This is a genomic window from Rhizobium sp. ARZ01 (assembly GCF_014851675.1).
In the GTDB taxonomy this organism is placed as follows: domain Bacteria; phylum Pseudomonadota; class Alphaproteobacteria; order Rhizobiales; family Rhizobiaceae; genus Mycoplana.
The window spans coordinates 57,672-173,014 of the sequence record NZ_JACVAE010000001.1 but is presented as its reverse complement, the minus strand read 5'-3'; the positions used below and the strand labels follow the sequence as shown (position 1 = coordinate 173,014).

At 61.2% G+C, this 115,343-nt stretch carries 104 protein-coding genes, 1 tRNA gene and 2 pseudogenes (1 of these 107 only partly in view); 57 read left to right on the top strand and 50 right to left on the bottom strand.

The genetic code is table 11. The annotated features are described in order from the left end of the window. Positions 1-475: the 3' portion of a DUF937 domain-containing protein gene (locus IB238_RS00765; protein WP_192247245.1), read on the top strand. It extends 353 nt beyond the left edge of the window; the window shows 475 of its 828 coding nt (coding positions 354-828); the start codon falls outside the window, past its left edge; its stop codon occupies positions 473-475. 111 nt (positions 476-586) lie between these two features. Here IB238_RS00765 and IB238_RS00760 read toward each other — a convergent pair whose 3' ends face one another. After that, positions 587-883, bottom strand: a complete 297-nt coding sequence (locus tag IB238_RS00760; protein WP_192242461.1) for a DUF1127 domain-containing protein — start codon at positions 881-883, stop codon at positions 587-589. 274 nt (positions 884-1,157) lie between these two features. Here IB238_RS00760 and IB238_RS00755 point away from each other — a divergent pair, with 274 nt between their 5' ends. Continuing rightward, positions 1,158-2,111, top strand: coding sequence for a LysR substrate-binding domain-containing protein (locus tag IB238_RS00755; protein WP_192242459.1), 954 nt, complete (start codon positions 1,158-1,160; stop codon positions 2,109-2,111). A gap of 81 nt (positions 2,112-2,192) precedes the next feature. Here the strand turns inward: IB238_RS00755 and IB238_RS00750 are convergent, their stop codons facing one another. The 3 genes from IB238_RS00750 to guaB form a co-directional block, all read right to left on the bottom strand. Further along, positions 2,193-3,071, bottom strand: coding sequence for a dienelactone hydrolase family protein (locus IB238_RS00750; protein ID WP_192242456.1), 879 nt, complete (start codon positions 3,069-3,071; stop codon positions 2,193-2,195). Between the two features lie 151 nt (positions 3,072-3,222). After that, positions 3,223-4,251 (bottom strand): alcohol dehydrogenase AdhP, encoded by a 1,029-nt coding sequence (adhP, locus tag IB238_RS00745; protein WP_192242454.1) that lies wholly within the window; start codon positions 4,249-4,251, stop codon positions 3,223-3,225. Positions 4,252-4,550: 299 nt separating this feature from the next. After that, positions 4,551-6,050 carry an IMP dehydrogenase gene (gene guaB / locus IB238_RS00740; protein ID WP_192242453.1) on the bottom strand — a complete coding sequence of 500 codons (1,500 nt, stop codon included), beginning with the start codon at positions 6,048-6,050 and terminating at the stop codon, positions 4,551-4,553. A 403-nt stretch (positions 6,051-6,453) separates the two neighbouring features. Between guaB and IB238_RS00735 the strand changes: the two genes are divergently transcribed. Continuing rightward, entirely contained in the window at positions 6,454-7,854 is a 1,401-nt protein-coding gene (locus IB238_RS00735; RefSeq protein ID WP_192242452.1) for a DHA2 family efflux MFS transporter permease subunit, read from the top strand. An 8-nt stretch (positions 7,855-7,862) separates the two neighbouring features. On the opposite strand, the gene IB238_RS00730 is transcribed toward IB238_RS00735, so the two are convergent. From IB238_RS00730 to IB238_RS00720, 3 genes are read right to left on the bottom strand one after another with little or no spacing between them, the layout of a single operon-like run. Continuing rightward, positions 7,863-8,246 (bottom strand): VOC family protein, encoded by a 384-nt coding sequence (locus IB238_RS00730; protein WP_192242451.1) that lies wholly within the window; start codon positions 8,244-8,246, stop codon positions 7,863-7,865. Then, the gene (locus tag IB238_RS00725) at positions 8,246-8,983 is read right to left on the bottom strand and encodes an RlmE family RNA methyltransferase (RefSeq protein ID WP_192242450.1); all 738 of its coding nucleotides are present in this window, start codon (positions 8,981-8,983) and stop codon (positions 8,246-8,248) included. Before IB238_RS00725 ends, IB238_RS00730 begins: the two co-directional genes overlap by 1 nt. Beyond that, positions 8,980-10,530: an exopolyphosphatase gene (locus IB238_RS00720; RefSeq protein ID WP_192242449.1), complete on the bottom strand. Its 1,551-nt coding sequence runs from the start codon at positions 10,528-10,530 to the stop codon at positions 8,980-8,982. The genes IB238_RS00725 and IB238_RS00720 overlap by 4 nt, the downstream gene beginning before the upstream one ends. Positions 10,531-10,809: 279 nt before the next feature. Between IB238_RS00720 and IB238_RS00715 the strand changes: the two genes are divergently transcribed. Together IB238_RS00715 and IB238_RS24420 are read left to right on the top strand one after the other, a co-directional pair. Then, positions 10,810-10,883 (top strand) — tRNA-Gln (locus IB238_RS00715). A gap of 122 nt (positions 10,884-11,005) precedes the next feature. After that, entirely contained in the window at positions 11,006-12,388 is a 1,383-nt protein-coding gene (locus IB238_RS24420; protein ID WP_246723461.1) for a DUF6538 domain-containing protein, read from the top strand. Here IB238_RS24420 and IB238_RS00705 read toward each other — a convergent pair. The 7 genes and pseudogenes from IB238_RS00705 to IB238_RS00675 all read right to left on the bottom strand — a co-directional run. Beyond that, positions 12,363-13,949: pseudogene (locus IB238_RS00705) on the bottom strand (hypothetical protein); the annotation flags it as partial. The gene IB238_RS24420 and the pseudogene IB238_RS00705 sit on opposite strands and share 26 nt — an antisense overlap. A gap of 193 nt (positions 13,950-14,142) precedes the next feature. Further along, positions 14,143-15,066 carry a hypothetical protein gene (locus IB238_RS00700; RefSeq protein WP_192242448.1) on the bottom strand — a complete coding sequence of 308 codons (924 nt, stop codon included), beginning with the start codon at positions 15,064-15,066 and terminating at the stop codon, positions 14,143-14,145. Further along, a complete protein-coding gene (locus IB238_RS00695) occupies positions 15,056-16,009 on the bottom strand; it encodes a hypothetical protein (protein WP_192242446.1) in 954 nt (317 codons plus the stop codon). Before IB238_RS00695 ends, IB238_RS00700 begins: the two co-directional genes overlap by 11 nt. Next, positions 16,006-16,662, bottom strand: a complete 657-nt coding sequence (locus IB238_RS00690; RefSeq protein WP_192242444.1) for a TauD/TfdA family dioxygenase — start codon at positions 16,660-16,662, stop codon at positions 16,006-16,008. Before IB238_RS00690 ends, IB238_RS00695 begins: the two co-directional genes overlap by 4 nt. A gap of 283 nt (positions 16,663-16,945) precedes the next feature. Continuing rightward, positions 16,946-17,221, bottom strand: a complete 276-nt coding sequence (locus tag IB238_RS00685; protein WP_113425191.1) for a helix-turn-helix transcriptional regulator — start codon at positions 17,219-17,221, stop codon at positions 16,946-16,948. A gap of 467 nt (positions 17,222-17,688) precedes the next feature. Further along, positions 17,689-18,750 carry a hypothetical protein gene (locus IB238_RS00680; protein WP_192242435.1) on the bottom strand — a complete coding sequence of 354 codons (1,062 nt, stop codon included), beginning with the start codon at positions 18,748-18,750 and terminating at the stop codon, positions 17,689-17,691. Between the two features lie 408 nt (positions 18,751-19,158). Beyond that, positions 19,159-20,232, bottom strand: a complete 1,074-nt coding sequence (locus tag IB238_RS00675) for a hypothetical protein (RefSeq protein WP_192242433.1) — start codon at positions 20,230-20,232, stop codon at positions 19,159-19,161. Positions 20,233-22,266: 2,034 nt separating this feature from the next. On the opposite strand from IB238_RS00675, the gene ugpB reads away from it, so the two are divergent. The 6 genes from ugpB to IB238_RS00645 all read left to right on the top strand — a co-directional run bounded on the left by ugpB (position 22,267) and on the right by IB238_RS00645 (position 29,769). Further along, the gene (gene ugpB / locus IB238_RS00670) at positions 22,267-23,577 is read left to right on the top strand and encodes a sn-glycerol-3-phosphate ABC transporter substrate-binding protein UgpB (protein ID WP_192242431.1); all 1,311 of its coding nucleotides are present in this window, start codon (positions 22,267-22,269) and stop codon (positions 23,575-23,577) included. A 159-nt stretch (positions 23,578-23,736) separates the two neighbouring features. Beyond that, complete coding sequence (gene ugpA / locus IB238_RS00665; RefSeq protein WP_192242429.1) at positions 23,737-24,648, top strand: sn-glycerol-3-phosphate ABC transporter permease UgpA; 912 nt, start codon at positions 23,737-23,739, stop codon at positions 24,646-24,648. A gap of 40 nt (positions 24,649-24,688) precedes the next feature. After that, positions 24,689-25,537, top strand: coding sequence for a sn-glycerol-3-phosphate ABC transporter permease UgpE (gene ugpE / locus IB238_RS00660; protein ID WP_192247241.1), 849 nt, complete (start codon positions 24,689-24,691; stop codon positions 25,535-25,537). Next, a complete protein-coding gene (ugpC, locus tag IB238_RS00655) occupies positions 25,537-26,589 on the top strand; it encodes a sn-glycerol-3-phosphate ABC transporter ATP-binding protein UgpC (RefSeq protein WP_192242427.1) in 1,053 nt (350 codons plus the stop codon). Before ugpE ends, ugpC (IB238_RS00655) begins: the two co-directional genes overlap by 1 nt. Positions 26,590-27,139: 550 nt before the next feature. Then, on the top strand, positions 27,140-28,468 hold the full coding sequence (locus IB238_RS00650) for a pilus assembly protein TadG-related protein (RefSeq protein ID WP_192242425.1): 1,329 nt from the start codon (positions 27,140-27,142) through the stop codon (positions 28,466-28,468). 353 nt (positions 28,469-28,821) lie between these two features. Then, positions 28,822-29,769 (top strand): sensor domain-containing diguanylate cyclase, encoded by a 948-nt coding sequence (locus IB238_RS00645; protein WP_192242422.1) that lies wholly within the window; start codon positions 28,822-28,824, stop codon positions 29,767-29,769. Positions 29,770-29,896: 127 nt separating this feature from the next. Here the strand turns inward: IB238_RS00645 and IB238_RS00640 are convergent, their stop codons facing one another. Further along, on the bottom strand, positions 29,897-31,105 hold the full coding sequence (locus IB238_RS00640; protein WP_192242420.1) for an NnrS family protein: 1,209 nt from the start codon (positions 31,103-31,105) through the stop codon (positions 29,897-29,899). Between the two features lie 205 nt (positions 31,106-31,310). On the opposite strand from IB238_RS00640, the gene nirK reads away from it, so the two are divergent. From nirK to IB238_RS00605, 7 genes are all read left to right on the top strand, one after another. Further along, positions 31,311-32,444, top strand: coding sequence for a copper-containing nitrite reductase (gene nirK / locus IB238_RS00635; protein ID WP_192242418.1), 1,134 nt, complete (start codon positions 31,311-31,313; stop codon positions 32,442-32,444). Between the two features lie 122 nt (positions 32,445-32,566). After that, a complete protein-coding gene (locus IB238_RS00630; RefSeq protein ID WP_246723459.1) occupies positions 32,567-33,475 on the top strand; it encodes a formylglycine-generating enzyme family protein in 909 nt (302 codons plus the stop codon). Positions 33,476-33,631: 156 nt separating this feature from the next. Then, a complete protein-coding gene (locus tag IB238_RS00625; RefSeq protein ID WP_192242416.1) occupies positions 33,632-34,327 on the top strand; it encodes a Crp/Fnr family transcriptional regulator in 696 nt (231 codons plus the stop codon). A gap of 118 nt (positions 34,328-34,445) precedes the next feature. After that, entirely contained in the window at positions 34,446-34,892 is a 447-nt protein-coding gene (locus tag IB238_RS00620) for a pseudoazurin (protein ID WP_192242414.1), read from the top strand. Positions 34,893-35,002: 110 nt separating this feature from the next. Further along, on the top strand, positions 35,003-35,203 hold the full coding sequence (locus IB238_RS00615; protein WP_192242412.1) for a hypothetical protein: 201 nt from the start codon (positions 35,003-35,005) through the stop codon (positions 35,201-35,203). Between the two features lie 70 nt (positions 35,204-35,273). After that, positions 35,274-35,675 carry a hypothetical protein gene (locus IB238_RS00610; protein WP_192242409.1) on the top strand — a complete coding sequence of 134 codons (402 nt, stop codon included), beginning with the start codon at positions 35,274-35,276 and terminating at the stop codon, positions 35,673-35,675. A gap of 106 nt (positions 35,676-35,781) precedes the next feature. Then, on the top strand, positions 35,782-35,925 hold the full coding sequence (locus IB238_RS00605; protein WP_192242407.1) for a hypothetical protein: 144 nt from the start codon (positions 35,782-35,784) through the stop codon (positions 35,923-35,925). Between the two features lie 107 nt (positions 35,926-36,032). On the opposite strand, the gene IB238_RS00600 is transcribed toward IB238_RS00605, so the two are convergent. From IB238_RS00600 to IB238_RS00590, 3 genes are read right to left on the bottom strand one after another with little or no spacing between them, the layout of a single operon-like run. Continuing rightward, entirely contained in the window at positions 36,033-36,968 is a 936-nt protein-coding gene (locus IB238_RS00600; protein WP_192242405.1) for a U32 family peptidase, read from the bottom strand. Between the two features lie 8 nt (positions 36,969-36,976). Further along, positions 36,977-37,954, bottom strand: coding sequence for a peptidase U32 family protein (locus IB238_RS00595; protein WP_192242403.1), 978 nt, complete (start codon positions 37,952-37,954; stop codon positions 36,977-36,979). Continuing rightward, complete coding sequence (locus tag IB238_RS00590; RefSeq protein ID WP_192242401.1) at positions 37,945-38,451, bottom strand: SCP2 sterol-binding domain-containing protein; 507 nt, start codon at positions 38,449-38,451, stop codon at positions 37,945-37,947. The genes IB238_RS00595 and IB238_RS00590 overlap by 10 nt, the downstream gene beginning before the upstream one ends. A 110-nt stretch (positions 38,452-38,561) precedes the next feature. Here IB238_RS00590 and IB238_RS00585 point away from each other — a divergent pair, with 110 nt between their 5' ends. The 5 genes from IB238_RS00585 to IB238_RS00565 are packed head-to-tail and all read left to right on the top strand — an operon-like array spanning position 38,562 to position 43,105. Then, a complete protein-coding gene (locus IB238_RS00585) occupies positions 38,562-40,073 on the top strand; it encodes a UbiD family decarboxylase (protein ID WP_192242399.1) in 1,512 nt (503 codons plus the stop codon). Further along, positions 40,070-40,639: a UbiX family flavin prenyltransferase gene (locus tag IB238_RS00580; RefSeq protein WP_192242397.1), complete on the top strand. Its 570-nt coding sequence runs from the start codon at positions 40,070-40,072 to the stop codon at positions 40,637-40,639. Before IB238_RS00585 ends, IB238_RS00580 begins: the two co-directional genes overlap by 4 nt. Before the next feature lie 22 nt (positions 40,640-40,661). Further along, positions 40,662-41,201: a molybdopterin adenylyltransferase gene (gene mog, locus IB238_RS00575; protein WP_192247237.1), complete on the top strand. Its 540-nt coding sequence runs from the start codon at positions 40,662-40,664 to the stop codon at positions 41,199-41,201. Between the two features lie 54 nt (positions 41,202-41,255). Next, positions 41,256-41,927 carry an iron-sulfur cluster repair di-iron protein gene (gene ric / locus IB238_RS00570; protein ID WP_192242395.1) on the top strand — a complete coding sequence of 224 codons (672 nt, stop codon included), beginning with the start codon at positions 41,256-41,258 and terminating at the stop codon, positions 41,925-41,927. Positions 41,928-41,935: 8 nt separating this feature from the next. Further along, the gene (locus tag IB238_RS00565) at positions 41,936-43,105 is read left to right on the top strand and encodes an NnrS family protein (protein ID WP_192242391.1); all 1,170 of its coding nucleotides are present in this window, start codon (positions 41,936-41,938) and stop codon (positions 43,103-43,105) included. 30 nt (positions 43,106-43,135) lie between these two features. Here the strand turns inward: IB238_RS00565 and IB238_RS00560 are convergent, their stop codons facing one another. The 5 genes from IB238_RS00560 to IB238_RS00540 all read right to left on the bottom strand — a co-directional run bounded on the left by IB238_RS00560 (position 43,136) and on the right by IB238_RS00540 (position 46,571). Next, entirely contained in the window at positions 43,136-44,551 is a 1,416-nt protein-coding gene (locus tag IB238_RS00560; RefSeq protein ID WP_192242389.1) for a 4Fe-4S binding protein, read from the bottom strand. Then, complete coding sequence (locus IB238_RS00555) at positions 44,548-45,396, bottom strand: FTR1 family protein (protein WP_210333441.1); 849 nt, start codon at positions 45,394-45,396, stop codon at positions 44,548-44,550. Before IB238_RS00555 ends, IB238_RS00560 begins: the two co-directional genes overlap by 4 nt. A 12-nt stretch (positions 45,397-45,408) precedes the next feature. Then, complete coding sequence (locus IB238_RS00550) at positions 45,409-45,750, bottom strand: cupredoxin domain-containing protein (protein WP_192242387.1); 342 nt, start codon at positions 45,748-45,750, stop codon at positions 45,409-45,411. A 1-nt stretch (position 45,751) separates the two neighbouring features. Further along, complete coding sequence (locus tag IB238_RS00545) at positions 45,752-46,297, bottom strand: iron transporter (RefSeq protein WP_192242385.1); 546 nt, start codon at positions 46,295-46,297, stop codon at positions 45,752-45,754. A gap of 118 nt (positions 46,298-46,415) precedes the next feature. After that, positions 46,416-46,571 carry a hypothetical protein gene (locus IB238_RS00540; protein WP_192242383.1) on the bottom strand — a complete coding sequence of 52 codons (156 nt, stop codon included), beginning with the start codon at positions 46,569-46,571 and terminating at the stop codon, positions 46,416-46,418. Between the two features lie 120 nt (positions 46,572-46,691). On the opposite strand from IB238_RS00540, the gene IB238_RS00535 reads away from it, so the two are divergent. From IB238_RS00535 to IB238_RS00510, 6 genes are all read left to right on the top strand, one after another. Beyond that, the gene (locus tag IB238_RS00535) at positions 46,692-47,243 is read left to right on the top strand and encodes a cytochrome c oxidase subunit 3 (protein WP_192242381.1); all 552 of its coding nucleotides are present in this window, start codon (positions 46,692-46,694) and stop codon (positions 47,241-47,243) included. Between the two features lie 5 nt (positions 47,244-47,248). After that, the gene (locus IB238_RS00530) at positions 47,249-47,539 is read left to right on the top strand and encodes a cytochrome C oxidase subunit IV family protein (RefSeq protein ID WP_192242379.1); all 291 of its coding nucleotides are present in this window, start codon (positions 47,249-47,251) and stop codon (positions 47,537-47,539) included. Positions 47,540-47,837: 298 nt separating this feature from the next. Beyond that, positions 47,838-48,290 carry a cytochrome c gene (locus IB238_RS00525; protein WP_192242377.1) on the top strand — a complete coding sequence of 151 codons (453 nt, stop codon included), beginning with the start codon at positions 47,838-47,840 and terminating at the stop codon, positions 48,288-48,290. 19 nt (positions 48,291-48,309) lie between these two features. Continuing rightward, complete coding sequence (locus tag IB238_RS00520; RefSeq protein WP_192242375.1) at positions 48,310-49,656, top strand: nitric-oxide reductase large subunit; 1,347 nt, start codon at positions 48,310-48,312, stop codon at positions 49,654-49,656. Positions 49,657-49,721: 65 nt separating this feature from the next. After that, positions 49,722-50,534: a CbbQ/NirQ/NorQ/GpvN family protein gene (locus IB238_RS00515; RefSeq protein WP_192242373.1), complete on the top strand. Its 813-nt coding sequence runs from the start codon at positions 49,722-49,724 to the stop codon at positions 50,532-50,534. An 11-nt stretch (positions 50,535-50,545) separates the two neighbouring features. After that, on the top strand, positions 50,546-52,444 hold the full coding sequence (locus IB238_RS00510; RefSeq protein WP_192242371.1) for a VWA domain-containing protein: 1,899 nt from the start codon (positions 50,546-50,548) through the stop codon (positions 52,442-52,444). A gap of 292 nt (positions 52,445-52,736) precedes the next feature. Here IB238_RS00510 and hemN read toward each other — a convergent pair whose 3' ends face one another. Next, entirely contained in the window at positions 52,737-54,089 is a 1,353-nt protein-coding gene (hemN, locus tag IB238_RS00505; RefSeq protein ID WP_192242369.1) for an oxygen-independent coproporphyrinogen III oxidase, read from the bottom strand. A 209-nt stretch (positions 54,090-54,298) separates the two neighbouring features. On the opposite strand from hemN, the gene IB238_RS00500 reads away from it, so the two are divergent. From IB238_RS00500 to IB238_RS00480, 5 genes are all read left to right on the top strand, one after another. Beyond that, entirely contained in the window at positions 54,299-54,571 is a 273-nt protein-coding gene (locus IB238_RS00500; RefSeq protein ID WP_192242367.1) for a DUF2249 domain-containing protein, read from the top strand. 35 nt (positions 54,572-54,606) lie between these two features. Continuing rightward, positions 54,607-55,962, top strand: a complete 1,356-nt coding sequence (locus tag IB238_RS00495; protein ID WP_192242365.1) for a hypothetical protein — start codon at positions 54,607-54,609, stop codon at positions 55,960-55,962. After that, on the top strand, positions 55,959-56,471 hold the full coding sequence (locus IB238_RS00490) for a DUF2249 domain-containing protein (protein ID WP_192242363.1): 513 nt from the start codon (positions 55,959-55,961) through the stop codon (positions 56,469-56,471). The genes IB238_RS00495 and IB238_RS00490 overlap by 4 nt, the downstream gene beginning before the upstream one ends. Before the next feature lie 3 nt (positions 56,472-56,474). After that, positions 56,475-56,768, top strand: coding sequence for an iron-sulfur cluster assembly protein (locus tag IB238_RS00485; protein ID WP_192242361.1), 294 nt, complete (start codon positions 56,475-56,477; stop codon positions 56,766-56,768). A gap of 630 nt (positions 56,769-57,398) precedes the next feature. Beyond that, on the top strand, positions 57,399-57,866 hold the full coding sequence (locus tag IB238_RS00480) for a hypothetical protein (protein WP_348648238.1): 468 nt from the start codon (positions 57,399-57,401) through the stop codon (positions 57,864-57,866). A 158-nt stretch (positions 57,867-58,024) separates the two neighbouring features. Here the strand turns inward: IB238_RS00480 and IB238_RS00475 are convergent, their stop codons facing one another. The 7 genes and pseudogenes from IB238_RS00475 to IB238_RS00445 all read right to left on the bottom strand — a co-directional run bounded on the left by IB238_RS00475 (position 58,025) and on the right by IB238_RS00445 (position 65,870). Further along, a complete protein-coding gene (locus IB238_RS00475; RefSeq protein WP_192242356.1) occupies positions 58,025-58,723 on the bottom strand; it encodes a NapC/NirT family cytochrome c in 699 nt (232 codons plus the stop codon). A gap of 4 nt (positions 58,724-58,727) precedes the next feature. Next, the gene (locus IB238_RS00470; RefSeq protein ID WP_192242354.1) at positions 58,728-59,228 is read right to left on the bottom strand and encodes a nitrate reductase cytochrome c-type subunit; all 501 of its coding nucleotides are present in this window, start codon (positions 59,226-59,228) and stop codon (positions 58,728-58,730) included. Then, positions 59,198-61,702, bottom strand: coding sequence for a periplasmic nitrate reductase subunit alpha (gene napA / locus IB238_RS00465; protein WP_192242352.1), 2,505 nt, complete (start codon positions 61,700-61,702; stop codon positions 59,198-59,200). The genes IB238_RS00470 and napA overlap by 31 nt, the downstream gene beginning before the upstream one ends. Next, the gene (locus tag IB238_RS00460; protein WP_192242350.1) at positions 61,677-61,964 is read right to left on the bottom strand and encodes a chaperone NapD; all 288 of its coding nucleotides are present in this window, start codon (positions 61,962-61,964) and stop codon (positions 61,677-61,679) included. Before IB238_RS00460 ends, napA begins: the two co-directional genes overlap by 26 nt. Then, positions 61,957-62,391, bottom strand: a pseudogene (locus IB238_RS00455) (ferredoxin-type protein NapF); the annotation flags it as partial. The gene IB238_RS00460 and the pseudogene IB238_RS00455, both read right to left, overlap by 8 nt. Before the next feature lie 73 nt (positions 62,392-62,464). After that, complete coding sequence (gene napE, locus IB238_RS00450; protein ID WP_192242348.1) at positions 62,465-62,656, bottom strand: periplasmic nitrate reductase, NapE protein; 192 nt, start codon at positions 62,654-62,656, stop codon at positions 62,465-62,467. A gap of 256 nt (positions 62,657-62,912) precedes the next feature. Then, the gene (locus tag IB238_RS00445; protein ID WP_192242347.1) at positions 62,913-65,870 is read right to left on the bottom strand and encodes a calcium-binding protein; all 2,958 of its coding nucleotides are present in this window, start codon (positions 65,868-65,870) and stop codon (positions 62,913-62,915) included. A 379-nt stretch (positions 65,871-66,249) separates the two neighbouring features. On the opposite strand from IB238_RS00445, the gene IB238_RS00440 reads away from it, so the two are divergent. Then, a complete protein-coding gene (locus IB238_RS00440) occupies positions 66,250-68,223 on the top strand; it encodes an adenylate/guanylate cyclase domain-containing protein (protein WP_192242346.1) in 1,974 nt (657 codons plus the stop codon). Positions 68,224-68,238: 15 nt separating this feature from the next. On the opposite strand, the gene IB238_RS00435 is transcribed toward IB238_RS00440, so the two are convergent. After that, positions 68,239-68,802, bottom strand: a complete 564-nt coding sequence (locus IB238_RS00435) for a cupin domain-containing protein (RefSeq protein ID WP_192242345.1) — start codon at positions 68,800-68,802, stop codon at positions 68,239-68,241. A gap of 148 nt (positions 68,803-68,950) precedes the next feature. Between IB238_RS00435 and IB238_RS00430 the strand changes: the two genes are divergently transcribed. After that, positions 68,951-70,288: an aspartate aminotransferase family protein gene (locus IB238_RS00430; RefSeq protein WP_192242344.1), complete on the top strand. Its 1,338-nt coding sequence runs from the start codon at positions 68,951-68,953 to the stop codon at positions 70,286-70,288. Positions 70,289-70,372: 84 nt separating this feature from the next. Here the strand turns inward: IB238_RS00430 and IB238_RS00425 are convergent, their stop codons facing one another. Further along, positions 70,373-71,176: a hypothetical protein gene (locus IB238_RS00425; protein WP_192242343.1), complete on the bottom strand. Its 804-nt coding sequence runs from the start codon at positions 71,174-71,176 to the stop codon at positions 70,373-70,375. 408 nt (positions 71,177-71,584) lie between these two features. Between IB238_RS00425 and IB238_RS00420 the strand changes: the two genes are divergently transcribed. Both IB238_RS00420 and IB238_RS00415 read left to right on the top strand, forming a co-directional pair. Beyond that, positions 71,585-72,244, top strand: a complete 660-nt coding sequence (locus tag IB238_RS00420; RefSeq protein WP_192242342.1) for a dihydrofolate reductase family protein — start codon at positions 71,585-71,587, stop codon at positions 72,242-72,244. 113 nt (positions 72,245-72,357) lie between these two features. After that, positions 72,358-73,011: a glutathione S-transferase family protein gene (locus tag IB238_RS00415; protein ID WP_192242341.1), complete on the top strand. Its 654-nt coding sequence runs from the start codon at positions 72,358-72,360 to the stop codon at positions 73,009-73,011. 22 nt (positions 73,012-73,033) lie between these two features. Here the strand turns inward: IB238_RS00415 and IB238_RS00410 are convergent, their stop codons facing one another. The 7 genes from IB238_RS00410 to IB238_RS00380 form a co-directional block, all read right to left on the bottom strand. Then, complete coding sequence (locus IB238_RS00410; RefSeq protein ID WP_192242340.1) at positions 73,034-74,191, bottom strand: fumarylacetoacetate hydrolase family protein; 1,158 nt, start codon at positions 74,189-74,191, stop codon at positions 73,034-73,036. 101 nt (positions 74,192-74,292) lie between these two features. Beyond that, positions 74,293-75,360 (bottom strand): sn-glycerol-3-phosphate ABC transporter ATP-binding protein UgpC, encoded by a 1,068-nt coding sequence (ugpC, locus tag IB238_RS00405; RefSeq protein ID WP_192242339.1) that lies wholly within the window; start codon positions 75,358-75,360, stop codon positions 74,293-74,295. Between the two features lie 5 nt (positions 75,361-75,365). Beyond that, complete coding sequence (locus IB238_RS00400; protein ID WP_192247233.1) at positions 75,366-76,199, bottom strand: carbohydrate ABC transporter permease; 834 nt, start codon at positions 76,197-76,199, stop codon at positions 75,366-75,368. Positions 76,200-76,204: 5 nt separating this feature from the next. Beyond that, on the bottom strand, positions 76,205-77,128 hold the full coding sequence (locus IB238_RS00395; RefSeq protein WP_348648179.1) for a sugar ABC transporter permease: 924 nt from the start codon (positions 77,126-77,128) through the stop codon (positions 76,205-76,207). 320 nt (positions 77,129-77,448) lie between these two features. After that, a complete protein-coding gene (locus IB238_RS00390; protein WP_192242338.1) occupies positions 77,449-78,708 on the bottom strand; it encodes a sugar ABC transporter substrate-binding protein in 1,260 nt (419 codons plus the stop codon). Positions 78,709-78,742: 34 nt separating this feature from the next. After that, positions 78,743-79,915 carry a PLP-dependent transferase gene (locus IB238_RS00385; protein WP_192242337.1) on the bottom strand — a complete coding sequence of 391 codons (1,173 nt, stop codon included), beginning with the start codon at positions 79,913-79,915 and terminating at the stop codon, positions 78,743-78,745. Continuing rightward, the gene (locus IB238_RS00380) at positions 79,912-80,634 is read right to left on the bottom strand and encodes a FadR/GntR family transcriptional regulator (protein WP_192242336.1); all 723 of its coding nucleotides are present in this window, start codon (positions 80,632-80,634) and stop codon (positions 79,912-79,914) included. The genes IB238_RS00385 and IB238_RS00380 overlap by 4 nt, the downstream gene beginning before the upstream one ends. Before the next feature lie 236 nt (positions 80,635-80,870). Between IB238_RS00380 and IB238_RS00375 the strand changes: the two genes are divergently transcribed. The 3 genes from IB238_RS00375 to IB238_RS00365 all read left to right on the top strand — a co-directional run bounded on the left by IB238_RS00375 (position 80,871) and on the right by IB238_RS00365 (position 83,365). Next, entirely contained in the window at positions 80,871-82,238 is a 1,368-nt protein-coding gene (locus IB238_RS00375) for an FAD-binding oxidoreductase (RefSeq protein WP_192242335.1), read from the top strand. Between the two features lie 100 nt (positions 82,239-82,338). Next, entirely contained in the window at positions 82,339-82,488 is a 150-nt protein-coding gene (locus tag IB238_RS00370; RefSeq protein WP_192242334.1) for a hypothetical protein, read from the top strand. A gap of 130 nt (positions 82,489-82,618) precedes the next feature. Next, positions 82,619-83,365, top strand: coding sequence for an SDR family oxidoreductase (locus tag IB238_RS00365; protein ID WP_192242333.1), 747 nt, complete (start codon positions 82,619-82,621; stop codon positions 83,363-83,365). An 11-nt stretch (positions 83,366-83,376) separates the two neighbouring features. Here IB238_RS00365 and tsaA read toward each other — a convergent pair whose 3' ends face one another. Further along, positions 83,377-83,901, bottom strand: a complete 525-nt coding sequence (gene tsaA / locus IB238_RS00360; protein ID WP_192242332.1) for a tRNA (N6-threonylcarbamoyladenosine(37)-N6)-methyltransferase TrmO — start codon at positions 83,899-83,901, stop codon at positions 83,377-83,379. 166 nt (positions 83,902-84,067) lie between these two features. Between tsaA and modA the strand changes: the two genes are divergently transcribed. From modA to modC, 3 genes are all read left to right on the top strand, one after another. After that, the gene (gene modA, locus IB238_RS00355; RefSeq protein WP_192242331.1) at positions 84,068-84,862 is read left to right on the top strand and encodes a molybdate ABC transporter substrate-binding protein; all 795 of its coding nucleotides are present in this window, start codon (positions 84,068-84,070) and stop codon (positions 84,860-84,862) included. Positions 84,863-84,993: 131 nt separating this feature from the next. Beyond that, a complete protein-coding gene (gene modB / locus IB238_RS00350) occupies positions 84,994-85,695 on the top strand; it encodes a molybdate ABC transporter permease subunit (protein ID WP_192242330.1) in 702 nt (233 codons plus the stop codon). Further along, complete coding sequence (gene modC, locus IB238_RS00345) at positions 85,692-86,768, top strand: molybdenum ABC transporter ATP-binding protein (RefSeq protein ID WP_192242329.1); 1,077 nt, start codon at positions 85,692-85,694, stop codon at positions 86,766-86,768. The genes modB and modC overlap by 4 nt, the downstream gene beginning before the upstream one ends. A 6-nt stretch (positions 86,769-86,774) precedes the next feature. On the opposite strand, the gene IB238_RS00340 is transcribed toward modC, so the two are convergent. Continuing rightward, positions 86,775-87,155: a winged helix-turn-helix domain-containing protein gene (locus tag IB238_RS00340; protein ID WP_192247229.1), complete on the bottom strand. Its 381-nt coding sequence runs from the start codon at positions 87,153-87,155 to the stop codon at positions 86,775-86,777. A gap of 163 nt (positions 87,156-87,318) precedes the next feature. On the opposite strand from IB238_RS00340, the gene IB238_RS00335 reads away from it, so the two are divergent. Further along, the gene (locus IB238_RS00335; RefSeq protein WP_192242328.1) at positions 87,319-88,545 is read left to right on the top strand and encodes a TIGR03862 family flavoprotein; all 1,227 of its coding nucleotides are present in this window, start codon (positions 87,319-87,321) and stop codon (positions 88,543-88,545) included. 4 nt (positions 88,546-88,549) lie between these two features. Here IB238_RS00335 and IB238_RS00330 read toward each other — a convergent pair whose 3' ends face one another. Further along, a complete protein-coding gene (locus IB238_RS00330) occupies positions 88,550-90,814 on the bottom strand; it encodes an EAL domain-containing protein (protein ID WP_246723457.1) in 2,265 nt (754 codons plus the stop codon). Between the two features lie 130 nt (positions 90,815-90,944). Here IB238_RS00330 and IB238_RS00325 point away from each other — a divergent pair, with 130 nt between their 5' ends. After that, complete coding sequence (locus tag IB238_RS00325; protein WP_246723456.1) at positions 90,945-91,649, top strand: Crp/Fnr family transcriptional regulator; 705 nt, start codon at positions 90,945-90,947, stop codon at positions 91,647-91,649. A gap of 58 nt (positions 91,650-91,707) precedes the next feature. Here the strand turns inward: IB238_RS00325 and IB238_RS00320 are convergent, their stop codons facing one another. The 5 genes from IB238_RS00320 to IB238_RS00300 all read right to left on the bottom strand — a co-directional run bounded on the left by IB238_RS00320 (position 91,708) and on the right by IB238_RS00300 (position 99,948). After that, on the bottom strand, positions 91,708-93,216 hold the full coding sequence (locus IB238_RS00320; protein WP_192242326.1) for a globin-coupled sensor protein: 1,509 nt from the start codon (positions 93,214-93,216) through the stop codon (positions 91,708-91,710). 197 nt (positions 93,217-93,413) lie between these two features. Beyond that, a complete protein-coding gene (locus IB238_RS00315) occupies positions 93,414-94,745 on the bottom strand; it encodes an FAD-binding oxidoreductase (protein ID WP_192242325.1) in 1,332 nt (443 codons plus the stop codon). Positions 94,746-94,998: 253 nt separating this feature from the next. Next, on the bottom strand, positions 94,999-96,111 hold the full coding sequence (locus tag IB238_RS00310; RefSeq protein ID WP_192242324.1) for an ABC transporter permease: 1,113 nt from the start codon (positions 96,109-96,111) through the stop codon (positions 94,999-95,001). A gap of 1 nt (position 96,112) precedes the next feature. After that, positions 96,113-98,890: a ribosome-associated ATPase/putative transporter RbbA gene (gene rbbA / locus IB238_RS00305; RefSeq protein ID WP_192242323.1), complete on the bottom strand. Its 2,778-nt coding sequence runs from the start codon at positions 98,888-98,890 to the stop codon at positions 96,113-96,115. Continuing rightward, positions 98,887-99,948 carry an HlyD family efflux transporter periplasmic adaptor subunit gene (locus tag IB238_RS00300; protein WP_192242322.1) on the bottom strand — a complete coding sequence of 354 codons (1,062 nt, stop codon included), beginning with the start codon at positions 99,946-99,948 and terminating at the stop codon, positions 98,887-98,889. The genes rbbA and IB238_RS00300 overlap by 4 nt, the downstream gene beginning before the upstream one ends. A gap of 676 nt (positions 99,949-100,624) precedes the next feature. On the opposite strand from IB238_RS00300, the gene IB238_RS00295 reads away from it, so the two are divergent. The 4 genes from IB238_RS00295 (at position 100,625) to IB238_RS00280 (ending at position 106,162) form a co-directional block, all read left to right on the top strand. Next, positions 100,625-101,008: a hypothetical protein gene (locus tag IB238_RS00295; RefSeq protein ID WP_192242321.1), complete on the top strand. Its 384-nt coding sequence runs from the start codon at positions 100,625-100,627 to the stop codon at positions 101,006-101,008. Between the two features lie 316 nt (positions 101,009-101,324). Beyond that, entirely contained in the window at positions 101,325-103,274 is a 1,950-nt protein-coding gene (locus IB238_RS00290; protein WP_192242320.1) for a PrkA family serine protein kinase, read from the top strand. Between the two features lie 22 nt (positions 103,275-103,296). Beyond that, on the top strand, positions 103,297-104,604 hold the full coding sequence (locus tag IB238_RS00285) for a YeaH/YhbH family protein (RefSeq protein WP_192242319.1): 1,308 nt from the start codon (positions 103,297-103,299) through the stop codon (positions 104,602-104,604). 13 nt (positions 104,605-104,617) lie between these two features. Continuing rightward, positions 104,618-106,162 (top strand): SpoVR family protein, encoded by a 1,545-nt coding sequence (locus IB238_RS00280; protein WP_192242318.1) that lies wholly within the window; start codon positions 104,618-104,620, stop codon positions 106,160-106,162. A gap of 123 nt (positions 106,163-106,285) precedes the next feature. Here IB238_RS00280 and IB238_RS00275 read toward each other — a convergent pair whose 3' ends face one another. Together IB238_RS00275 and xdhC are read right to left on the bottom strand one after the other, a co-directional pair. After that, complete coding sequence (locus IB238_RS00275; RefSeq protein WP_192242317.1) at positions 106,286-106,873, bottom strand: J domain-containing protein; 588 nt, start codon at positions 106,871-106,873, stop codon at positions 106,286-106,288. Positions 106,874-107,214: 341 nt separating this feature from the next. Beyond that, positions 107,215-108,060 (bottom strand): xanthine dehydrogenase accessory protein XdhC, encoded by an 846-nt coding sequence (xdhC, locus tag IB238_RS00270; protein WP_192242316.1) that lies wholly within the window; start codon positions 108,058-108,060, stop codon positions 107,215-107,217. Between the two features lie 247 nt (positions 108,061-108,307). On the opposite strand from xdhC, the gene IB238_RS00265 reads away from it, so the two are divergent. From IB238_RS00265 to mnhG, 7 genes are all read left to right on the top strand, one after another. Then, a complete protein-coding gene (locus tag IB238_RS00265; RefSeq protein WP_192242315.1) occupies positions 108,308-109,129 on the top strand; it encodes a bifunctional allantoicase/(S)-ureidoglycine aminohydrolase in 822 nt (273 codons plus the stop codon). 187 nt (positions 109,130-109,316) lie between these two features. After that, positions 109,317-112,226 (top strand): monovalent cation/H+ antiporter subunit A, encoded by a 2,910-nt coding sequence (locus IB238_RS00260; protein WP_192242314.1) that lies wholly within the window; start codon positions 109,317-109,319, stop codon positions 112,224-112,226. Beyond that, positions 112,226-112,564, top strand: a complete 339-nt coding sequence (locus IB238_RS00255) for a Na+/H+ antiporter subunit C (protein ID WP_192242313.1) — start codon at positions 112,226-112,228, stop codon at positions 112,562-112,564. Before IB238_RS00260 ends, IB238_RS00255 begins: the two co-directional genes overlap by 1 nt. Next, positions 112,561-114,195, top strand: a complete 1,635-nt coding sequence (locus tag IB238_RS00250; RefSeq protein WP_192242312.1) for a monovalent cation/H+ antiporter subunit D — start codon at positions 112,561-112,563, stop codon at positions 114,193-114,195. The genes IB238_RS00255 and IB238_RS00250 overlap by 4 nt, the downstream gene beginning before the upstream one ends. Before the next feature lie 2 nt (positions 114,196-114,197). After that, entirely contained in the window at positions 114,198-114,674 is a 477-nt protein-coding gene (locus IB238_RS00245; protein ID WP_192247225.1) for a Na+/H+ antiporter subunit E, read from the top strand. Continuing rightward, positions 114,671-114,952, top strand: coding sequence for a K+/H+ antiporter subunit F (locus tag IB238_RS00240; protein ID WP_192242311.1), 282 nt, complete (start codon positions 114,671-114,673; stop codon positions 114,950-114,952). The genes IB238_RS00245 and IB238_RS00240 overlap by 4 nt, the downstream gene beginning before the upstream one ends. Continuing rightward, positions 114,949-115,335, top strand: a complete 387-nt coding sequence (mnhG, locus tag IB238_RS00235) for a monovalent cation/H(+) antiporter subunit G (RefSeq protein WP_192242310.1) — start codon at positions 114,949-114,951, stop codon at positions 115,333-115,335. Before IB238_RS00240 ends, mnhG begins: the two co-directional genes overlap by 4 nt. Positions 115,336-115,343: the final 8 nt, after the last annotated feature.

Here is a 115,343-nt window from a genome sequence, read left to right as displayed (position 1 = left end):
CTACAAGCAGATGCTGCCGGTGGTCGCCAACACCTTGATGGGCGGCTTGTTCAAGCAGTCGTTCGGTCCTTTCGCCGGCACTCAGCAGACCGGTACGGAGAACCCCTTTCTGGCGGCTACCCAGCAGTGGCTGGAGGCGACCGGCATGGCGAAGAAGCCCGAACCGCAGACCAATCCGTTCAACAACCCTTTCACCCAGGCCTTCTTCGGCACGGGCGCCGACAAGTCGGCGGCCGAGAACCCCTTCCTTGACAACCCGTTTGCCAAGTCCTTTTCCGACATGATGACAGCGATGGGCGGAAAGCCGGCCGATGCGCCCCCCAAGGACAAGGCCGAAACACCGGCGGATTCGCTGACGAAATTCGTCTCGACCATGTTCGACACCGGGCTCGAAATGCAGAAGGACTACCAGAAGAGCATCGAGGGCATTTTCGACGCGATGAGCAAGACGTCTGCAGCCGGGAAACCGAAATAGTCGCACCTCGGCGCTGCAAAAGAAAAAACCCGGCGGGACCTTGGAGGTCGCGCGCCGGGCAAGCGGCAGGGCTAATTGGCTCTCACCCTGCGGGGAAGCTGGGAGGCGCCCTTAATCGGGGCGACCGCTCCGCAAATGTCTGCGAGCACGCTCGCGCGCCGCCATCGTCAGGTGGATGTCGGGGTCGGCCCAGTAGTAGGAGGATGCCAGGGCACTCCTCACATCCTCGCGCCGCAGCCCGACATCGAGCAGCATGTGGTCGTCAAGTTCGTGAAGCCTGTTGACCGCCGACCGGTTTCGCCAAATGCGCATCATCCGGATCACATACATGCGAACTCGGGCAAGCACGGAAGGAACGGGCGAGCGATAGGTGGCAACGTCGAGGTAGTAGCGATCAATCATGCGCATGGCATTTCTCCTTTCCGGCAGGCGCTTCGCCACTCTCGGCGGGAAATTGCGCGCAGCCATATTCGTTTCGCCGGTCGTCAACGACAGGCGGTCAAAATGTTCAGTCGTTCAAATAGCTGGCCCATCCCACCGGAGGTCTACGCGGGATGGGGAATCAAAATGAAAAAGCCGCGGCCCGGCAATTCACTTTGTGGCTCTTTGTCGCAGATTGACATTGATCAGTCCAACGAATGTTTTTAATAGTATCAATCAAACACTCTTATGGAACATCGTCATGTCCGCTCCGCTAGACATCGATCAGTTGCAAACTTTCGTCGCGATCGCCGACACCGGCTCCTTCACCAAGGCGGCTGAGAGGGTCTTCAAGACCCAGTCGGCCGTTTCCATGCAGATGCGCCGGCTGGAAGAACGGATCGGCAAGCAGCTGTTCATGAAGGACGGACGCGGTAACCGGCTGACAGCGGAAGGCGACCGACTTTTGAATTTCGCCCGGCGCATGATCCGTCTCAACAACGAGGCGATCGCCGCCTTCGACGACAACAGGCTCGAAGGCACGCTCAGGATCGGTACGCCGGACGACTATGCCGACCGCTACATGCCCGAAATCATCATGCGGTTTGCCAAGACACATCCGAACGTCGAACTCTATATCGTCTGCGAACCTTCGGTGGATCTTGCCGAGAAGATGGGCAAAGGTGAGCTCGACATCGCACTCGTCACCCACAACCCCCGCCAGCGCCAGTCCGACGTCGTGCGGACGGAGCCGCTCTGCTGGGTCATGTCGGCTAACCACCCGCTACCGGAAAACGCGCCCGTGCCGCTCGCCGTGGGGCGGCGCGACTGTCAGTGGCGGCAAATTGCCTGTGCTGCACTCGACTCTGTCGGCCGTGACTACCAGGTGCTATTTACGAGCTGGTCCTCGACCGTCGTCGCAGCCGCCGTCATGGCTGGGATGGCCGTTTCGGTCCTGCCGGAATCGGCACTTCGGCCGGGCATGAAGGTTTTGACCCAGGCGGATGGTTTTCCGCCGCTCGCGCCGGTGCAGATCGGCATCATGAAGCGGCCCGGCCTGTCGCCGTCGCTGATGAACGCGATCACCAGCCACATCACCGCCTGCCTCGACAACATCTCGCCGCTCGCCGTCAACGACGACCTGCCGGAAGCCGAGGTCAAGCAGTTCCCGCGGTTGCCGCGTCTGCGGCCAGGGCACGTGCTGCCGGGCTGGTAAGCGGTTCCTGCTGCTCGCCGGAGAAGGCCGGGCCATGCGCCCGGCTTTTCTGTGTCGTCAAACGCGCCGTGGCAGAGCCGTTTACGCGAGGTTCTTCTTGAAGAATTCCACCGTGCGCATCCACGCCAGTTCCGCAGCCTTCTTATCGTAGCGCGCAGCGGAGGTATCGTTGTTGAAGGCGTGGTTTACCCCCTCGTAAACGAACAACTCGTGAGTCTTGCCGTTGTCCTCCAGCGCCTTCTTGTAGGCGTCGATCCCTGCGTTAATCCGCTCGTCCAGGCCGGCATAGTGTAGCATCATCGCCGCCTTGATGTTGGCGACGCTTTCGGCCGGCGGCTGGGATCCGTAATAGGCGACGGCGGCCTTCAGGTTCGGGTCGGCGACCGCCAGCTGATTGACAAGTCCGCCGCCCCAGCAGAAGCCCATGGCGCCGACCTTGCCGTTCACCCAGTCGAGTTCCGAAAGATAAGCGACAGTCGCGACCGCGTTCTCGACGGTCGCGGCGCGATCGAGCTTGCCGATCATCTCGCGCGCCTTGTCCTCGTCGTCAGGCGTGCCGCCATCCACCGACAGGAAGTCAGGCGCTAGCGCAACAAAGCCTTCGAGCGCCATACGGCGGGCGACGTCACGGATATGCGGATTGAGGCCGCGGTTTTCGTGGATGACGATAACCCCGCCAAGCTGGCCCTGCGCATCCTTCGGGCGGGCGATATAGCCCTTCATCTGGCCCTTCGGCGCGGCCCAAGTCACCTCTTCGGCGATCAGGCGGGCATCGCTTTCCGCAACCATCTGGGCACTGGCACTGTTGGCGGCGAGCAAAGGCGCGATGGCGGCGGCCCCGGCGGCAGATCCGGCAAGCATCGACAGCCGCTCCATGAAGCGGCGGCGGTCGAGCGACAGGTGGGTGTATTCGTCATAGGCGTCGATCATCGCCTGCGTGATCTTCGGCGTCTGTTCCATGATGACTTCTCCCGCGTTCCCTTCGCGCCCTTTGACGGGGCACGTCGCGCGGCAGAATACGCCAATGCCGGTTCGATGTCCGAGCAACACCTCCTCACGGTTGCGTGATCCCGCGCCGCGTAGCCGGCGCGGAAAGCGACATACGGAGCACTCAGCCGTTCAAATCGAGAACGATACGGCCGTCGATCTTGCCCGCTTCCATGCGCTTGAAGATGTCGTTTATGTTTTCGATCTTGTCCCAGGAGAAATGCGCGGCAACCTTGCCGTCCCCGGCGAATTCGAGCGATTCCTCCAGATCCTGCCGGGTACCGACGATGGAGCCGCGCACGGTGATGCGCTTCAGCACGGTGTCGAAAACGGGAAGCGAGATGAAGCCCGGCGGCAGCCCGACGAGCGACATCGTTCCCTTGGAGCGCAGGAAACCATAGGCCTGCTCCATCGCCTTGGGCGATACAGCCGTGACCAGCGCACCGTGGGCGCCGCCGATCTCCTTTTGGACCTTTTCGATCGCATCCGCCTTGCGCGCATCGACGACCATGTCGGCGCCGAGCTTTTCAGCGAGCGCCAGCTTGTCCTCGAAGATATCGGAGGCGACGACGTTCATGCCCATGGCCTTCGCATACTGCACGGCCATGTGGCCGAGCCCGCCGATACCGGAAACGACCACCCATTCGCCGGGCTTCACTTCGGTTTCCTTCAAGCCCTTGTAAACGGTGACGCCCGCACACAGGATCGGCGCGGCGGGGCCAAATTCGAGATTGTCAGGCAAGTGGCCGACGAAGGCAGGATCGGCGAGACCATACTGCGCGAAGGTACCGTTGACCGAGTAGCCGGTGTTTTGCTGTTCGGCGCAGAGCGTTTCCCAGCCGGTGTTGCAATAGCTGCAGGAGCGGCAGGCGGTATGAAGCCATGGCACGCCGACGCGATCGCCCTCCTTGATGCGCTTGACCTTGGACCCAACCTTGGCGACGAAGCCGACACCTTCGTGCCCCGGAATGAATGGCGGCTTTGGTTTGACAGGCCAATCGCCGTTCGCAGCATGCAGGTCGGTGTGGCAAACCCCGGTCGCTTCGTATTTGACGAGGATCTGGTCCGGGCCGGGTTCGGGAACATCCACCTCTTCGATCGTCAGCGGCTTGCCGAATTCTCGTACAATCGCAGCCTTCATCGTCTTTGCCATTGCCAGTCTCCTTGGGCTTGCGCATGTGCCCTCCGCAAAGCCTAGGGGGCAGACGCAAAAGGTTTCGGAATGCGATGGCGAGGCGAAACTCGGCCGCCTCGCCAAAAGCGGGCATCGGCAACACTATGGTCAAAGCCGGCGGATTGGAAGTTGATCCGCATCAATCGCTCGTGACATGGCTTAAGTGGTATTCGATCCCACCCTCGAACCATCCAGAAGAGAGCGGGCGACAGAAAAGGAAAGCGGCGGCACTTTATATCAGTGCCGCCGCCGGTTTGAATTTCAATCAGCTGTTGCGATCAGCCCACGGCACCCGGATAGTTAGGGCTCTCGCGGGTGATGGTGACGTCGTGGGCATGGCTTTCACGCAGGCCGGCGCCGGAGATGCGCACGAAGGTGGCCTTCTCCTGGAAGTCCTTGATGTCATGACCGCCGACATAGCCCATCGACGCCTTGAGACCACCGGCAAGCTGGTGCAGGACGCCGGCAACAGGGCCCTTGTACGGCACCTGGCCCTCGATGCCTTCCGGCACGAGCTTCAGCGTGTCGCGCACTTCCGCCTGGAAGTAGCGGTCGGCCGAACCGCGCGCCATAGCGCCCACCGAGCCCATGCCGCGATAGGCCTTGAAGGAACGGCCCTGGTAGAGGAACACCTCGCCCGGGCTTTCGTCCGTGCCGGCCAAGAGCGAGCCGACCATGCAGGCCGCGGCACCGGCGGCGATCGCCTTGGCAAGGTCGCCGGAGAACTTGATGCCGCCATCGGCGATAACAGGAATATCGGCTTCACGCGCCGCCTCGACGGCGGACATAATCGCGGCAAGCTGCGGCACACCGACGCCCGCGACGATGCGCGTCGTGCAGATCGAGCCGGGGCCGATACCGACCTTGACCGCGTCCGCGCCGGCATCGATCAGCGCCTTCGTGCCGCCAGCGGTTGCGACATTGCCGGCCATGATGCGCACGGCGTTGGAGAGCTTCTTGACCCGCGAAACGGCATCGAGCACGCGCTGCGAATGGCCGTGGGCGGTGTCGACGACCAGCAGGTCAACCCCGGCATCGATCAGGCGCTCGGCGCGCTCGAAACCGTCGTCTCCGACGGAAATCGCAGCAGCGGCGCGAAGGCGGCCCTGCGCGTCCTTGGAGGCGTTCGGGTTGAGCTGCGACTTCTCCATGTCCTTGACCGTGATCAGGCCGACGCAGCGGCCATCGGTATCGACCACCAGCAGCTTCTCGATGCGGTGCTTGTGCAGGAGCCGCTTGGCCTCCTGCTGTTCGACGTTCTCCTTCACCGTGACGAGGTTCTCTCGCGTCATCAGCTCGTAGATCTTCTGCTTCGGATCGGAGGCGAAGCGGACGTCGCGGTTCGTCAGGATGCCGACGAGGCGGCCGGCGACACCCTTGGCGCTGTTTTCGACCACCGGAATGCCGGAAATGCCGTGGGCCTTCATCAGCGCCAGCGCATCGGCAAGCGTGGCGTCAGGGCCGATCGTCACGGGATTGACGACCATGCCGCTTTCGAACTTCTTGACCTGACGCACCTCTTCGGCCTGTTCGGCAGGCGTCAGGTTGCGGTGGATCACGCCAAGACCGCCGGCCTGGGCCATGGCGATCGCCAGCCGCGCCTCGGTCACGGTGTCCATCGCCGAGGACAGGATAGGCAGGTTCAGGTCGAAGTCCCGGGCAATGCGGGTCGCGATATTCGTCTGCCCCGGCATGACTTCGGAATGGCCGGGCTGCAGAAGCACGTCGTCGAAGGTGAGTGCTTCCAGTCCGGTTGCGGTTTCTATGATGCGCGCCATGGCCAATTCCTTTCGGTGTAAAAGGCTGCGGTCCAAGGGAACCTTTGGGAGCGGTTCACCTGGTTGCTTGCAAGAAAAGTCTTGGAAGTTGGCGAGGGCTCGTAACACGTTCACGACAGAATGAAAATAGCAAACACCAGAGAATCGGCCCCCTTGCTCGTCGTCCAGCGATTTGGAGCACCTTTGCCGCTACCGACGAACCCGGAAGTGCAATCGCAGCAACCACGGGCGAGACATTGCCGTCAAGCACGTCCCGCAGCCCCAACGATGTGGTTTGACAGTTGACCGAAGCAGGCGCAAAAGGCGGTGGACTATCCGTGCGGCGGGCCCTTCGGAACCATCCCCGCCGAGCCGGCACCTCCTCGAAGAATTGATCCGGGATTGCTCCGGGGCGCATCATCACATGAACCGCATCGTTCCCCTGATTCTTGCCGTCGCCCTCTTCATGGAGCAGATGGATTCTACCGTGATCGCCACCTCGCTTCCGGCGATCGCCCATGATCTCGGCGTCGGACCGATCACGCTGAAGCTGGCGCTGACGGCCTACATGGTGTCGCTCGCGATCTTCATTCCCCTCTCAGGCTGGATGGCGGACCGCTTCGGGGCCAAGCGCATCTTCCGGCTGGCGATCCTCGTCTTCATCTTCGGGTCCATTCTCTGCGCGGTGTCGAACAGCCTCGTTGCCTTTGTCGTCTCCCGCTTCATCCAGGGGATGGGCGGGGCGATGATGACGCCGGTGGCCCGCCTCGTGCTCGTGCGCAGCACCTCGCGCAGCGAACTTGTTTCCGCCATGGCGATGCTGACGATCCCTGCCCTCGTCGGTCCGCTCGCCGGCCCGCCGCTCGGCGGCTTCATCACCACCTATTTCGCCTGGCACTGGATCTTTCTCATCAATGTGCCTGTCGGGATTGTCGGATACGTGCTGTCGGGCATCTATCTTCCCGAGATCCACGCGAGCCCGCCCGCACCACTGGATGTCAGAGGCTTCCTGCTTTGTGCTGTCGCCGCCGGCGGCACGATGTTCGGTCTTTCCGTCATCAGCCTTCCTGCGCTACCGCCGGAAATCGGCCTCGCCGCCACAGTTCTTGGGCTCCTTTCCGGCTGGCTCTATGTGCGCCACGCCAAGAACCATCCAGCGCCGCTGTTGGATCTACGTCTCTTCCGCGACCGCGCGTTTCGAGCAGCCGCGGTCGGCGGCACGCTGTTCCGGATCTCGGTCGGCGCGGTCCCCTTCCTGATGCCCTTGATGCTGCAGGTGGGCTTCGGCTTTTCACCGTTCCAGTCCGGTCTGATCACCTTCACCGGCGCAATCGGCGCCATCACCACCAAGTTCCTGGCCAAGCGCGTGCTGACCTTTGCCGGCTTCCGGACCACGCTGATCGCCGCCTGTGTCGCCGGGGCCGCCCTCACCTCCGCCAGCAGCCTTTTCACGCCGGAAACCTCCGTTGTGCTGATGTCGTTCGTGCTGCTGCTCGCCGGGTTTGCGCGTTCCTTCTTCTTCACCAGCGTGAACGCGCTGACATTTGCCGATATCTCAGACCGGGATGTCAGCAAGGCAACTTCGATGAGCGCGGTGCTGCAGCAGATGAGCCTGGCGCTGGGCGTTGCGATTGCCGGCATGATCCTGGAAGTCGAGACCATGCTGACCGGCACGCAGCTTGAACTGCGTGATTTTCACATCGCCTTCATGATCATTTCCGCATTGACACTGATCGCGGTGATCCCGTTCATTACCATGGCCAAGAATGCCGGAGCCTCGGTCTCCGGCCACCGGCTGAAGGAAGAGACGGCTGCCGTCAAATAGGCGGTCGGCTATTCCGGCCGCTCGCAGACAATCGACAGCTTGTTGCCGTCGAGGTCGCGGACAAAGGCCGCGTAGAAGTTGGGATGGAACGGCCGGATGCCCGGGGTGCCCTCATCTGTACCGCCGTTTTCCAGCGCGGCGGCGTGGAATGCGTCCACTGCAGCGCGGCTCGGCGCATCGAGCGCAACCGTCACGCCGTTGCCAAATGTCGCCGGCTCGCGGTTGAACGGCTCCACCACCCAGAACCGGCTGCGCACATCCTCGTCCGCGCCATAGCCGATCTCCCCTGGCGCCTGCTTCTGCCGGCGATAGCCAAGCAGCGGCAGGACCGCGTCATAGAAACGGCCCGCCCTTTCAATGTCATTTGTCCCGACGGTCACATAGAGCAGCATCACGCGTCTGCCTCGGTCTCCGCCTCGGCTGAGGCCGCTTCCCTGCTCCGCCCCTTGAAGCCCTTGGCGAGCAGGAACATCTCGACCGATTCGGCGCGCGAGGCGGCCGGCTTCACATGGATGACCTGTTTGAAATTCTGCTTGAGCATGTTGAGCAGATCGCGCTCGGTACCGCCCTGGAAGGTCTTTGCCAGGAAATGTCCGCCCTCTGCCAGCACCTCAACGGCGAAGTACGCAGCGACTTCGCACAGATGCATGGTGCGCAGGTGGTCGGTTTGCCGGTGTCCCGTCGTGGGTGCCGCCATGTCGGAGATCACGAGATCGGGCGTGCCGCCGATCGCCTCTTTCAGCTTTTCCGGGGCCTCCGGATCAAGAAAATCCATCTGCAGGATCTTCACACCCGGCAGCAGGTCCATCTCCAGGAAGTCGATCGCCGCGACGCGCGGGTCCTCATCGGTCGAATTCGTCACCTTGGCGGCAATCTGCGACCAGCTTCCGGGCGCGGCGCCGAGGTCGATGATGCGCCTGGCACCGTCGAGGATCTTGTGCTTCTCGTCGATCTCCAGAAGCTTGAACGCAGCGCGCGCGCGATAGCCCTCGAGCCGTGCGCGCTGCACATAGGGATCATTGATATGGCGCTCGATCCAGCGCCGTGAGGACGCCTTGAGCTTGCCCTTCTTCACCTTCTGGCCGAGCTTGCGCCCGGTGCGGTTCCCGCCGACAGGGGGCTTGGTCATTTCTGTTGTCCTTCCGAACGGCCAGGGTAGCGATGCTGCCGGCGATGGCGGCCGCGTCTCCAGACCCCGTCATCGGCCATCATGTCAGTCAGCAAGCCCTCGCGCAGGCCGCGATCGGCCACACGCATGCGGGTCGATGGCCAGCGGTTACGGATCGCCTCAAGAATGGCGCAACCAGCCAGGACGAGATCGGCACGATCCGGCCCGATGCAGGGATTGGCCGCGCGGGCGGAAAAATCCCAGGACAGCAGCCGCGCCTGCATGGCGCTGACCTCGGCGTCCGAAAGCCATACGCCATCCACCTGGCGCCGGTCGTAGCGCGGAAGGTCCAGATGCACACCGGCGAGCGTCGTCACGGTCCCGGATGTGCCGATCAGATGGAAGTCGTCCGATGCCCCATGGTCGCCATGCCCGGCACAATCGAAATCCACTAGCATGGCTTCGACCTCCCTTACCATGGCGGCGAAGCTCTCGGGCGTCACGTCACGACCGCCGTGTCGCTCCGACAGCGTCACGACGCCGACCGGCAGCGAGGTCCAGTGGGTGATGTGGTTGGCAAGCCGACTGGAGCGGTTTTCGCCAATGCGGATCACGGCGATCTCGGACGAGCCGCCGCCGATATCGAACAGCACCACGGACTTCGCCTCGCGGCCGACAAGCGAGGAGCAGCCCGACACGGCAAGCCGCGCCTCCGTCTCCCGGTTGATGATCTCAAGCTCGAGACCGGTCTCCGACCTGACGCGAGCGAGGAATTCCTCGCCGTTCTCCGCCCTTCGGCAGGCTTCAGTGGCGATCAGGCGGCTGCGGCGGATATTGCGGCTTCTCAATTTGGCGGCGCAGACTTTCAGCGCCTCGATTGATCGGTCCATCGCCCCGTCCGACAGCCGGCCGCTCGCGGCCAGTCCCTCGCCAAGCCGGACAATTCGTGAAAAAGCGTCGACGACGCGAAACTGTCCCGGACGCGTCGGCTGCGCGATCAAAAGGCGGCAATTGTTCGTGCCGAGGTCGAGCGCAGCATAAAGCGACGTATCGTTCGCCTCTCCGCGCTGTCCACTTACGGTCGACGGTTCGCCTCGATTGCGGCCGCCTGTCGACAACGCAACTAGGGGCGCGGTCGACGACGGCGCTGCCTTCAGCGAAGGCCCTACGACTTCAGGCGACGATTCGGGCCCCCTCAGCGGACGCCCTTGCAGGCTGCGTTGCTGATGCGCCTTGCGATTCGCACGCCCCTGCCCGGACTGCTCCTGCGCAGCCTTCGCGGGAGACCCGGCTTCGATTTGCGATGGCCGATTTGCCTGGCCGCCACCCTTGCCGCGGCGTCGACGCTTGCGCTTGCGGACGGCATCGCCATCCGACGCGACGGATTGGGGGCTTGTTTCCAGACCGCTGCGGCTGGAACTGTTGGCCGGGGAAAGGGGAGCGGAAGACGGACCTTGGGCCCGCTTTGCTTTTCCCTTGCGGCGGCGCGACCGTTTCGGCTTTGCCTGTCCGCCCGTGGCCTGCCCCCCGGAAACGGACGGCCTGAGGCCGTGATCGGGGTCGTTCACGTGTCTGCCTATCGCGCCGCGCAAAGCTCTCTTGAGCTGCAGCAGGCGCTCTCTCGATTTTTCGTTGACAGGACCTTACCAGCACGGGTCGTTTTGGACAATTCCTTTTGTGCACGGCAGCATCCCCCGCTGCCACGCCTTGCGATGGCAGCAGATCCGTCGGCCACAAAACGCGCTTTGCAGACTATCGCAAAAAAATTCTCGAACCCTATTTGCATCCGCGAGCCTTTTGGTTATAAGCCCGCCTCACAGGCAACCGGCCACGGCCGACGCCGCTGGTGGGGAATAGGTTAACGGTAGACCCACGGACTCTGACTCCGTTAGTCCTGGTTCGAATCCAGGTTCCCCAGCCAATTCTCCCAAAAAACCCCTTAATTCCTTGATTTTCCACCTGATGCCCAGAACTGTAGCCCACAGGTGATGCCCACGCGAAATAACGCGATGGACGAGCCCTGGGGAAGACAGGGCATTCGTCATGGCCGTGCGCCACGAGGTCGAGAATCTGATCCGCCGCGGAAACATCTTCTATTGGCGTGCGCGCGTACCGGCCGTCTTCGTCCACTGCCGCCCCGGCAGTCGCCTTTCACTCAGCCTTCATTGTTCCGACCATAAAAAGGCTCAGATCATCGGCCGGAAGCTCAATACACGGCTGGCCGAACTGAAGATGAATTCGAAGGACGTGATGACCACCAAGAAGCAGCTCCAGATCCTGTTCGAGCACGTACGGGATGAAGAAATCGAGAGGCTCGATGACGTCAGCACGATGGCCAAACGCAACGGTCGCGGTGGCGATGTCGTCGAGATGGAGCTCGATCTCGAGGTTGGATGGGCTTGCCAACTCCTGGCAAAGTTCGGGACCCGGTCGGAGCTCATCCTAGAAGGCGATTGCCCTGGTCTCACCTATCTGCTGAAGAACGGCGTCCCCGCCTCGCATGTCGATGCCATCCGGGCGAACTATCGCGGCGAGCTGAGCACGGCTCGCAGCCCCGGATTTGAAGACGGCATCAGACGACTGATCTACCACTTCGAGATTGAGGACACGGCGCTCAATCGCGAACGCGCCATGTCGAAAATGTTCGAAGCACGCGCGGCGGCCCTCCTGGATATCGACGAACGCCACGACCTCGTCGACCGGACTTCAAGCGAATTCACAGGCGGCGGCAGAGCCAGCAAATCCGAGGCGGAGGTGAAGCTCGCAGAGGTCGAGCCAGCCACCCCTCTCTCATTGACGTTGACCGAAGAGAGCATACCGGCATCGACTGCGACGGATATCCCGGAGGAGGCGGATATCGCCTACCTCGACCTATCGCCTCGTCCCGCAACGGTCAGGAAGGCTTCACCCAAACCTCGCGAAGCCGAACAGCGCGTCGTTGCCGTATCGGAGTTCGAGCAGGAGTGTGAAAAGCTCATCGCAAACATGGGCGATGAATGGACAGCGGAGACGGAGCGAGACGCCATGGCGCTGGTGCGAATGTTCAAGTCGGTACTCGTGGAACATGGCGTAGAACATTCCGGACAGATCGAGCAATACCATATCGGCCTGTTGCGTCAGCACTTCAACGACATCCCGACCGACTGGGGTCGAAGCAGCCGGATGAGAATCATGTCGTCGCCGGAACTGCGGGCGGAAGGTAACAAGCTGCGCAAGGCGGCCGAGACTTCAGGCGGGAAGGCTAAGGTTGGCCTCGCAGCCGGCACGATCCGTAAGCACTTTGGTAACCTCCAACACTTCCTGAAGCATCTGAAGGGCCACGGTTTCGAAATCGAGGACTGGACGTTCGAAGAAGTGAAGCCCGGGGCGGAAATGATTTCCGCCCCGGCATGCTGCGTGACTAGGCTGCTTCCCAAACCTGATTGAGAATTCGTGCCGCCAATGCCGCCTTGTCCTGCGGAAGGAAACGGCCGTAGTGCTTTGCCACCATGTCCGCCGTATCCTGGATGGCATAGCTCGCCTGCTCGTATGAGCCGGTCTGCTTCAGGATGTGGGTCGCCAGCACATCACGAACATTGTGAGGCCCATGGGGCAACAAACCTTTAATCGCCCCACGGCCGGTGTATGGATTGTAGATGCCATAGCGCTGGATGGTGAGCCGCCATGCCTCATAGAAGCTGGTGATGTCGTAGGCTGCGTCGGTACTCGTTGTCTTGACCGTCTTCACGAAAAACGTACCGGGATCGGCAGCACTTTTAAGAAGGACCGAACGATGGCGCTCGACGTAGTCATCGATGCGGCGGTAGAGGTCGAGCAGATCGGGCAGCACCAGCCTAAATGGTTTGTCTCCGAAGAACGACGAATGGGCGTTCTTGAAAGCCACCGCCGGGATCAACACCTCCCAGCCACCGTCTCGGTCACTCCAGCGGATTTCTCCGCGCTTGAGCTTTTCGAGCACCCGTTCCGGACGCGGCATCTGTCCCCGTGGGCATAGCATCAACTGCCGCAGATTTTTCTGGCGAAGCCCGAGATGCAGCCCTAGCCTCAGCATGAGGAACGAGCGAACCGCCTCGGCAGCCGGACGCGGATAGCGCTCCTCGTCAGGCATCAGGCGGATGATCTCTTCGGTAATCTTCCGGTATTCGCCGACCGGGCTGTCGGCTTCAAGCACGGGCATGATCGGCTCGAAGGGATCACGATGGACCCGGGCGATGCGCTGGATCTCTTTGACACGGTGGGATGCGTGTTTGTGAAAATCCTCGCAGGCGCCATGCCAGTCCTCCCGGGCATAATCGATCTCGTTCTGCGAGACGAGACCGGCAATAGGCTGGACACGCGCCAAGAGTTCAGGATGTTGCCGAAGCCACCCGGTGCTTTCCTTGGTGATTGCCAGGGCGATCCGCAGCATGTCGACTTCCCACGCCGTATAGAAACCCCGGCGGCTTTCGCGCCACTGCAAATACCAGTCCCAGACGCCAGGAAAGACTAGCAGCCCGAAGGTCAGTTGACGCAGCGGTACCCCATATCCCTTGATCTCTCCCGCCTTTGACGCCGCAAGTGCGCCGAACATCAGGCCGAGATGCTCGATCTTCTGGGAAGCAGTTTCCTCGCCCCAGACACCATTTCGCTGAAATCCAATCGAGGTCAGTGCAGATGTCTTGAAGCGAACCAGATCGGCCATCTCCATGGCAAGTGTTGGCGGCGCATCGATGACGCCGGACAACAGGTCGGGATCCTCAATCCAAGTCTCCTCATAGTTCGCCGGTACCGCGATCTTTCCATCACGCGGCGCGCGCCCACCATACGATACGCCGGGAAAGCGGATGGCGTAGCGCTGCTTGGCCGCAGCAGCCTGAAACTTGCGATAGTCCGTCGACCCGCTGATGATCACACGGCGGACCCAATCGAGGATCTCCTCGCGCTTGGCGAATGGAAGCGAGTTGAAGTCATCGGGGAGATGCCATGCGATCCTACGTCGCTCCGCAGGATTCGCCGCCCAGCTTGGCCGATCCGGGGACCGAAGCGCAGCCAGATCCTCTTCATGGATCGCGAGGACCTGCTCAATCTCTACGTTGTGACCAATCTGCCGCTTCCCACCGGGGCGACGCCGGCAGTCACGACGGACGACGACGACTTGCCTTTCCTGAGGCAATGCCGGCGCCGCCCTTGTGGTGGGTCGCTCAGCGAAAGCTGAACTCGTGAATATCGCCGAACACCCCGTTGTATTCGAGCGGCATCTCCTCGACAGGAGGCGCCATAACGAATTCCAGTTGGCTCAAGTCCATATTCTCAATGAACGGGGCGAAGGCCACGACGCGATCTTGGATAGCAGCGATCGGCGCGGAGAAGATCGATGGAACTCCGGTGCAGCGGGTCGAAGGGGTCCATGTCTGGGCGAATTGTTCGACGGGGCCGAGCGCCAGGGAATATGAGCTCAGATAGTGAAGCTCTCGGCGTACCGTATCTTGCTTCGGCATGTAGACTCCACGTCGGACATAGAGTTCATCGAGCGAGCTCGGGCCTTCGTCGCCGAGATGATCCAGATAGTCGGGCAAGTAGGCGGCGAGCAGGCCGTAATTCGCCTGAAAGATCACGGCCATTTCCTCGGCCGTAAACAGGGGAGCAATGCTTTCGTCGAGGCGATTAAACACGAATCGATCGACCTGGGACCGATTGCAAAGAAGATCAAAGGCGCGAACTGATGCCTTGATCGCCAGCATTTCCAGCGAATCCTGACGGCGTTTGCGCCCATCGACCCAGGCCTCGGCGAAACCGACAATATAGGTGTCGAGCTTCGAAGAGGGGACGCCTTCGTTCAGAACATAATCGAGGAAACCAGCGGACCATTCTTTCTGCCGGTCCACAAAGAAGTCGAGGTCGCGCGCCATCAGCTCGTTCCCCGTCATGACTTTCTGGCCAACTGCGAAAGCTGTACGCTCCAACGGCGCGGCACCGGAGCTGTCTTCGAGAAGTCGCTGGCGCGCGAAAGGATCGCCTAGATTCTGTGGAAGCGTCGCGTAGCGCAGTCTCTCCCCCCGTTCCCAGGTATCGAGGAAGACGTCGTATGGGTCGCGCTCCTCCCCGTTGTCAGCGTCATCGCTCATTGTTGTCTTCCTCGTAGCCCGAGTAGTCATCTTGCGGAGCGTAATATTCGGCTGCGTCGTAGACCTGGGTTTTCTTGTATCGCTCGCCTAGGCCGGCGGCGGCGAGCCGCGAAAGACCCGCAATCTTCAGACCGCAAGCGATACACTCGAAGCGATTTGGCAAATGCTCCTGCGTCTCCGTGATTTCACCGTCGTCGAGCTTCTGCACCGGGGCGGTGACAGGCTCTCCGACCACCAGGGCCTGTGAGGCGCACGCTGGGCAGACAACACGATGCCCGTACTGGCGCGTCGCCCAGATGGCCGCGGCCTGGGCCTGCGCCAAGCGCTCCTCTTCCGGCCTCGCATTCCAGCTTTTATTGTGAGCTTCGATGTCCCCGAAGACCGCCTTAGCACTGACATCGGCAGCGGCGTCTATAAGCTTGGCCGCGACTTCGGCTTCTTCTTCGCCAATCAAATCGGGGAGCGACATTCCCATCGAGCGGAGCAAGATTTCGCTCGCCTGATAGAATTCCGGCTGCCATCTGGAGGGGTTGACGCCCTCGAAAGCGGCTTCACCCGAATGAAGCTCGCTATTGCGTCGACCAGTGTGCAAAATGCCGAAATCGGCGTTCTCCTTCGAGAAATCCGGAATGATCGCGGCGAGCCGTCGAAACACCTCGCTGATTGATATCGATTTCGGAGTGAACCTTGCTTCGGTTGGTTTGAAGCCGAGAGCGTGGAAAAGGCTTGCCCAGCTATCCTTGTTGTCCGCGAGAAGGGCCGGGCTCACGTTGGCAAGAGCAGCTCTCGCTAGGAACTCTAGCGAGAGGCTTGACCAGAGAGCGTATTCCCACTTGTCGCTGTCGGTCGCGAGCATGTTTTCGACGTAGCGCTGCGCTTTGACGAGTAGCGCCTCAGGACTCCACGTATCTGGTGTAGCATCGGGGGCAATGGTCTGTTTCAATAAAGCCTCTCCAGGTAAATACGCTCGATGATGCGGTCCTCTCTTCCGGTGACGATGGGCGACCGGGCGTGCAGCATGCGCCAGTTGTCGATGATCAATGTGTCCCCAGTCGAGGCAAGGGCTATCGACATTGTCTCGGCGTCAGAAAGAAGGGATCGTACCGCTTCGATCGCGCCCACGCCCGTCCTGCTGGCAGCGATGAGGAAGACTTCGTCCCAGCGGAACCGGTGTTTGGCGCCAACCTGCTCGCATAGCCGTAGCAGTGGAACTGCGCCGCCTTGCGGCCGGCGAGGCTTCACGATAGCGCGTGTCAAGAAATTCAGCGTGCTGCCAACGAAGATTGCCCTTGCGTCGATCAACATTGTCGGGATGTCGGTGTAGCCGTTCACGCAGCGCAACATAAGATATCTTGGCGGCAGGCGCCAATGCGCGAGATCAGTGTGAAACGGGAAGCGGTCTAGGCCGTAGATCCCGCTGTAGGTATTTGGCGTAGCGGTCGCACGGGGGATGAGCCGCTGAACGAGGCCGCCGTTCCAGGGGACCAATGGCGAGCCGAGGCGGGTTGCGACCGTCACGGAGTCGGCATCAGGCAAATAGGTGGACAGGAAACTATAGCCGGAGCATTCGATCTGGTCGGCGAGCAATGAGCCCATAGCGGCTACAGCCGATGAAAGCGGCCAGGTTGATTGCTGGCGAAGCTGCAAATGAAGGCATTGCCGGTGCGTTCGCTCGATATGAGAACAGAGCCTCGGCGTGGCTGAAGCTGCGCGCGGATCGCGTTGGTGAAGCTCTTCCAGGACATCTCGTCCGGGCGAATAATCTCCAGCGAAGTTCGATGTGGCAGTATAGACACGTCCAAGCCGCGGCGGCGCAGGCTTGTCGCGGCGCGACGTATATTGTCACCGCGGACGCGATTGAATTCGGCAAAATATCGCATCAGTCGTCCTCCTCGTCATCGCTGGCGAACGCGATCGAGACGCTCGCTAAACCATTGTTTCGGCTGAAGGCGATTAGAACCCCTTCTTGGGACAGCGCACGGCGGATGGCCTTCAGAGTGTCGGCCTTGGAGTCGCGGCCACGCTCGACGTTGCTGACCGTACCGGCAGAGATCCCGGCACGGTCGGCCAGGGTCGCCTGATCGAGACCGGCCATCATCCGCGCCGCGGCATAGGTTCGACCGAGAGCCGCGCTGTTCGAGAGATTCAGCGGCATCCATTTCACTCCAAAAGTGAGGAAGAATTTGTGTGGAACAAAAAAGGCGATAATGTGGCAGATAGGATTGCCTGGTGAAAGTTCCGCGATTTCACTCTGATCATGTCGAGACGAAGATCGGGAATGTAGATATCGCGCGTTCGTAAGCCCTTTGGCGGCAACTCGCGCGAATTGGGTCCCGAGCACCCGCTGCGGACCTCGTCCCCCGCGACCGTGCGGGAGCCAGGAATGAGGGGCGCATCTACCGACGCTCGCCAGGTCGGCTGAAGGTCTTCAAGGCGCACCGGCGTGCCGTCTTGCCGGCGAGAATGATAGAGGTGCAAGGCCGCACCTGGACCACTAATGTCCGCTTTGCGGATGGTTTAAAGCCCTCTCAAATGACCGAGATGGCGGGCGCTTTGCAGTCGCGGCCGATGACCTACACGGCTCGCAAGAGACCTGGAGATATAACGTCAAGATCTGCCACATCATTTATGATTTTTATGATTTTGCGGCTTTGTGGCTGGAAACTCGAATCTGGTCACATCGAGTCTCGGACCCATTACGCGGGTCGGCAATTCTCGTGCCGCTTGATGACCCCGGTGGTGCCCTTTGACGAGAACGACTTTGCCACTGCGATAGTGCCGCTCATGCGCAGCAACCCAATGACGAACTGGTCCGTTTCGCGCCTCGATCGCCTGTCGTTGGAACTCTAGGCGAGCGGTCCTTTCTGCCATGTGCGCAGCGGCCTGCGGGCCGATCCGGATCGTCAAATGTGACTTCTGAGCGCCAAACAACCACAACTTGCCGAACTTTCGGGCGGTCTTCCAGTCCTTGGTGGTGAAAGTCTCGGTTTCTGTAGGGATGATTCCGCCTAGATCCGGCGATACGAGCATGGCGAAGAGAGCATAAGGAATGAACAGATCATATCCCGTTTCAACCTGATGCACTGTGCGCATGCCGTGGATCGTTTCTGGTGAGACACCACTACGCATGTGAAACTCAAACATGGAGCGGCTGAGTTCGACTTCTATGTCGTCATAGTTCAGTGTCCCTGCCGCGGTCCGCTCGACGAGCAGAGCGCATATCGGATCGACAACGCCTCTTCCCTCGCGTTTGTGAAACATCGTGACACGCAGATAGCCCTCGTTCCGATCATCGAGCAGATAGCCGCGCTGTCCTGTGGCTGATGGCTTGTCTTCAAACCTCGTCACGGGCGAAGCGCGCTCAAAACGTGCTTTACCTAACGCTTGATCATCGAACTCTACCCAGGCGACTTTAGAAGGAAGCTTTACCTCCCCGAGGATCGCCAGAGCGGGCAATCTCGGTTCGTCTGCCTCCTCAGTGAAAGCCTCATGAAGGGTATCAGCATAAGCGGCAGCCAAATGGTCGAGAAGGTACACCTTTGCCTGCTGCAACGCATCGAGCGCGTATTCGCGGAAGTACCTAAGGTGCTCAGACGGTGCAAAGTGCCAGACGATGTCATCATTAGGTGTTGACTTGCCTGAAAGCGACGATCCATACATTGAAATCAATGATTTATAAAGCACTTCGTGTCCTTGAACGGTCCCCGCTGGTTGACCCGCCCTTGAGCAATCGGGTTCTAACCAACATGCTTTCTAGCGTCGCCGAATGTGAAAGCGGACGCGCCTCATGAAGCGTATCCGGTTGGCCATGATTGATCATTGAAGCCGGGAAGCACCTCATCTGCTCACAGATCAACAAATCGCCGCTGCTTCCACCTGGGTCCATGCCACCCTCGCCAAGAACATCAATGCCATGACAACATAAATGTCCACAGCAACCGTATACTTGCAAGGGAGACAGCGGGCCGACTGGCGAGAAAGGTGCGGCTTTCGACTGATGCCTTCGGATGACTGCTTCGACGGAGCTTCGCGGAAGTGTGGCTCGGTCGAAACCTGACAAGCGCGAGAAGGCGCCAACCTGCCGGGCCGGATTCAGATCATGACGGGGATTTCGATGATATTATCCGGCACCTCGGTCAGGTTGAATTCGATATTGGCCGTCTCGATGCCGCCATTATCTCCTGGGCGAAGTACAATGTTCATTTTCGAGAGCAACAGGCCATCGTGCGCGAGCCATTGCAGGACCGATGGGGATCCGGCCTTGACCTCGAAATCGTTACCACCTGCCGCGCTTCTGAGGGTCAGGTAATGTTCGACCGAGCTGGCGGTGATGTCGGCGAGGCTGAGCAGGTCGAGATGGCCGAGGCTACGATCCTTGAACGGGGCCGCCCCGCCAAACTCGGAGAACTTCCGGCCCTGAGAATAAACTCCAACAGCCCGTGCGAGCAGGTCAAGGGCATGGCGGTGCAACCCTTCATTGGCGCAGATCGTGTCGTTGTCACTCATCCAGAATACCTTCTGGCCCGATCTGGCGAGCAGAGCGACGAGGAAGGCAACGGTATGGACCACCCGTAACAACTTTTCGGCGCTGTCAGGTTTCCAGATGCCGAGTCCCGCCGTCTCGAGGACTCCCACCAGTTGCCTCAGAGTAGCTTTTTCATTCGGACCGAACACGGTCATCAGCCGCTTGTCGACGACGATCGTCAGCAGGAAACCGTGAAGCAGCATATCGGCAGCCTTGAGGTATTCGGGCAAGGCGCGCTGCATCTGGCCCATGCGAAAATCCTTAAAGGCGAATTCCTTCTCGCCCATGCCGAACTGCTTGCGGATCTCCGCAACCTTGCCCAGGAACGCGCCGCAACTGTTCCAGCCGCAGGCGAGGAACGAGTAGGTGTGGTGATCACCCGAAGATTCCCCAGCATAGTCGGAAAATACCGCCACCGTTTCGTTACCGTGCGCGGTGAGATCGGGCAGAATAAGTTTGCCGCGCCGGTGCGACTTCCTCATCAGGTCCTGCAGGATCTGCGCGAGCTCGTTGTACTCGATGTCGGGGCCGGGCTTGAGGACGTCGAGATCGGGGTTTTTCCACGCTGAGTTATTGGCGAGCTCGATGAGGGTCCGCAATTGTTCGGAGCTTATACCAGCCTGGTCGTTTCGGTCGGTCATTGTCTCCGTCTCGTCTATGGTCATCGCCGAACCATAGATCGATATCTAAGCTCAGATTGCAAGGCCTGCCGGACATCAACTGCCGGCCCCGGGCGCCTCGACAATGAGGCTTCGCCGCTGATCACAAGACTCGGTCGCCGCGAGCTATACCGTCGAAACTGGCAGTTCTGACAGGATCTGTCCATCCAACGTTACTGTGAAGTGTCAGAGCTTCTTCGTGTGGATGCCGATAGACGTTGGACGCACCGTAAGAGATTACATAACTCGACCGTCCAATTGGAGTAGGCGGCATTGAAAATGCGCTATGAGCGCGTCCTCCGTGATGGGTAGCCACAAGGCCGTCGAATTGCAGCGGACCAAACGGCAGACTGTTATAATCTGCATCCCCCGCCAGCAGGATACTACGTCCATCGAGAAGCGAGACGCGCATTGCCAAGCCCGTACCGTTCCTGCCCAAACCCGCGCATTCGCCGAGGTCGCCCACATTGAATGACGACGATCCACCGCTCCACACGTACAGGCGACGCGCATCCGCCAAACCTCTGGCGAGCCTTGCAGCTCCAGGCCCAAGGATCTGGTCAGGCACTATCCATCTACAACGCCTGAGCGATTGGATTTGAAATGCAGCGTGGAAATGGTCCCAATCCCAATGCGAGAGAACGATCGGGACACGCGCGTCTAGGTCCACTGTGAAAGGTACAGACCTTGCGCCCTTCGCATTGAAAGCCGTAGGAGAGCCGACGTCAAAGTGAAGGCAAGGTTGACCTTCCCTTAAAAGCGTCGTGAAGCTCCCCTGCCCAACATCATGTACCAATACCTTGTCCGCCTGCGGAACGCGCGTCAACACATCCTGAACGCTTAACCGCGACAAGCGCTGCGGTATGCGGCAGACGGCGGCGATTGCTGACGGCAGTGTTAGGGCAGGCACAGAAGCCGCGCCAAGCGACGCTGGACGAGGCACTGGATCAATGCTGGAAACGAGCCGTTCGCCTTTCACTACACGCCCCTTCGAGAAGGCAGTGAACCCCAAAGGAGTGCTCCCGGCAAACCATGCACGCATTCCCTCTGCCGATTGATCGGGATTCAGCTCCAGGTGAAACCAAAACCCCGGTTGCACATCTACAATGTCGTTGGCGAATTTAGCGAATTTACTAGGTGTTGTGGTTAGACGGAGTAATCCGAAATCAGCGTCGTGCTCGGGAGCCGCGCTTTTAATCCAGTCAGCAGCCTGATCACCTGCGTCCGCAGTCACCGTGTCAAACTCGATCACCGATCTCGCAAGCGGGCCAGCACCGATCTGGTCTATTCGACTGACTCTGGCGAATACATGTCGTTCCGGGAACTTTCCCAAGCCAAAATAGAAAAAGAAGAAGGCTGCCTCCTGGAAGCTGAAATCGCGCTCAGGCGTGGAGATTAATCCAAGCGTCTAAAGAAAAGCTGACCGCCCGTTAGATCTCTCATGCTTAGCTGGTCCATGGATCCGTTAGTTCGCATCAGAAGTCACGCCTTGAGGTTACTCGGGACGAACGCACGGCTAAAATCTGCTGCCGGCGTGACGGCGACGAGCTCCTTGGTCAAGATAATGTCTCCTTTCAGGCAGCCGCGAGGAAGCGATCTATGGCTGACAAGGAAGGCGCAATGCGGACAGGCTGCTCAAGCCGGGAACCGACCTGTCGGCCTCGGGGCCGATGGCCGACCGTCCGCTGCTGGGACATCCAACACGAAAAGCGGACATCGGAGTTCTTGCCGCCGATGTCTGCGATTGGCCCCTTATTTGACATTAAACTGCACTGGGCGCGTTCTTTGCCACAGCAAACCAACAGACAACTGCGGCCCCAATCACCGCGATCCAGGCGGAGATTTCGCTTCAGAAGCAAGCGAAAGTGAAGCTTTCGATTGCACTTCAAAGTGAACGCCATGTGAATCCACGACGAATATCACATGGCACTACAAAACTGTTGTATGGCTGTCATAATCTGACAATACTGCTCCACGCGAAACTAAACCTTTCGCCAACCAAAACGGGAGCGAGACATGAAGACCTTAGGATTCGCGGCGGGAGTTGCCGCCACATTTACGTTGCTATCCAGCACCTCCGCGTTTGCCGTCACCGAGATTTCGTGGTGGCACGCCATGACCGGCGCGAACAGCGAGGTCGTCGAGCAGCTTTCCAAGGAATTCAACGAGAGCCAGAGCGAGTACAAGGTCGTTCCGGTGTTCAAGGGCACTTATCCTGAGACGCTGAATGCCGGCATCGCCGCTTTCCGCGCCAAGCAGCCGCCGGCGATCATGCAGGTCTTCGATGCGGGCACGGGTACGATGATGGGCGCCGAGGGTGCCATCAAACCGGTGGCCGAGATCCTGTCGATGGGCGGTCAGGCCTTCGACAAGAGCCAGTACCTGCCGGGCATCGTCGCCTATTATTCCAAGCCTGACGGCACGATGCTGTCGTTCCCGTACAACTCGTCCTCGCCGATCCTCTACTACAACAAGGACATATTCCAAAAGGCCGGCCTCGACGTCGACAACCCGCCGAAGACCTGGTCCGAGGTCTGGGATGCGGCCAAGAAGATCAAGTCGAGCGGCGCAGCACCGTGCGGCTTCACCTCGACCTGGCTGACCTGGATCCACACCGAGAATTTCGCCGCCTGGAACAACCTGTCCTACGGCACCAACGAGAACGGCATCGGCGGCACGGACGTCGAGCTCAAGATCAACGCCCCGACCTTCGTCAAGCACTTCCAGGAACTGGCCGATCTCGCCAAGGACGGAACATTCAAATATGGCGGCCGCACGTCGGAAGCCAAGCAGGTCTTCCTCGCCGGCGAATGCGGCATCTTCACCGAATCCTCTGGCGGTCTCGGCGACATCGTCAAGTCGGGCATGAACTATGGCACCGGTCAGTTGCCCTACGAGGCGGATGCCGCGGGTGCGCCGCAGAACACCATCCCGGGCGGTGCATCGCTGTGGGTCTTCGCCGGTCTGCCGGACGAACAGTACAAGGGCGTTGCCGCCTTCTTCAACTTCCTGTCGCAGACGCCGATCCAGGCACGTCTGCACCAGGTGTCGGGTTACCTGCCGGTCACGCTTGCCGCCTACGAGGAGACCAAGAAGTCGGGCTTCTACGACAAGAACCCGGCCCGCGAGATTCCGATCAAGCAGATGATGGGCAAGGCGCCGACAGAGAATTCGAAGGGCGTCCGCCTCGTCAACCTGCCGCAGGTCCGCGACATCGAGAACGAGGAGATCGAGAAGATGCTCGCGGGCCAGCAGACCGCCCAGCAGGCGCTCGACAATACCGTTGAGCGTGGCAACAAGGCGATCCAGGACGCGCTCGACAACTGATGCCAGGTCCGTGTGAGCGCGGCCCCTCCATCGGGTTCGCCGCGCTTACCGCCTTTCTCCCGCGACGAGAGGAATCGCAGCGTTGACGTGGCACCTTTCCCCGCCCCATCGGCTGGGCGAACGGTGCCACGTTCGGCGAGGCGTTCCTCCAGCAAGCCGATGATCCAGCCGCCGAAGAGGCTCTTATTGTCCCCACGCGTCGTCTTTCCCAACAAGGTCCTTCCCTATCTGCTGGTCGCGCCGCAGCTGGCGATCACGCTGGTGTTCTTCTACTGGCCGGCCAGCCAGGCGCTCTACCAGTCGATGCTCAAGGAGGACCCCTTCGGGCTGTCATCCAAATTCGTCTGGTTCGCCAATTTCAGGAAGGTGCTGTCGGATCCGAACTACCTCAATTCGGTTCAGGTCACGATCGTCTTCTCCATCGCCACCGCAGCGGTTGCCATGAGTGTGGCACTCCTGCTTGCCGTCATGGCCGACAAGGTCGTGCGCAGTCGCGGCCTCTACCGCACACTGATGATCTGGCCCTACGCGGTGGCACCGGCCATTGCCGGTATGCTGTGGCTGTTCCTGTTCAATCCCTCGATCGGCTCGCTCGCCTATGGCCTGCGCTGGCTCGGCATAAACTGGGATCCGCTGCTCGATGGCTCGCAGGCGATGGTTCTGGTCGTCGCGGCCGCATCGTGGAAGCAGATCAGCTACAATTTCCTGTTCTTCGTCGCCGGGCTGCAGGCGATCCCGAAAACACTGATCGAGGCGGCGGCAATTGACGGCGCCGGCGAGAACAAACGCTTCTGGACGATCGTTTTTCCCTTGCTCGCGCCGACCACCTTCTTCCTGCTGGTGGTCAATACCGTCTATGCCTTCTTCGACACCTTCGGCATCATCCACGCCGTCACCGGCGGCGGGCCGGGCAAGGCGACGGAGACGCTGGTCTACAAGGTTTACAATGACGGCTTCGTCAATCTCATCCTCGGCGATTCGGCCGCCCAGTCGGTGATCCTGATGGTCATCGTCATCGCGCTCACCGCGATCCAGTTCCGCTACGTCGAGAGGAAGGTGCATTATGGCTGAACCGTCGACGCTTCCGCCCGCAAGCGGCCATGACAAGCTGATGATCGGTCAGTCGGTTGCAGGCATCTATCTGGCGCACGCCGTGCTGATCCTCGGCATCCTGATCGTGGCGTTTCCGATCTACTACACCTTCGTCGCCTCGACCCATTCGCTGCAGACGATCCTGCGTCCGCCGCTGCCGCTACTGCCCGGCGATCGCTTCATCGAAAACTATTCGGAGGCGCTGTTCGGCGGCGTCGGCCGCATCGGCGGGGTCAGCGTGACGACGCTTCTCGTCAACACCACCATCGTCGCGCTCGGCATCGCCATCGGCAAGATCATCATCTCAATCGTGTCTGCCTATGCCATCGTGTTCTTTCGCTTTCCCGGCCGGATGTTCTTCTTCTGGCTGATCTTCATCACGCTGATGCTGCCGGTCGAAGTGCGCATCCTGCCCACCTACAAGGTGATGGTCGATCTCGGCCTGATCGACACCTACGCTGGTCTGATCGTGCCGCTGATCGCATCAGCCACGGCGACTCTGCTCTTCCGCCAGTTCTTCCTCACCATACCGGGCGAATTGGTCGAGGCGGCCCGCGTGGATGGCGCCGGTCCCTGGCGTTTCTTCAAGGATATCCTGCTGCCCTTGTCGCGCACCAACATCGCAGCACTCTTCGTCATCCTCTTCATCTATGGCTGGACGCAATACCTCTGGCCGCTGCTCGTCACCAACCGCAATGACATGAACACCATCGTGATTGCGCTCAGGAAGATGATCTCGTTTGCCGATGCCGACACCGAATGGCATCTGGTGATGGTCACCTCCATGTTTGCGATCGTGCCCCCCATCCTCGTGGTGGTGCTGATGCAGCGCTGGTTCGTCCGCGGCCTCGTCGAAACGGAGAAATAATGGCAACCGTCGATCTCAAGGACGTTCGCAAGGTTTATGCTGGCGGCGTCGAAGCCGTGAAAGGCGTCTCCATCGCCATTCCCGACAAGGCGCTGTGCGTTCTGGTCGGTCCGTCAGGCTGCGGCAAGTCAACGCTTCTGCGCATGATCGCGGGCCTGGAAACCATCTCCGCCGGCAGCTGCGCCATCGACGGAAAGGTGGTCAACGCGATCGGCCCGACCGAGCGTGACATCGCCATGGTGTTCCAGAACTATGCGCTTTATCCGCATATGAAGGTCTACGACAACATGGCCTACGGCCTGCGCAACCGCGGCACGCCGAAGGACGAGATCGACAAGCGGGTGCGTTCGACGGCGAAAACGCTCGAACTCGAGCACCTGCTGGAGCGTCGCCCACGCGAACTCTCCGGTGGCCAGCGGCAGCGCGTCGCCATGGGCCGTGCGATCGTCCGCAACCCCAAGGTCTTCCTGTTCGACGAGCCGCTGTCCAACCTCGACGCCAAGCTTCGCGGGCAGATGCGCGTCGAGATCAAGAACCTGCAGCGCAATCTCGGGGTCACCTCGGTCTATGTCACCCACGACCAGTTGGAGGCGATGACGCTGGCCGACGTTCTTGTGGTGATGAATGCCGGCCTGGTCGAACAGTCGGGGGCACCGCTCGACATCTACGAGAAGCCGGCCTCGACCTTCGTGGCCTCCTTCATCGGCGCGCCGCCGATGAACCTCCTGCCGCTCCGCAGCGGCCAGCTCGAAGGTGCAGTCACGCTGCCGGTCGTACCCGCCAATGCTGCGACGCTCGGCTTCCGTCCCGAGGATTGCGAGGTGCGTATCGAGGCCGACGGCGTCGCCGCTGATGGCGCGCTTCGCCTGGTGGCTCAGGTCGAAGGCGTCGAGCCCGTGGGGGCGGAGAGCTTCCTTTACTGCCAGGCTGCCGGCGGGCGCATCGTCGTGCGTGTGCCCGGCCGCACCGAAGTCCAGCCCGGCGACCAACTGCCGGTGTTCGCCCGGCGCGAGAAGCTGCATTTCTTCGGCAGTGACGGCAGACGAGTCTAAGCCTGGGCAATCAAGATGGTCGGCGGTATCCGCGCTTGGGCCGTCAGGCCGCCGCATTGTCGCTGGCGACGTCTGCTATCGGAAAGCGGCCAAGCTGGTCTCCACGGCCGACATGAAGGCGCAAAGCTGCCGGGCGCTTTATGGCCGCCTCACCGCAAACTTGAGGTCCGAAAGCGGAAATTATTGCCGCTCACTCCCTACTGTTGACTGAGGCCCAAAGCCAGGGCACAAAGGTGGCATCCACGGTCGCTCGCGATGGGAAAACAGAGGGAATTTCAAGGCCATTTCTATAAGCCATTGAAATCATGTGAGAATCCAGGTTCCCCAGCCAAACGTCTTCAAGCGCAATTGAACCCGACGTCCTACAGGCGTTCCCTACGGAAATCTTTGCGAGCCCTGTCCAATTTGTGGCGCCCACCCCGCCAACTTTGTGCGATTCGCCGCTTTTTGCCGCCCAACCACGCCCGAAGAAACTTTAGAGAAATTATAAACGATTATTGCACGAATCGTCGCCTAAATTAGTCCAACCGCAATTAGGGGTTGGTTCGAGATGCAAAAGGTCCGCAAGAGCAACATGCGCTGCCTCTTCGAAGATAAAGGCGGCAATTTTGGCATAATGACAGCGCTGTTGATCCCAGTCCTTTTCCTGGCTGGTTCGGTGGCGCTCAACATCGCGACTGCAACGAAGGAAAGCTCCAAGATGCAGGCCGCACTCGACGCAGCGGCAATTTCCGCAGTCAAGGCCTATGGAGAGGGAGACAGCGAAAGCGATGCCCTGCAGCAAGCGACCGAAATCTTCTTTCTGAATTTCGGAAAGCCCTCCGTCCTCGATCAGCCCGACGCTGACAGCTCGTTTCCGGGAGCGGCAATTCAGCTTGCATTTACGGAGAGTGGCGAGGAAACGGCCGCCACCGCGGCCTACTCCGCCGACTATGACCCGGTCTTCTGGGGACTGAGCCCCTACAAGATAAGCAGAGAGAGCGTCGCCGTTCGCGCCCAGGATGGGGAAGCCTGTATCCTGGCCCTCCATCCAACCGCCCCTCGAGCCTTTGAAGTAAGCGGAAGCGCGAAGGTAGACACATCGAACTGTACGATCACGTCGAATTCGACCGACGCGCAGTCGATATATCTCGGTGGTGCCGCCACCCTGAAGGCCGAATGTCTTTACGCGGCCGGCAAAATATCGGCAACGCTCGCCAGTCTGGATCTGGTCTGCGGCAAGGGGCAGGAGAACGTTTCGCGGACGCCTGATCCATTCAAGAAGAAGGCGATGCCGAATGCGGGCAACTTGGTAAGCCTGGCCGGATGCGGGCAGAATTTCGTCGGCAACGGCGGTGGCAACGGGGATTGCAACGGCACCGGCAAGACTCCGAACAAGGCGCCTGACGGGTATGCGGTAACGCTGAAGCCCGGCACCTATGGCGGGTTGGAGATCAAGGGAAAGGTCAATCTCCAACCTGGAAACTACATAATTGATGGCGGCACGCTCAAGCTTACCAGTCAATCGGTGGTCAATGCGGAGGGGGTGACCTTCTTCCTGCTGAACGGAGCGCAGATCGACATACACGGCGGCTCGACTTTCCACGTCACCGCACCAACGACCGGGACCTGGGCCGGTTTTTCGATCGTTGCGGCGAGAAACAACACACAGCCGGCGGTCATCAACGGCAACAGCGCGTCGTCGTTGGCAGGCATCATCTACATGCCCGCATCGAAGGAGATTCAATACTCGGGTAATGGCTCCACCGGGGGTGAATGTGTCCGCATCGTCGCGCAGGAGATCACCATGATCGGCAACAGCAGTTTCAAGATCGATTGCAAGACGGAACTGGCCGACAACGAAATCAACAACCCGGGCGCTATTCGGCTGGTGAAGTGATCAGGTTCAGCAAGCGACTCGGATGACACCGACCGCACATGAACCAAGAGGGGCCGCGTTTTGCGGCCTTTCTTCGTTTGACGCTATGCACGTTATTGTGCGGCAACATCGCTTTCGTCGCGTGCGTTTGTGCGACATATCCCGAAACGCCATGTGGGCCGGAAAGGCGATTTCCGGTCAATGTCGCCGTTTGATGGGCGATTTGACGAGAGTCTCCGAACCTTCATGCAAAAATAATTAACGCAATCGCGGCAAATACTATCAAAATTGACAAAAGCTCGGTGCCGGTTTGTGCGTTGGCTGGATTAGGCGGCTGATCGACAACATATTTTAGAGATTGGGGTGAACTGAACATGATTTCCGACAGTGTTGTCGACGTCGCCTTAAGAGAGCTGTTCGATCTATCGCCTGTGCCGTTCTCCATCTCCACGACCGAACATCACTCCCGCTACATCAAGGTCAACCCGGCCTATCTCCGCTTGATCGGCCGCACCTGGGATGAAATCAACGGTCAGCCGCTCACTGACGACCTTCCTTATTCATCCGACGATCCGGCACGCTTGCACAGGATGAACTTGCTCGACACGCAGGGCTTCTACGAGCTTGCCGAAGTGGAGATGCGGCATGTCAGCGGGCGCATAATCCCCACATTGATCAGCGCGCAACGGCGCAGGATCGACGGAGAGAGCTTCGATATAGAAATCATCCTCGACAACTCGGAGCGAAAAGCCTTCGAGCGCGCGATCCTGGATGCAGCCTTCACGGATGCCATGACTGGCCTGCAGAATCGTGCCTCTTTCGAGAGCTACTTGCGCAGGGCGCTGACTGAAGCAAACGCCGATTCTCGAATCGTCCTTGCCTACATCGACCTCAACCGTTTCAAGAAAATCAACGACGAACATGGCCATTCTGTTGGTGACAAGCTCTTGAGAGCGATCGCGAAGCGGTTGGTTGAGTGGAGTGCTCACAACGATTTTGTTGCCCGACTGGGGGGCGACGAGTTCGCGATTGTCTCTTCCACTGCAGCAACTGAAGAGTTTTCGCTTGCGCGGTTCTTCGATCTCGGCCAGCGGATTGCCAAGAACATTGTCATGGATGAGAGCATTCTTCGGGTTGGCGCTGCGATAGGAGTTACCGAGGCATCTCCGGGGGTAAGCTTTGACGCGCTTCTCGATGGCGCAGACAAATTGATGTATGCAGCCAAGGCCACCGGCAAACTCGTCGACGTGTGCTCGAGCGCCAGGCTGCACAAGAGAACTGGCCGCATATTGACGAACCACGCTTCATGCAGTGCCTTCTGATTACTGGTGAGTTCCCCCGGCGCTCATGACAATTACCTGATATAGGACAGCGCCCCAGCCGAGTAAATTCGGCCGTGCGGGCGCTGTCGTCCGGGCATTCCTGACCAGCCTTAGCTAGGTCTTGCCCCTAGATCTTCCGGCGTGTGCGCACGAGCATCGGTCCATACTCGACGATGAACAGAGCGAAAGCTGCGAGCCACAGTGCACCCGACAGTGTGTAGAGCACCGGCGCGTGGTCGGGAAGAAACCCGGCCGCCGGGCGCGCGAGCGCGCACAGTACCATCAAACCATAGGACAGGGTCGTCATCGGCGAGGCCGTCAGATCCCGTCCCGTGTGGCCGCGGGTCGCACGCGTCGTCACGGCCAGCATCATCAAGGCGACCGTGCCGATCGTCACGACGTGCAATGCCGACTTGGCGTCGATGATGTCGATCGCCGACAACGCGATCGCAAGAAAGCCAAGCGGCACGAAAAGATAGGCCACGTGCAGGATCGCGACCAGCATTTCCGAGAATGTCGTCCAGCCGCGCCAACGGCTAAGGCGCACGGTATGGACGGCCGCTGCAATCACGCCACCTGCGGCCGTGATACGGCTTTCCGGCAGCGCCACCCAAAGACCGAGCGCGACGACGCCCGTGACGATCGCCGCGGTGTCGAAGCTATTGAAGGGTACGGGGAAATCCTTCCGGCCAAGCCGGTTGATCCAGTTACGCGTGAAGCTCGGGATGATCCGGCCGCCGATGACCATGATCAGGCCGACATAGGCTGCGATCGCCAACCGATAGGCGCGATCCGGCTGGCCGCTGGCGATAACCTCATAGTGATACGCGGCGTTGGCAAGGGTTAGCGCCAGAAGGCCGGTGATCACCTTCAAGTCGTTCCACTTGCGGCCTGCGACAACTTCGCGCACGCAGATGAAAAGCAGGGCCGGCATGAACAGCATGTCGAGGGCGACCGCGGCGCGGACCCCGATCGCATCCGAGGCGAGAAACGCCAGCCGCCCGACGAGCCATAACAGAAACAGGCCGAACAGCGGCCAGCCCGACACGGGAAGTCGACCGGTCCAGTTCGGCACGGCCGTCAGCAGGAAGCCGGCGAGGACCGCCGAGGCATAGCCGAACAGCATTTCGTGGGCGTGCCAACTGAAAACGCCGTATTCTCCAGCAATATCAAGCCTTCCGGAGAGTGCGGCGAGCCAAAGCACCATTGCAGTAAAGGCCCAAACTGCCCCGCCAAGAAAGAACGGGCGGAAGCCATAAGAAAAGAGAACCGGACCGGTTTGCGAAAGCCCCCGGGGGATGCCTCCGGTCCGCTTTGCTGATTGTGACGTCGTCATTCGATTGCTCCTCTATTCAAGGCATTAATAAGCAAGGGGGAGCGCACCCTTCTTTGACATCTCGCAAGGAATGGACCGACTTTGACGTCCGGCAAGAAATCGAGTGGCGAAAGTTTGTGATGGATCAAAGACTACTATGGCGAGTGGCGTAAATTCCTCTCCAACAGATCGGGGATAGCCCCGGTCTTGTCGAAGGAGAGAACCGATGACCGACCAATTCCAGGTAACCAGGCGCACGATTCTGGCTGGTGCAGCATTCGCCGGTGCAGTTGCACCGATGGTTACTGCAAGTTTCGCGCAGGCTGAAGAGGCCCCTCCAGCCAAGATGAACCCGACCGATCTGTCGCACTTGCCACGCGTAAAGGTTGAACTCGTCAAGCCTCCGTTTGTCCACGAGCACACCCAGAAGGCTGAGGGCGGCCCCAAGGTCGTCGAGTTCACGCTGACGATCGAAGAGAAGAAAATGATCCTCGACGACGCCGGCACTGAAGTGCATGCGATGACCTTCAACGGATCGGTACCTGGCCCGCTGATGGTCGTGCATCAGAACGACTATGTCGAACTGACGCTGATCAACCCGGAGACCAACACTCTGCAGCACAACATCGACTTCCACTCGGCAACGGGTGCGCTCGGTGGTGGTGCGCTGACGATCGTCAACCCCGGCGAGAAGGCCATCCTGCGCTTCAAGGCCACTAAGGCAGGCGTGTTCGTCTACCACTGCGCACCTCCCGGCATGGTTCCCTGGCACGTCACCTCGGGCATGAACGGCGCAATCATGGTGCTGCCGCGCGAAGGCCTGACCGACGGCCACGGCAAGGAACTGGTCTACGACAAGGTCTACTATGTCGGCGAACAGGACTTCTACGTGCCGAAGGATGAGAAAGGCAACTACAAGAAGTACGAGACCGCCGGCGATGCCTATGCCGACACGCTTGTAGTCATGCGCTCGCTGACACCGAGCCACGTGGTTTTCAACGGTGCCGTTGGTGCCTTGACCGGCGAAAATGCCCTCAAGGCAGCAGTGGGTGAGAAGGTTCTGATCGTCCATTCGCAGGCCAACCGTGACACCCGTCCGCACCTGATCGGCGGACACGGTGACTACGTCTGGCAGACCGGCAAGTTCAACAACGTGCCGGATCGCGACCAGGAAACCTGGTTCATCCCGGGCGGTACTGCAGGTGCTGCCTTCTACACCTTCGAGCAGCCCGGCATCTACGCCTACGTGAACCACAACCTGATCGAAGCGTTCGAACTCGGCGCAGCAGGCCACTTCACCGTCACCGGTGACTGGAACGACGACCTGATGACCGCCGTCCTGGCTCCGTCGCAGACGTAACGACGACAAACAGATACAGGCCCGCCTGGCGGGCCTGTATCGCCATTGCCCGCCCGATCGTCGGGCGGGCCACCCGGCATTTCCGGCCATTCGGCCCGGCTCTCGCCTTCTGGGGGGTGACGATGTCAACATTCCAAGCTGCTTTATCGAACTCGCTGTTTCAAACGCTCATTCCCGTCACGATTTTGGCCGGGCTTACCGCCGGCATCGCCCACCAGACGGGCTTTTTCACTGCGCCACCTCCCGGTGCGGCATTGTTCGAACCACAGACGGTCACCATTCCGCCGCGCACTTTCTCGTATCGTGCCGATGGCGAATTCATCCGCGGTACCTATGCCACCGATGCTCCGATGCAGACCGTCACCGAAACCCGGCCACTGACGATCATGAAGCACCAGGTTTCGTTGGCCGAGTATGGCGCTTGTGTTTCGGACGGCGCCTGCAAGGCGCCCGAAGCAGTTTCGTACTCGCTGGGCGACGTTCCGGTGACGGGTGTCAACTATGAGGATGCCCAGGCCTATGCCAAATGGTTGTCGGAAAGGACGGGTGAAAGCTGGACCCTGCCAACCGACCAGCAACTGGCGTTCGCTGCCGGAACAGGTTTTCCCGACGACGCCTTTGGCCTGGAGGACGATGGCAGTAATCCGGCCATCCGCTGGCTTGCGGACTACCGTCGCGAAGCGGCGGAGCGTTCGAAGCGTGACCCGGTGCCGCGCGTTCTCGGCAGCTATGGCGAAAACGAATACGGCCTCTCGGACTTCGGCGGAAACGTTTGGGAGTGGACCAATACCTGCCATCGCCGCGTCCAGCTGGACAAGGATGGTTCGGTCGTCCGCAGCGAAGACATTTGCGGTGTCTACGTCACGGTGGGCAACCATCGTGCGCCGATGACTTCGTTCATACGCGATCCCAAAAGCGGCGGCTGCGCCGTCGGCACGCCGCCCGACAACCTCGGCTTCCGCCTAGTCAAATCGACCGAATGGTATGCCCCGCTGCTGAAGGCACTCCATGACAGGGGCATTCAGCTGTAAGGGGCGCCCCGAGGGCCGTTGACTATTTTGGTGTGACGCTTCACTTCCACCATCCACCTGATCGAGATCAATGCAGAGCAAGGCTGACTGGTATTGGCCTTGCAACATGATCGGTTCTGGCCCTAGAACGGTACGGTCAGGTATGGAGTGGAAGACGTGAAGATCGACAAGAGCCTCGTCAGGTCCATTGCGCTGTTCGACAGGATGAGCGACGCGGATCTGGACAAGTTTCTGAGCCATGCGGTACCCCGCCGGGTGCCCGCAGGCGAAGCGGTGTTCGAGCAGGGTGCTTCGGCAACGCATTTCTTCCTTCTGCTGCACGGCCGGCTGAAGGTCACCCAGGTGACCGAGGACGGCCAGCAGATCATCGTGCGCGTCGTCCATCCGGGTGATCTTTTCGGTTTTGCCAAGGCCCTGCAGCGCTCGGACTACCCCGGGACGGCGCTGGCGGTTTCAGAAAGCATCGCTCTGTGCTGGCCGACCGAGCTCTGGCCACAATTCATCGACCGGAACCCGCGCCTGGCCGTCACTGCCATGCAGACGATCGGGCAGCGACTGGAAGAAGCGCACACGCGCATCCGGGAAATGTCGACACAGGAAGTCGAGCGAAGGGTCGCACATGCGGTCCTGCGCCTTGCCGAACAGGCCGGAAGGAAGGAAGGCACAGGCGTCAGGATCGACTTTCCCATTTCCCGGCAGGACATCGCCGAGATGACCGGGACCACGCTCCACACCGTGTCAAGAATTCTCAGTGCCTGGGAGGGCAAGGGACTGGTGGAAGGCGGTCGCCAGAAGCTGATCATTATTGACATCAACGGTCTTTCCGCGCTGGCGGCGCATGTGAAAGATTGACGCAGCCCGACACCGGGTTCGTTCAGTTGATGTTTGCGCTATGTCAAAGATTCTGTTTCGCACCGCGGTAATCTGCTCCTGACGAAGCCGGTTGGGCTTCTGATCCAGGAGTATAAAAATGCGCATGATCCTTCGTTCTTTAGCGGGCGCTGCTTTTTTGACCGCTGCCCTCGGTGGCTATGCTGTCGCCGCGGACCATGAGATCCATATGTTGAATAAGGGCAAGGAAGGGGCAATGGTCTTCGAACCGTCCTCCCTCAAGATTGCCAAGGGCGACACGGTCACCTTCGTTCCGACCGACAAATCCCACAACGCCGAATCCGTCAAGGATCTGATCCCGGAAGGCGCGACGCCTTTCAAGGGCAAGGTCAATGAAGCAATCAAGGTAACGTTCGACGCATCCGGCGCGTACGCCGTCAAGTGCACGCCGCATGTCGGCATGGGCATGATTGCTCTCGTCGTCGTTGACGATGCTCCGGCAAACATCGACGCGATCAAGTCTGCCAAGCTTCCCAAGAAGGCGCGCGAGCGTCTCGACGCAGCAATTGCGGCAGCCGGCCTCTAAGGCTGCGGCTATGCGAGAGCGCGGATTGCCCATATCGATGGGCAATCCGATCACGGAGAAAGCGGATCGTCGAAGCATCCGCCTCCCCCTGCAGCACAGCGAGGATTGCCATGGGTATCGTCGATGATCTGCGCATCCATTTCGACTTCCTGAGCCGAACGGTGCTCCTGCAGTCGCACGAACGCAGCCATGTTCTGCGCGGTGGCTTCAGCAGCAAGGAAGCCGCCGAATACGCGGCGGTTCGATATGCCGCCGAGCACTGGCAGAACAGGTCCGACAAACCGGAACTCAAGCAAGAGCAAAGTCACTAGCTTTCTCCCACCAGCGCCCCGGTTTCCAACGCACGGGACACGCACACAACGCAACACACCGGAGGCAGCCTTGAAGGAACCACATCTTACGCTGCTTGCTGGAGAGGGCGACGGAGATCGTCCAAGGGACGATGTCCTGGGCGCCATCAGGCGGGTGCGAACCGTCGTTCTGGATAGCGCTGTGGATTGCCGTTGTCGCGATCGCGTTGCCGACGCGATCCGGGGCTTCGAGCACTTCGAACAACGCCGGGAAAAGAAGCGCCTTGCGGATGCGGTGCGAACCCAGAAACGCAAGATCACGGCCCTGCTCGATCTGCTCGGGGATTTCGATCCTACGGCAGCGGACGAGGGAGAACTCTCCGAAGCAAGCCTGCTCCTTCACGACATCGCATCGGAAGCAGCGCTCGGTTCAACCCTTCTTCGAGAGATGTTGCGCCTTGAAGAGAACGCAGTGAGCGATGGCGGCAGCTAAGGCCAGACAATTCAACCGCCGTGACGCCGCGGAGCACTATCGATGAGGACGCCCGATGAAACTTCCGCCGCGATGCCAAGATAGAGACAGCCTGCTGGATATCCTGATGTCGCAGACCATCGGCCCTGGAGATACCGGGCCTTTCCTCGACCTGCTGGAACTGGAGTTCGGCGGCGGTGAGCGGAGAGGCAGCGGTAACAGCTATCCGCGCCGGCCGATCCGAGGCGGTTCAGCACACGAGCAGCACTAAGAACTCGACAAGCAATTTCTGAGGGGCGAGCCCCGCGCCCTCTGAGGCGCAGGACGAAGGCGCGCAACAATTGCGAGCCAATCAACGCACAACTTGTGTCCTGGGGCTCAGCCGTGCCCCAGCGCGGCATCGCGGGCCCTCGCCACCCATGCCGCCCCTTCCCGCTGGTGGAAAAAGCCGTTGGAAAAGGTCGCTTCGGGATAAACTTCCGCCAGCTTCGCGGTGGCTTCCTCCCCATCCATGCTTCCTTCGATCACAGCCTGGTACAGTTGGGCCACGGCGACCATATCGCAGACCTGCGGCGACAGGCGCACCCGAGCGATCCCGGCGGCGGCAAGTGCGGGCAGTTCATCGAGCAGAACAACACAGCTGTTTGACATGGTCTGCACGCCGTTGAGCACCAGGAACGACTGGCGGTCGAGGGTGCGAAGCGGCAGCCCGTCCGGCTCCTCGCCACAGATGAACTGGCAGTTGTCCTTCGTCAGCCCCTTGGACCGGGCGTGCGCGCAGCGCGCCGAAATCGCGAGCGGCATGCGGCCGAAAGCAAAGATCTCAAAGGAAAATTCGGGCATCGCCTGCAGGATGTGCTCGATCGAGCTCATGGGAAGCTCAGGTGGCAGGCAGATGTTATCGGCGCCGCGGGCAGCGAGGACCCGTGCCGTTGCTGCACTGTAGACGTTCACCAGCGGGCCGATCGAATGCGGCTTGCCCTGGATCAGGCCAAGTGCTGCGAGGTCGTTGGCCTCGATCGGATGGACGCTGTCGCGGATCAGGTCGCGCACATGCCGGCTCTCGCGTTCCAGCGTGACCATGGCGAGCGTAGACAGCGTGACCTTCTTGCCAGCCGCTTCAAGCCGCTCGATGACCTCGGCGACATGGGGCTCGGTGAAATGCTGGCGCTTAGAACAGACCGTTTCGCCGAGCGTCACGTGTTCCACTGGCGCCTCGTCGGCGATACGGAAATAGAAGTCTCGCCACTTCGGACCATCCCAAAGATAGTAGACTGGGCCGAGGCTCAGCGTCGGCTTGAACGCGTTCGTCATGATATCCCCTATCGCCAGCGCTTTTCATAGGCACCCGAAGTGGTGCGCTGGCCCTCGCTCATCGAGCGGAGGCGTGAAACAAGCGCGGCCCGTTCCGCCGGCTGGGCAGCCAAAGCGCGCTTCAGGCTCGAGACCACTTCGGCGACATAGGCCTTGCCACGTTGCCGCCCCTCGATCTTGAGCGCAGAGACACCGGCATCCTTCAGCGCGTCTATATGATCTACGACATCCAGCGATACCGGGTCCTCGAACGCATAACCGTGCGTGTCGCCGATCTCGAAGCGCCCCTTGCAGAGCGTCGGATAGCCGGATGCTTCGCCGGGGGCGAAGCGGTTGATCGTGTATTCGCCGAGTTCGGACACGAGCGTCTTGCCGTCCTGCCGGTATTTCACATGGCTGGCAGGCGAGCAGACGCCGTTCATGTTCGGCGACTTGCCGGTGGCATAGGACGAGAGCGAGCAGCGCCCTTCCGCCATGACGCACAAGCCACCAAAGGCGAAGACCTCGACCTCACACTTGATCTGCCGCGTCAGCCGGGCGATATCCTGCACCGTCAGGACGCGCGGCAGCACCACGCGCTTTGCGCCGAAAGCGTCAATCAGGAACTGAATGGCGTCCCGGTTCGAGGCGGAGGCTTGCACGGATACATGCAGCCGCTGCTCAGGGTAATTTTCGGCCACATAGGCCATCAAGCCAAAATCGGCGACGATCAACGCGTCGGCGCCCATCTTTACGGCATCGTCGGCAGCCCGGTACCAGAGTGTCTCGTCGCCGGCCCGCATGAAAGTGTTGAGGGCGACGTACGTCTGTACGTCCTTCTTGCGCGCATAGTCGATCGACTCGCGTAGTTCCTGGCGGCTGAAGTTCAGTCCGGGGAAATTGCGGGCATTGGTCTCGTCGCGGAAGCCGCAATAGACGGTATCGGCGCCGGCATCGACGGCTTCGCGGAATGCGGCCGGCGTGCCTGCGGGGCATATCAGTTCCATGTCGCGGCCTTCCCTTCGAGCGCCTGCTTGCGGATGTAGCGCGCCGTGCCCGTGACAAACGGCGCCAGCGGCCCGGCAAGCGACCCGAGCTCTTCCGGCAGGTCGATCACGCTATCGTCGAGCGCGTTGCGAAGTGCCAGCATCGCCTCCATGTCGCCGGTAACGGTGAGGTCACGCGAGAAGAACAGAGCGTCGGCATCGCACCGGCCCTCGAGAAGGCCCAGCAACAGCACGAGCGGCCCCTCTATACAGGCGTCAGAGGCGGGCTTCTGCGGTTTGCGCGAAACGTTGAGCGTCCTGGTCGCGGGAACAACGACAAAATTCAGGGGCAAGTCGGAAGGCGAAAAACAGTATCGCGTTTGCCGATACTCACCGAGACGCTCGAAAAGATCGGGATGAGCCCGGAGGACCCCGGCAAAGATCGTCCTTGCGACGCGCTCGATCAGCCATAGAGGGGTAACGGCGATGGGCGCGACCAAGGTGGACGGAAGAGGCATGCGACGAACCTTAGACAGTGAACGTATCGCCCCGACCCTAAGGAAGGCCACGCCGCGTCAGTTTGCGCTATCGCAAAGACTGCCGAATATTTCCCGGCAAAGCTTGGGCAATGAAAGCCGATGTCCCCATTCCGCGCAGTTTTTCTGGTCTCCAGGAATTCGTAGCCATGCTCGAGAGCCGGGCAAGGCTGAAGCGCATTTCCCGTCCCGTCTCGCTGGTACATGAAATCACCGAGATCCATCGACGGGTGCTTGCCGACGAAGGCCCGGCACTCCTGTTCGAAAATCCGGTCGACGCTGCCGGCAACGTGCAGCCTATTCCGCTGCTCGCCAATCTTTTCGGCACGCGGGAGAGGATCGAGTGGGGGCTCGGACTGGAAAGTGGCGGCTTGCCGCAACTGGCTGATTTCCTTGCCGATCTGCGTGACCCGAAGCCACCGCGCTCGATGCGCGACGCCTGGCAGAAACTGCCGCACCTGAAGGCGGCGCTGTCCATAAATCCGCGTTCCGTGACACGTGCCCCCTGCCAGCAGGTGATCTGGCGCGACGGCGATCTCGATCTCGATCGCCTGCCGATCCAGAGCTGCTGGCCCGGCGAACCCGCGCCGCTCGTCAGCTGGCCGCTGGTGATCACGCAGGCGCCGGACGACCCGAATGACGTCAATGTCGGCATCTACCGGATGCAGAAATTGGGGCGGAATCGTCTCATCATGCGCTGGCTTGCCCATCGCGGCGGCGCACGCCACCATCGACTCTGGCAGGCGCTTGGCCGGGACATGCCGGTTGCAGTTGTGATCGGCGCGGATCCCGCCACGATCCTCTCAGCCGTCATGCCGCTGCCGGACGGCATGAGTGAACTGAACTTTGCCGGACTGCTCAAGGGCAAGCGGCAGGAGGTCGCGCAAGGGGTGAGCGTTCCGCTGCCGGTTCCCGCCAATGCGGAAATCGTGCTGGAAGGAACAGTCTCAGCCAATGAGACGGCCGCCGAAGGTCCCTATGGGGACCACACCGGCTACTACAACTCCGTCGAAGAGTTTCCGGTGATGACGCTTTCGGCGATCACCATGCGCAAGAGCCCGATCTATCTGTCCACCTATACCGGCCGGCCGCCGGACGAGCCTTCCCGGCTGGGCGAGGCCATGACGGAGCTGTTCGTACCTTTGGTGAAACGGCAGTTCCCCGAGATCCGCGACCTGTGGCTGCCGCCGGAGGGCTGCTCCTACCGTGTGATGGTGGTGTCGATCGACAAGCGCTATCCGGGACAGGCACGGCGGATCATGATGGGGCTGTGGTCGATCCTGCCGCAATTCAACTACACCAAGCTGATCATCGCCGTGGACAGCGACATTGACGTGAAGAACTGGCAGGACGTGATCTGGGCCCTTTCCACCCGCTTCGATGCGAGCCGCGACCTGATGGTCGTGGAGAACACGCCGATCGACTATCTCGATTTCGCCTCCCCGCGCTCCGGACTCGGCGGCAAGCTCGGCCTTGATGCCACCACCAAGATCGGCTCCGAGACCGATCGCGAGTGGGGGCAGGTTTTGAAGATGTCGCCGGAGGTCGCCTCGAAGGTAGACCGGATCTGGGCTTCGCTCGGGTTGGGAGACGTCGCGTCATGACCGAACGTGTCGTCGTCGGCATCTCCGGCGCCTCGGGTGCGGCAATTGCGGTGCGGATCATCGAGCGGCTGGCGGAGATCGCCGATGTCGAGACCCACCTCGTCGTCTCCGACGCTGCGCTGCGCACGCTGGACCTGGAGCACGGCCCGGCTGCTTTGGAATATCTCCTGCCGCGCGTTCATCGACACCATCCGAACACCGACATCGGCGCCTCGATCGCCAGCGGCTCCTTTCCGGTCCGCGGCATGATTGTCGCCCCCTGCTCCATGCAGACCCTGTCAGCCATTGCCACGGGGCGGGCCGATTCTCTTCTGACGCGTGCGGCGGACGTGCAGTTGAAGGAGCGGCGGCGTCTGGTGCTGCTCGCCCGTGAAACGCCGCTGCATCTCGGCCATCTGCGCAGCATGTGCGCGGTGACGGAAATGGGCGCGATCGTCATGCCGCCGGTGCCGGCCTTCTATCACCGACCAAAGTCGGTCGACGAGATCATCGACCACCTCGCCGCTCGGGCAATCGACCTTCTGGCATTGCCCTCCGGGCCGATCGCCCAACCTTGGGAGGGCTGATCCAATCATGAGCGCAACGGCCATGGAGCCCCGAGACCCCGTTCGAATAGCGATCGTCACCGTCTCCGATCGTGCAAGCCGCGGCGAATATCCCGATCGTGGTGGCCCGGAGATCGAGGCGTGGCTGCGCACCGTCATCACAACGCCTTTCGAGACGGTCTGCAGGCTCATTCCGGACGGCCGGGACAGCGTGAGCACGACGCTTGCCGCGCTCTGCGACGAGGACGGTGTCGACCTCGTCCTGACCACCGGCGGCACCGGTCCCTCGCCGCGCGACGAAACGCCGGAGGGAACCGTTGCGATCCTTACCAAGGAGCTGCCGGGCTTTGGCGAGCAACTGCGCCGCGCCAGCCTGCAGCAGACGCCGACGGCGATCCTGTCGCGGCAGACGGCCGGCGTCCGCGGCAGAACCCTGATCGTCAACCTCCCCGGCAATCCGGCCTCGATCCGCCTCAGCCTCAATACCGTTTTTGCCGCCATTCCCTATTGCCTGGACCTGATTGGTGCAGGCCGCATCGAAACCGATCCGGCATGGATTGCAAGCTTCCGCCCGACCCGCTGAACATCAGCCTCAGGCAACGACAAGAACCCAGCCGACCCGCGAAGGAGACCACCTATGATCGATATTTCCCTGGACAAGACCGTCAGCGCTGTCGCAGCCGAGCTGCCCGGTGCTGCAGAGCTCTTTCGCCGCGCCGGCATCAATTTCTGTTGCGGCGGCAACGTCTCGCTCGCCGATGCGGCAAGCGAAGCCGGACTAGTGCCCGAAGCGCTGATTGCCAAACTTGAGGCACTCGCGGCGGCCGCTGGTCGCGACGCACCGGAAGAAACCGGAGCTCTGATCGATCACCTCATCAACCGGTACCACCAGGTTCATCGCGAAGAGCTCGAATGGCTGATCCCGCTGGCGCAGAAGGTGGAACGCGTGCACGGCGACAATCCGAACGCGCCGCTGGGCCTCGCGGACGCATTGATCGCCATGCGCGAGGATCTCGAGGGCCACATGCACCGCGAGGAGCAGTTGCTGTTTCCGATGATGCGTCGCGGCGGCAGCCCGATGATCGATCACCCGCTTGCCCAGATGCGCGACGAACATGACGATACGGCGAAATTGCTGGCCGCGATCGAACATGCCACGCACGGACTGGTGCTGCCGCAGGGCGCGTGCGGGTCCTGGACCGCACTCTATACGGGCGTGCGCAAGTTCTGTGACGACCTCGTAACCCATATGCATCTGGAAGACGGCGTACTCTTCCCGCGCTTCGAGCGAAACGGCGTGCCGACCTGACACCATCCTTGACACGCTGGACAGTCCATCCGTTCTGGCAGGCGCCGCATCGCCCATTGTTCCTGTATTCGGGACTATGGGCGGTGGCGGCGCCCTCGGTCTGGCTGTTTCCGGACGTGAGCGGACGGGATCCCGTCCTCTGGCATCTGCACGAGCTCACGTTCGGAATGGGGGGTGCGGCAGTCGGCGGCTATCTGTTGACGGCATTGCCGGCGTGGACCGGACGGGGAACCGTCTCCGGCGTCGTGACGCTCACGCTTTCGGTGCTGTGGATCCTTGCGCGCGTCGGTTTCGCTCCGGCGGACTCGCTGCCGTTCACAGTCCAGGCCGCCGCAGTCCTTGTCTATTTTCTTGCCCTCGGTGCGTATCTTGCCTGGCAACTGGTCTCGGCCCGCCTCTGGACAAAGGCCTGGCTTCTCGGGCCTGTTTTCGGCCTTGTCGCCGCTGACTTCGTGCTGCTTTCCGATCCGCATGATTTTCGCGATGGACGGGCGGCGCTCGTTGCCGTCCTGATCTTTGCGCTGTTGATCAACGCCATTGGTGGCCGCGCCGTGCCCGCCTTCACGCGCCACTGGCTCGAACGGACGAGGTCCCCTCAGCGTCTGCAAGACAGCCACCGAATGTCTATCTTTGCGACGGTGTTGCTTTTGGCCGGGGTTTGCCTGGCGATAATGGAGGTGGATACCTTCGCCGGCATCTGCCTCATCGGCGCCGGCGCCGTGAACTTCACCCGGATGTCCGGATGGCGGACATTCAGCACCATTCGATATCCCGCACTCCTCTTGCTTCATCTTGCCTGGATCTGGCTCCCGGCCGGACTGGTGCTGCTCGGGCTTGCCTTGCTCCGGCCCGACATGATCAATGTGGCGACGGCCTTGCACGGCCTGACCATGGGCGCCATGGGCACGATGATGCTTGCGATCACGGCGCGTGCAGCGATGCTGCGACGGGGCGATTATCTTGTTCTTTCACCTGCCCTCGCCTTCGCCTTCGCGCTCGTGTGGCTGTCCACTCCTGTCCGGATCGCAGCCGGTCTGTTTCCGACACAAGCGACAGATCTCATGCCCATTGCCGTGTTGCTCTGGATGGTCGGCTGGTCACTTTTCGTTGCTGCGCACCTGTCGGCGCTTCGTCGTCCGATCCCACGTCCGGTGCTGAGCGCCCGCACCCGCTCCTGATCTGCAGGCTCGGCGCGAACTAGCCACGTGCTACCACAGCCAGAAGAACAACACCCAGCCCGAGACAGCTGTTGCCCACGCACTCGAAAGGCACAGCATGGCGCCGATGCGAGCGACGGGCGCCGGGCAATATAGCCCGCCGACGCGCCAGCCCAGGTAGGCGCTCCATGCCGTGGCAAGGCAAAGCAGAAGCGCCCGCAGCTCGGCGACAAACGGGATGATGATGCCGTCGGACCTCAACTGGGTGACGGTCATCGCCGAAAGGCCGAGGAAGAGGCCCGCTCCCGCAAGCGGAATGAGGGTCTGGGCCAGATGATGGAAGCGACGGATGTCCCATCGGCCGAGGCAACGCACGGCGAATGCCAGTGATGTGGAAAGCAGGATGGCCACCGCAAGGGCGGTGGCAAGGACGTAGCCCACGAGCAAGACACCATCCGCCAATGTCAGCACGTCGTTGCGCTGCGGATAGTTCGTCAGGATCCACCACGGCAGGGTGATTTCGAGCGCCCCTACCCACCCCGCCTCGACGAGGAATTCGGCCAGGGCCTGCTTGGTAGTAACAAACCAGGGGCTGGCGCTCCAATGGAATGCGCCGACCGCGAGCCCCATCAGCCCTGCGAGGATCAGCACGGTCTCGGCCGGCTTCGGTGTTACGCCGGCCACATGGACGATCTCATGGCTGGGAGACCGGCGCGCCAGCGTGATGGCGCCGCGAAAGCCGCTGCAGCGGCCGCACATGTGGCAATCGCTGGCGCCGCGCATCGTTCGGAGCGCCACCAACGGCGCACAATCGACTGCGCCGGGCTTCTCGCCCCGATCCTGAGACAATCGCCACAACACGGGATCGACGCGGAAATGCAGCGGCGCCAACTTGGAAAGTAGCGCAAACACCCCGCCGACCGGGCAGAGATACTTGCACCAGACGCGCTTGTTGCGGCCGTAGGCGTAGCCGACCGCAATCGCCGCCACCGTCGAGCCGCCAAGGATGAGTGCTGCCGGCTTCGGGTACTGGTAGACGCTCGTCATCTGTCCATAGAGCGTGGTGAGTGCGAATGCGGCCGTCGGCCAGCCGGACCACTGCACCCATTTCGGGATCGCGCCGCCACGACCATGGCGGCTGGCCAACTCCGAGAGAGACCCTTCCGGGCATAGCAGGCCGCACCACATGCGGCCGACAAGGGCGGTGCCGAGGATGACGAACGGCCACCAGATGCCCCAGAACATGAACTGGGCGAAGCGGATGGTATTGTTCCAGATAGTGGCCGTGCGATCGGGTAGCGGCAGAAGGAGTGGCACGATCAGCAGGGCCAGGTAGAAACCCACAACGATCCATTGGGCTATCTGGATATGAAGACGGTGGCGAAACAGCCAGTCGCCGATCTTCCGCCACGGATCAGACTTTGCAGGGGCGGCATACGTCGAGGGGACGGCATTGAAGATATTCATGACGCGACCGCCGCCCGTCGGGATTTCCAGCCGCCGAGCAGAAGGACTGCAGCGAGCCAGTACCCGGCAAAAACCATCAGGGGCAGCAGTTCCGGCCGGGCGCGGTAGCCGGTCAGCGAGGCGATCAGGCTACCGATCCCATGACCGTCGTCGAGAAGCCAGGCCGTATTCCACAAGGGTGGTGACAGCGGCGGCAGGAGGTCGAGCCCGATCAGCTTGTCCACACCGCTCATCAGCAGCGACCCGGCAAGGATCAGGAGCATGATCTCACTCAGGCGGAAAAACACTTTCCAGGTCAGGGCTCGTGCACCGACCTGCAGGAGCAAGTAGCAACCCAGCGCCGCACCGAAGCCGAGCGCCATGGCAACGATGGCGTCAAGGCCGATGCTGCCGTTCGACGATGCCAGGATCCCATAGAGAAAGACCGCGGTCTCGCTGCCCTCGCGGGCAATCGCGAGCGCTGCAAGCAGCAACAGTCCCCAGCCATTCGCAGCCGCCAACGCCTTGCCTGCGCTGTTTTCCAGCGTCTGTTGAATCTGCCGCCCGTGGCTGCGCATCCAGAACACCATCTGCATGATCAGAGCTGCAGCGACGAAGACCATTGTTGCCTGAAAGTAGTCCTGGCGATCGCCATCCAGCCATTCGTCGACAAAGAGAATGACGCTGGCGATCATGAGTGCCAGCAGCAGGCCCACAAGAACGCCGGCGCGAAGGTAGGATTGGCCTTTCTTTCGCGCGGGTACCGGTTGTCTCATCAGCCAGGCGCTGAGGATTCCAATCACCAACAGCGCCTCGATGCTCTCGCGCCACACGACGACGAATATCTGGATCATGTTTCCGGACATGCGCTCGAATTCCTATTTTGCGATCAGCCTGGCCGGAGGCATGTCGAGATGAAAGTCGTCGAAGAATTCGTACTCGCCCTGATCAAGCCGTCGGATGACGATGAAACTCGATGCGCCCGGCCCGAGCACTTTCTCCTTGCGCAGTACGATGCTCTCGAACTCGACCGGGCTGTTGCCGGTGTTGTGAAGCTCCAGCTTGAAACGCACGCCCGCCGGAACGACCAGTTCGGCCGGCTCGATCGCACCGTCCTTGAACTCGATGACGAAGACCGGGTCGCCGTCCGCTTGGGACACGCCGGCCGACGCTGAAAGTGAAAGGAAGGTTGCAAGAAGTAGCGCCGGGACGGGCCGCATCCTAGTAGCCGCCCTTCTTGCCCGTTCCGGCGAAGACGAACTCGTAGGTTACCGTGACCGGCTGCGGCCAGGGGGCCACTCCCGTTTCCTTGTCGACGTGGCGCCCGAAATGGCCATGGCCTTCGCCGCCGGTATTGACCACAAATTCGAGCCGATACTTGCCGGGTCCACTCAGCTTGACGTTATCGCCGTAGTGCGGGCCGTCGCTTGCGACCATCGACATCAGGACACCTTTTGCGGCCCATCCGTCATCCAGTTTGGTCAGCTGGTAGTCGACGGCGAGGTTCGGCAGCCAGTCGCCTTCGGCGAACCCGTTCGTGTTGTCGGCAGTCGCATGGATATCGGCCTCGAGATGGATATCCGTCTCGCTCGCGGGCGCCATCATGCCCTCCGGCTCCATCTCGATTGGCTGGAGATAGACCGCCGCAATTTCCATGCCGCTGACAAGTTGCGGTTCGCCGATGGGAAATTCGGCGCCGTAGGCGGGAAGAAGGGAAAAGCCCAGAAGGCTGATACCGGCAATTGCGAGAGAGCGAGATGTGCGCATGTGATTGTCCACCCGTTAATATGACTATTTAAGTCATGTTTATCCGCGTGTTTCGTCAACCATCTTTGCGCTGGAACAAACAACAGACGGTTTTTTAGGCTCCGCTCACCCGTCGACCTTACTGCTGCAGGAACAGCACCGCAGCGATCGCGACGGAGAAAAGAACGGCTGCTACGGCACTGTAGCGCTGCAGCACGCCCATCCGATGAAGGGCGATCGCAAAAGCGACGATAATGGGGGTAGCCATGAGCAGGCCGGCCTGGGCGTCTGACATCTCAGTAACCTCTTGATTTTTGCCAATGCTAGCGACCCGCCTGCTTCCGTCTTTGCGAAAAGGCAAAGAGCGGAGCGCCGGGATGCGTCATGCATGGCGCAAACAGAGCGGGAGATACACATGACGATGGCGCCGCTGTCACAGGCCGACTCCACCGACGAGGGCGGCGACCTACTGCTCTGGGTGCTTGTCTGGAGCGAACTGGCCGCCTTCGGCATTCTTCTATCCGCCTACCTCGTCATGTCCGTTCTTCATGCCGAGACGTTTGATGCGGCGCAATTGCACCTGTCGGCGCGCATTGCCAGCATCAACACGATCGTCCTGCTCGCAAGCGGATGGCAGGCGGCACTTGCAGCTCGGGAAGGCGCCAGCCTGCTGCAACAGCGCATCTGCCTCCTGATCGCCGCGGCACTGGGCTTCCTGTTCGTCGCATTGAAGTTCGTCGAGTACAGTTCGGAATGGAAGTTCGCCGGCGACGATACGTTCAGCACGTTCTTCGAGCTGTACTTCATGATCACCGGTTTCCATCTGGCGCACGTTGCCTTCATCGCCGGCCTATTCCTGCTTGTCGCAAGGAGACCCGAGCGCGGCAATATCCTCATCCTGACGACCCTTTGGCATGTCATCGACCTGGTCTGGCTCGTCATGTTTCCTCTGATCTATTTCGGGTGATGACGATGAAGCCCAAATCCTCCGCTTCGCTGTTTGCCAGCACCAACTGGATCCTGATGATGGGTATCGTTTCCGGCCTGATCTCAGCGCAGTGGAAACACGAAGCACTTCCGCTTGTCGCCATCATCGCCGTTCTTGGCTTGACGATTTTCAAGGCCCGCTTGATCATCCTGGACTTCATGCACCTTCGCGGCGCTCGTCCCGGTCTCGCCGCAGCTCTTCTTGCCTGGCCAATCCTATTCATGGTCGCAATCCTGGCGAAGTCGGCGGCCGCGAACTTCCTCGGCACGCTTTAAGAAACCATCCTGATTCGGCGCGACTTTGGGGCCACCGCAAGCCCGGCAGACGTCCCGTGACATGGTTCGCGACGCCACGTTCCGGCCTCCCGCCGGGGCGCTGGACCGCATTTCACCCCCTTCAACAGACCCTGCTCCCGTCACCGCTTTCTTGTTTGCCAAATCGCAAAGAAGGTGTCCGGGAAAAGTCCGAATGAACTGATGGTCGTTTGCGTCCGGTCGCGCCCGGGTTGCGCGGCGAGCACAACTGCTCGACGCGTCGGGACGATGCGGCCGCTCAATTCAAGGGGACCTCGGAATGGCGGAACGCCTTACAAAGACAGGAGCCCGAAACGTCTTCTACGGCGGCTCGGCCTTCTTTTTCGCAATATTCATCGGGCTCACTGCCCATAGTCACTTCTACATCCGCACCACGTCCACCGATGAGTCGACGCTGACGGACTCCGTCGGACGCGGCAAGCATATCTGGGAGAAGAACTCCTGTATCAACTGCCATACGCTGCTCGGCGAAGGCGCCTATTTTGCGCCTGAACTCGGCAATGTCTGGAAGCGCTGGGGCGGTGAGTCCGATCCAGAGGGCGCTCGCGAAACGCTCAAGGGCTGGATGGCTGCACAGCCAACCGGCATCGAGGGGCGGCGCCAGATGCCGCAATTCAATCTCACCGAGCAGGAACTGAACGATCTGGCGGACTTCCTGGAATGGACGAGCCGCATCAAGACGCAGAAGTGGCCGCCGAACGACGCCGGCTGACCGGGAAAGGAACCTTCACATGAAATATCAAACCCAGAAGGTCGCGATGCTGTATTTCTACGGCGCTCTCGGCCTGTTTCTCGCTCAGGTCCTGTTCGGGGTGCTCGCCGGCACGATCTACGTGCTGCCGAACACACTCTCCGAGCTGCTGCCGTTCAACATCGTGCGCATGATCCACACCAACGCCCTGATCGTCTGGTTGCTGATGGGCTTCATGGGCGCGACCTACTACCTGCTTCCCGAAGAAGCCGAGACCGAGCTCTACAGCCCGAAGATCGCCATAGTGCAGTTCTGGCTCTTCCTGGTCGCCGCCGCCATCGCCGTCGTCGGCTACATGTTCAAGATCCATGAGGGACGCGAGTTCCTCGAGCAGCCGTTCGTGATCAAGGTCGGCATCGTCGTCGTGGCGCTGATGTTCCTCTACAACATCACGCTGACCGTTCTGAAGGGTCGCAAGACGGTGGTCACCAACATCCTGATCTTCGGGCTCTGGGGTGTGGCGATCTTCTTCCTTTTCGCCTTCTACAACCCGATGAACCTCGCGCTCGACAAGATGTACTGGTGGTACGTCGTCCATCTCTGGGTCGAAGGCGTGTGGGAACTGATCATGGCTTCGGTTCTGGCCTTCCTGATGATCAAGCTCACCGGTGTCGACCGCGAGGTCGTCGAGAAGTGGCTCTATGTCATCGTCGGCCTGGCTCTGTTCTCGGGCATCCTCGGCACCGGCCACCACTACTACTGGATTGGCGCTCCGGGATACTGGCAGTGGATCGGTTCGCTCTTCTCGACCCTCGAAGTCGCGCCGTTCTTCACCATGGTCATGTTCACCTTCGTCATGACCTGGAAAGCCGGCCGCAAGCACCCGAACCGTGCCGCCCTCCTCTGGTCGATCGGTTGCTCGGTCATGGCCTTCTTCGGTGCCGGCGTCTGGGGCTTCCTGCACACGCTGTCGTCGGTGAACTACTACACCCACGGCACGCAGGTCACCGCAGCCCACGGCCACCTCGCCTTCTTCGGCGCCTACGTGATGCTGAACCTTGCGATCATGGCCTATGCGGTTCCGGAAATCCGCGGCCGCGCGCCGTATAACCAGTGGCTGTCGATGGCAAGCTTCTGGATCATGTGCACCGCCATGTCGGTCATGACCTTCGCGCTGACCTTTGCCGGCGTGCTCCAGGTCCACCTGCAGCGGGTACTGGGTGAAGGCTACATGGACGTTCAGGACCAACTCGCCATGTTCTACTGGATCCGGCTCGGATCGGGCGTCGTCGTCCTGATCTCCGCGCTGATGTTCCTCTGGGCCTTGTTCGTGCCGGGCAAGGAGCGCAATCCCCGCGTCTCCTCCGCAATCCAGCCGGCCGAATGAGAGAATGCGGCTCCGTACCCGACGGAGCCGCATTCACCCCCCTACTTTTCTTAAGGAATTCCGCCATGAACCTCCTCAAGCCCACTCCCGTGCGCAACCAGGCAGATATCCCGCCGTATGTGCCGCAGGGCAATGAATGCAACCTGTTCGAGACGGCACTGGTGCGTCAGCTGCCGCTGCTCCTGAAGGGGCCGACCGGATGCGGCAAGACCCGCTTCGTCAGCCACATGGCCGCCCGCCTCGGCCTGCCGCTGACGACCGTCTCGTGCCATGACGACCTCGCCGCGGCCGACCTGACCGGCCGCTATCTCCTGAAGGGCGGCGACACGGTCTGGGTCGACGGTCCACTGACGAGAGCCGTGCGTAACGGCGGTGTCTGCTACCTCGACGAGATCGTGGAAGCGCGCAAGGACGTAGCCGTCGTTCTGCACCCGCTCACCGACGATCGCCGGATCCTGCCACTGGAGCGAACCGGAGAGACACTTGAAGCCCCTCAAGGCTTCATGCTCGTCGTCTCCTACAATCCCGGCTATCAAAACATCCTCAAGGCGCTGAAGCCTTCGACGAAGCAGCGCTTCGTCGCGATCGAATTCGACTTCCTGCCGCGTGAACAGGAGATTGCCGTCGTTGCGACCGAAAGCGGGCTCGACGCTGCCAAGGTCGCGCCGCTGGTCAGCCTGGCACACCGGCTGCGGGCGATGAAGGGCCACGATCTCGAGGAAGGCGTGTCGACACGCCTGCTCGTCTACTGCGCGGCCCTCATCGACAGCGGCATGCCGCCCAAGGAAGCCGTTCTGGCAGCGCTGATTGAGCCGCTCACCGACGAGCCGGACATCCGAGCCGCGCTGGTTGAAGTCGCCAACGCCGTCATCAACTGAGGGCCCCGATCATGCTCGACTTTCTCGAACTGGAGGAAACGGTCGGCAAGTTCTGGCACCGGCTCGTCGGAACGACAGCGAGCATGCCCCGCTATCCCGACCACGCCGTCTCCTTTGACGAGCTCAAGCCGATTCTCCCCACTTGCTTCAGGGGTTTCGGCGGAGAGTCAGCGGTACAATTGACACCGGCGCATGCGCGCACGTCGCGTCATCGCCTGCGGATAAGACAGCTGGTGGGATTGGGCGAGGAGAAGGTCGCGGGGGCTTCCCGCGATCTTGCCACGGCCATGCTGCCACCGGTGATCGACCTCTTTCCCGACGGACAGCTGAACCGGGATCTCTATATCTGGCTCGCTGCCGCAATGGCTGCGATGGAGCTGAACGAGCCAGACGACTCGGACCCGCTGCGACGCGATCTCCAACGGATCGAGGCAACGCAGACGATGGTTGCGAGCGTACTCGACACTTTGCCCGGACTGCAGCCGATTTACCGGCGCCTGTGCGCTGCGATCCTGACGGAACGGGCTCGCGGCATCCTTCCGGCAGTGGAGCAACTGGTAGAGAACAGGATACTCGGTTTGCTGCGCAAAGGAGCTGGGGTAGCCGATGGCACTCCACCAGCGATCTTCCCCCGTCACGCACCAGCCGGCTACCAGCCGATGATGGGCGTGCCGCTCTGGCCGGAGTTTCACGTCAGGGCGGAAACGGCGACGAAAATCGAAGATGTCGGCCGGGATGGCCCGGAGAGCCAGGCAATGCAGGGCAACGCCCGCTACCTGGCAATGCGGCAGAGCGAGGAGGAGCGTAAGTCCGAGCGCAGCCCCTTCATCCTCAACCGCTTCGAGAAGATCCTGGCAATGGCCGAGATGGTCAATGTCGATCGCCCGACGGACGACAGCGAGGAAAGCGACAGCAAGGCTGCGGACGACCTCGACGAGATGAAGCTTGGCCAACGCAAGGAGCGCCCCTCGTCGAAGTTCCGCTTCGATCTCGATCTGCCGCCGGAGATGGTCGACCTGTCCACCATCGCCGCCGAGGTCAGTTATCCCGAATGGGACTACCGCAAGGGCACTTACCTCGAGAAGTATACGCGCGTTCTGGCTGTCCCGGCAACGACCCTTGGGGAAAGAAGCGAGCCCAATGACGAGACGCGGGCGCTCGTACGCAAAGTACGGCGCCAGTTCGAAGTGCTGCGCCCCCGCCATGAACTTCTCAAGGCGCAGTTGGACGGATCCGAGCTGGATCTCGACGCCGTCATAAGGTCCCGCGCCGATCTCGTCGCCGGTGGCCAGGGCAGCGACCGGATCCATCTGATGAGCCGGCCCGTCGCACCGGATCTGGCGACGACGATCCTTGTCGACGTCTCGCTCTCGACGGACGCATGGGTGGACAACCGCCGTGTCCTCGATGTTGAGAAAGAGGCCCTGCTCGTGCTTGCGCATGGGCTTGCGGCATGCGGAAGCACGCACTCCATTCTCACCTTCACTTCCAGGCGTCGCTCCTGGGTGCGCATCGAGACGATCAAGGGGTTCGGCGAAACGATCAACGGCACGATCGAAGATCGCATCGCCGGCCTGAAACCGGGCTACTACACCCGGATGGGCGCAGCGGTCCGGCATGCGGCGGCGGAACTGCAGAAGCAGCCGAGCCGGAAGAAGCTCCTGCTCGTGCTGACGGACGGCAAGCCGAACGACATCGATCACTACGAAGGGCGGTTTGCACTGGAGGACACGCGCCGGGCCGTGCAGGAGGCACGTCGGGCAGGCACCAGCGTGTTTGCAGTCACCATCGATCGCGATGCCAACAACTACCTTCCGACCCTGTTTGGTCGGAACGGCTTCGCGCTCGTCAGTGACATATCGAAGCTTCCGGTGGCGCTGCCAACGATCTATCGCGGGTTGACGGTTTAGGGGGACCAAGAATCCGCGAAGCAAGCGAGGATGCTTAGGTGGGATCCATCTGAGCATTTATCGCACTGAAGGCCCAGCATCGGCGGAACGCTGGGCCTTCTCATTTTTAATGCTGCGGGATGGTTAGGCAGCGTTGCTGAAAGTGCGCCGCTCTTGCCAAGATACGCATCGAAAGCGTCGCCACGTAATGCGCAAGTGGGGGTCCATTTGAGCATTCATCGCACTGAAGGCCCAGCATCGGTGGAATGCTGGGCCTTCTCTTTTTTACTGCGGCTCTACTGCGACGGGATGGTCAGGCAGCCTTGCTGAAGGTGCGCGCGCTCTTGCCAAGATAGGCGTCGAAAGCGGCCGCGACGGAGCGGACGATGAAGCGATAACGATCCTCCACCCGGACGACACCGCCACCGATCTCGATCAGCCCGTCCCGCTGGAGTTCATCGAGCATGGCATTGCCGGTAAGCACGGTCTGCGCTTCAAATCCGTGCCGGGATGCGATCGCCGCGACGTCCACGGCGAAATCGCACATCACCCGCTCGATCAATTCGGCCCGGAACCGGTCCTCCGCTGTCAGGCTGTAACCTTTGGCGGCTGCAAGCTCTCCGCTGGCGATCCGGCCGGCATAAAGCCCCGGCGGCACTTCGTTCTGGATATAGCCCTGCGCATACTTTCCGATCGACGAGGCGCCGAGGCCGACAAGCGTCGTGCAGTTGTCGGTAGTGTAACCCTGGAAATTGCGGTGCAGGCGGCCAGCCCGCTGAGCAAGCGCAAGTTCGTCCTCCGGCAGGGCAAAGTGGTCCAGCCCTATACGCTCATAGCCTGCGGCAACGAGCGCTTCTGCGATTGCTTCAGCCTGTGCGCTTCGCTGTGCGGCATCGGGAAGCGCTGCCTCGTCGATCATGCGCTGGTGCTTTTTGAAGGTCGGGATATGAGCATAGCCGAACACGGCAAGGCGGTCCGGGCGCATCGTGACCGCAGCCTCGACGGTTGCCACGCAGGATTCGACCGTCTGAAATGGCAGGCCGTAGATCAGGTCGAAGTTCAGGGCGGATACGCCGGCATTCCGGAGGTTTTCTACCGCAAGGCTGGTGGTCTCGACGCTTTGAATCCGGTTGATCGCCTTCTGGACGACCGGATCGAAGCTCTGCACGCCGAGGCTTGCGCGCGTGACGCCGGATTTTCCGAGGGCTGCGGCCATCTCGGCGGTCAAGGTGCGCGGGTCGATCTCGACGGCGGTATTTACCTGGTCGGAGAAACCCAGCCTACTTTTCATGGCATCCATGAGCGAGACGAATTCGCCCGGCTGGATGATCGTCGGCGTGCCGCCGCCAAAGTGGATTTCTTTGACGTTGAACGAAGCGCCCCTCGCCTTCGCCACGAGCTCGATCTCCTGGTGAAGAACGTCAAGATAGTCGAGGATCGGCCGGTCGCGTTCGGTGATCGTGGTGTGGCAGCCGCAGTACCAGCACATCGATCGACAGAAGGGGATGTGCAGATAGACCGACGTCTGCTCGTCGCGCGGGATGGCCGCAATCCACTCGGGATAAACCGATTTGTCCGGCAGCGGCGCGAAGTGCGGCGCGGTCGGGTAGCTGGTGTAGCGCGGCAATCTCGCTTCGCCGTATTTTTCCATGATTGCTTGGGACATCGGACTTCCCTGCTCCTTGTGATCTTGGAAGCGACCCTATGAGGGCGACCTCGCCCCGTCTTTGATGAATCGCAAATGCGCAGAGCCGGTTTTTGACTATTGTTTGCCCGGCGACAAATTGAAGCGGGCGGTGCGGCACTAAGGTTTCAGGGTCGGGCGGTGTCAGCCCCAGTCGCCTGATGAACTCGACGGGGCCAATGGAAAACAACATGTCAAATTCCGAAAACATACCGTTGATCGATGTCAGGACGATCGCCCCGCCGGAGCGTCATCCGAAGATTTTCGGGGTGCTGACGGCGCTTGCGCCCGGCGGCAAAATGCATGTGACGAGCGATCACGACCCGCGCCCGCTCCACTACCAGATCGAGACGCGCTATCCTGAGCAGTTCCAGTGGGAGTATCTTGAACAAGGCCCGGAAGTCTGGCGGGTGGAAATCCAGCGCTACAAGAGTTCCGGCTGCGAATGCAGCTGCGGACATTGAGCCAGAATCCGACCTTGCACTGACGAGGTGACGAAATGCCCGGTGCCACGCTTTCCAGATGGACGATGTCCTATTTCGCTGCAGCACTGGTCTTCCTGCTCGCCGGCCAGATCCTGCTGGCCGCGGGCTTCGGTTTCCCGGTGTTGCCCGTCGAGGCCCCGGAAACGCTGGTCATCGTTCACCTGATCGCGATCGGCTGGCTCGGACTACTGTTTTCCGGCGCGCTCCTACAGTTCGTGCCGGTGCTTGTTTCCAAACCGCTCAAGGCGCCGTTTCTAGCGCTGCCGGCATTGATCATTATCATTTTCGGCTTGTTGACCTTGCTAGCAGGGTTTCTCGGCCTTAATGGACGACTGCCCATAGGCCCGCTCGCCCTGCCGATCGGCGGGGCGCTCCTCTTTGGCGGTTTTTCGGCGCTGGCCGCGAGCGTCGGCGCGACGATCTGGTCGGCGCGGCCGCTCACGCTTCCCGCACGCTTCGTCGCCATCGGGCTGGTGGCAATGGGGCTGACGGTGTTGCTGGGGCTGTGCTTCACTGCGGGGCTGTCCGGACTAGTGGACGACGCGCACGTTCTCAATCTTCTCATCGGCGGCATCGGCCTGCATGCGACGATCGGACTGGTGGGCTGGATGACGATCATGGCCATGGGCGTGTCGTATCGCCTGCTCTCCATGTTCCTGCTGTCTCCCGAACGTGATCGCCCGACAACCCGATTGGTCTTTGGCGCAGGGGCGGTAGCCCTGCTGCTCGTGGCCATCGAGACCGTGCTGACCGGGTTCGAGGCACAAAAGTCCTGGCCGCTCTACGGCGCGGCGGTCGTGTCCTTCGTCGGGCTGGGCTTCTATGTGTATGATGTCGTAAACATTTTCCGGCAACGCCGGCGCAAAGTCGCCGAACTCAACACGCTGATCAGCCTTGCCGCGGTTGCCTTTCTCCTGTTGTCGGCTGCGGTCTTTGCAGCGTTCGTCCTCGCAGGCACGCTTGAGGAAAATGCCGGCGCGCTAGTCTATCTGGTCGCCATGGGATGGCTTACTTCCCTTGGCCTCGGCCAGCTCTACAAGATCGTTCCTTTCCTGACCTGGATGGAATGCTACGGGCCTGTCCTCGGCAAGACCGCGGTGCCACGCGTTCAGGATCTCGTCAACGAACGTAGAGCCGCGTGGTGGTTCGGCCTTTACATCATCACCGTAGGCGTGTCGGCCCTGGCGCTGCTCCTTCATGCTCCTCAAGTCTTCACGGCCGCGAGCCTGTTGCAAATCCTTGCAACGCTGGGCCTTGTCGTGGAATTCATGCGGGCAAGACGGCTCTCGTGGGCTCCACCCGAAATTCGCCTGCCCCCAGGCGTTCTGCAACCCCACCTCTTCCTTCCCGACATCACACATCGGAGATGACAATGATCGAGAATTTTGCCGAACTTGACGTCAGACCCATCCTGGAGAACGGCGGCGAGCCGTTTCAGGCGATCATGGGGGCCGTCGACGCTCTCTGTCCCGGACAGGGCCTGAAGCTCATCGCCCCCTTCCGACCCCAGCCGCTCTACGCCGTCATGGCCAATCGTGGGTTCGATCACGAGGTCTCCGAGATCGAGGGCGGCTTCGAAATACGCTTCGTTCCCAAGGCTACGCCCGATGTGCAGCTGTCTCAGGACCTGGATGCCCCGGAACTTTGGCCCGATCCCGTCGTGGAACTGGACCTGACCGACCTGCCGCCGCCCGAACCCCTGGTGCAGATCCTGTCCGAAGCCGAATCCCGGAAGGCCGGAGAGGTAATCTTCGCCCTTTTGTCGCGCGAGCCGCTGCTGCTTTATCCGGAGCTCGCCAAGCGCGGGCATCAATGGTTCGGCAATTTCGACGAGAAGGGCGAGAACTATCGCATCATGATCCGCTTGGGAAAGGGTTAGCAGATGTCACAGATCGAGCGCGGAGATCTAAACCAGCGCATCCGAGACGCCTTGACGATCGTCATGGATCCCGAGTTGGGGAAGAGCGTGGTTGATATCGGGCTGATCTACGGCGTCACCAGCGACAGCGACGGACATGTTGCAATCTCGATGACGACGACGACCCCCGGCTGTCCTGCTGCAACCTTCCTGAGGGACGCAGTCCAGCACTGCGCTGCCGACGTCGAGGGCGTGCGCGACGTCGCGGTTACGCTCACCTATGATCCGCCGTGGACGCCCGACAGGATGATCAACTGAGCCGGACAACCGGCTCGGTGCTTCGGGCACGGAGGTTCCCGCATGGCGCGCCGGACCAGTGCCGCAGGCCCCCTAATGCGCATTCGGCCAGAGTGTTCTGGCGACCCGGCGCGGCACAAAAAATGCCTCCCAATACAGCAACTTGCCATGGCGCCGCGCCCGGTCCCAACGCCGCAGTGCACCGTGTTGCCACTCCTTGAACCTCGAATTGCGGCACATTTGCTGGATTTTGAGCATTGATGGTGGCATATTGTGCCCTGTTCTCCCCAACCATGACGAGCTGCGGACAGCCCGAGCAACATGGGAGTGAAGGCAGGAGACAACTCAAACCTCATCCGGACCTTCTCGTCCCTGACCAGGGAGCGGGATGCATTTGCTTGCGAGCGGCCGAGCGCTGCCAAACTGCGTTGACCAACGCGCGGATTCACACGACCTGACCGTCGTTGCACTGGTTGATCTCGGGCTATGCGGAATGAAGTTGAAGAGCGGTTGCGGGAGAATGGCGATAGTGAAAATTGACATAGGCCGGGCGCGCGGAGTGTCCCTCTGTCCTGAGATCTTCTGCACGCTTTTACTCGGAACGAGCTAACCAGAAAGGAGCCTGTCATGAGAAGCGAGATCATCGTGGGAATGGCCCTGGCCATCTCGGCCGTGACTGCAACGGGGGCAATCGCCCAGAAGAAATACGGTTCGGAAGCCGGCTGGGAGATCCTCGTGTTGGACAACATGGGCCCCGGATGTCTAATCAAGAAGGCCAACGCCGACGGTACGCAGATCCAGATGGGCATCGACGCGAAGGGCGGGATGCGCGGCTATATGGCGATCTACACGAAGGCAGATGCCAATGTTTCCTCCAGCGAGAGAATTCCAGTTCTTTTTGAGGTCGATGGCCAGAAATTCAGCGGTGAAGCCGAGGCCCAGGTGATCGGAGGCTACCGGGGAGCCTATGTATGGGTGAACAATGCTGACTTCATCTACGACCTTGCCAAAAAGAATGCCGTCACGATTACCCCGGAAGGGGGCAATCCGATTGTCGTCAAGCTGGCCGGAACCGACGCCGCCTTCAAGGCGCTGAAGGCCTGCCAGGAAGCTCAGTAAGGTCTCTTAAGACTACAATGGTGGGAGCCGGGTTGGCACACCGCCACCCCGAGGCCGGCGTGCGTCCCTGGTTGTGGCGTCATGGATGCCCGCCTGCGTCGCAACCCCGCTATCGTGATGCAGGCGCCCCCGGTAGGACCGGGGGCTCACCCTGCCGGTCAGAACGCGTCGGCGTGCAGTTCCGCCATGGCGCGGCTCAGATCGTCGATCGGCGTGAGACCGGCCGTCGGCTTGCCTTCGAGTTCCGGCGGCATCTTCCAGCCCGGATCGATCCCCTGCATGTTGGGCAGTTCATGCGCGATGCCCTTGTGGCAATCGATGCAGGTTGCCTTGCCGGGAAGCAGGTAGCGCGTATGGATCTCGGCGGCTCGTTGCGTCTGCTTCTGCAGGTCCATCGCCGTCGACGAATGGCAGTTGCGGCATTCAAGGCTGTCATTGGCCTTCAGCCGTGCCCATTCGTGCTGCGCAAGCTCCAACCGGTGCTCCAGAAATTTGGGCCGGGTGTTGATCGTGCCGAAGATCTTGCCCCAGACCTCCTTTGATGCCTGCATCTTGCGGGCAATCTTGTCGGTCCATTCGTGCGGCACGTGACAGTCCGGACAGGAGGCGCGAACGCCAGAACGGTTCGAAAAATGAATGGTGCGCGTCAGCTCCTGATAGACGTTGTCGCGCATCTCGTGACACGAGGTACAGAACTGCTCGGTGTTGGTCAGTTCAAGCGCGGTATTGAACGCGCCCCAGAACATCACGCCGCCGACGAAGCCGCCAAGCGTCAGGAAGCCGAGGCCGAGGGTGCCGGCCGGCGTGGCGATGATCTTCCAGGCCCAGAGGACGACTTTCTTGATCCAGGCGAACATGGCGTCACTCGCTTCCGGCGGGCTTGACGCCCATGTCACTCATGTCCTTGAAGACGTTCTTCACCAGTGGGCTGGCGTCTGCCTGCGGCACATGACAGGCGGTACAGAAGTAGCGCCGCGGGGAGACATCCGCGAGCATCTGGCCGTCACGCGTCATGTAGTGTGTCACGCTGATCATCGGCGCGCCGGAATCCTGCGTGAACTCGCGCTTGTGGCAGGACAGACACCTGTTGGCGTTCACCGACAGCTCATATCCCTCGATCGAATGCGGGATGACCGGCGGCTGATCTGGATAGGCGCGCATCTTGCGTTTGTCGTCCACCACCCACTTCGGGACAGGTGCGGCGGCATCCGTCGCCATGGATGGGGTCGGCCCCTCCAATTGCGGCACGGTTTGCTGCACCACCTGGGCGATCGCGGTTGTCGCGACAAACAGCAGAACTCCTGCCGCGACCACCATCCAATCAGGTCGCCTCAGGCGACGGGGAGAATTTTGACCGCGCATTTCTTGAAATCCGTCTGTTTGGAGATGGGATCGGTGGCGTCGAGCGTGACCTTGTTGATCAACTGGCTCGCGTCGAACCAGGGGACGAAGATGACGCCGGCGGGCATTCGGTTGCGCCCGCGCGTCTCAACGCGTGAGCGGATTTCGCCGCGCCGCGAGACGATACGCACTTCCGCGCCCTGGTTGATTCCGCGCTTGCGGGCGTCATCAGCGTTCATGAAGACCCGTGCCCCCGGAAATGCCTTGTAGAGTTCAGGAACGCGCATCGTCATCGAGCCTGAATGCCAGTGCTCCAGCACGCGGCCGGTCACCAGCCAGACGTCATATTCCTCGTCCGGCGATTCCGCCGGCGGCTCGTAGGGCACGGCGAGGATGACTGCCTTGCCGTCCTTCTGGCCGTAGAACTTGACGCCCTCACCCGGCTTCACATAGGGGTCGTAACCCTCGCGATAGCGCCACAGCGTTTCCTTGCCGTCGACCACCGGCCAGCGCAGTCCGCGGACCTCGTGGTAGGTGTCGTAGGGCGCAAGGTCGTGGCCGTGCCCCCGCCCGAAGGTCGCGTACTCCTCGAAAAGGCCCTTCTGGAGGTAGAAGCCGAAGTCCTGGGCCTCTTGATTGTCGTATTCCGCATTGATCTCGCTGAGCGGAAACCGGTCTACCTCGCCGTTGCGGAAGAGCACATCGTACAGCGTCTTGCCGCGGTACTGCGGGTTGGCATCGAGAATATCGGCTGGCCAGACCTCATCGGTCGTGAAGCGCTTGGAGAACTCGACGAGCTGCCATAGGTCCGACCGGCCTTCACCGGGGGCTTTGACGAGCTGGTGCCAGACATGGGTGCGGCGTTCCGCGTTCCCGTAGGCCCCCTCCTTTTCCACCCACATGGCGGCTGGCAGGATCAGGTCCGCGCTCATCGCAGTGATCGTCGGATAGGCATCGGAAACGACGATGAAGTTTTCGGGGTTGCGGTAACCCTGCCAGGTCTCGTTGGCGGTGTTCGGGCCGGCCTGGACGTTGTTATTGACCTGCACCCAGTAGAAATTGAGCTTGCCGTCCTTGAGCATGCGGTCCTGCTGCACGGCATGGTAGCCCGGCTTTTCCGGGATAATGCCGTGCGGAATGCGCCAAATTTCTTCCGCATGCTTGCGGTGCTCGGGGTTGGTTACCGTCATGTCCGCCGGCAGGCGGTGGGCGAAGGTGCCAACCTCGCGCGCCGTGCCACAGGCGGAGGGCTGTCCGGTCAGCGAGAACGGGCTGTTGCCCGGCTCGGAGATCTTTCCGGTCAAGAGATGGAGGTTGTAGACCATCTGGTTCGCCCAGACGCCGCGCACATGCTGGTTGAAGCCCATGGTCCAGAGCGACATGACCTTGGTGTTCGGGTCGGCGTAGAGCTCGGCAAGCTGCTCCAGGAAGCCTGGATCGACGCCGGTCATCTCAGCCGTTTTTTCCAGTGTGTATTCGGATACGAACTCCTTGAACGCGTCGAAGTCGATCGGCTCCATCTTCCCGGGGTCAGCGGCATTGGCCGCCTTCATTTCCAGCGGATTGTCCGGGCGCAAGCCGTAGCCGATATCGGTGGCGCCGCGGGCAAACCTCGTATGTTTCTGGACGAAGTCCTGGTTCACACGCCCGGTCTGGATAATGTGGTTGGCGATGTAGTTGAGGATCGCCAGATCCGTTCCCGGCTTGAAGACAATGGGAATGTCGGCGAGATCCATGCTGCGGTGGGTAAACGTCGAGAGCACAGAGACCCGGACATGTGGATGACCGAGACGACGATCAGCAACGCGCGTCCAGAGGATCGGGTGCATCTCCGCCATGTTCGAACCCCAGAGCACGAAGGCGTCCGCATGTTCGAAATCGTCATAGACGCCCATCGGCTCATCCATGCCGAAGGTGCGCATGAAAGCGTAAGCGGCAGAGGCCATGCAGTGCCGGGCGTTCGGATCAAGGTTGTTGGAGCGGAAGCCGGCGCGCATCAGTTTCGTCGCGGCGTAGCCTTCGAAGACGGTCCACTGGCCGGAACCGAACATGCCGACGGCCGTCGGGCCTTTCTCCTTCAAAGTCTTCTTACACTGCTCGGCCATCACGTCGAAGGCCTCGTCCCAACTCACCGGCTCGAACTCGCCATCCTTGGCGTAAACGCCGCCGCGCTTGCGAAGCAGCGGGGTGGTCAGCCGATCCTCGCCGTACATGATCTTTGAGAGAAAATAACCCTTGATGCAGTTCAGCCCGCGATTGACCTCGGCCTGGCTGTCGCCGTGGGTGGCAACGACTTGGCCGTCCTTGACACCGACCATCACGCCGCAACCCGTCCCGCAGAAGCGGCAGGGGGCTTTGGACCATTTGATCTCGAGCGCCTCGACACCGCCAGGCACCGGCTGGGCGGCGGCGGGAAGCGCGACACCGGCGGTAGCCGCGGCTATGCCGGCGGCATGGGCCTTCAGGATGTCACGCCGCGTCAGTATTCCGGTCATCGCTTCCATTCTCCTCTGTCTCGACATGCTCGAACACCATGTTCGCCGCGATTACGCCCTCCAGAAGCGATATTCGCGTCAGGCACTCGCCGAGCATGCCCGTGCTCGTTCCCTCGATCACGACGACGATCTTACCGCCGCCGTGGCCGTGGATCTCGACGTTTTCCATCTTTGCAATTTCCCCGAGGATGGCCTCGGTGTGCGCCGGCATCGTCGCGATGACAGCACTGGAAACATGGTAGCGCTTCGACTGTTCAGGCATTGGCAGCCTCCATCTGGCGCGCCTGAAGCCCGATCGCGCCGACGGGGCACACGCTCAGGCATGCTCCGCACCCAGTGCAGATCTCTTCGTTCAGTTCCGGAACGAAAGGCCCGCCAATGCGCGGACGAAAGCGGATCGCCTGCTCGGGACAACATTCTCCGCAAGACTGGCAGGAGACGTCGCGTTTGGCCAGGCAAGTATCGCTGACCACCGCCACATGCGGAAACTGCGTGGCGCCCTTCGACAAAAAGACCGGCTCGGGACAAGCGGCGCTGCATTCGCCGCAGAACGTGCATTCGCCCAGTGCAAAATCGATGGAAGGCCCACCGTCACTCAGACGGATAATGCCGCTGGGACATCGCTCGGCACAGCGCCCGCAACCGGTACAGGCTTCAAGGCTTTCCGGGGTTGCCCCCGGAGGACAGATAGTCGCCGCTCTGGCGACCGATCGGCCAACGAAAAGCTCCCGACGTGATATCGGCTCTGTCCGCATCACATCCTCAATGTCCCGGGGGGCCGGGTGGTCCGTAAATGATCTGGAACATCCAGACGAGGAAGCCGTATCCACCCACCACGCCGACGGCGACCAATGGCCATATGCCAAAGGCCAGCACGAAGAATGCGATCAGCTCGACACGACGCCTGGTACGCCTGTCGTGCGAAGCCGGTTGGTCGGAAGATAGCTCAGACAAATCGACACCTCACTTTGTCGCGAACAATAGTAGCGTCGGTTACACAGAAATAAAGACCTAGCTGCAATAATTAGTTAGCTCGTATATTTGCCAAATAGCATGCATTTGCACGACAGCCTGAATACCCGGGCCGAGGCCGCTATTCGCCCGTGTCCCATGGGAAGAGAGGCCACCGGGAAGACTTCCCGACGGCCTCTCTTGGATGCTTTTGCCTATCGTGCGGACTAACGAAACGCTCGGCTTCGCCAGCCCTCCTTCAAATCAGCAGAAAGTCGGTAGCGGAGAGCGAAGTCACCTTGTCGAGGGTGGCGACCAGAACCGCGTCCTTCTCATTGCCGCTGCCGTCGCCGTCATACCACAGCCGGCCGTTGTCCTTTTCGAAGAAGAACTGGGCGGCTGTTCCGGTCGCCTTCAGGTCGTTGCCAGAGTAAAGCACGAGCTTGGAGAAGCCGAACACGCCGTTGTCGATGACGAGCTTGTCCTCTCCGCGTTTGAAGTCGGTGATCCGGTCGCCGGAGCCTACCGCATCGCCCGAAGCGTAGATGAACTGATCCGCGCCCAATCCGCCGGTCAGGGTGTCGCCATGACCACCGCCTTCGAGCTTGTCGTTTCCGGCACGACCATCGAGCTTGTCGTCGCCGAAACTACCCTTCAGCGTGTTGGCCGCCGCGCTGCCAAGGATCGTATCGTCCCTGCCCCCACCGATTACGTTCTCGATGCTCACCAGGCTCAGGCCGGAGGCAACGCCGCCGTTCTTCGCGTTGTTTTCGAGATCGATGATGACGGACCGGTCTGAAACGACGTTCAGGCTGACCGTGTCGATGCCTGAGCCACCGTTGAAATAATCGGTGCCGTCTTCATCGGTGTAGCGGATGAACTTGTCGTTGCCCGCATCGCCGTAGAGCCTGTCATTGCCCTTGCCGTCAATGAGAATGTCGTTGCCGTTGCCGCCCTTGAGGGTGTCGTTACCGGCACCACCTTCGAGGAAGTCGCTGTTTACACTGCCGGTGACCGCGTCCCGACCGGAACCGCCGGTGTATTCCATCACTTCCATGCCAGTGAAGTAGGTGTTGGCATTCACCTTGACCGTACCGGTGCTGAAGACGAAGGAGACGTCGGACGAAACTTCGCTGCAGTCGATGATGACACGGTCGGTACCGCTCCCTCCCGAGGCAGCGTCCCCGGCGTCCATGTGGAGGATATCGTTGCCATTTTCGCCGTAGAGCTTGTCGGCGCCGGTGTCCGGAAGGCCACCGGAACCCCAAATGATGTCGTTGCCATCGCCACCGTAAAGCCTGTCGGCGCCGATCCAACCCGTCAGGTAGTCGTTGCCGGCGAGCCCCTTGAGCGTATCGTTGCCGCTCATGCCGTTCAGGTTGTCACTGAGGCTGCCGCCTGTCAGTGAATCGTGGCCCGAGCCTGAAGTCAGATTGACGCGCTCGAAGTTCTTCGCGGTGACGCCGCCGTTCACCAGCGTCGCGTTAGCGGACAGCACGAAGCTCAGGTTCGCCTTGCTGTCATAGCGGTTGACCCAAAGCGTATCCGTCCCTATGCCGCCATCGGCGATAAACCTTCCGGCGATCGAGCCGCCGCCGTTGTTCACCAGCACCGTGTCGTTGCCGGCACCGCCGAATATGGTCGTCAGCGCGGTTCCCGTATGCGTTTCGGCCGACAGATAGTCATTTCCATTGCCGCCATCGAGCGTGTTGGTGCCACCGCCATAGTCGAGGATGCGGTCGTTGCCATCTCCGCCTTTGGTGATGTCGTTGCCGCTGCCGCTGTAGAAGAGGTCGTTGCCCTTGCCGCCGGTCATTCTGTTGTTGCCGGTACCGGCATCAAAGTCCACGAAGCTGGCGGTCCCGGCTGTGAGCACGTCGTTGCCGCTGCCGGTTGTGACACTGAAGCTCTCGCCGTCTGTGACGACGGTGCCGTCCGAAAGCGTGGCCTTTGTTCCCGAGACGCTGAACGTCAGGTTGCTCCTGCTATCGTATCGTTCGATCCAGACGCTGTCGTAGCCCTTGCCGGCCCTGATGGTGTCCTTGCCGCCGCTGCCGGCAATCAGAAGGTCGTTGCCGTCGCCGCCGTCGAGAACATCGATGCCAAGGCCGCTCGCGATGTGGTCGTTGCCGCCGAGACCAGTCAGCGTGTCGTTGCCGGAATTGCCCGAAAGCATGTCCGCGCCTGACCAGCCAGTGAGCCTGTCCGCACCCTCCGAGCCATAGATGTCGTAAGCCTCGAAATTGACGATGGTCGTGCCGTTGGAAAGGGTCTGCTTTACAGTCGAGGCCTTTGCAGTAAAGGTCCCGGCAAACCCATGCAGGACGAGCGTGTCGACGTCAGCGCCGCCGTCGAGCACATCCTTGCCGTCGCCGGCCCAGCTTTCCATGTTATGGCGGATCGTGTCGTTGCCGGCGCCGCCCAGAACCGTGTCGTTGTCGCTGTCGCCGGCGAGCGTGTCGTTGCCGGCGCCGCCGTCGATGGTGTCGCGCCCGCCCCCGCCGGAAATGGTGTCGTTTTCGCCTTCACCCTTGATGTTGTCGTTGCCGGCATAGCCATACATATAGTCGTAGCCGGCACCACCCCACATGGCGTCATTGCCGTCGCCTCCGGAGATGTAGTCTTCTCCGTAGCCGCCGGAAATGATGTCGTCGCCGTACTCGCCCATCAGCGTGTCGTTGCCGTTGCCGCCGGAGAGCCTGTCGTTGCCGTCGCCACCGTCGAGCCAATCCCGGCCAATCCCGCCGTTGAGGATGTCATTGCCAGCGCCGCCGACAAACCAGTCGTTCCACCGGCCGCCCGTGAAACTGTCGGCATAGCTGCTGCCGTGGAGCTCGAACTGTTCGACGTTGACGATGCTGGCGCCGAAAACGGTCTTTGCGATGATCGGATCGAATGCGGCAAAGGTAACGCCCGCGGACGAACTGCCGAAATCGATTTCGAGCTCATCGAAACCCAGTCCACCGTTGATCGTGTCGCCGGAAAGCTCTGCCAGCGTGAAATATCTGATTTCATCGTCTCCAGTGCCGGCATCGATCCTATCGGCACCGAGACCCGAGCTGATCCGGTCGCGGCCGGACCCGGTGCTGATCGCATTTGCGCTATCATCACCATATACCGTCTGATCGCCGACGCCGGGGATGGTGTAGCCGGCTGCCAACAGATCCAGCGCGAGCGGCGCCTGGAGCGCCGCGATAGATTTCAATTTCTTGCTCATGGCTCCCTCTGGGGTTAGGTTTGCTACGCCGATCTGGCGTGGACAACCTGCTAGCGCACCGGTGAACCGGGCGTTGTTCCTTCGGGAACAGGAGCGCAATTTCTAGTGGTCGATAGCCGAGCCCCTTAAATCCGAGGCAGACGCTGAGTGGTTTGGCGGTCTGAACGCTGCGGAACCGTGCGGCGCTTAAGCTCATTTTCCGTTCGACTTGACGAATTTTATCAATAGGATCGGCACCGGCAGCCGCAGCCTGGCGCTTCGAACTACCTCGGGCGCTCAAAAGGCGGAGATTTGACGGTGCGCCCGGGCACAGTCGCTCAGCACCGTTTTGGGCCGGCATGCAACTGTGGCGCGTTTGAGAAGGCTCGAGGAGCAGAGGATGGCGGGCAGCAGCAAGGATACGGGATCAGAACGAGCCTGGCACGGATCGCTGCGGACGCTTTTCGCAGTTGTGATGGTGGCACTGCTGCTCGCTGTGTCGGGAATGCTGATCGCGCTCGACTACTATCGCGCCCGCAACGCTGCAATCGAAGCTGCCGAGATCCACATGAACGGCTTCGAGGATCGGCTGATTTCGCGTATGCAGGCGCTGTCCGGCGACACATCGGCGGTGGTCAACTTGATTGTCTCGATCGCGAACTCGTTCCTTGCACCTCCATCGGAGCGTATCGGCGACAAGGTGACGATCCTGCGTGCGGCACTGTCGCGTTCGCCACAAATCGACGGGGTCTATGCCGGCTATCCGGACGGCAGCTTCTTTCACGCCGTCAATCTGTCATCGACAGACTGGCGCAAAGCGCTCAATCCCCCGGCCTTTGCGACTATGGCTGTCCGCATTCTGGAACGCGGCGCAGGAGAGCCGCGCGCACGGGTCATTTTCTACGACGGTGCGGGAAAACAACTGTCGGAACGCTCGATTGCCACGTGGAGCTACGATCCAAGGCAGCGCCCCTGGTACCGCGCTGCAGTCGGTGGAACAGGACCGATTGCCACCGGTCCCTACACCATGGCGACAACCAGGTCGCTCGGCATGACCATCTCCCAGGCACACAAGGGCAACCCCGAGATCGTCGTCGGCGCCGATGTCGTGCTCGATCGGGTCACTCGGTTCATTGCCAGCGAACGACTGACGCCGAGCGCTGTCGCCTTCGTCGTCGATCCTGACAAGAAGCTACTTATGCATTCCGACCCCGCGCTCATGCGGGCAATCGCTGCCTCGAAAGATGAACGGGATTTCGATACGGCCAACCTGCACGATCCGCTCCTGGCTGCGATCAGGGCAAATCCGCCGGTTCTGGACAAGATGAGCACCTTCGACGTAGACGGTCGCCGGTGGGTGGTCATGGGCACGGAGGTCGACTCGGCGATCCTGTTTGCCGGACACATCGCCGTCATCGCAGCGCCCGTCGACGAGTTGATGGCGCCGGCACGAGCAGGCCTTTACCAGGGTCTGATTCTCTCCGCGGGCATCGTCTTGCTCTCCGTGCTGGGCGCACTCCTTCTGGCCCACCTGATCACCAAGTCACTGCACCAGCTGACCGACAGCGCAAATCGGCTGCAGGATCTGGACTTCAGCACGCCGATCGAAGTGCCGACGCGCGTGAACGAGATCGCAACGCTCGGCAGCGCGATGAACAAGGCGCGGGACGCGATCTTCACATTCGGGCTCTATGTACCCAAGGAACTGGTGCGCAAGGGGATGGAGTCGGGAGAGTTTTCCGGACGGAACGCCCGCCGCCAAGAGGTGACGGCCATCTTCACCGACATCTACGACTTCACCACGATCAGCGAGCAGCATTCGCCCGAAGAAGTCGTCAGCATGCTGTCGGAATATTTCGACGTCCTCAACGAGACCGTGAACGAACATGGCGGCACGATCATTCAATTCCTGGGCGATTCCATTTTCGCCATGTGGAACGCGCCGGCACCGGACCCGAACCACGCAGAAAATGCCTGCCGCGGGGCGCTGGCGATGAGGGCGCGGCTTGACATCTTCAATGCGAAGCAGCGCCGCAGCGGGCGGCCGGAGTTCCGCACGCGCTTTGGCATTCATACCGGGCCTGCCGTCGTCGGCAGTGTTGGCGCGAATGATCGCCTGCAATACACCGCCATGGGCGACAGCATCAATGTCGCCTCAAGGTTGGAGGGTATGAACAAGAGCTACAGTACCTGGATCCTGGCAAGCAGCGCGGTCGTTGCCCAATGTCGTGACAAAATCCTATTCCGTCCGCTGGGTCAGGCACATGCCAAGGGTCGGTCCAGCACACTCGAACTGTTTGAAGTGATTGGCGTAAACGAGGTCGCTGATCTGCCACCTCAACAAGGCGCAGCGACGCCGGCCACACGCTCCTGACCGGTCGATGATTACTCAGAAGGTCGGCGGCGTGCAGGCACTGATCAGTTCGCACGGCACCGGTCCGACGCAACGGAAACGATGCGGCCGGCGGCTCTCGAAATAGTAGGCGTCGCCTGGGCCGAGGATGCGGCGTTCGTCATCGACCGTGACCTCCAGCCGCCCGGAGAGGATGATGCCGCCCTCTTCGCCATCATGCACCAGCGGCACCTTGCCAGTGTCAGCGCCAGGTTGATAGCACTCCTTCAGGATCTGGAGGCTGCGACCGAACAGATTCTCGCCGATCTGGCGATAGGAAATCGGCCCCTTGCCGATCTCCACCAGCTCATCCGCCCGATAGAAGGCTTTTCTCGATCGTTCCGGCTCGAAAGCAAAGAACTCGGCAAGTCCAATCGGTATGCCGTCGAGGATCCGCTTGAGTGCACCGACTGACGGATTCGATGCATTGGACTCGATCAGCGAGATGGTGGAATTGGTCACTCCTGCGCGTTTCGCCAGCTCGCGCTGCGACAGATTGTGGGCCATACGCAGGGTGCGCAACCGGCTCCCGATATCCACCGACGTTCCGTCCTCCCCCATCTCTGCACCCTCGCCTGTTTCCCTTGTTCGGAATATCGAAATTCGACTGCACCCACAGTATATATTTCAATACCTTAACGCCACATAGAAAAGGACTTGTTCATTCTGCCAAATCATGGCGTCAATGCCTCAACAAGAGGAGACCCCCATGAACGTTCACAACAAACCCAACGCGCCCGTCCTCGACAGCTACTGGATGCCGTTCACCGCCAACCGCCAGTTCAAGGCGGCGCCGCGCCTGCTCGCTTCTGCCGAAGGCATGCACTACACCAGCCAGGACGGCCGCACGATCCTCGACGGCACCGCCGGGCTTTGGTGCGTCAATGCCGGCCATGGCCGTCGGCAGATTGCTGCCGCCGTCGAGCGTCAGCTCACCCAGATGGATTTCGCGCCCTCCTTCCAGATGGGCCATCCGATCGCCTTCGACTTCGCCGAGCGACTGGCGGAAATCGCCCCCGGCCCCGAGGGCGCCAAGCTCGACCGCATCTTCTATACCGGCTCCGGCTCGGAATCGGTCGATACCGCGCTCAAGATGGCGATCGCCTACCAGCGCGCCATCGGCCAGGGAACGCGCACGCGCCTGATCGGCCGCGAGCGTGGCTATCACGGCGTCGGCTTCGGCGGCATCTCCGTCGGCGGTATTCTCAACAACCGCCGCGTCTTCCCGCAGCTTCCGGGCTCCGACCACCTTCGCCACACCCACGACCTTGCCAAGAACGCCTACGTGAAGGGTCAGCCGGAGCATGGCGCCGAGCTCGCCGACGACCTGGAGCGCCTGGTCGCCCTGCACGGCGCCGAGACGATCGCTGCCTGCATCGTCGAGCCCGTTGCCGGCTCGACCGGCGTGCTGATCCCGCCGAAGGGCTATCTGGAGCGCCTACGCGCGATCTGCGACAAGCACGGCATCCTGCTCATCTTCGACGAGGTCATCACCGGCTTCGGTCGTCTGGGTGCTGCCTTCGCCACCGACTACTTCGGCGTGACGCCGGACCTCGTCACCACGGCGAAGGGGCTGACCAACGGCGCCATCCCGATGGGCGCGGTCTTTGCCAGCCGCAAGGTGCACGACGCGCTGATGCACGGGCCGGAAGGTGCGATCGAGCTGTTCCACGGCTACACTTATTCCGGCCATCCGGCTGCCTGCGCCGCTGGCATCGCAACGCTCGACATCTACCGCGACGAAGGCCTGCTGACGCGCGCGGTCGAGTTGCAGGCCGACTGGCACGATGCGATGCACTCGCTGAAGGGCCTGCCGCACGTCATCGACATCCGCACTATCGGCCTGATCGCCGGCATCGAACTGGCATCACGTGATGGCGCCGTCGGTGCTCGCGCCTATGACGTCTTCGTCGACTGCTTCGAGAAGGGCCTGCTGATCCGCGTCACCGGCGACATCATCGCGTTTTCGCCGCCGCTGATCGCCGAGAAGAAGCATTTCGAGGAGATCGTCTCAATCCTCGGCGATGCCCTGAAGCGGGCGAAGTAAGCAGCACCGCATGAAATGCAAAGGGCCGGTCTGTGAAGACCGGCCCTTTTTCGTCCGTCAAATTGCAGGCTGTGCCGTGCCCGACTAGAAATTGATGGCGAGACCGATAATCGGGCCCTGCTGGACAACATCGAACACGAAGCCGTCATTGCTGTAGTCGACCCCAAGAGCCCGGTAACCGATCACCGACGAAAACGTTTCATTGAACTTGTAGCCGACGGTCGCAGCAACGTCCCAGTCGATATTGGCACCACCGCCACCGACCAGGCCCCAGCCGGTCAGGAAGAAGTTCGGCGTAAGGAAATATGTCCCCTTCACGCCACCGAGGGCATCGACCCAGGTGTCACCGTCGCTTGTCGACCGGTCGCCGAGAAAACCTCCGCTGAGCGAGATTGTCGTGTCGACGGACCAGACGCGCACGCCGCCAACGATGTCGAGGCGGCCCGAATTGTCTTCTAGAAGCGAGTAACCGACTCCGACAAGACCGGCAAACGTTTCTGAATCGACCGAAGCCTCTTCGGAGAGAACGCCTCTAGGCGTTGCCGCACTGCCGGAAATCTTTGTGTACATGAGGTCGGTGAAGACACTGTAGCGTCCGTAGCGGGCCTCGCCGATCGCCATCGCCCCAAAGTCGAGGTAGTCCCATATCTCGCTGAAGGACGTGTCCACGTGAACCTCGGGTTCGAAGCGTCCGATTTTGGTCCCGAGGTCGCCGGACAGCCCCGCCGCCCAGAAATACGGCGCGAAGGTGAAGGTCCAGCCGCTCTCCGTCTGCACCTGCTGCGCGTCGGGGCTCACGGCGACCGGGGTAAGATCCGCTGCCATGGCGCCTTGGGCGGCCAGGCAAAGCCTGGCGCAAAGGAATGTGGATGCAATGCGATACTTCATGAGGCCCTCCAAGGTCCGACCCTGATCGTTCGTCAATCACTGCAACGATGCTTGCGGGGGCCAACAATCCCCTACTGGCCCACTGACTAAGCCATCCCAGGCCGGCGAATCGCCTCAGCCGGCCCTCCATTTCATAACACCAAGAGATTTTCGCTTTGACAAGCCGAGCGCTTTACCGGCCGACACCCGGGATGCCGAAGGTTTTGCCCTCAGGGCATGTTCCATCTTCCAATCCTACATAACGACCTCATAATGAACGGCGTTGGTTATCAAATTGCATGTTCCTGTGAGGCACCAACATCGTCGCCGTGTCGCCACGGGTCGTTCGTTGCAGAATTTGCCCGAAGCATTGTCGGCAGCGGTCCGCTTTAAGCGTCCTTTGCTCAGGCCAAAAAGGAGTGCAAGAACATGCGGAAAATCATCGTTGGAGCATTCGTCAGCCTTGACGGCGTCATGCAGGCGCCTGGAGGGCCGCAGGAGGACCCGATCGGCGGCTTCCAGTTTGGCGGCTGGGTCGTTCCCTATTTCGACGAGGCGATGGGAGCGGCCGTGGACGCGATGTTCGCGCGCCCGTTCGACCTGCTTCTCGGCCGCAAGACCTACGACATCTTTGCCGCCTATTGGCCCTATGCCGGTCCGGATGATCCGATCGGCACGCTGTTCGACAGGGTCACCAAGTTCGTGGCGACCCGCAATCCGGATCTGAAGCTCGAATGGCAGAACAGCAAGTCGCTTGGGCCCGACGTCGTGGCCGCACTCCGGGCCTCGAAAAGCGAAGACGGTCCCAACCTCCTGACGCAGGGTTCCACCGATCTACTGAAGACGCTGTTTCAGCATGACCTGGTGGACGAGCTGTATGTGCACACGTTCCCCCTGGTTCTCGGCAGCGGCAAGCGGCTGTTCTCACAAGGTGCTGCTCCTGTGGCCATGTCACTTGAAAGCTCTACGACGTCTCCGTCCGGTGTGACGACCAACAAATATGTCCGCAAAGGTGCAGTCGAGACCGGTTCGTTCGGGGCCGATCAACCGAGCGAGGCGGAACTGGAACGGCGACGGAAGCTCAGTTGAATTCGACATGTGGGTCAGATGTCGCTTGAAGTATCCAACAGAAATCTGATTGCAAACTGCAATCACAATTGTTAGCCTCCGTGCACACGCTGTGGTCGGCACGGGAGGCATTCATGACACCGATCCTCTATGCGCATCCATTTTCATCCTACTGCCAGAAGGCACTGATCGCCCTCTATGAGAACGAAACGCCGTTCGAGTACCGGATGCTGGAAGACAAGGACGTCATGGCCGAGTTCGAAACGCTTTGGCCGATCAAGCGCTTCCCCGTCCTGGTCGACAACGGCAAGACGCTGCTGGAGGCGACCATCATCATCGAATATCTGGCGCTTGCCCGTCCCGGATCATTCAAGCCGATTCCAGACGATCCGCAGGCCGCGATCGAGGTGCGTATGCTCGACCGGATCTTCGACAACTACATCAGCACGCCCCAGCAGAAGGTTGTCTTCAACGCAATTCGGTCTGAGGCGGACCGTGACCCCTATGGCATCGCGGAGGCCCGCACGATGCTGGAACGAACCTATCAGTGGCTCGACCGGCACATGGACGGCCGAGAATGGGCGGCCGGCGGCAGTTTCAGCCTGGCCGACTGTGCGGCGGCCCCTGCCCTCTTCTATGCCGACTGGACCCACCCGATCGACCCGGCCCTGACCAATCTCACGGCCTACCGCAAACGCCTGCTGGCCCGCCCATCCTTCGCTCGCGCGGTGGACGAAGCGCGGCGCTTTCGCCACTACTTTCCCCTCGGCGCTCCGGACCGGGACTGAAGGCGCAAAACGGCTGAACGGATCAGATCAGGCCACGAGCAGCCAGATTGCGCATGAGCGCGGCTGCGCCAAAAGTCCAGGGCGGGCACTCGGTCGAGAGCCGGACCGTATTCGTCAGCGCGCCAAGTTCCGCATTCGAGATCGTCACCTGGTCGCCGATCTTGTGGGTGAAGCCCTCGCCGGGCACGTCGCGGTCCTCGACCGGCGCAAATAGCGTGCCCATGAACAGCATGAAGCCGTCCGGATACTGGTGGTGGCGACCGATCGTCTGGGCGACCAAGTCGAGCGGGTCGCGGCTGATCTCGCGCATCGTGCTCGTGCCCTGCAAGACAAAGCCGTCCTCGCCTTCGATCAGAAGACCGAGATCCGCCTTGCGGACGTCATCGAGCGAATAGGTCTCGTCAAAGAGGCGGATGAACGGGCCGATTGCGGCGGACGCATTGTTGTCCTTCGCCTTGCCGAGCAGCAGCGCGGACCGCCCCTCGACATCGCGCAGGTTGACGTCGTTGCCGAGGGTGGCGCCTTTCACCTCGCCGCGGCTGTTCACCGCCAGCACGATTTCCGGCTCGGGATTGTTCCACTTCGAGATCGGATGCAGGCCAACCGAGGCGCCCCAGCCGACGGCCGAAAGCACCGGCGCTTTGGTGAAGACCTCCGCATCCGGCCCGATGCCGACTTCCAGATACTGCGACCAGACGCCCTCCTCGATCAGCGCCGCCTTGACCTTGGCAGCCGCTTCGGAGCCGGCTTTGAGATTGCGCAGGCTGTCGCCGATGATGGCGGTGACGCGCTCGCGGATCTTCAGTGCCAGCGCCGGGTTGCCGGCCGCCTTCTCCTCAATCACGCGTTCGATCATCGAGCGGGCGAAGGTCACGCCGCAGGCCTTGACCGCTTGCAGGTCGCAGGGTGCCAGAAGATGATTGCGTGAAAGGTCGCCGGCACCCTCGATGGAGGCTTCGAGCACGGCGGAAAGCGACACAATCGGCTCGCCCGATTGCGCGCGGACGAAACCGACCGGATCATCCATTTCGAACAGATCGCGCATCGTGGGTGCTGCTTTCGACGTGATGTCGACCAGATGGCCGTCCCGCACGGTGACCAGCGACGGCCCCTTGCGCTCCGGACGCCAGACGCGTCCGACAAAGGTGCCGTAATCGAAATTGCCAGCACGCGATACCATGCCTTCCTCCCTCCGAATTGCAGGTCCCTTCATGCCCGAAAACGAAAGAACAAGACAGGGATAGCCTGGATGTTGGGCCGCCTTAAGATCGGGACGCGAAATCAGTCCGCCCGGTTGCCCGCCTCGTCGAACACATGCAGGTGCTTGGCGGGAAAGTCGACGCGAATCTTTGGACCGGCCGCGAGCGCGTCGCGGTCGAGCGTGAAGATCTTGAACGGCAGGCCGTGCAGCGACAGATGCAGGATGATGCCGAAGCCGGTCGGTTCGACTAGGTCGACGCTCGCCTCAAGCGCGCCGTTTGCGCTGATGACGACATGTTCGGGGCGAATGCCGAGGGTCGCGGCGGCGTCCGGCTTCAGGCTGGTTCGCTTTGCGACCGGCACGACCGTGCCGTCCGAGAGCCTGATGCCCGCGCCCTCGCCCGTTTCGACGTAACGACCTTCGAGAAAATTCATCCCCGGCGAACCGATAAAGCCGGCGACGAAGAGGTTGGCCGGCGTGTCGTAAAGCTCCAGCGGCGTTCCAACCTGCTGGACGACGCCGCCATGCATGGCGACGATGCGGTCGGCGAGTGTCATCGCCTCGATCTGGTCATGGGTCACATAGATCGAGGTGGCCTTCAGGTCCGCATGCAGCTTCTTGATCTCGGCACGCATCTGCTCGCGCAGGCGGGCATCGAGGTTTGAGAGCGGCTCATCGAACAGAAAGGCCTTCGGCTGGCGGACGATGGCGCGGCCCATGGCGACGCGCTGGCGCTGACCACCGGACAGCGCCTTCGGCCGGCGCTCCAGAAACGGATCGAGCCCGAGCTTCGCGGCGGCACCGCTGACGGCGCTGGCGATCTTGTCTTTTGCCGTCTTCCGCAAACGCAGGCTGTAGCTCATGTTGTCAGCGACGCTCATATGCGGATAGAGCGCATAGGACTGGAACACCATGGCGATGTCGCGGTCCTTCGGCGCGAGATCGTTGACGCGCTTGCCGGAGATTCGGATCTCGCCTGATGTCACCTCCTCCAGCCCCGCGATCATGCGCAACAGCGTGGACTTGCCGCAACCGGACGGGCCGACCAGCACGATGAACTCGCCGTCCTTGATCGTCAGGTCCACCCCGTGCAGCACCGGGAAGTGACCGTAGCTCTTGCGGACGCTCGCAATATCGATGGATGCCATGGGGATTATCCTTTGACGGCGCCGGCCGTGAGGCCCTGCACGAGATAGCGCTGGATGAGAAGGAAGAAGAGGCAGGCCGGGATGAGCGCGAGCACGCCCGCCGCCATCATCTGCCCAAAGTCGACCGAGAATTTCGACACGAAGGTGAGAAGCCCGACCGGGAAGGTGGCGGCATCATTGCCCGAGATCAGCATGAGCGCGAACAGCAATTCGCTCCAGGCGGCAGTGAAGACGAAGCCGAGGGTGGCGGCGATCCCCGGCAGCGTCAGCGGCAGGATGATCTGGCGGAAGGCGACGAACTGGGTCGCGCCGTCGATCATCGCAGCCTCCTCCAAGTCTTTCGGGATGCCGTCGAAGAAGGACTGCATCAGGAAGGTGGCGAAGGGGACGTTGAAGGCGGAATAGACGATGACCAGGCCGGTCAGGCTGTTGGTGAGCCCGAGCGGCGACAGCATCTTGAAGATCGGCGCGACCAGCATGACGAGCGGGAACATCTGCGTGATCAGCATCAGCGCGACGATCCAGTACTTCGCCCGGAAGGAGAAGCGCGACAGCGCGTAGCCGGACAGCGAGGCGAGGATGGTGACGACGATGGCGGTTGCGCCCGAGACGATCAGGCTGTTCTTGAAGAACGTCGGAAAGGCGCTATGCGCGATGACGAAATTGAAGTGCTCAAAGGTCATCCGCGACGGCCACATGCGCACGCCCTCGCTGTAGAGCAGGTCGTTCGGCGTCACCGACACCTTCAACAGCCAGAACAGCGGAAACAGCGCGAAGACGACATAGGCGAGAATTGCGAGGCGATGGGCGCCGGTGAGGAGGAGCTTTCCGGATCTCATGGTCATCAGCCCTTGTTCAGCATGGTCTGGCGCAAAAGCACGATCAGCATGGAATAGACGAGTAGCAGCATGAGCAGGACGAGCGCGATCGCCGAGGCATAGCCGAAATCGAGCCGTTTGAAGGCCTGGGTGAAGATGTAGCTGGCGACGATCTGGGTGCGGTCTGCCGGTCCGCCATTGGTCATGACGACGATCAGGTCGGCAAAATTCGCAATCCACACGGTGCGCAGCAGTACCGTGATGGCGATCGTCGGCGCCAGGAACGGCAGCGTGATCGACATGAAGCGCTGGAACGGACCGGCACCATCGATCGAGGCTGCCTCGTAGAGATCGCGCGGGATCGCTTGCAATGCCGCAAGCAGGGTTATCGCAAAGAAGGGAATGCCCCACCAGACGTTCGCCGCGATCGGCCCCCACATCGCAAGATTTGGATCGGAAAGGATGTTGTTCGGCGCGTCGAGCAGGCCGAGCGCATAAAGCCAGTGCGGCAGCGGCCCGATCACCGGATTGAACAGCCAGGCCCAGTTGAGGCCGGCAAGGAAGCTCGGCACTGCCCAGGGCAGGAAGACGAGCGCCTGGACGAGCCCGCGACCGGCAAAGGGCTTATCGAGCAGCAACGCCAGGATCAGTCCGAAGGTGAACTGGAATAAGACCGAGGCGCCGGTCCACCACAGCGTGTTCCGCAGCGCGCCGAAGAAAGCGTCGTCCTGCCCGAGTGCGCGGAAATGATCGAGCCCGACGAAGCCGCCGGAGAACGGATTGAGGAGCTGGATATCCCGGAACGCGTAGGAGATACCGACGACGAGTGGGACCAGCATCACCGCAACGATCAGGATCAGGGCGGGCGCACTGTAGAGATAGGGTTCGGAGGCATCAGCGATCCGCTTCATCAGCGGCGGGCGATTCTGCTTCATCGTTTGGTGCATCATCGGCAGTCGTTCCGTTGGTGTCGTTGCCGCGCGCCGACGTGGATGACGGGGCGCGCTGACAGTTGGCACTTCCCTGGATCGGAGCTGATCCAAGGCGGGGATTTTGCGCGAGTTCGAGCTGTTGCGGCGTCGTTGGCGCGCTGGAAGCGGCGGACGACAGGAACCGCTTGCCGCAGACGTTGTCGCCCCTCATCCGCCTGCCGGCACCTTCTCCCCGCAGGCGGGGAGAGGTTTAGGGTGAGGGGCACAGGCGCGATCCGTCCGCTACAGCCCGTAGCGAGGCATCACAAATGACGCCCCACCCCGGCCTCAACTCCCGCCTAATCCTTGGCGAGGAACTTCTGCTGCGCCTTCGTCAGGTAGTCAGCCCAGTGGTTGGCCAGTTCCTCCGGCGTGATCTCGCCGAGCAGCGCCTTCTGCGAGGTCTGGATCACCAGCGAATCCTTGAAGAAGGCGAACTCTTCCAGATGCGTCGGCATGACGGTCGGGATCGCGTTCTTGTCCTCGAGTTCGGCGAACCAGCCCTTGAACTGCTCGCTCGCATAGAAGGGGTCCTTCTCGGCGGACTTGTGGACCGGCAGCGCGCCGGTGCGCTTGTTCCACTCGATGTTGCCTTCCGGTCCTTCGAGCGTCTCGATCAGCTTCCAGGAGAGGTCCTTGTTGGCGCTGTTGGCCATCATCGACCAGCCTGCGTAACCGATGGTCGGGAAGGTCTTGCCGTCCGGGCCCTTCGGCATGGTTATGATGCCGTAGTCCTCGGCCTTCATCCGTTCGGCAATCGCGATCAGCGCGTCCGGGTCCTGATCGAGGAAGGCGCAGGTACCGCTGTAGAAGCCGGCAACGATCTCGTTGAAGCCCCAGTTGACGCTGTCCTTCGGCGCATAGCCGTTCTTATAGAGGTCGATGACCCAGGTCAGGCCCTTGACCCAGCCTTCGCTGTTCATCGTCGAGGTGCCGTCCTCGTTGAAGAACTTGTTGTCGCCGGCCATGGAGGCGCCGAACATGACCCAGCCGTTCAGGCCGCCCGGGCCGCCGCGCAGGCAGTAGCCGGACTTGCCGGGCAGCGCGGAAACCTTCTTGGCGGCTTCCGCAAACTCGTCCATCGTCTTTGGCGGCTCGGAGACGCCGGCCTCGGCGAGCAGCTTCTTGTTGTAGAACATCGCCCGCAGATAGAAACCGTAAGGCAGCATATAGGCCTTGTCGTCGATGTCGCGGCCGAGCTCCAGCGCGCGGTCGGTCAGGTTCGGGGTGTGCTCCCACTTGGCGAGATAGGGCTCGAGGCTCTCCAGCATGCCGTTATTGGCATAGAGCGACAGCCAGGTGTCGGGCATTTCCATCACGTCCGGGATCTCGCCGGCGGAAACCATGGTGGCGAATTTCTGGAAGGCTTCGCCCCAGGGCAGCGAGATGATCTCCACCTTCGTGCCCGGGTTGGCGGCTTCGAACTTGCCGACGATCGACTTCAACGTTTCGGTGCGCTCGGGGCTGGTTATCACTTCCACCAGCTTCAGCGTCGTATCGGCAAGGGCCGTGCCGGACATCATCGCGGCGAAGACGGCGGCAGTCAGTAGTCTCTTCATGGTCGCTCCCCTTTTTGAGCTTTGGCTTATTGCTTCACGCTTGGGAGGCGGCGGCGATCGCCGTCTCCAGATCACTCCACAGGGCCTCGGTTCCTTCCAGGCCGATATGGAGACGCACGGACCGCGGATGGATGCCGAAGGCATGCGCGGAATTGGGCTGGGCCTTCTGCTGCAGCACGACCTGGCCCGGCACGATCAGGCTCTCGTGGCCACCCCAGCTGACGCCCAGTTTGAACAGGTTGAGGCGGTCGGCAAAGGTGCGAACATCCACCCCCTCGCGGAAGACGAAGGAGAACAGGCCCGACGTACCGGTCAGCCCCGGCGGCAGGCGATTGGCGAGCGCCGGGTGGTGCACGCTCTCGACGATGTCGAGCGCCTGCAGGCGGCGGGCGATCTCCAGCGCCGACGCCTCGTGCGCCTTCATGCGGATCGGCAGGGTGCGCAAGCCGCGCACGAGGAGCCAGGCATCGAAGGGCGAGAGCTTTCCGCCGAGATAGGGGTAGGCTTCAGCGCGAATGCGGTCGATCATCGTCCTCGAACCGGTGACGACGCCGGCAACGACATCGCTGTGCCCGCCGAGATATTTCGAGGCCGAATGCAGGACGAGATCGACGCCAAGCGACAGCGGGCGCTGGAATATCGGGCTCGCCCAGCTATTGTCGATGACAGAGACGACGCCGTGGCGCCTGGCGAGCGCTGCCAGCGCGCCGACATCGTGCGTCTCCATCACCCAGCTCGTCGGGCTCTCCATGTAGAAGAGCTTGGCGCCGGGAAGCACGCGGGCGACCGCCTCCTCGTCGCGCCCGTCCACATAGGTGACCTCCACCCGCATCCGCTTCAGCACGGTGCCGAACAGGCGGAAGGCATCGGGATAGACATGCCTCACCGCGACGATGCGGTCGCCGGGCTCCACAAAGGAAAGCACCGTGGAGGAAATGGCGGCCATGCCGCTGGCAAAGCCCATGGCATCCTCGCCGCCCTCGAGCTTGGCCAGCATCTCCTCGAAGGCGCGCACGGTCGGGTTCAGGCCGCGCGTGTAGATCGGCCGGACGATTTCGCCGCGATAGGCGGCCAGCATCTCGTCATAGCTCGAGAAGGTGAAGAGCGAGGTCTGCACGATCGGCGGAACGACCGCATCGAAGGCGTTCTTCTCGTCATGTGCCACGATAAGCGAGGCAAGGTCATGCGGATCGAGCCCGATGTTCATTTGGACATTTCCTTGATGTCTTCCTCGACCACGTCGAGAATCTTGAGCGTTTCGCGGCGCGCGGCTTCCGTGTCCTGCGCGGCAATCGCGTTGAAGAGCGTGCGGTGGAAGGGAAAGGAGCGGCGGGCGAAGTCCGGCCGATCGAACGGCTCGTCCCAGAACCGCTCGAAGGCCTCGCGCATCTGCTCCAGAAGCTGCCGGAACAGTGGGTTGTGGGTGGCGTCGTAGATGGCGAGGTGGAAGGCTAGGTCTTCGGGCCCCGACGTACCCTTGGAAAGATGGACACGCTCCATCTCATTCAGCTTTTCCTCGATAAGGACGAGGTCTGTGGATGTACGCCTGCGCGCCGCGACCATATTGGCCTCGCATTCGATGCCGCGTCGCACCTCAAGCGTCTGCAGCAATGCATCACGCAGGTGTGCCGCGTTAAGGGAGAGCGGCATATGGATCGTCGCGGTCGTGACGGGCTTGAGGAGGTAGGTGCCGCTACCCTTGCGGGTTTCCATCACGCCGAGGGCTTGGAAGTGGCGGATCACTTCGCGGATCGTCGAGCGACCGACGGCAAGGGCCGCCATCAACTCGCGCTCCGCCGGCAGCCGGTCGCCAGACTTGAGGTTTGCCCGGTCGATATAGGCCGCCAGCGCCTCGGTAACCTGGCGCGCCCGGTCCATCGGCGGCAGCGGCACAATCGCTGCCCTGGTGTCGATCCGTGCCGTCATGCGGCCATTCCCCGTTTTGGCGTCAGCTTCTCAAAATTGGTCTGACATCTGAGCATTATGGTGAAGGCGAATGATGAGTCAAGCTCGCCTGACAAGTGCCAAGAAAAATTTTGAAAATGATTTTCGTTATTTAAAATCAATATGATGCCTCCTAGGCATCGGCGTAACATTCTTGCATTCGCCATCCATCGCCGATAAGCAGACGCAAGCCGCCCACGGCGCTACAGGAACCTGCCATGACCATCATCGAAGACTTGAAGAATGCTCTCGGCCCCGACGCCGTGCTCACCGGTGCCGAGATCGGCGATCGCTACGTCAGTGACGCCAGCCTGACGGGTCGGGTCCCGCCTGTAGCCGTCATCCGTCCACGGAGCGTGGAAGATGTTTCCGCCGCACTGCGCATCTGCAATGCGCATGGCCAGACCGTGATCCCCCAGGGCGGCATGACCGGTCTTGCCGGCGGCGCAAACCCGCGCGGCGGCGAAGTGGCGATTTCGCTGGAACGTCTGGCCGGGGTGGAGGAGATCGACAGCGCCGCGGGCACGATGACGGTCAGGGCCGGGACGATCCTTGAGACGGCGCAGCGCGCGGCCGAAGACGCCGGATTCCTGCTGCCGATCGACCTCGGCGCGCGCGGCAGCTGCCAGATCGGCGGCAATCTTTCGACCAATGCCGGCGGTATCCGGGTCATTCGCCACGGCGTCACCCGCGACAATGTGCTGGGTCTGGAGGCAGTCCTTGCCGATGGCACGGTGCTTTCCATGCTGAACAAGATGACGAAGAACAACACCGGCTACGACCTGCGCCAGTTCTTCATCGGCGCAGAGGGGACGCTCGGCATCATCACGCGCGCCGTGCTGAAGCTGAAGCCGCTGCCGGCGGGGCGCAGCACGGCGCTTGTCGCCCTGGAAAGCTACGAGGCCGTCGTCGCCTTCCTTCAGAAGGCTCAGCGCGAGTTGGGCGCACTCTCCGCCTATGAGGCGATGTGGCAGAGTTTTGTCCGCTTCAGCAGCGAGGCCGAGGGCGTCAAACTGTTCGACGCCGAGTATCCCTTCCTCGTGATCATCGAAGAAGACGGCGACGGTTCGGACGCGGCGCGAGAGCGGTTCGAAGGTTTTCTGGGGGCCGCCCTGGAAGAAGGCCTCATTGTCGATGCGCTCATCGCCCAATCAGAGAAGGAAGCGCGCAATTTCTGGACCGTGCGCGAGGCTATTGCGATGGATCGGTTATTGCCGTCGCTGATCAATCTCGACGTCAGCCTGCCGACCGGCGAGATCGGCCGCTTCGCCGAAGCCTGCGAGGCGGTACTGCTGGCACGTTTTCCCGGCGCCCATGTCTCCTTCTACGGCCATATCGGTGACAGCAACGTGCATATTGCGGTTTCCGTGGCCAACGCGTCTGAAGGCGACCTGCACGCCGTGGACGAGCTCGTCTATGACCTCGTGCAAAAATTCAGGGGATCCATCTCGGCCGAACATGGAATCGGCACTTTGAAACGTTCTTATCTCGGCTGCTCCCGAAGCCCCGAGGAACTGGACGTCATGCGCAGGATCAAGCACACGCTCGATCCGAAAGGCATTCTGAACCCCGGCAAGGTCATCTGAGGGAAGCAGTTGCCCGGCCCGCCGCGGCGCGCTGCAAGGTTGGTTCCGCAAGGAACCGATTGCGGCAAGCGTCGTGTCAGGCCGACAAAGAGGAAGCTTCATGCCGGCGAGGATACTGCTGCTTTTTATCGTGCTCATGATCGGGTCGATCCTGAGCATTCTCGTTCTCCAGCGCGCCTCGAGTGCCGGCGCGCCTCCATCAGAGGGACAACTGCTTTCGACGCCATCACGCATGGTGCATGAGCAGTAGCCATCGCCGCGCAACGGATCACTTGAACGACGCCCGTCTTCAATTCGGCCGACATAGACGGTAAGAGAAGTCGCGCGACCGGAGGCAGGTCCGGCGTGATGACCGATTGAATGAAGCAGCGGGTGTCCAGATGACCGACAGCAAACGACGCGTCCTCGTTACCGGCGCAACCCGCGGACTGGGTCTCGAGATCGCCAAGGCGTTTGCGCGCGAGGGAGCGCAAGTCGCTTTCAACGGCCGCGATTCATCGGTGCTGGAGGCCCATTGCGTCTCATTGCGCCAGCAGGGACTTTCGGCCGAAGCACTGGCCGCCGATCTCGCTGAAAGCCCCGAGGCGATCGCACACAAGGCCGCCGAACGGCTCGGCGGGCTCGATGTCGTCGTCCATGCGGCTGGCCTCCGCGACCGGCGCAAGACCGAGGATCTCGACGGCCCGGACTTTGCCGCGCTTCTCGATGTCAACCTGACCGCAGCCTATCGACTGGCGCGGGCAGCCCTGCCGTTTCTCCAAGCTTCCGCAGCCGGACGTCTGATCTTCGTAACATCGATTGCGGCGCGGATCGCGCGCAAGCCCGACCCTGCCTACACGGCTTCGAAGGGCGGGCTGGAGGCGCTGAGCCGGTCGCTCGCGGTCGAGTTCGGCGCCGACAATCTGACGGTGAATGCGATCGCGCCCGGCTGGTTCGTCACTGAGCCGAACAAGGCGCTGTCAGAGGATCCGCAGGTACAGGGATTCGTTGATGCGCGAATCCCGCTGAAACGGTGGGGCCGTCCGGAGGAACTGGCACCGGCGGTCCTCTTCCTCGCCTCCCCCGCAGCGAGTTTCGTCAACGGCATCACGCTCACCATCGATGGCGGCATGTCAGCGCAGATGTAACGGCTGGCCACCTATGCCTTCTGGCAGTGTTTCGCGGTAGCTGCCTCATCGGTCTCGAAATCGCCAGGCTGCGGTGGCGCGATCGGCTTGAACAGCGAGCGGTCGGGTTTGAGATCGAGCAGAGGCGTTCCGTCAAGGCAATCGAGCCCGCGCACGAACAGCGTGTTACCCTCGACCCGATCCAGAAGGACGATCGAGGTTCCGATCGGATTCGGCCGGACCGGTGAGCGCAGCGAGAACGTTCCATGCACCTTGCCGCTGTTGGCCGGGCTTTGCAAAATGAGATCGCGACGGGAACGATCGAGCCAATAGAGCACCTCGAGGCGCTCGAAGGCAGCCACGCCCTCGAGCGCCGGCACCCAGGGATCGAAGATCTCGATGCTGCACACCGGCCCGTCCAGCCTGCCCTGCCGCGGGCAAAGCAACCGGGACTCCCAGGGCGTATGGATACGGCCGATGAAGACGAGGCCGGCATCGATCGGCTCCGGCGGCGTCACTGCCACCTCGTTCTCGCGAATTTCGTTCTCCCGAACCATGCCTCTCTCCCTGGCCGCAACCGCAGCTTCGCTACCACTTTCACCGGTAGCAGTCCCGTTGCCGTTTGCCCATTGCACCTTCGTTATATTTTCAAAAATATAGCACTGGCCATTCCTGCTGCATCGATATATTCAGACGAATATCTCGCAAAGCATGGAGGGGAAAATGGATATCAATCGTCGCCACTGGATCAGGATCGCCACAGCCTCACTCGCCGGCGCCTGGCTCGGGCTTGCAGCGATTGCCGCGCCGGCATCGGCGGAAGACAAGATCACCGTCTTCGCGGCGGCCAGTCTGAAGAACGCACTCGACGCTGCGAACGCGGCCTGGTCGAAGGACATCTCGAAAGAGACGACCGTCTCCTACGCCGCAAGCTCGGCGCTCGCAAAGCAGATCGAGGCCGGCGCACCGGCTGATATCTTCATCTCCGCCGACCTCGCCTGGATGGACTATGTCGCGAAGAAAAAGCTGATCAAGGACGGCACGCGCTCGAACCTGCTCGGCAATCGCATCGTCCTTGTCGCGCCGAAGGATGCGGCAAAGCCCGTCGAGATCAAGGAAGGCTTTGACCTCGCAACGCTCGTCGGCGACGGCAAGCTCGCGATGGGTGCGGTGGACTCTGTTCCGGCCGGCAAATATGGCAAGGCGGCGCTCGAAAAGCTCGGCGTCTGGTCGTCGGTCGAGAGCAAGGTCGCAGGCGCCGAAAGTGTGCGCGCGGCACTGGCGCTCGTCTCGCGCGGCGAAGCGCCCTACGGCATCGTCTACCAGACAGACGCTGCGGCAGACCCGGGCGTTGCGATCGTCGGAACCTTCCCGGAAGAGAGCCATCCGCCGATTACCTATCCGATCGCGATCCTGTCGGAATCGAAGAGTGCCGATGCGGCTGCATATCTCGATTACCTGAAATCCGAGAAGGCAGCACCGTTCTTCACCGAGCAGGGCTTCACGATCCTGAAATGATTTCCTCCCCGCGTCGCGCGCCGCAAATGGCGCGCGGCGTTGTATTCCTTTGAATTATTGCACAAGTTGGCTGCACCCTGATTCCACCGACCGTGGTGGTCGCGCCAACTGCAAAAGCCGAGAGCACTGAATTGGACTGGTTGAGCCTGAGCGAGGCGGAATGGACGGCGATCAGGCTGAGCCTGCTCGTCTCGACCGTAGCCGTCGCCGCGAGCCTGCCATTCGGCGTCCTCGTTGCGCTTGCGCTTTCCCGCGGCAACTTCTGGGGCAAATCCCTGCTGAACGGCATCGTGCACCTGCCCCTGATCCTGCCGCCCGTCGTCACCGGCTTTCTCCTGCTCATCCTGTTCGGTCGCAAGGGCCCGATCGGAGCCTTTCTGGATCAATACTTCGGGATCGTCTTCTCCTTCCGCTGGACGGGGGCCGCGCTGGCCTGCGCGGTCATGGGCTTTCCGCTGCTTGTCCGCTCGATCCGGCTCTCAATCGATGCGGTCGACCACAAGCTCGAAGACGCCGCTGGCACGCTCGGCGCAAACCGCGTCTGGGTCTTTATCACCATCACGCTTCCGCTGATCCTTCCCGGCATCATCGCCGGCATGATCCTTTCGTTCGCCAAGGCGATGGGCGAATTCGGCGCGACGATCACGTTTGTCTCCAATATCCCCGGAGAAACCCAGACGCTGTCGTCGGCAATCTACACATTTACCCAGATTCCGGGTGGCGATGCCGGCGCCATGCGGCTGACGATCGTCGCGATCATCATCTCGATGACGGCGTTGCTCGCCTCGGAGTTCATGGCACAGGCGGTCGGAAAACGGGTGCATTTCGAATGACACTCTCGGTCAACGTCCACCACAGGCTCGGAGCGTTCCAGCTCGACGCGGCCTTCACGTCCGAAGGCGGTGTCACCGCCCTCTTCGGTCGATCCGGTTCAGGCAAGACGTCACTGATCCGGGCGATTGCCGGCCTTGTCCGCCCGGACGAGGGTCGGATCGCTCTGAATGGAGACGTTCTGGTCGACACGAAGCGCAAGATTTTCGTGCCGACGCACAAGCGGCGCTTCGGCTACATCTTTCAGGAGGCGCGGCTCTTTCCGCACCTAACTGTAAGGGGCAACCTCACCTATGGCCGCTGGTTTGCGCCGCGCGGTACCGAAACGGAGAGTTTCGAGCGCATCGTCGACCTCCTCGGTATCGCCGCACTTCTAGGCCGGCGACCGGCCAACCTTTCCGGCGGCGAAAAGCAGCGCGTGGCCATCGGGCGTGCCCTGCTCTCGGCGCCGCGGATGCTCTTGATGGACGAACCTCTGGCGGCGCTGGATGAAGAGCGCAAGGCGGAGATCATGCCCTATCTGGAACGGCTGCGCGACGAAACGAAGGTTCCGATCGTCTATGTCAGCCATGCAGTGCATGAGGTCGCACGATTGGCCGACCGCGTCGTCCTGTTGAACGACGGCCGGGTCGAGGCCATCGGCGCGGTGTCGGACGTTCTAGGTGGTCCAATGCTTGCGACTGCCGCCGATCGTCGCGAGGCCGGGAGCGTTCTTGTCGGTACCGTTGCGGCCTTCGACCCGCGACACCGGCTGGCGACAGTGCGGCTGAAAGCCTGCGAGCTTCACGTGCCCAACACTGATGCGGGCGTTGGCAGGACAGCACGTGTCCACATTCCGGCACGCGACGTCATGCTCGCAACGGGCAGGCCCGAAGGCTTGAGCGCGCTCAACATTCTCGAAGGAACTATCGAGACGATCATCCCCGACAGCGAGGGCATGATCACAGTCCGGGTCGATTGCGGTGGCGACGCCATCCACTCCCGCATCACCGCGCTTTCGGGAGAACGGCTGCAACTGCACCCCGGCAAGACTATCTTTGCCATCATCAAGACGGTTGCCCTCGACACGCGCTAGATTAGGTCACACGCCTTCGTCCGACACATCCTTCGAGCGGTTCGCATCCAGCCAGTCCAGGTCGCGGGAGAGCGCGGCCCTTGCCTTCTCTTCCATCCCGCGGAAGCGGGCCAGAAGTTCCTCGCCGAAGGGTGTGACGGCCGCGCCGCCGCCCTGCTTGCCGCCACGTTGCGATTCCACGACGGGCGAGGAGAACATGCGGTTCATCGCATCGACCAGCAGCCAGGCGCGACGATAGGACATGTCCATCGAGCGGCCTGCCGCGGATATCGATCCGGTCTCGCGTATCCTTTCCAGTAGCATCATCTTGCCGCGGCCGAGCCGTTCGGCATGCGGAAAGTCGATCCGAAGGATCACGCGCAAATCAGCTGACGCGCCGTTCTTCATCGAGGCCCGGTCCTTTCGGTTTTCGTCCACCCTAGCCAAATGCCAACTCCGAGTGCCAATGCAACCGGCACCTGTCAATATAGATCACACGACTCCCCTCTCTTGCGCTCGGCCGCCGTCCGCGCGAAGAGTGCCCGAACGGTTTCAACGGTCAGGCGGACATATGCAACAGGAAGACATCGCGATCATTGGGGGCGGACCGGCGGGCCTCATGGCAGCCGAGGTACTGTCCGGCGCCGGGTGGGCGGTGACGGTGTACGAGGCGATGCCCACCGTGGCGCGAAAATTCCTGCTCGCGGGGAAATCCGGTCTCAACATCACCCATTCCGAGCCCTATGCGCGCTTTGCCAACCGGTTCGGAGCGGCGTCGGAGCGACTGCGCCCAGCGCTCGACGCGTTCTCCCCCGACGATATGCGCGCCTGGGCTTCCGGACTTGGCATCGAGACCTTCGTCGGCAGTTCCGGCCGCGTCTTTCCGACCGCGATGAAGGCCTCACCATTGCTGCGCGCCTGGTTGCGCCGACTGGAGGCACAAGGGGCAAAGGTGCGGACCCGCCACCGATGGATCGGCTTTGCCGATGACGGCCTTGTCTTCGCGACACCGGACGGTCCGACGACGATCAGAAGCAACGCGACCCTCCTTGCGCTCGGCGGCGCCAGTTGGCCGCGACTCGGGTCTGACGCCTCCTGGGTCGACCCGCTTAGCGAAAGGGGCGTATCGGTCGCGCCGCTCCGGCCGGCGAATTGCGGCTTTGACGTCGACTGGAGCGATTTTTTTATCTCGCGCTTCGCCGGCTTGCCGATCAAGTCGGTGACGGCAACCTCGGATGCTGGCACATTCCCCGGCGAGTTCGTCATATCCCGTGACGGCATCGAGGGCAGCCTCGTTTATGCCCACGCAGCCAGTTTGCGCGACCGGCTCGAACGCGACGGCGGGGCCGTGCTCACCCTTGATCTTTCACCGGGGCGGCGCGCCGATCGTCTCGCACGCGAGCTCGCCCGCCAAGGCGACAAGTCGAGCTTCGCCAATCGGCTGCGAAAGGGCGCTGGGCTCGAGGGTGTGAAAGCTGCGCTGTTGCGGGAGCTCACACCGGATCTTGCGCAACACTCCCCGGACGATCTTGCACGGCTGATCAAGGCCCTGCCCCTTCCCGTCTTGCGCCCGCGTCCCATCGCCGAGGCCATCTCCTCGGCTGGCGGCATTCATTGGAGCGACATGGACACCGGCTACATGCTGAAGGCATTGCCCGGCGTTTTCGTCGCCGGCGAAATGCTGGATTGGGAAGCGCCGACGGGCGGCTACCTTCTGACCGCCTGCATGGCAACCGGTCGTGCCGCCGCGCGCGGAATCGACAGCTGGCTGAGCCGACCGCAATCTTCGAACTCGTAGACGGTCAGGGATGGGCCGCCAGGAACCCTGGCAGTGCATCGCGGGCAAGAGGTGGCGAAACGAGAAAGCCCTGGCCGAAATCGCAGTCCATGCTCCTCAGAATATTCAGCTGCTCCTCCGTCTCGATTCCCTCGGCGACAACCTGCATACCCAGGCTGTGCGCCAATCCCACCGTGGCATGCACGATCCGGAAGGCATCCGCGCTCGTCGACATGTCGCGAACGAACGTCCGGTCGATCTTGATCCGGTCAACCGGAAAGCGCCGCAAATGCGCCAGCGACGCATAGCCTGTACCGAAATCATCGAGCGCAATCGAAAAGCCCAATCCATGCAATTGCGCCAGCGTCTGGGCGACCTGATCATGTGCGGCATCAAGAAGGATGTTTTCCGTCAGCTCGACCTCCACACATTGCGGCGTCAGACCGCTGTCGGCGACCATCCTTCGCAGCATGACCGGAAACTCGGGGCGACGAATCTGCGCCGCGGCCACGTTGATCGCCACCTGCCCTGTGTTCAGCCCGCTGGACCGCAGCGCCTGCACGGTCTCGAACGTCTTGCGAAGTATCTGGTGCCCCAGTTCCACGATCAGACCATGTGCCTCGGCAACCGCAATGAAATCGGCGGGATTGATTGGCTGGCCAGCGCGGCTCCAACGTGCGAGCACTTCGAAACCTGCGTGCGAGCCATCGGCGATCAGAAACTGCGGCTGCAGGGCGATATCGATCTGATTTGCGGAGACGGCTGCCGCCAGGGCATTTGCCATCCTGTACCGGCGTTCGCTCTCGGCAGACATGGCCCGTGAATAGAGCTTGTGTCTGCCACGGCCTTCGGCCTTGGCCTGGTAGAGGGCGAGATCCGCCTTCTTGAGCAAGCTTTCCGGCCGTCGCCCGTCACGAGGAAACAGGCAGCCTCCCAGGCTCAAACGAGGCGTGATCTGATGCTTCTGGAAGGAGACGGGTTGCTGGACCTTCGCACGCAGTTTCTCCAGGGTTTTGTCAACGTTCGTCCGGCTCGCATTCGATAGTATGAGCGCAAACTCGTCGCCGCCGAGACGCACGATGGTGTCGGTCTTCCGGAGCGCTTGCTGCATCCTCTGGGCGACTGCGATCAGCAACGCATCGCCCGCAGCATGCCCCATCGTGTCGTTGACCTGCTTGAAGCCGTCCAGATCTGCCACGATGAGGGCGCCGCTCATCCCCGACTTGTGGCTGCTCGAAACGGCCTGCTCCAGCCGCTTTTCCAGCACCGACCGGTTGAACAGATTCGTCAGCGGATCGTGCTCTGCATGGAACTTGATTGCAGCTTCCGATCGCTTCAGCTCGGTAATATCGGTCCGGGTGCCGACGGTATGGCCGGAGGCGGATCGGCGCTCCTGGATCTGCAGCCAGCGACCGCCGGTAATCGCCACGACCGATTTACGGCCAGGGTCCGAATGTTCGCGCAGGCGTGACTGGAACCAGGCTTCACGCGCTTCCGGCGTATTGCGCGGCAAAATGTACTGTCCGTTTTCCAGCCCGCATTGCACGATCGATGCGTAGGTACTGCCGGGCACTATCGCTTCGCGTGCGAGGCTGTAAATCTCTTCAAAGGCGCGATTGTGAAGGACAAGCCGATCATCGGCGTCAAAGGCCGCAACGCCGTCCGGGATCGTCTCGATGACGTCCACCAGCAATGCCTCGGCCTTGCCGCGCCTGGCGACCTCCGCTTGCAAGGCCTGTTCGGTCAACTTGCGATCCGTGATGTCGTAGCGAATCGACACGTAGGCGTCCGTCCGACCTGATCGATCCGCCACAGGCACGATCGTAGTGTCGACCCAGTAAAGCGTGCCGGACTTGGTGCGGTTGCATACTTCGCCATGCCAGACCTCACCGGCCGCGATCCTGCGCCACATATCTGCGAAGAAATCTTTCGGGTGGTGTCCTGAATTGACAACGCGATGGTTCTTTCCGATCAGTTCTTCGGACGCATAGCCGCTGATCATGCAAAACCTGCTATTGACGAAGGCTATCTTGCCGTATCGGTCGGTCACTGCGACTATCGCGTGCCGATCAAGTGCCGCCTGATAGGCACTTAGAAGCCGCTGTAAACTACTGTTTTCCTTGATGAGTTGGTCGAGGTCCCGAGTATTGACCTTTCTTCGCGGCGAATTCGCCAAGACCTGGACGATCGCAGCTCGCCGTCGACGCTTGCGGACGGGGGTCTCGCAGCTCGCTTCGTCGATATTTGGCGGCGCCTCTTCAGTAAATTGATGTTCTGGTAATCCATCCATTTTAAAAAGGAACTCCGTCAGGAATGGATCTAATTGTTATGAGATATAGCAAATAAAATAACAGCTATTACTGATTTAACATTACGCAATTTATGCTATGGGTGGGCAGTAAAACGATGCGGAGCGCGCCTTGGCCGACAGTGGCAATTCGACGGCACTTCTGAGCAACCATGTTCTTGCTGCGTTGAGACCGGATGCCCGTGATTTCATAGTCGATCGCAGTGAGATGCGTCACATGAACACCGGCGACGTCATCTACGCGAATGGCGCTTTGGTGACGCACCTGGTGTTTCCGTTGGAGGGCGTCGTGTCCTTCATCGCGGACCCTGCGAGCAACAAAAACGTCGAAAAGGCGTCCGTCGGCCCCGAGGGGTTTCTCGGTTTTGCGCTCATCATGGACAGCGACAAAGCGTTGGGGACGTCCGTCGTCCAGGTGCCGGGACGTGCGCTCTGGCTTTCCACGACTGACTTCGATCAGGCTCTGGAGCGCTTCCGGTGCCTTCGCGCGTCGATGCTGCGCTATGCAAAGGCGCTGATCATGCAACTGATGGAGTCTGTTGCCTGCAGCAGCCTGCATACGGCCGAACAGCGGGTCTCGCGCTGGCTGCTGCAGGCGCATGACCGTGTCGCCGGAGACGAATTCCAGGTTACACAGGAGACGATCTCGCAACTGCTGGCGTTGCGAAGGGCAACGGTCAACGCCGCTTGCAGCGACCTGATGAATGCCGGTGCGATATCCTACAATCGCGGACGCATGATCGTGAAGGACCGGAAGGTGCTTCACGCGCGTTGCTGCCCCTGCTACGACCGCATCCGAATGGCGACGGCTTGCTGACACTGCGGCCGCGCGCCCTCGACGGCACGCAGACGCATTGATGGCCGGCGCATTGCGATCACGCTGCATGGCACGTGTTCCCATCGATGCGCAGCGCTTCGGATCTATCCCGAAAGCGTGCAACGACGCGGGAAAGCGCTTCAGCTTCGGTGGCGAGCGAGCGGCTGGCCGCGGCGTTTTCTTCGATCACTGCGGCATTACGCTGCGTAGCGTCGTCAATCTGGCCGGTCGCGGCGGAAATCTCAGCGATACTGGCAGCCTGCGTGCGGGCCGACTGGGCAATACCGTGAACGAGGTCACCCGTATGCCGTATCGCATCGGCGATACTCGACAACTGGCTCTGCGTCTCACTGACCAGGCTGACGCCGGCGGAGATGCTGTTGGAGTTCGCATGGATCAGGCCGGCGATTTCCCTTGCCGCATCTGCTGATCGCTGCGCCAGCGCTCGAATTTCGCTCGCGACCACGGCAAAGCCCTTGCCGGCATCGCCGGCGCGCGCGGCTTCCACGCTGGCATTGAGCGCGAGAAGACTGGTCTGAGACGCGATCTTGTCGATGACAGAAATAATGTTCGTGACTTTAGCCGACGAGGTATCGATATCGCGGATAGCATCCGCAGCCCTTTGGGCGATCGCGACACCGTCCTCTGCCGTCTCCATCACGCCTGATATCGTGCGACTTGCCCCTTGGGCCGTTTCGGCGGAAGTTTCAATGGCGTCGGCCAGTTCCCGGATTGAGGCGACGGTCTCTTCGAGAGCGGCGGCCTGTCGCTCGCACTGCCGATTGGCCGTCTCTGACGTACCTGCGATTTCCGCCGAGCCGGCTTGAACATTTGCCGCTGCTTCGCGCACTGTGCCGATCACCTGCCGCAGGCTCTCGACCGCCTCGTTGAACCCCTGTACCAGCCGCTCCGACTTCACCGACACGGAGGGATCGACCGAGACCCCGAGATCGCCATCCGCCAGCTGTAGCAGCGCCACGGCAACCTGGTTCAGAGACGCGATCTGCTGCGTTTCCGTCTCGCGGCGGCGCTCCTCCAGGTTGTCGAGATAAACGGAGATCGCGAGCTCCATATCGAGCATCGCCGCCTTGACGAGGACCGTTACTTCCTTCGCCAGGTTGTCTTGTTGCGACCGCGTCCTGCTTCTTACCATCGAGAAAGGCGACTGCCCTTTCTGCGTTTGGCGGGCTGCGAACAAACCCTCGATCAGACGCTCCATCACAAGAGCATAGCCGCCTATATACCATCGCGGCTCGAGACCGATTCTCGCGTGCACCGAGCCAATGGCACGCACCGCCTCAAGGTAGCCAGGCCCATACTCACCCGTCAGGATCGTGGCCCAGTGCTGCTTCTGCCGCCCCCCGGCGCGGGCCACAGCAGCGTCCCCGTCGAAGAAACCACGCGTCTGTGGCGTGGCGCGGATCGTTTTGTAGAAGGCGGCCAGCGCCGCATCGATGTTCGCCATGACGACCGGCGCCGTCTGCCTAAGGACATTGCTTTCGTCGGCCCCGAGCCCCACAAAAGTCAGTCGTTCGGATATTTCTTCCTCACCCGTCCGCGCATCCATATATTTCATCCCCTAAACATATATGCACGTTATCGTTCGTACGATAGCGTGCATATGGTTGGTTAAGGTTGTATTACTGGGAGTAGAAGTTGTGACGAAAATGATTATTTTCGAAGAGAATAATCATACAAATCCTTGCATACGGTCGAACGAAAATGCAGGCGCAACCGCTTCCCTGCATTCATATGCAACCAGTCTCAGTACCCGGAGATCAATTCGATCTTCGAACCGTCCGTGAAGCGGGAAAGGCGGAATTCCCGCGGGTCGACCACTGGCGTGCGGCCCGTGACGATATCGGCCATGAGCCGGCCTGCGCCCGGTCCTATACCGAAACCGTGACCCGAAAAACCGGTGGCGATATGGAAACCGGGAATTCGCTCCACGGCGGAAATCACGGGGATCGCGTCAGGCGTGACGTCCATGTAGCCGCCCCAGCGCTGCGCGATCTGCGCCTTCTCGAAAACTGGAAAGGCGCGCCGCAGATTGGCGAGCGCGTTGTCTGACATCCGCTTCGACGGCACGGGATCGAGCACACGGCAGTATTCGAACGGGCTGGGCTCATCCAGGGCCCAGCGGCTGTTGATGCGCGCCTCATCGAAGAAGCGCCAGCCGGCGCGAAACTTCAGTACACGCCACTCCTTGCGCAGCGCCGGCAGGAAATCGACCGCGAAACGGAAAGACTTCGGCACGATGTCGACGATGTTTTCGTTGCCCGAAGCGATCGTATAGCCGCCGTCCTGCCGCTTGCGGAAGGCGAAGTTGCTGGCCCACATCGTCTGCTCGGGCCCGCCCTCAAGCGGTTTCGTACGCAGGACGGAATTCAGCACCTTCAATTGCGGCAGGTGGATACCGAGTGTACTGGCAAAGAGGCTGGACCAAGCACCGCCGGCAAGCACGACCGCCTTGCAAGCGATCGCCCCGCGCTCGGTAACGACGCCAGAAACCGCGCCCGCAGCCGTCTCGATCCCGCGCACGGCGCATTCCGTCAAGATCGCCGCGCCCTTGGCACGGGCGGCCTCGGCGATCGCGGGCGCGGCCTTCTGCGGCTCGGCACGCGCATCGGTCGGCGTATAGAGTGCGCCCTTCAGGTTCATTGTCGTTCCAGGATACATGTCCCGGAACTCCGCCCCGCTCAGCATGCGGGCCTCGAACTCGTAGCCTTCGAGATTCTTTATCCAGTTGCTGTGATCCGTATATTCCTGATCGGTCGAGGAGGTGAAGATGATGCCGGCGCGCTTGAAACCGGTGTCGCGGCCAGTGCGCTTGTCGAGGGTATCCCAGATGCGCAGGGATTCCGCCATCAGCGGCACCTCGCGCGGATCGCGGCAGGCGATGCGCACCCAACCCCAGTTGCGGCTCGACTGCTCCTGCGCGATCCCGCCCTTTTCGCACAGCGCGACCCGCAAGCCCGCCTCGGAAAGTTCCAGTGCCGTCGATGCTCCGATAATGCCGCCGCCGATGACGACGACATCCACTTCCTTCGGCAGTTCGATATCGCCTTGGACGGGAACGACAAAGGGACCGGGCATTTGGGACAAACTCCTGCGGAATGGCATCACTGTGCGGCTGCCGTTTCGTCCGGCAGGGCGCGCGCGATGTCAAGCCGTGAAATCTGCCGCGCTTTTTCGAAATGCTTAAAGGGGCCTTCAAGCGCGACGGGCCGCGCGTTCCTACTGCCCGTTTGTCGCAGGCGTAGGCCACATCCAACCCGCTCTCATCGTTATTGCTGGCTGGCCCATACGCGGCTGCCTGCCGGCAATGATGACGACCGCCCGGTCTCCCCTAGCGCAGAAATGCGCGGAAACGGCGCAGTGAAAAATAGAAGAAGATAACGCCGATTACGAAGAGGGCTAAAAACTGCGGCCAGACGACCGAGAACCCGGCACCCCGGAACAGGATCGACTGGGCAAGAATGACGAAATGCGTGTTCGGCGCGGCAAGCATCAGATTCTGGATGATTTCCGGCATGCTCTCGCGCGGTGTGAGTGCGCCGGAAAGTACCTGCAGCGGCAGCAGCACCAGCATCAGCAAAAGCCCGAACTGCGGCATGGAGCCTGCGATCGTCGCAAGGAAAATGCCCATGCAGGTGGTGGCAAAGAGCTGCAGCGCCGTACCCGCCATAAATAGCCACAACGAACCCTCGATCGGGACCTGAAGGATGCGCTCGACGACGATGGCGAGCGAAAGGCCGGATGCAACCAGCACTACAAGCCCCATCGACCAGATCTTGCTGACCATGATCTCGACTGGCGTGACCGGCATCACGAGCAGATGCTCGATCGTGCCATGCTCCCGCTCACGGATCAGTGCAGCACCCGTCAGGATGATGGAAAGCATGGTGATCGAGGTGATCACGTTGGAGATGGGCATGAACCAGCCCTTGTCGAGTTGCGGATTGAAGCGGGCGCGTAGCGCAAGATCAACCGGCAGTGCGGCCCCAGTGCGATGGCGGTTCAGGTATTCGTCGATCTCGCTCGACACGATCGACTGCACGTAGCCACCACCGGTAAAAGCCTGCGACATACGGGTGGCGTCGATGTTGAGCTGGATCGTCGGCGCCTTCTTCGCCAGGAGATCCCGCTGGAAGTTCGGCGGGATGTCGAGGGCGAATGTGTCGAGACCCGCATCCATGCGGCTGTCCATCTCGGACTGGTCGATCAGCCTCGGCACCGAGAAATAGGGCGGGTAGAATGCGGTAATGATGCGCGACGAGATCGGGGACTCGTCCTCGTCTACGATCGCGATCGCGGCGTGGTTCAGCGTGTCTGGCGTTGCGTTCGAGGCGGTGTAGATCGAAAGCGAGAAGGCATAGACGATGAGGATCAGCAGCATCGGGTCACGAGCAAGCCCGCGCAGTTCCTTGATCCCCAATTGAAAGACATTGGCAAGCCGCATGTCACGTCTCCTGCTTCTTCAGGAAGGCTGCGCCAAGACCGAGCAGCACGGGAATCGCGATCAGGAGAGGGACAAGGGACGGGCCAAGATCTGCGAAATCGAGTGCCTTCGAGAAGGACCCGCGCGAAATCGTGACGAAATAGGTGGTCGGGAAGATGTTGCCGATAAAGGCACCGAAACCGCTGAGCGAGGAGACCGGATCGATCAGGCCGGAATACTGGACGGCAGGAATGAGAGTAATGAGCGCCGTGCCGAAGATGGCCGCAATCTGGCTGTTGATGAAAGTCGAGATAACGAGGCCCATGGCGGTCGTCACGATGACGTAGAGCAGTGCTGCCGTCCCGAACACCAGAAAGCTGCCGGTGAAGGGGACTTTGAAAACGAAGATCGCAAAAGCAGTCAGCATCACCACGTTCAGTGCGGCCAGCACGACATAGGGAAGTTGCTTTCCGAGCAGGAACTCGAAACGCGTCACCGGCGTGACATAGAAATTGATGATCGAGCCCAGTTCCTTTTCCCGCACGACGCTGAGCACGGTCAGCATGGAGGGGATCATCAGGAGCAGGATCGGCATCACCGCGGGTACGATCGCGATCAGGCTCTGAACATCAGGGTTATAACGATAGCGGATTTCGAGCTGATAATCGCCGGCGCTCGCCGCATCGCCATAGATCTGACGGGCTTTCTGCTTCAGCCAGGTGGCGTGCATGCCCTGCACATAGCCGCGCACCGTTTCGGCACGCGTTGGCATCGCCCCGTCGATCCACGCGCCGACCTCGGCATCGTGGCCGCGTGCCACATCGCGGCCGAAGCCAGGCGGTATTTCGATCGCAAGGCTTAGCTCGCCATTGCGCATCCGCCGGTCCATATCCGCGTAGTCCGTGATCGGCGGCTTTTCGGTGAAGTAGCGAGAGCCTGCGATCTGCAGTGTGTAGTCGCGGCTGATCGTCGTCCCATCGCGGTCAAGCACGGCAAAGGTCAGGTTCTCGACATCCATGTTGATGCCGTAGCCGATCACGAACATCAGAACGAGGCTGCCGATAAGCGCGAGTGTTGCCCGGATCGGATCGCGCTGAAGCTCCAGCGTTTCGCGCTTTGTGTAGGCAAACATGCGGCCGAAATCGAAGAAGCGGCTTGCGCGCGCCTGCACGGCCGCGGCATCTGCGGCCGGAGCCGGTTCCGGCGACGTGGAGCCTTCGGGAACGTTGGCATCGCTTTCCCCGATCGCATCCTCGAGGTACTCGACAAAGGCCTGTTCCAGCGTGTCGGCCCCGCGCTTCTTGACGATATTATCAGGCGTGTCGCTGATCAGGACCTTGCCGGCATGCATCAGCGAGATGCGGTCGCACCACGCTGCTTCGTTCATGAAGTGGGTGGAGACGAAGATCGTCACATTGTCCTTGCGTGACAGCTCCGCAAGAAGCTCCCAGAATCCGTCGCGTGCAACCGGGTCGACGCCCGATGTCGGCTCGTCGAGGATCAGAATTTCCGGCGAATGGACCATCGCCACCGCCAGTGACAGGCGCTGGCGAATGCCGAGCGGCAGCGCATCCGGCATGGAATCCATGACGTCGTTCAAATCGAAGCGGTCTGCCATAAGGGCGATGCGCTCGGGGATTTCCTCCGCCGGTATTTCGAAAAGCCGCGCATGAAGCTCAAGGTTTTGCCGAACCGACAGCTCGGTGTAGAGCGAGAAAGCCTGCGACATGTAGCCGATGCGTCGCCGCACGGCCATGTCGTTCGGGTCGACCTCCTTGCCGAACAGCCGGGCAGTGCCTTCGCTTGCCGGCAGAAAACCGGTCAGCATTTTCATGGTTGTCGTCTTGCCGCAGCCGTTGGAACCGAGGAAGCCGAAAATCTCACCGCGCGGTATGCGGAAGCTGACATTGTTGACGGCGGTGAAATCACCGAAGCGCATCGTCAGGTGCTCGGCCTCGATGGCGATTTCCTCGTCTGCGCCCGCCTTGCGCGGCGGGATGGTGAGCTCGACGTGGCCGCGGCGCTTCTCTTCCGGCAGAAGCGCGACGAAGGCGGCATCCAGATTGGTCGTATCCGTCCGCTCGAGAAGCTCGTCCGGCGTGCCCGTCGCCAGAACCTTGCCCGCATCCATCGCCACCAGCCAATCGAAACGCGCCGCCTCCTCCATGTAGGCGGTGGAGACGATCACGCTCATGCCCGGCCGTTCGGCACGGATCTCATCGATCAGTTCCCAGAACTGGCGCCGCGACAGCGGATCGACACCAGTCGTCGGCTCATCGAGGATCAACAGGTCCGGGTCGTGGATCAACGCGCAACACAGGCCGAGCTTCTGTTTCATGCCGCCGGAAAGCTTGCCAGCCGGGCGATCGGTGAAGGGGGCGAGCCCCGTACTCTTGAAGAGCGCCGCAATTCGGACCTTGCGCTCCCGCGGACCCTGGCCGAACAGGCCGCCGAAGAAGTCGGCGTTTTCAAAGACCGAAAGGGTCGGATAGAGGTTTTTGCCAAGGCCCTGCGGCATGAAGGCAATGCGCGGCGACGTCAGCCGCCGGTGCCGCGCATCGGCGATATCGCCGCCCAGCACATCAATATGCCCCTCCTGCATCGCGCGGGCACCGGCGATCAGCGACAGCAGGCTCGACTTGCCGACACCATCAGGGCCAATCAGGCCGACCATGCAGCCAGCCGGAATGTCCAGCGTGATCGCGTCAAGCGCACGTGTCTTGCCGTAGGAAAGTCCTACGCCCTGCAACCTTACGACCGGCTCCAAAACCGGCGCGATGTCCGCCGGAAGGGTGCTCATTTTACGACGTTTCCGAGCGAAGCAGGCCATTCGGCGTCGGGCGCGATCTGCACATAGGCCATGCCCGGCAGGCCGGTCTTCACCTGCTTGATGTACCGCTTCAGCAGTTCCGGCTCGATGCGGGCTTTGATGCGAAACATCAGCTTCAGCCGCTCCTCCTGCGTCTCCACCGTCTTCGGCGTGAACTGGGCGACATCGGCGACAAAGGTTGCCTTGGCCGGAACTACGTATTGCGGCATGGCGTCCAGTACGAGCCGGACTTCACTACCGAGCGCAACTCGCCCCGCCTGCTCGGTCGGCAGGAAGAAGGTCATGGAGACGTCTGTCAGGTCTACGAGATTGAGCACACGGCCGCCGGCAGAGAGGACTTCCCCAGGCTGCGCGACCCGGTACTGGACCCGACCCGCCCGCGGGGAGCGCAGAACGCTATCGTTCAAGTCCGCATCGATGCTCTCGATCGCAGCCTCTGCCGCTTCAACCGCTGCTTTGGCATCCACGACCTGCGCCTGGGCTGAACTGACCGCTGCTTCAGCCGCGGCCTGTTGCGCTTTGGCGGCTGCTACGGTTGCGACCGCGGCCTGATAGTTGGCGCGATCGTCGTCCAGCACCTGCTGCGATACGGTGTTGGTCTTCAAGAGCTGTTCGGAACGGTTCTTGCGCGTCAAGGCGGCATCTTCTTCGGCCTGGCGCTGCGCGATCAGCGCAACTGCGGCCTCGCGTTGGGCTTCCTGCTGCTTGACCAGACTGCCAGCGGTCTCGACGCTGATCTTCGCGCGCGCAAGTTCTGCCTCCGCCTGACGGCGTTTCGCCTCTAGTTGGGTGGTATCCATGCGCGCCAGCTCCTGGCCGGCCTCGACGAAATCGCCCTCGTCAACGAGGATGTCGGCGATCCGGCCGGGAATTTTCGTCGACACGTCGATCTCGACTGCTTCAATGCGACCGTTGCCGCTGGCAATTCCCGCAGGCAGGGCCGAACCGGCGAGATTGGCCCAGGCGTAGTAGGCAGCCGCCGCCGCAACGGCGACGAGTGCAGCGATGATCCATCCCTTCCTGCCCATCAATCATATCCTTCATTCTTGTCGCCCGCTGGAAGGGGCTTGAGTTTGAACGACCGTCGAAGTCACAAGCGTAACCGTGACACGTCGAGATGAAGTTCATTCAACAGCAAATGCCGGACAAGCGGAACGAGCAAAAAAACATGGCTGCCCCGCGTGATGCAGATTGCGCCATTGAGAAGTTCGCGCCGCAGTATCGGAGCGACGCGCGCTGATCCGGTTCCCGGTCCGCGTGTCAATGGGGGCAATGGGGGCAATGGCATCGGCACCGTCCGCGCTTGCCTTCACTGGTCTCGTCTCGATCGACAATTTGATCTCCTGAAACTCCATGTGATGCGGGAAAGCTTATCCGATGCCGTTTCTCACAGCGTTGATTATAGTCAATTGCCTTAACCTGACCGAGGGTAGGAACAGCGCTCGAGGCTAGCAATCGATTTCTGGCAACCACGATGAGCGCTAACCGCCGATATTTTCCAACGGCATATGCCCATGGAAAGAGTGCGCCGCGCACTGTCGCTGCACCTACAGAAACAATTCGTGCCCGGGGCAATCGTATGTGCTGGCACCGGCTGCCAACGCGCGTTTGCTGCCCTGGTCAACGTCGCGGGCGATGGGCTGCCGGGAACCTTGGCTCCTGCTCAGCGTTCCTGACCCGTTGGTCATGGAAGGAGCAAGAGCCATGCAAGTTGTAGGCGTACAGGTTCATCCCGAAATGGGCGGAAAGGCCGGCTTCACCGTCGAATTCGTCGGTGACGCGGGCGAAGTGGTCAGCGTGATCCTGCGTACCGGAGAGGACGTTGATCTAAATCGCGGCAACGCCATCGATGTTGCCAAGGGCGTACTGTTGGAGATCGCCACCTTCGAAGGTGAACTGCCGACCGGTGGAGATAACGTAGTGAATTGCCTTCGCAGCGCCCGCGCCACCGGCGACACAGATACGATGGAAGAAGAGTTGGACGAAGGACTGGAAGGGTCATTTCCCGCAAGCGATCCGGTCTCGATCACGGTGAGCACGATCCCTGCCGGGCGTACGGATCACCCGGACGCAAAGAAATCAGATTAATCCACGAGCGACATTGAAAGCGCGACAAGGCCGAGCAGTGGTCTTGTCGTACACGCCCCTGGCGATCACCAATCTTGTAGTCGTGCTGGGCCGCTCAACCTGCACCCGCCACTTCGTCCGCCCCCTCGCCTTCCGCGTGCCCATCCTCGGCAAGTACCCCACCAACTGCCGAAAGGCGTTGTGTCGCGATCACACAAATCGCAAGCAGTGCCAATTATGTGAAGGGAACTTTGGCCCAAGGATTTTGTTTTCCTGTATACTGATTCTACAGGCAGTGATTCCGTCCGACTTCAACGGCTTGTCGTGGGAGACGACCATGCAAAGGGGTGAATCCGACGTCTTCAACCTTTTCTCGGAGATCTACTCGAGCACCGCGCGCGAGGAGATGAGTCTTCAAGAATATCTGTTAGCGTGCCGTGACGATAAGAGCATGTATGCCACCGCTCAGGAGCGGATGGTTGACGCGATCGGCGAGCCGACCCTTGTCGATACGAGCACGGATGAGAGGCTCGGACGCATCTACTCCAACCGCACCATCAAGATCTATCCGACCTTCTCTGATTTCTATGGGATGGAAGATACGATCGAGCGCATCGTCGGCTACTTCCGCTATGCCGCGCAGGGTCTCGAGGAACGCAAGCAGATCCTCTACCTTCTCGGCCCCGTCGGCGGCGGCAAGTCCTCATTGGCCGAGCGGCTGAAGAAGCTCATGGAACTGCGGCCGATCTACACCCTGATGGCCGGCGGTAAGGTCAGCCCAATTTTTGAGTCACCGCTGGGCCTGTTCCATCCCGAGCGGATGGCCGACCTGCTTGAGGACAAGTATGGCATCGCCCGCCGGCGCCTCACCGGGTTGATTTCCCCGTGGGCCGCCAAGCGATTGGACGAAGTCGGCGGCGACATTTCCAAGTTCAGCGTCGTCAAGCTGATGCCCTCCCGGCTGCGGCAGATCGCCATTGCGAAAACCGAACCCGGCGACGACAACAACCAGGACGTCTCATCGCTGGTCGGCAAGGTCGACATCCGCCAGCTCGAGAACTATAGCCAGGCCGATCCGGACGCCTATTCCTACAGCGGTGGCCTCAACCGGACGACGCAGGGGCTGTTGGAATTCGTCGAGATGTTCAAGGCGCCGATCAAGGTGCTGCATCCGTTGCTGACGGCGACCCAGGAAGGCAATTACAACGGCACCGAGAATTTTGGCGGCTTCCCCTATCAGGGCATGGTGCTGGCGCACTCGAACGAATCCGAGTGGTTGCAGTTCAAGAACAACAGGAACAACGAGGCGTTCCTCGACCGCATCCTCGTGGTGAAGGTGCCTTATTGCCTGCGCGTCACCGAGGAACGGCAGATCTACGAGAAGCTCTTGCGCGAGAGCGAGCTCGCCAGCAACCCTTGCGCGCCGGAGGTATTGGAAAACCTCAGCCGATTCACCGTCTCGACGCGGCTGGCGCCTCATGAGAACTCCCCGCTCTACACCAAGATGCGCGTCTACGACGGCGAGAACCTGAAGGACATCGATCCCAAGGCGAAATCCGTCCAGGAATACCGTGATGTGGCCGGCGTCGACGAAGGAATGACGGGTGTCAGCACCCGCTTTGCCTTCAAGGTGCTATCGGAAACCTTCAACTACGACACCAAGGAAGTCGCGGCCGATCCAGTGCACCTGATGTACATCCTGGAGCAGGCTATCAAGCGCGAACAGTTCCCCAAGGAAACCGAAGCCGCCTATCTCGACTTCATCCGCTCGGAACTTGCGACCCGCTATGCCGAGTTCATCGGCCACGAGATCCAGAAGGCTTATCTCGAATCCTACAGCGAGTACGGCCAGAACCTGTTCGACCGCTACATCGCCTATGCCGACGCCTGGCTGGAGGATCAGGATTTCAAGGATCCCGATACGGGCCAGATCCTCAACCGACAAATCCTCGACAGCGAACTGTCGCAGATCGAGAAGCCGGCCGGCATTGCCAACCCGAAGGACTTCCGCAACGAGGTGGTGAAGTTCACCCTGCGCGCCCGCGCCAAGAATCACGGACGCAATCCATCCTGGACCAGCTACGAGAAACTGCGCGAGGTGATCGAGAAGCGGATGTTCGGCCAGGTCGAGGATCTTCTCCCCGTCATCAGTTTCGGCTCAAAGAAGGACAGCGCAACCGAGAAGCAGCACGCTGAATTCATCCAGCGCATGATCGAACGCGGCTATACCAAGCGCCAAGTCCGGCGTCTGGTCGACTGGTACATGCGGGTCAACAAAGCGGGCTGATGCCCACCGAGGGGTCTAGGGCATGCCGAATTTCATCGACCGGCGTCTGAACCCGAAGGACAAGAGCATCGGCAACCGGCAACGCTTCCTGCGGCGGGCGCGGGAGGAACTGAAGCGTGCCGTCAAGGAACAGATTAAATCTGTCGGCATCGCCGATGTCGGCACGACACACAGCGTTTCCATGCCCACCCGCGGGGTCGGCGAGCCGACCTTCCAGCCCGCAGGCGACACCGGCGAGCGGGAACGCGTACTGCCGGGCAATCGCGAATTCGTCCCAGGCGATCGACTGCGCAAGCAGCGGGGCGGTGGCGGCGGCAAGGGCGGGGCCGGCACCGGCGAGGATGAGGACGACTTCCAGTTCGCCCTCTCGCGCGACGAGGTGCTCGACCTTTTCTTCGAGGATCTCGAACTGCCCGACATGGTCAAGCTCTCACTGAAGGAAACGCTGACCTTCAAATCCCGGCGGGCCGGTTTCGCCGTGAGCGGTTCTCCGACCAACATCAATGTCGGGCGAACGATGCGAAACAGCTTTGGCCGCCGGATTGCCCTACGGCGTCCGAAGCAAACGGAAATCGACGCCTTGTTGGCCGAGATCGCGGAGCTGGAGAAGAAGCCGGGGCGCAATGCGGCTGAACAACTCGCGATGCTGAAAGCGGAACTCGACTGGCTGGATCGGCGGCGCCGGCGTGTTCCGTTTATTGACACGGTCGACATTCGCTTCAACCGCTTCGAGCAGCAGCCGCTTCCCAATGCCAGTGCTGTGATGTTCTGCCTGATGGATGTGTCGGCCTCGATGGGAGAGCGTGAGAAGGACCTCGCCAAACGCTTCTTCGTGCTGCTGCACCTCTTCCTCAAGCGGCGCTACGAGCGCATCGAGATCGTTTTCATCCGCCATACGGACGAGGCGCGGGAGGTGGATGAGGAAACGTTCTTCTACAGCACCCAGAGCGGCGGCACGATGGTATCCACCGCCCTTGCGGAGATGCTGCGCGTCATCGAGTCGCGCTATCCCGCCAGCGAATGGAATATCTACGCCGCCCAGGCCTCCGACGGCGACAACATTTCCGGCGATTCCGATCGTTGCATCACGCTGCTCAGCGCCGTCATGCGGCTTTGCCAGTACTACGCCTATGTCGAGATCATCGACGAGCGCGAAAGCGAGATTTTCGCCCGCACCGACAACGGCACATCGCTGTGGCGGGCCTATCGAACCATCGACGGCGAGTTTCCCAATTTTCAAATGACCCGGATTGCCAAGCCGGCCGATATTTATCCGGTGTTCCGGAAGCTCTTTGCCAAACAGCCCGCCACCCGCAAGCCGCGCAAGTGAAAAGGCAATCGTGATGACGAAAAGCGCCGGAAAGCTGCTGTTTCAGAGCTCCGACTGGAATTTCGACACGCTGGCGCGAACCTATGATGCAATCGAGACGATCGCGCTCGACGAGATCCAGCTCGACGTCTATCCCAACCAGATGGAGATCATCTCCTCCGAACAGATGCTGGACGCCTATTCCTCGGTCGGCATGCCGCTGATGTACCAGCACTGGTCGTTCGGCAAGCGCTTCGTCTTCGAAGACCATCTCTATCGCAAGGGGCGCCGCGGCCTCGCCTACGAGCTCGTGATCAATTCCAATCCCTGCATCGTCTATCTGATGGAAGAGAACACGATGGCGATGCAGGCGCTTGTCACTGCGCACGCCGCCTTCGGCCACAATCACTTTTTCAAGAACAACTACCTGTTCCGGCAATGGACCGATGCAAGCGCGATCCTCAGTTACATGGAGTTCGCCAAGAAATACGTGACCAAATGCGAGGAGCGCTACGGAACGGCGGCGGTGGAAGCGATCCTTGATTCGGCACACGCGATCATGGACCAGGGGGTTTTCCGTTACCGACGCCCACCACGCCTTTCATCGGAAAAGGAGCGAGAGCGCGCGCGCGAGCGGTTGGAATACGAGGAACAGACTTTCAACGATCTCTGGCGGACCTTGCCGCAGTCTTCGACCGGTCATGACAGGGCACAGGCCGAACGGGACGCATCGGAACGAAAGAAGTCTTTGAACCTGCCGGAGGAAAATCTTCTCTACTTCCTTGAGAAGACGAGTCTGATTTTGGAACCATGGCAGCGGGAACTGCTCCGGATCGTGCGTGTGATCGCGCAATACTTCTACCCGCAACGGCAAACGAAGGTGATGAACGAAGGCTGCGCGACCTTCGTGCACTACACGATCGTCAACCGGCTGTTCGAAAAGGATCAGATCAGCGAAGGCGCGATGCTGGAGATCCTGCAAAGCCACTCAAACGTGGTCTTCCAGCCTGGTTTCGACGACCCCCGCTATTCCGGCATGAATCCCTATGCGCTCGGCTTTGCAATGATGCAGGATATCCAGCGCATCTGCACGGAACCCACCGAGGAGGACCGGGATTGGTTCCCGGAGATCGCAGGAAATGGAGATTGGCGCGCAACGCTGCTGGACGCGTGGGCGAACCATCGCGACGAGTCCTTCATCCTGCAGTATCTGAGCCCGGCGCTGATCCGCAAATTCAGGCTGTTCCTGCTGACGGACAGCGCCGGCGACAACTACCTGGAAGTCGCTTCCATTCACAACGAACGTGGCTATCAGACCATCCGCGCAGCGCTTGCCCGAAACTACGACATCGGCGCCAACCAGCAGGACATCCAGGTCGTGGACGTGGATCTACTGGGCGACCGCCAGCTTCGGCTGCAGCACAATGTCAAGAACGGTATCCTGCTCGAGGAGGACAGCCGCGACGCCACGCTCCGCCACATCCGCCACCTCTGGGGATATGACGTCAGCCTCGTGGGTGTCGATGCCGAAACCGGCGAAGAGCTCTATGAATGCTCGACGGATGAGGACAGCCTCTGAGCATGTCGCGCAAAAGTGCGCAGCGGTTTTGCGATCACGACATGCAAAAAATCAAAGACTTAAAGTGCCAGCGCGCATCTGAAAGATCGCGACGCGCTTTTAGGTCTGCGGCGGGCTGGCGACCTATTCCGCAGCACTTCGCGTTTCGATCTCGACTTCGACTTCGTACGAATAGCCGTCGAGCATGCCGTAGGCCTGTTCGATGTCCTTGATCTGCGCCTCGGCCTTTTCGATGGCCTCGGCGATCGCCTCGCTGCGGGCGCGTAGCATGCTGCCGAACACGTCCGTATTGGGCCGCTTGCCGACGCGATCCATATGGTTGCGGATACGGGCGCGGTGACGTTCCATCTCCATGATGTGGAAGCGCGCGTTGACGATCTCGTTGGTCAGCTTTCGGCGGATCGTCGCGATCGGATCGAAGCTGCCTGGCTCGCGCTCGTCGAGGATGACCTCGTTGATCAGTTTCTCAAGCACCATCAGGCCCTTGAGATCCTTGGTGTCCGCAAGCTGCGGATCATAGCCGGTATCGTCGTAGACCTTCCGCCGCACGGGATCGAGCAGCAGCTCATAGGCAACCTTGAGCCTGCCGAAGGTGTCGACGTCGCCGCCGGAATCTGGATGGGCAGTTTTGGCGCGACGCCGATAGGCGGCCTTGATCGAGGCCGTGTTGGCATCGCGCGCGACGCCGATGATGTCATAGGGATCGATCACAGTTCACCCGTCTCCGGCAAGTTCGACGTTGGCCCCGCTCCCTCCTAAAGGCTGCGGCTGTCCGCCTCAACCCCGAAGCACGCGTCGTGCCCAGTTCCTTGCCCTGCCACACAATGGGCGGCGAGAATCACCGTCCAAATCCGGCATTCCTATGTTCTCATGTCCGGTGAGCGGCGACAACTCGGCGCTAATCCACGAAATTCTGCGCGCTACCGCATTTGTCAATTGGAGGTCGGGGAGGTGCGAACAAGAACGATCGGTTGCGATCGGTGCTGCAGATCCCACCCAAAGCCACTGGAATGCGAGACGAGATGACGAACACCTCGCCGAACGATTCTGGGTCAGGTTCTGGACAGTTCGTTGCAAATGGCCGCTCGGGATGGGACGAGCAGCGCGGTCAGGATCTCCGCAGCGGCAAGGGCCGCAATCACCGTTGGTCGCTTGTCCTTCACGGCTGTCCCGCCGATCGGGCAGACGAGATGGTCGAAAAGCTCGGGGCAACCAATTTCGCGAAACAGCCAATTCTTGAAGGTCGCGCGCTTCGTCTTCGATCCGATCATGCCGACATAGGCCGCATCGCCCCGCCGTAGCGCTTCGGCGGCGATGAGGAAATCGAGCGCATGGTCGTGGGTAAGGATGACGAATGCGCTGCCGGGCGGGGCATCGCGCACGACAGCCTCCGGCATCGGCGTCAGACAGGTCTCCACGGCGGGCACGTGAAAGGCTGACAGTTCCTTCTCGCGGGTATCGATGAGCACCGTGCGGACGGGCGTCAGAGACAAGGTCAGGGCAAGCGCGCGACCGACATGGCCGGCACCAAAAATATAGACATGCGGCCGGCCCGCAACGTCAGAGTCGTTGCGGGCGATCAGTTCCTTTGCCGTGCCTTCAGTCACATTTGCGAAAGCGAGCTTGACGCGGCCGCCGCAGCACTGGCCGATCTCCGGCCCGAGTGGGATCGTCATCGACGCTGCGGGCCGGCCTTGACGCAATGCACGGCGCGCATGGTCGATTGCCATGTACTCAAGCTGGCCACCGCCGATCGTTGCAAAGGTGCGGCTGCTCGAAACCAGCATCCAAGCGTCCGTGTCGCGCGGTGTCGAGCCATCCGCACCGGTCACCTCGACAAGGATGCAGTCCGGTTCCTCGCACAGAAAGTCCCTTAGATTTTCAGGCGCGGCAGCCAATCGCCTCACTCCTTGCCACTCTTCGCAGCCTCGCGGTTGCCATCAAAATGAACTCGCGCGCGGCCGACGCATCGATGCACGTCGGATACGATAATCCGCAACGTTCGCCACCGCCATAGGGCCATCGCTCATGGGGGCACGGCACATGTCGAGCATCGACAAGATGTGACTGCATTTTCACGGGGATTGCGCTATCGATCAGGTGGCACGATACGTCGAAGTCTTGAAACATACCGGGAGACCTGAGTTGACTGAACGGACCTACTTCGCACCGAAGGGCGGCGCTCCAGAGCAGACGCAACTTCTGACAGGACGGGCTGTCTTTACCGAAGCCTATGCGGTCATCCCGAAGGGCGTGATGATGGATATCGTCACAAGCTACCTGCCCTTCTGGGACAATACCCGCCTCTGGGTCCTGTCGCGTCCGCTTTCCGGTTTTGCGGAAACGTTCTCGCAATACATCATGGAAGTCGCCCCCGGCGGCGGCAGCGACAAGCCGGAACTGGATCCGGCAGCCGAAGGCGCGCTCTTCGTCATGGAAGGCGAGGTGACGGTCGAGCTCGGCGGGCGCCTGCACGTCCTCACCCCCGGCGGGTTCGCCTTCCTTCCGCCGTCGAGCGGCTGGCGGCTGCGCAACCATGGTGCCGAAACCGCTCGCTTCCATTGGATTCGCAAAGCCTACGAGCGGGTCGAGGGCCTCGACGTGCCGGAACCGATCTTCACGAACGAGCAGGACATTGTGCCCGCGCCGATGGCGCACACCGACGGCAAATGGGCAACGACACGCTTTGTCGACCCGACCGACCTGCGCCACGACATGCATGTGACGATCGTCACCTTCGAACCCGGAGCCGTCATTCCCTTTGCCGAGACGCATGTCATGGAACACGGGCTCTACGTGCTCGAGGGCAAGGCAGTTTACCGGCTGAACCAGGATTGGGTGGAAGTCGAGGCGGGTGACTTCATGTGGCTGCGCGCTTTCTGCCCGCAGGCCTGCTATGCCGGCGGTCCCGGCAAGTTCCGTTACCTGCTCTACAAGGACGTCAACCGGCACATGAAGCTGCGCTGATCGGACCTTGTCGTGCCGCTCGTCGATCGAGACGCGCGGCACGAATCGCCGCCGTTGCGATTGCAACGAGTGCCTTGATAGGTAACAATATTTTTATAGACCCTCCGCGCGCAATCGGTACCGTTCTGCGCTAGAGGTGAAGTCTCAATGTTATGAAGAGGTTCTGATTCGAACGCTATGTCAGCTGATGCCTGAATCCATTCTGCTATTTCTGCTAGCTCTCCCTTTCGCCGGTAGCATTGCAACCGCCCTGTTGTTGCGCACAACCTCTCGAGGCCTTCCTGCAGCCTTGGCCGGCAGCGTTGCATTTTTGGCGACGATCGTCACGGCGTTCTTTTACCCTTCGGTGACAAACGGCAAGATCGTCCGCCTCGATATCGCTTGGCTTCCCGAGCTCGGCCTGAATTTCACTCTCAGAATGGACGGCTTCGCCTGGCTGTTTTCAATGCTGGTGACGGGCATCGGCCTGCTCGTCGTCATCTATGCCCGATACTACATGTCGGCTGAGGACCCGATCCCACGCTTCTTCTCTTTCCTGCTCGCCTTCATGGGAGCGATGCTCGGTGTGGTGCTGTCCGGAAACATCATCCTCCTGTCGATCTTCTGGGAACTCACCAGCATCTTCTCGTTCCTTCTGATCGGCTACTGGTACCACAATGCCAACGCCCGCGACGGCGCCCGCATGGCGCTGACGATCACAGGCACCGGCGGTTTCTGTCTTCTGGTTGGTCTGCTCCTGCTCGGTCACATCGTCGGCAGCTACGACCTCGACCGGGTACTCGCTGCCGGTGACGTCGTGCGCGCGCACCCGCTCTACCTGCCGACCCTAGCGCTGATCCTCATCGGGGCGCTGACGAAGAGCGCCCAGTTTCCCTTCCATTTCTGGCTGCCGAACGCCATGGCGGCCCCCACCCCCGTTTCTGCCTACCTGCATTCCGCCACGATGGTGAAGGCAGGTGTCTTCCTGCTCGCGCGGCTCTGGCCCACGCTGTCAGGAACGTTCGAATGGTTCTGGCTGGTCGGGGCAGCCGGCATCACCACGCTCGTGCTTGGCGCCTACTTCGCAATCTTCCAGCGGGATCTGAAAGGCCTGCTCGCCTATTCGACCATCAGTCATCTCGGGTTGATCACGACGCTGCTCAGCCTTGGAAGCCCCTTGGCTGCCGTCGCAGCGATCTTCCATATGGTCAACCACGCCACCTTCAAGGCGTCGCTCTTCATGGCGGCCGGCATCATCGACCATGAGACCGGCACGCGCGATATGCAGAAACTGAGCGGGCTCTACCGGTTCCTTCCCTATACCGCGACCCTTGCCATGGTTGCCTGCGCTGCGATGGCCGGCGTGCCTTTGCTGAACGGGTTCCTATCCAAGGAGATGTTCTTTGCCGAGGCGGTCGAAACCCACGCGGACTCGATCCTGGACCGCGCGCTGCCCTATATCGCAACGGTCGCCGGCGCCTTCAGCGTCGCCTATTCGATCCGCTTCATCCACACGGTCTTCTTCGGGCCGCCCCCCACGGACATTCCCAATCCGCATCCGCACGAGCCGTCACGCTGGATGCGTTTCCCGGTCGAGTTCCTGGTATTTGCCTGCCTTATCGTCGGCATCGTGCCGAGCCTTTCCATCGGCCCCTTCCTGCGCACCGCCGTCATCTCCGTGCTCGGCCCTGAAACACCCCACTACAGCCTCGCCGTCTGGCATGGCGTAAACCTGCCGCTCCTGATGAGTATGATCGCGATGGTCGGCGGAGCGGTCCTCTATATCGCCCTGCATAAATATCTGGCGCATTGCGAAGATGGCCCGCCGTTCTTTCGCCATTTGCGCGGCCAGCGTATTTTCGAGCGGATCCTGGTCACCGTGTCGTGGAAATGGGCGCGCTGGCTGGAGGCCAACCTCGGCACCCGGCGCCTGCAGCCGCAGCTTCGCCTTGTCGCGGGCCTGAGCTTTCTGGCCGGCTTCCTGCCGCTCTACCTCGCCGGCTTCGAACCGAAGCTTCCGCCACTTGCCGAAGTAGATCCGGCATTCGCGATGATCTGGATCATCGGCATGCTCTCGGCATTGGGAGCGGCGCTCCTCGCCAAGTACCATCGTCTTGCTGCACTGGTCCTCATCGGCGGGGCGGGTATCGTCACCTGCATTACCTTCGCCTGGCTGTCGGCACCGGACCTTGCCATCACCCAACTGGTGGTGGAGATCGTCACCACTGTGCTGCTGCTGCTGGGTCTACGCTGGCTGCCTCAACGCATCGGAAAAATCGACGAGAGCACAGCGCTCTCAGCACGGCTGCGCCGCCTTCGCGATTTCCTGCTCGCCGTCCTCTGCGGCGTCGGCATGTCGATCCTCTCCTATGCGGTAATGATGCAGCCGGTACCCGATACCATCGCCAACTATTTCCTCGAACACGCCTATACCGAAGGCGGAGGCCGGAACGTCGTCAACGTTATCCTCGTTGATTTCCGCGGCTTCGATACGATGGGCGAGATCGTCGTCCTCGGCATCGTGGCGCTCACCGTGTTCGCACTCCTGCGCCGTTTCCGGCCGGCATCCGAGAGTATCGGGCTTCCAGAACAACAGCGTATCCAGAACGCATTCGACGAGGCGCAACCTGAACGCAACGCCGGCGATACAGTCAGGGACTACCTGCTGGTGCCCTCGGTCGTCATGCAATGGATGTTCCCGGTCACCATCGTGTTCGCCATCTACTTGTTCCTGCGCGGCCATGATCTACCGGGCGGCGGCTTTGCTGCAGGCATCACCATGGCGATCGCATTCCTTCTGCAATATCTCGGCGGCGGCGTGCGCTGGGCGGAAGATCGGTTGAGGATTTTGCCGCTGCGCTGGATCGCATTTGGCCTGCTCGTCGCGGTGGCGACAGGTGTCGGTTCGTGGCTCTTCGGCTATCCGTTCCTGACGTCACATTCGCAATATGTAACACTGCCATTGGTCGGAAAGGTTCCCGTCGCCTCCGCCCTGTTCTTCGACCTCGGCGTGTTCGGGCTTGTGGTAGGTGCCACTGTGCTGATCCTGATCGCCATCGCCCACCAGTCGACCCGCACATACAGGGTCAGGACGATACCGAAATCGGAGGAAGCATAATGGAACTCGTTCTCTCGATCGGTATCGGCGTCATGACGGGATCCGGCGTCTGGCTCATCCTGCGGCCACGCACCTATCAGGTCATCATCGGGCTTTCCCTGCTTTCCTATGCCGTCAACCTCTTCATCTTCGGCGTCGGCGGTCTGGAGGTGAATGCGCCTGCCATACTCCAGGACGGGCTTGATATTTCTGCCTATACCGACCCGGTGCCACAAGCGCTGGTGCTGACTGCGATCGTGATCGGCTTTGCCACAACCGCGCTCTTTCTCGTGGTGTTGCTGGCTTCGCGCGGGCTTACCGGCACCGATCATGTCGATGGACGGGAACAGTCCCAATGAACCTTGGGCAGCATCTCATCATCGCTCCGATCCTGATCCCGCTCGTCACGGGCGCATTGCTGCTGCTGATTGACGAGCGGCAGCGCTTGCCGAAAGCAATGATCGGGTTGGCTTCCACGATCGCGCTCTTTGCCGTGGCGATCGCGCTCTTCCGCTTTGCCGGCAGCATCGATGGAGCGGAGACTGCACAGCAAGGCGTCTACCTTCTCGGCAACTGGCCGGCTCCCTTTGGCATTGTGCTCGTCGTCGACCGGCTGTCGGCACTCATGCTGGTATTGACGGCAGCGCTTGCAATTCCTGCACTGGTCTTTGCGCTTGCGCGGTGGCACCAGTCGGGCGCGCATTTCCACAGCCTCTACCAGTTCCTGCTAATGGGGCTCAACGGGGCGTTTTTGACGGGTGACCTCTTCAACCTCTTCGTCTTCTTCGAGGTGATGCTGGCGGCGTCCTACGGTCTGCTGCTGCATGGTTCCGGACTGCTGCGCGTGAAGGCCGGTCTGCACTACATCGCCATTAACCTAGCGGCCGCCCTGCTCTTCCTGATTGGCGTCAGCTTGATCTACGGCGTGACCGGGACGCTGAACATGGCCGATCTCGCCATCAGGGTCGCGACCGTCGAACCGCAAAAGCGCATGCTTCTGGAGGCGGGGGCAGGCATTCTCGGTGTCGCCTTTTTGATCAAGGCGGGCATGTGGCCGCTGAATTTCTGGTTGCCGCCGGCCTATACAGCGGCTTGCGCTCCCGTTGCCGGCATCTTCGCGATCATGAGCAAGGTCGGCATTTATGTCGTCCTGCGCCTGTCCCTGCTTGTCTTCGGCGAGGGGACCTCCCCGTCCGCCGGCTTCGGCCTGCAGGTGCTCCTGATCGGCGGCATGGCGACCATCACCTTCGGCGCCATCGGCGTGCTCGCCTCCCAGGCACTCGGCCGCCTGGCCGGCTTTTCCGTGCTCGTCTCCTCCGGCACGTTGCTGATGGCCATAGGGCTCAGCAGCGGCGGCATTACGACCGGCGCGCTGTTCTACCTCGTCAGTTCGACGTTGACGATCAGTGCCTTCTTCATGCTGGTCGAACTGGTGGAGCGCGTTCAGGACGCAGGCGCCAACGTTCTCGCCGTGACGATGGAAGTCTACGGTGACGCGGAAGAAGAGGAAGAAGAGGAAGGCGACGGCGGTGTGGCGTTGCCCGGCACCATGGCCATCCTTGGAATTTGCTTTGCCGCCTGCGGAATACTGCTCTCCGGCCTGCCGCCACTTTCCGGCTTCATCGCCAAATTCGCGATGCTGTCGGCCATGCTCAATCCGGCCGGCGGCGATAGTGGCGCCCTGGTGCCGGGGATCATGTGGTTCGTGGTACTCCTGATCATCCTTTCGGGTCTTTCGGCGCTGATCGCGATGACCCGATCCGGCATCCGCACCTTCTGGGCGTCGATGGAAGGTACCAAGCCGCGCGTGCTCGTCATCGAAGTGGCACCCATTCTTCTGCTTCTACTCGCGACCCTGTTTCTCACCACGCAGGCGGGTCCGGTGATGCGCTACATGGATGAGACCACCCGCGCGCTGACTGCGCCGCAGCAATATATCGACGCCGTCATCAACGCCCGCCGGGCGGGAAGCGCGGAGGTGCAGCCGTGAGCGTGTTCCCCTACCCGCTTCTGGCGCTCTCGCTCCTGTTGATGTGGATGACGCTGAACAGCTTCTCGATCGGCCATCTGATCCTCGGCAGCATCATCGCTGTGTTCGCGTCCTGGTCGTTGGCGGCATTGCGTCCGCACAAACCGCGCATCCGCCGCTGGCATCTCATTCCGCAACTCGTCGGCATCGTCCTCTACGATATCATCCGCTCAAATATCGCGGTCGTCTGGATTATTCTCGCAGGCCGGCCCGACAATCACCGCTCGGCTTTCATGACGGTCCATCTCGATCTGAAGGATCCGACGGCGCTGGCCATTCTTTCGGTGATCGTGACGAGTACCCCGGGGACGGCCTGGATCGAATACAATTCGGCCAATGGAACCCTGCTGATGCATATTCTCGACCTCGTCGACGAGGCCGATTGGACCGATCTCGTGAAGAACCGCTATGAAAGGCTGCTGATGGAGATCTTCGAATGAGCGCAGCCATTCTCTACTGGGCGCTGACTGCGGCACACGTGATGCTAGCGATCGCGATGGCGCTTTGCGTGCGGCGAATGATCCGGGGACCTCGGGCACAAGACCGCGTCCTCGCTCTCGATGCGCTTTACGTCGTTTCGATGTTGCTGCTTCTGACCTTCGGGATCGGCAGCGGCAGGACGATCTACTTCGAGGCGGCACTCATCATCGGGGTTCTCGGATTCGTCGCAACCGTAGCGCTGGCCAAATTTCTCATGCGCGGCGAGGTGATCGAGTGAGCCAGGCCGCGGACCTGCCGCTTTGGGCAGCCATCGTTGTTTCCGCCTTCCTTGTCCTCGGTGCAGCGCTGGCGCTGATCGGCACGATCGGTTTTTCACGCCTGCCGACCTTCTATGAACGGCTGCACGCACCTACGCTCGGCACGAGTTGGGGAACCGGAGGCGTCGTCATGGCCTCGATGATTTACTTCACTGTCGTCGGCGGCCGGCCTGTCTTTCACGAGATCCTGATTGGCATTTTCGTGACGGTTACAACGCCAGTCACCCTCATGCTGCTGGCCCAGGCAGCGCTTCATCGCGACCGGGCGGAAGGCGATCCAAACGTTCCCCCCTCAATCAGCGCCGCCCCGTCTGACGAAGGCGCCGACGTCAGTAGCAAGTAACATGCTGG

Excerpts from the sequence above, each read along its gene's own strand:
- IB238_RS00425 (WP_192242343.1), bottom strand. The coding sequence starts at position 71,176 with ATGAAGTATCGCATTGCATCCACATTCCTTTGCGCCAGGCTTTGCCTG.
- ugpE (WP_192247241.1), top strand. The coding sequence starts at position 24,689 with ATGATCGGTCAGTCGGTTGCAGGCATCTATCTGGCGCACGCCGTGCTG.
- IB238_RS00760 (WP_192242461.1), bottom strand. The coding sequence starts at position 883 with ATGCGCATGATTGATCGCTACTACCTCGACGTTGCCACCTATCGCTCG.
- modC (WP_192242329.1), top strand. The coding sequence starts at position 85,692 with ATGACACTCTCGGTCAACGTCCACCACAGGCTCGGAGCGTTCCAGCTC.
- IB238_RS00280 (WP_192242318.1), top strand. The coding sequence starts at position 104,618 with ATGACGAAAAGCGCCGGAAAGCTGCTGTTTCAGAGCTCCGACTGGAAT.
- IB238_RS00395 (WP_348648179.1), bottom strand. The coding sequence starts at position 77,128 with ATGATGCACCAAACGATGAAGCAGAATCGCCCGCCGCTGATGAAGCGG.
- hemN (WP_192242369.1), bottom strand. The coding sequence starts at position 54,089 with ATGTCCCAAGCAATCATGGAAAAATACGGCGAAGCGAGATTGCCGCGC.
- IB238_RS00445 (WP_192242347.1), bottom strand. The coding sequence starts at position 65,870 with ATGAGCAAGAAATTGAAATCTATCGCGGCGCTCCAGGCGCCGCTCGCG.
- IB238_RS00555 (WP_210333441.1), bottom strand. The coding sequence starts at position 45,396 with ATGTCCGGAAACATGATCCAGATATTCGTCGTCGTGTGGCGCGAGAGC.
- ugpC (WP_192242339.1), bottom strand. The coding sequence starts at position 75,360 with ATGGCATCCATCGATATTGCGAGCGTCCGCAAGAGCTACGGTCACTTC.
- IB238_RS00435 (WP_192242345.1), bottom strand. The coding sequence starts at position 68,802 with ATGGGGGAGGACGGAACGTCGGTGGATATCGGGAGCCGGTTGCGCACC.
- ric (WP_192242395.1), top strand. The coding sequence starts at position 41,256 with ATGATCGATATTTCCCTGGACAAGACCGTCAGCGCTGTCGCAGCCGAG.
- IB238_RS00485 (WP_192242361.1), top strand. The coding sequence starts at position 56,475 with ATGTCACAGATCGAGCGCGGAGATCTAAACCAGCGCATCCGAGACGCC.
- IB238_RS00370 (WP_192242334.1), top strand. The coding sequence starts at position 82,339 with ATGCCGGCGAGGATACTGCTGCTTTTTATCGTGCTCATGATCGGGTCG.
- IB238_RS00440 (WP_192242346.1), top strand. The coding sequence starts at position 66,250 with ATGGCGGGCAGCAGCAAGGATACGGGATCAGAACGAGCCTGGCACGGA.
- IB238_RS00650 (WP_192242425.1), top strand. The coding sequence starts at position 27,140 with ATGCAAAAGGTCCGCAAGAGCAACATGCGCTGCCTCTTCGAAGATAAA.
- IB238_RS00615 (WP_192242412.1), top strand. The coding sequence starts at position 35,003 with ATGGGTATCGTCGATGATCTGCGCATCCATTTCGACTTCCTGAGCCGA.
- IB238_RS00365 (WP_192242333.1), top strand. The coding sequence starts at position 82,619 with ATGACCGACAGCAAACGACGCGTCCTCGTTACCGGCGCAACCCGCGGA.
- IB238_RS00685 (WP_113425191.1), bottom strand. The coding sequence starts at position 17,221 with ATGCCGCTGAATCTCTCGAACAGCGCGGCTCTCGGTCGAACCTATGCC.
- IB238_RS00330 (WP_246723457.1), bottom strand. The coding sequence starts at position 90,814 with ATGGATGGATTACCAGAACATCAATTTACTGAAGAGGCGCCGCCAAAT.
- IB238_RS00560 (WP_192242389.1), bottom strand. The coding sequence starts at position 44,551 with ATGAATATCTTCAATGCCGTCCCCTCGACGTATGCCGCCCCTGCAAAG.
- IB238_RS00510 (WP_192242371.1), top strand. The coding sequence starts at position 50,546 with ATGCTCGACTTTCTCGAACTGGAGGAAACGGTCGGCAAGTTCTGGCAC.
- IB238_RS00285 (WP_192242319.1), top strand. The coding sequence starts at position 103,297 with ATGCCGAATTTCATCGACCGGCGTCTGAACCCGAAGGACAAGAGCATC.
- IB238_RS00490 (WP_192242363.1), top strand. The coding sequence starts at position 55,959 with ATGACAATGATCGAGAATTTTGCCGAACTTGACGTCAGACCCATCCTG.
- IB238_RS00240 (WP_192242311.1), top strand. The coding sequence starts at position 114,671 with ATGAGCGCAGCCATTCTCTACTGGGCGCTGACTGCGGCACACGTGATG.
- IB238_RS00375 (WP_192242335.1), top strand. The coding sequence starts at position 80,871 with ATGACCATCATCGAAGACTTGAAGAATGCTCTCGGCCCCGACGCCGTG.
- IB238_RS00640 (WP_192242420.1), bottom strand. The coding sequence starts at position 31,105 with ATGACGACGTCACAATCAGCAAAGCGGACCGGAGGCATCCCCCGGGGG.
- IB238_RS00460 (WP_192242350.1), bottom strand. The coding sequence starts at position 61,964 with ATGCCTGAACAGTCGAAGCGCTACCATGTTTCCAGTGCTGTCATCGCG.
- IB238_RS00410 (WP_192242340.1), bottom strand. The coding sequence starts at position 74,191 with ATGGTATCGCGTGCTGGCAATTTCGATTACGGCACCTTTGTCGGACGC.
- IB238_RS00755 (WP_192242459.1), top strand. The coding sequence starts at position 1,158 with ATGTCCGCTCCGCTAGACATCGATCAGTTGCAAACTTTCGTCGCGATC.
- IB238_RS00390 (WP_192242338.1), bottom strand. The coding sequence starts at position 78,708 with ATGAAGAGACTACTGACTGCCGCCGTCTTCGCCGCGATGATGTCCGGC.
- IB238_RS00675 (WP_192242433.1), bottom strand. The coding sequence starts at position 20,232 with ATGACCGACCGAAACGACCAGGCTGGTATAAGCTCCGAACAATTGCGG.
- ugpB (WP_192242431.1), top strand. The coding sequence starts at position 22,267 with ATGAAGACCTTAGGATTCGCGGCGGGAGTTGCCGCCACATTTACGTTG.
- IB238_RS00385 (WP_192242337.1), bottom strand. The coding sequence starts at position 79,915 with ATGAACATCGGGCTCGATCCGCATGACCTTGCCTCGCTTATCGTGGCA.
- IB238_RS00430 (WP_192242344.1), top strand. The coding sequence starts at position 68,951 with ATGAACGTTCACAACAAACCCAACGCGCCCGTCCTCGACAGCTACTGG.
- IB238_RS00585 (WP_192242399.1), top strand. The coding sequence starts at position 38,562 with ATGAAAGCCGATGTCCCCATTCCGCGCAGTTTTTCTGGTCTCCAGGAA.
- napA (WP_192242352.1), bottom strand. The coding sequence starts at position 61,702 with ATGACCGGAATACTGACGCGGCGTGACATCCTGAAGGCCCATGCCGCC.
- IB238_RS00300 (WP_192242322.1), bottom strand. The coding sequence starts at position 99,948 with ATGGGCAGGAAGGGATGGATCATCGCTGCACTCGTCGCCGTTGCGGCG.
- IB238_RS00590 (WP_192242401.1), bottom strand. The coding sequence starts at position 38,451 with ATGCCTCTTCCGTCCACCTTGGTCGCGCCCATCGCCGTTACCCCTCTA.
- IB238_RS00415 (WP_192242341.1), top strand. The coding sequence starts at position 72,358 with ATGACACCGATCCTCTATGCGCATCCATTTTCATCCTACTGCCAGAAG.
- IB238_RS00600 (WP_192242405.1), bottom strand. The coding sequence starts at position 36,968 with ATGACGAACGCGTTCAAGCCGACGCTGAGCCTCGGCCCAGTCTACTAT.
- IB238_RS00645 (WP_192242422.1), top strand. The coding sequence starts at position 28,822 with ATGATTTCCGACAGTGTTGTCGACGTCGCCTTAAGAGAGCTGTTCGAT.
- IB238_RS00725 (WP_192242450.1), bottom strand. The coding sequence starts at position 8,983 with ATGACCAAGCCCCCTGTCGGCGGGAACCGCACCGGGCGCAAGCTCGGC.
- nirK (WP_192242418.1), top strand. The coding sequence starts at position 31,311 with ATGACCGACCAATTCCAGGTAACCAGGCGCACGATTCTGGCTGGTGCA.
- IB238_RS00545 (WP_192242385.1), bottom strand. The coding sequence starts at position 46,297 with ATGCGCACATCTCGCTCTCTCGCAATTGCCGGTATCAGCCTTCTGGGC.
- IB238_RS24420 (WP_246723461.1), top strand. The coding sequence starts at position 11,006 with ATGGCCGTGCGCCACGAGGTCGAGAATCTGATCCGCCGCGGAAACATC.
- ugpA (WP_192242429.1), top strand. The coding sequence starts at position 23,737 with ATGATCCAGCCGCCGAAGAGGCTCTTATTGTCCCCACGCGTCGTCTTT.
- IB238_RS00420 (WP_192242342.1), top strand. The coding sequence starts at position 71,585 with ATGCGGAAAATCATCGTTGGAGCATTCGTCAGCCTTGACGGCGTCATG.
- IB238_RS00620 (WP_192242414.1), top strand. The coding sequence starts at position 34,446 with ATGCGCATGATCCTTCGTTCTTTAGCGGGCGCTGCTTTTTTGACCGCT.
- IB238_RS00605 (WP_192242407.1), top strand. The coding sequence starts at position 35,782 with ATGTCGCAGACCATCGGCCCTGGAGATACCGGGCCTTTCCTCGACCTG.
- IB238_RS00515 (WP_192242373.1), top strand. The coding sequence starts at position 49,722 with ATGAACCTCCTCAAGCCCACTCCCGTGCGCAACCAGGCAGATATCCCG.
- IB238_RS00690 (WP_192242444.1), bottom strand. The coding sequence starts at position 16,662 with ATGGGCTCATTGCTCGCCGACCAGATCGAATGCTCCGGCTATAGTTTC.
- IB238_RS00400 (WP_192247233.1), bottom strand. The coding sequence starts at position 76,199 with ATGAGATCCGGAAAGCTCCTCCTCACCGGCGCCCATCGCCTCGCAATT.
- IB238_RS00495 (WP_192242365.1), top strand. The coding sequence starts at position 54,607 with ATGCCCGGTGCCACGCTTTCCAGATGGACGATGTCCTATTTCGCTGCA.
- IB238_RS00290 (WP_192242320.1), top strand. The coding sequence starts at position 101,325 with ATGCAAAGGGGTGAATCCGACGTCTTCAACCTTTTCTCGGAGATCTAC.
- IB238_RS00340 (WP_192247229.1), bottom strand. The coding sequence starts at position 87,155 with ATGAAGAACGGCGCGTCAGCTGATTTGCGCGTGATCCTTCGGATCGAC.
- IB238_RS00250 (WP_192242312.1), top strand. The coding sequence starts at position 112,561 with ATGAACCTTGGGCAGCATCTCATCATCGCTCCGATCCTGATCCCGCTC.
- IB238_RS00480 (WP_348648238.1), top strand. The coding sequence starts at position 57,399 with ATGGCCCTGGCCATCTCGGCCGTGACTGCAACGGGGGCAATCGCCCAG.
- IB238_RS00295 (WP_192242321.1), top strand. The coding sequence starts at position 100,625 with ATGCAAGTTGTAGGCGTACAGGTTCATCCCGAAATGGGCGGAAAGGCC.
- IB238_RS00535 (WP_192242381.1), top strand. The coding sequence starts at position 46,692 with ATGACGATGGCGCCGCTGTCACAGGCCGACTCCACCGACGAGGGCGGC.
- IB238_RS00500 (WP_192242367.1), top strand. The coding sequence starts at position 54,299 with ATGTCAAATTCCGAAAACATACCGTTGATCGATGTCAGGACGATCGCC.
- IB238_RS00255 (WP_192242313.1), top strand. The coding sequence starts at position 112,226 with ATGGAACTCGTTCTCTCGATCGGTATCGGCGTCATGACGGGATCCGGC.
- adhP (WP_192242454.1), bottom strand. The coding sequence starts at position 4,251 with ATGGCAAAGACGATGAAGGCTGCGATTGTACGAGAATTCGGCAAGCCG.
- IB238_RS00630 (WP_246723459.1), top strand. The coding sequence starts at position 32,567 with ATGTCAACATTCCAAGCTGCTTTATCGAACTCGCTGTTTCAAACGCTC.
- IB238_RS00730 (WP_192242451.1), bottom strand. The coding sequence starts at position 8,246 with ATGCTGCTCTATGTGACCGTCGGGACAAATGACATTGAAAGGGCGGGC.
- IB238_RS00320 (WP_192242326.1), bottom strand. The coding sequence starts at position 93,216 with ATGGATGCGCGGACGGGTGAGGAAGAAATATCCGAACGACTGACTTTT.
- ugpC (WP_192242427.1), top strand. The coding sequence starts at position 25,537 with ATGGCAACCGTCGATCTCAAGGACGTTCGCAAGGTTTATGCTGGCGGC.
- IB238_RS00470 (WP_192242354.1), bottom strand. The coding sequence starts at position 59,228 with ATGCGCGGTCAAAATTCTCCCCGTCGCCTGAGGCGACCTGATTGGATG.
- modA (WP_192242331.1), top strand. The coding sequence starts at position 84,068 with ATGGATATCAATCGTCGCCACTGGATCAGGATCGCCACAGCCTCACTC.
- IB238_RS00380 (WP_192242336.1), bottom strand. The coding sequence starts at position 80,634 with ATGACGGCACGGATCGACACCAGGGCAGCGATTGTGCCGCTGCCGCCG.
- mog (WP_192247237.1), top strand. The coding sequence starts at position 40,662 with ATGGAGCCCCGAGACCCCGTTCGAATAGCGATCGTCACCGTCTCCGAT.
- IB238_RS00475 (WP_192242356.1), bottom strand. The coding sequence starts at position 58,723 with ATGTTCGCCTGGATCAAGAAAGTCGTCCTCTGGGCCTGGAAGATCATC.
- rbbA (WP_192242323.1), bottom strand. The coding sequence starts at position 98,890 with ATGAGCACCCTTCCGGCGGACATCGCGCCGGTTTTGGAGCCGGTCGTA.
- IB238_RS00595 (WP_192242403.1), bottom strand. The coding sequence starts at position 37,954 with ATGGAACTGATATGCCCCGCAGGCACGCCGGCCGCATTCCGCGAAGCC.
- IB238_RS00530 (WP_192242379.1), top strand. The coding sequence starts at position 47,249 with ATGAAGCCCAAATCCTCCGCTTCGCTGTTTGCCAGCACCAACTGGATC.
- IB238_RS00260 (WP_192242314.1), top strand. The coding sequence starts at position 109,317 with ATGCCTGAATCCATTCTGCTATTTCTGCTAGCTCTCCCTTTCGCCGGT.
- guaB (WP_192242453.1), bottom strand. The coding sequence starts at position 6,050 with ATGGCGCGCATCATAGAAACCGCAACCGGACTGGAAGCACTCACCTTC.
- IB238_RS00525 (WP_192242377.1), top strand. The coding sequence starts at position 47,838 with ATGGCGGAACGCCTTACAAAGACAGGAGCCCGAAACGTCTTCTACGGC.
- IB238_RS00550 (WP_192242387.1), bottom strand. The coding sequence starts at position 45,750 with ATGCGGCCCGTCCCGGCGCTACTTCTTGCAACCTTCCTTTCACTTTCA.
- IB238_RS00520 (WP_192242375.1), top strand. The coding sequence starts at position 48,310 with ATGAAATATCAAACCCAGAAGGTCGCGATGCTGTATTTCTACGGCGCT.
- IB238_RS00700 (WP_192242448.1), bottom strand. The coding sequence starts at position 15,066 with ATGAGCGATGACGCTGACAACGGGGAGGAGCGCGACCCATACGACGTC.
- IB238_RS00750 (WP_192242456.1), bottom strand. The coding sequence starts at position 3,071 with ATGGAACAGACGCCGAAGATCACGCAGGCGATGATCGACGCCTATGAC.
- IB238_RS00580 (WP_192242397.1), top strand. The coding sequence starts at position 40,070 with ATGACCGAACGTGTCGTCGTCGGCATCTCCGGCGCCTCGGGTGCGGCA.
- IB238_RS00315 (WP_192242325.1), bottom strand. The coding sequence starts at position 94,745 with ATGCCCGGTCCCTTTGTCGTTCCCGTCCAAGGCGATATCGAACTGCCG.
- IB238_RS00310 (WP_192242324.1), bottom strand. The coding sequence starts at position 96,111 with ATGCGGCTTGCCAATGTCTTTCAATTGGGGATCAAGGAACTGCGCGGG.
- tsaA (WP_192242332.1), bottom strand. The coding sequence starts at position 83,901 with ATGGTTCGGGAGAACGAAATTCGCGAGAACGAGGTGGCAGTGACGCCG.
- IB238_RS00735 (WP_192242452.1), top strand. The coding sequence starts at position 6,454 with ATGAACCGCATCGTTCCCCTGATTCTTGCCGTCGCCCTCTTCATGGAG.
- IB238_RS00540 (WP_192242383.1), bottom strand. The coding sequence starts at position 46,571 with ATGTCAGACGCCCAGGCCGGCCTGCTCATGGCTACCCCCATTATCGTC.
- IB238_RS00335 (WP_192242328.1), top strand. The coding sequence starts at position 87,319 with ATGCAACAGGAAGACATCGCGATCATTGGGGGCGGACCGGCGGGCCTC.